Origin of the sequence: Bartonella sp. TT121SHDZB, from assembly GCF_042193415.1 — a bacterium.
Lineage (GTDB): Bacteria > Pseudomonadota > Alphaproteobacteria > Rhizobiales > Rhizobiaceae > Bartonella.
Window position 1 is genome coordinate 1 of the sequence record NZ_JBHILR010000002.1, and the last position, 115,343, is coordinate 115,343.

The following is a 115,343-nucleotide window of genomic DNA, read 5'->3' on the forward strand; positions in this document are numbered from 1 at the left end:
ATTATTGGCTGTTATAGAGCCCTGACCAAAATAGATAAGCAAGCCGCTGTTGATGATGATGATACAGAGCCCATGCAGTGTGCTTTAGCTTTTTTATCACATACTCTAACCAAAACACCTAATGTGTAATTTTCACGCCCTATATCACCGCTCTAAACAATAGTATTTTACGGAACAACAAGATAAGCTTCCCATTTTATTTTCCACAGTATGCTTGAATATTCTAGTTTTTTGAAGATCTATTATTTTTTATCAAAGATCACACTTTTAATATGCTGATAAGATGACTCAAACAAAAAAAGAAATTTATCTTCAATTCTATGAAAAAAAGCATGGAAAAGATATTTTAATGCTTACTTTCTTTGTCACTTAACTTATAAAATGACTGTAGCCTCAAAACTGAAATATTTTGCCTGCCACAATCGTGCACGGATATTTGTCATAGGAAAAAGTCATGCCCAAACGTACAGATATAAAATCTATTCTTATCATCGGAGCAGGACCTATTATCATTGGTCAGGCATGTGAATTTGACTATTCAGGCACGCAAGCCTGTAAAGCATTAAAAGAAGAAGGTTACCGAATTATTTTGGTAAATTCTAATCCTGCCACCATTATGACAGATCCAGATCTAGCTGATGCAACTTATATAGAGCCCATTACGCCTGAAATCGTTGCCAAAATTATTGCCCATGAACGTCCCGATGCCCTTTTACCCACTATGGGAGGGCAAACAGCCCTCAATACCGCTTTATCATTAAAACGTATGGGTGTTTTAGACCGCTATAACGTTGAAATGATAGGGGCCAATGCCGATGCTATTGATAAAGCAGAAGACCGTGCTTTATTTCGCCAAGCGATGGCGAAAATCGGTTTGGAAACACCACGTTCTATGTTAGCTAATGCAACAGAACTGAAAGAAGAAAATCGCCGACAACATGCAAAAACGCATACTGAACTTAAAGCAAAACTTTCTGGTGCTGCGCTTGACCAAGCACTCGAAGAACTTGAGCGCAACTGGCGACATACCGAAGCTGATCGCAAACAACATTATATTGCTCATGCAACAGCAAAAGCAGTTCAAGCTCTTGATATGATTGGGCTTCCAGCTATTATTCGTCCTTCATTCACCCTTGGTGGAACTGGTGGTGGAATCGCTTACAACCGATCTGAATTCTATGAAATTATTGAGCGTGGGCTTGAAGCTTCACCGACAACAGAAGTATTAATTGAAGAAAGTGTTTTAGGGTGGAAAGAATATGAGATGGAAGTTGTTCGTGATAAGAACGACAACTGTATCATTGTTTGTTCTATTGAAAACATTGATCCAATGGGGATTCATACCGGCGATTCGATCACCGTAGCACCTGCTCTTACCTTAACCGATAAAGAATATCAATGTATGCGCAATGCTTCGATTGCTGTTTTGCGTGAAATTGGTGTTGAAACAGGTGGGTCCAATGTACAGTTTGCTGTCAATCCTGAAAATGGGCGCCTCATTGTTATTGAAATGAATCCGCGTGTTTCTCGCTCTTCAGCGCTAGCCTCAAAAGCAACCGGTTTTCCCATCGCCAAGGTAGCAGCTAAACTAGCTGTTGGTTACACACTTGATGAATTAAAAAATGATATCACGGGTGGTGCAACACCAGCATCATTTGAGCCTTCTATTGACTATATTGTGACAAAAATTCCTCGTTTTGCTTTCGAAAAATTTCCTGGTTCATCACCTGTCCTCACGACTGCGATGAAATCTGTAGGAGAAGTCATGGCAATTGGACGCACTTTTCAAGAATCGTTGCAAAAAGCACTCCGCGGGCTTGAAACAGGACTTACTGGTCTTGATGAAATTGTAATCCCTGAACATGCTGAAGGTGATGAAAAAAATTCTATACGCTCAGCCATTGCAATACCAAGCCCTGATCGTCTGCGCTACATTGCCCAAGCCATGCGCACAGGATTACCTTTAAATGAAATTCACCAAATCAGCAAAATTGACCCGTGGTTTTTAGAACAAATAGCCTCCATCATTGAAATGGAGCAACGTATCCGCATCCATGGATTACCTCAAGACGCAGATAACTTGCGTATGTTAAAAGCCATGGGCTTTTCAGATGCGCGATTAGCCACCCTTACCGGACAAGAACCCGATGACATTGCAGCTTTGCGCAAATCATTGAATGTTAAACACGTCTTTAAACGGATTGACACTTGTGCCGCTGAATTTTCTTCTCCTACAGCCTATATGTATTCAACATATGAAGTTCCTTTTGCAGGTGTAGAACACTCAGAAGCATACGTTTCTGAACGCAAAAAAATCGCTATTTTAGGCGGTGGGCCAAACCGCATTGGGCAAGGTATTGAATTTGATTACTGTTGCTGTCACGCTGCTTTTGCACTGCGTGATGCAGGCTTTGAAGCGATTATGATTAACTGCAATCCTGAAACAGTTTCAACCGATTATGATACCTCTGATCGCCTTTATTTTGAATCTTTAACAACAGAAGATGTACTCGCTATTTTAGAAGTAGAACAAGAAAAAGGTGAATTGGTTGGAGTCATCGTCCAATTTGGCGGACAAACACCCTTGAAATTGGCAAGCGCTCTAGAAAAACACAACATCCCCATCCTAGGTACTTCACCTGACGCTATCGACTTAGCAGAAGATAGAGATCGCTTTCAAAAACTGTTATTTAAACTTAATTTAACACAACCTCAAAATGGTATTGCCCACTCCATTGAACAGGCGCGCCTCATTGCCCACGAACTAGGATTCCCCTTGGTTGTACGTCCCTCTTATGTTTTAGGAGGACGTGCTATGCAAATTATTCGTGATGAACGTAGCTTACAAAATTATTTACTTGAGAGTGTCCCTGAATTAATTTCAGAAGATATCAAAGTCCGTTATCCTAACGACACAACAGGACAAATCAATATATTGCTTGGTAAAAATCCGCTTCTCTTTGATACCTATTTAACAGAAGCAATTGAAGTAGACGTCGATTGTCTATGTGATGGCAAAGAAACACTAATCGTTGGTATTATGGAACACATTGAAGAAGCTGGTATCCACTCTGGTGATTCAGCATGTTCTCTACCAGTCCATACGCTCTCAAATAAAATAGTTACTGAATTAGAGCGCCAAACCAAAGCATTAGCACAAGCACTTCATGTTCGCGGCTTAATGAATGTACAATATGCCATTAAAGATGACACCATTTATGTCTTAGAAGTCAATCCCCGTGCTTCACGTACTGTTCCATTTGTTGCAAAAACGATTGGTCGCCCTATTGCTAAAATAGCTGCACGTATTATGGCAGGAGAAACGCTTCATGATGCTCTTCAAGCTTATGGTGGATTACCTTCTTTGCAGAAAAAACAACATGTTGCCGTCAAGGAAGCAGTATTTCCTTTTGCTCGTTTTTCAGGTGTTGATACACTTCTTGGTCCAGAAATGCGCTCAACCGGTGAAGTTATGGGGCTTGACTATGAATTTTCGCTTGCTTTTGCTAAAGCCCAACTTGGAGCTGGTGTAAAGCTCCCTAAGGAGGGAACTTTGTTTGTTTCTGTAAGAGATGAAGACAAAAAACGCGTCTTAAATCCTGTAAAACGTTTAATTGAGCTCGGCTTTTCTGTTGTCGCTACAAGTGGAACACAAAAATTTCTCACCGAACATCATGTTGATGCAAAAAAAATAAACAAAGTTCTAGAGGGACACCCTCATATTGAAGATGCTATTCGTAATCGACAAATTCAATTGATTTTTAATACAACTAGCACTGCCAGTGCCATCTCAGACTCAAAATCATTACGTTATGCAGCACTCATGCAAAATGTTCCCTATTATACAACAATAGCTGGAGCCGAAGCCGTCGTAGAAGCGATCAAAGCACTCAAAAAAAGGCACCTTGATGTACGTTCACTACAAAGTTATTTTAGTTGAATTTTTTTTCTACTTAGCAAAATGTACACTGTTTTCTTATTTTTTCTTTATATAAAAATCGATTAAGACTTGCTTTTTGTTCTAAAAACTTTTATAGAGGTTTCATCGAATTTTCGGTTACGTGACTTTCTTTCCTGTGCAATCTGCACTTTCGACGAAACTTCTCCCACCTAATTTCGATCTACAATCGTATTGAAGGAATAAAAGCTTCAATGCTCAATATAATTATATATTCTAAGGAGTTTCCTATGTCTACAGGAACAGTTAAGTGGTTTAATACAACAAAGGGTTTCGGATTCATTCAGCCTAGTGATGGTAGTGCAGATGTATTTGTACACATTTCTGCCGTCGAGCGTTCAGGTCTAAACAGTCTTAATGAAGGGCAAAAAATTTCTTATGATGTTCTTCAAGATCGTCGTTCAGGAAAATTTGCCGCTGGTAACCTTACAGCCCTTTAAAGTTTAAATTCTGCAATATTTTATTTAGAAATCTTCGTCTGTAACGACGAAGATTTTTTTATTTTGTATAAAGCATTATTTTCCCTTGTGAAAATAAAAGACTGCTTATCTCCTTTGCACAATTTATCAAACCTCCCTTATACTTCCTCAAAAACTTTCATAAAATCTACGAAGAGATTACCTTGTAAAAATCTCAAAAAAGAAGAATCTAAAGTCCGTGTAAGAGTATTTTGGAAGTTTTTTATTGCATACAATATAATCTCTTATAAAATATTCTTAAAGCAATAACCATTTGTTGATATAATATAAGGATTTTAAATTATGGCTTTTATTGCCGACAAACTGTCTCGTATCAAACCTTCTGCAACAATTGCTGCTTCTCAAAAAGCCCGTCATTTAAAAGCATTAGGGCGCAATGTTATTGCTTTAAGTGCTGGAGAGCCAGACTTTGATACCCCAGACAACATCAAAAATGCAGCTATTGAAGCTATTCGAAGGGGAGAAACAAAATACCCTCCCATATCTGGAATTCCAGAATTGCGCCAAGCAATTTCTGCAAAATTTAAAAGAGAAAATAACCTCCTTTACCAACCAGAACAAATTATTGTTGGTACCGGTGGAAAACAAATTCTCTTTAACGCATTCATGGCAACTTTGAATAAAGGTGATGAGGTCATCATTCCATCCCCTTATTGGGTTAGTTATCCAGAAATGGTCGCACTTAACGATGGTACACCTGTCTTTTTAGAAACAAAAGCCGAATTTTCTTATAAACTCCAACCCCAAGAGCTAGAAGCTGCCATTACCCCCAAAACCAAATGGTTCATCTTTAACTCTCCTTCAAATCCATCTGGTGCTGCTTATACACATAATGAATTGAAAAAACTCACAGATGTTTTAGTAAAATATCCTCATGTTTATATCCTTTCCGATGATATATATGAACATCTCACATATGAGGGTTTTACCTTTGTTACTCCAGCTCAAGTAGAACCAGTGCTTTATGAGCGTACACTCACAATGAATGGTGTTTCTAAAGCCTATGCGATGACGGGATGGAGAATCGGTTATGCAGGCGGACCACAAGAACTCATTAAAGCCATGGATACCATTCAAGGTCAGCAAACATCTGGCACAAGTGTTATTTCACAATGGGCTGCGGTTGAAGCACTCAACGGGCCACAAGACTTTATCACTAAAAATAAAAGTATTTTTCAAGCACGCCGTGATCTCGTTGTTTCCATGCTAAACCAAACTCCTGGCATTCACTGTCCAACGCCCGAAGGTGCTTTCTATGTTTATCCTTCTTGCACAAGACTTATTGGAAAAAAAACACCCAATGGTCAACGTATTACGAATGATGAAGACTTTGTCATAGCGCTTTTAGAAACAGAGGCTGTTGCTGTCGTCCAAGGATCTGCTTTTGGACTTGGATCTGCTTTTCGTATTTCCTATGCAACATCAGAAAAATTACTTGAAGAAGCTTGTTTACGTATCCAGCGCTTTTGCAACAGTTTAATTTAAGATTTGTAATATCATCTCTTATGATTGTTTTTTTGCCAAATGTCAGTATATCTGAGAAAATATCAGAAACTGTATCATGGTCTAAATCTATCGATTCAACAAAATAGAGGCTATAGATAAAGATCAAAAAAATCTAGCTATCAAATAAATGAATCGGTCTATTGTCATGAAAGATGAAAAACCTGTTCGTCTTTCTCTACCGAAAACAAAAATTTTAAGCTTACTAAGAAAATCTGAATTTAAAAATTGATTTGTTTCCCCACCACCTCATTAAAAAAGCACAAAACACGATGTATTATACTACGTTGTTATAAATGTACGATAAAAAACTGGATCTTAGATGAGATACAAATATTATGCCTCCATTGTGTTTTAATTTATAGCTAAGAGCATTATCCTAGAGAATTTTAGTTGAATCATAATCAATGTATTTTTCCAAATACAAAGAAATTTATAGAAAAGCGATATCTTTATACATAAAAAAATTTAATTGTTTTTTACAGTTTCTGAACACATGATCACATGACAGATTATCAACTAAAATATTCCGAGCAGAATTTATATCATATAACCTTTTCCCTAAAATCTGAAAATATTGAATTCTTTCATCATCTATGGCAACATATTGCTTTATAAAAATAATTCACTGTTTCACATATTGAATTAAAACCTTGAATACCGTAAGATTCTTACATTTCAAATCTCTCTATGTTGAATCAATCAAAATTCCTTGCTTGCACATCATAAGCGAGATGAGTGTGGGGATCAAATTTGTATAAGAAAGGAGTAAAAATGGTTCTTATGAACCGTCTTAATGCAAGGACTGTCGCAAACATTGGGGACTGGAAAAGTGTGTGATGATGCCAGCTTGTTCCTTCATAAGCGTAAAGATGGAGGTGCTCAATGGCTATATCATTATCCCATTTACGAACACCGTCGTGAAATGGGCTTGAGTGCCTTAAGAGATGTTTCTTTAAAATAAGCCCGTGAATGTGCAAATCAACGGCGTTCTGTTTTACATGAGGGGCGTTGCCTCATTAAAAGAACATGAAAAACAAAAGCGTGAAGCAATAAGTAATCTCCATTATAAAAAAATATTGCTTTAGATACTTTTGAAAATCGTAAAGCTGAATTAAAAGGAGATGGGAAAAATGGAAGTTGGTTTTTACCATTACGCTTTCATATTCTCCCCCCCAAATAGGCTGTCTGCCCGTTTCAGAGATTACCCAAACAGAGATACGCAACACACTTGTGCCCCCCATTTTGCATACAAAAGCTGGAGCTGCTTATAGAGCTCTCATCCGCCTTAATACTTTGTTTCAAACATGCTACGATGTTAAGATTGGCTGTTAATTTACAAGCAACAAAAAAAGCGCGCGCTCTTAGGAAAACAACGCCATAAGGTCACTAATAAACCTGCAATGGATTGGAGAGATATATCAGATTTTTATAAAACACTGTGCCAAACAACAACCATAACACAACTGGCTTTGTGTTTGCTTATTCTAACAGGCGTTCGTACTAATCCCTTGCGTCATATTCATAAAGATCAGATTGATGGGGATGAATAGACAATTTTTGGCTCGAAAATATGAAGGAAAAGCGTGATTCTACAACAAAATTTTGTGTCCCTTTACCACTTGAAGCTTAGAAATTCTAAAACAAGCGCGTCTGCTTTCTTGCAATGATTTTTTTGCAATCAGTCGTGGTTCCCTCGCTGAGAATTGCATGTCTATATTACATGAGAAAAAATAAAATTGAAGCCTATTCGCATGATTTACCTCTAGTTTACGCAATTGGCTCGCTGAAACAACCGATACTCCTTAAAAGGTCGCTAAAACCATTATAAGGCATACGATAGGAGGATAAGTAGAGCGTACCTATCGTCAGACTGACTACCTAGAACAGCGCCTTGTCTATATGGATAAACAGGCAGCTTATGTCACCAGTTAAACTTAAGAGATGAAGTGTTCACCTCCATTATCTGTGGATAATTTTCTCTTTCTTTTCTCTTATTTTGTTTCAATAAGACTCATAAATAATCACATAAGAAAATATGCAATAATATATTGTTTTTCATTATTAAAATACCTTCAAAAATGAACCAAAATATGGTTAATAAATGCTTATGATTTGTTTCAATTTTTTATTATGAAAGGATTTTATTATGACAGAAAACGATATTCTTTTGACAGACCGTGAAAGTGCAAAATTGCTTCATATGAGTGTTTCAACATTCCGCCGTCATGTGACCAATGGATCTTTACCAAAACCTTTAAAATTTGGCTTTTTATCGCGTTGGTTACAATCGGATCTTATCAATGTCATCGAGCAAGCGAAACAGCAACGTCAAAGTGACACAGCATAAAAAACTTGTCACGTAAGGACGAACAAAGCTTTCTCAAGTTCATTAATCTGGAGATAGCAAAATTCGTTCAGTGACGTAAGTAACAGGATTATACAGGCATTCCCTCCATCATACTGCTTCACATACAGCACTGTAATGGTTAGTTGGAGAAATAATTCCGCATATACATGTGAAAACATGAATGAGAAAATTGTTGATTATCAACAGCAAAATTTAGTGTTTTCATTTAAGAATGTTTTTACAATACGGGCTATTTAAGTGCTTCTTGACCATCCTCTGAGGGACGACAGCACATAGACGACAAATGGGAAAATTTTCAGCTCTATGATTTCCACTTCACCCTCTTCCCACATCATATTTATAGTGGAATCCTGATTGGAACATACAAGCATCAATAGTTGCTCATCCATTGGAACTTAAATTTTGATTTTCTGGATCGACATCATAAGAAGTTGATATGCTGCATTCTAACAATGCTTTTCTTATCTCCGTAAACTTTTCGCCTAACTTTTCCCATGCTCTTATAAAAGATATGGGAGGTTGATTAACTGACACTTGGCCATACTTAACAAAGTTATTCCGCTTAATAATTTTAAGATTTGTTTCATTTTTCCCTCCTTAAAGGGATTTGTATAGATGAGACAATCTGTACTATAGGTAACTTGGACTCTCATCTCTAAGACAAGTATGAGCACTTATGGGAACGATAGACATATTTCACATTTCTTTCCACCAGTCACTGCCAACAGGCTGTTCCCCGTAATATCGCCATTTCACACTAATCCATCTGCTTACAAAATCATCTTTATGCCCTTCAAAGCCGACAGTGGTTTGTTTGCCATCACTCTCATCACCTCAATGCCCAACCTACTTCTTCATGAATGTAAAATTGTTTTACATAATTCATGAATGCTATCGTGAAATAAACTTGAGCACACTGAAAAATATAGCTTAAAGAAGCGCGTAAATTGATAAAATGCCTTCTCTATTCAATTTATAACTCTTAAAAAAACTAGTCCTTTTAAATACAATCGCCCGTATCATTAAATGCCCCTTATACAATTAAAACTTTCTATTTCTCTGCTTCAGAAGAAACTACTTCCTGCAGCTATATAAACAATCCAATCCATCTTAGTGCTTTCACCTACTACCACTTGATTTACTTCATAGGCTTTACGAGCTTCTGCTCTAAATATGCACCTCATACTCTCATAAAAAGCACTCCATGTATAAAGTATTTACATATCTTATATCACGTCCCTAAAGATAGTGTTTGTGCACAACAAAATAGCTCTCTCTTAAATCCCTCATTGAACTTTAGGATACCTAAAAACTATTGGATATTCATAAGTTTTGAAATTTTTTCTCTTATCATCTTCCTATGCGTTGCAATTTCTAGGGACTCTTTCAGAAATAAAAAAAGCCGGACAAACGCCCGGCAAATTTGGAAAATCTTCAGAGATAAAATCAACCTGACAGATCTTCGTAAGGGAACACTCAAGAAAATGCAATGGGAGGCAACATAATCAAGAGATAGCACTCTATGTCATTTTATAAGAAGAAGCACAATAAAGACTTAAGCGTATCTGCTATGCAATAAACACATAGCTTTAAATTTCCCTCAATTGTGCATCACTCTCTTTAATTAAATACAAAGATGTAAGTTACACCATCATACAATTATCTCGTTTTCAATATTGTCACATCCTTCACATTTTACAGTGTTCATGAAAAACATTTTATCCCTGTCTTCAAAAGTGTTTAATCCATATGGACTCCCTCCACTTATAACGTGCAGCGAATGATTTTAATTGTTTCAATATAGGCAAGTTTGAAATAAAAGAATATTACGAGAGTCTCTCATTCGAGTTGCAAAACAGTTCATCATTCTTTATAAATTAAGGCACTAACATTAAAAAGACCAATGACGGGCTTTAAAAAAGATATAATCTCGAAAAGCATTTAGCTTTGCTAAATTCTTTAAATTATAGGGATAACAAAAAAAGGTATCAAAAGAAGGAATATCAACCATATCAGGAAAAAGACGCACTAATCGCTCATCATTATTGACGATATAATCGGGTAGTACAGCAATACCAAGATCACGCATAAGTGCGTTCTTGATTGAAATAATATTGTTGATTTGTAGGACTGAAACACGTAATGACCCATCATTTCTACCAGCCTTTTCTAGCCAATTTAAACCAGATAAATAAGGTGGAACAGGTTCACCAAACGAAATAATACGATGTTCATCGAGCTCAGACAACTTTTCTGGTTTTCCACAGTTTGCAATATACTTTTCCGAGGCATAAACGTGCATATGAATTGTAAAGAGTTTTCTTTGTATAAGATCAGGTTGTTGGGGTTGATGTAAGCGAACAGCACAATCTGCATGACACATTGTCAAATCAAGCTCTTCATCGGAAAGCAAAAGCTGAACCTGCATATCAGGATAAAGACTAAGAAATTCTGGCATACGCTCTGCAATCCACCCTGCCCCCATTCCGAAGGTTGAGGTTACACGCAAGTGCCCCGTTGGTTTTGCATAGCTTTCACTTAATTCCAAACGTACACTTTCAAGCTTCATCAAAACATCATGCGCTGTACGATAAAGAATTTTTCCCTGTTCTGTAAGGAGCAAACCACGCGCATGACGCTGAAATAAGGATACCCCAACCTCTTGTTCTAAAGCCGAGACCTGCCGTGAAACTGCCGATTGGGATAAATGAAGTTTTTGAGCAGCATGCGTAAAAGATCCCGCTTCTGCTGCAGCATGAAAAACTCTTAACTTATCCCAATCCAATGGTGGCGCCACGATTAATTCTACCTCTAGATTTTCTATGTTTTCAATGCGTTGCTAACGCTTAGGTATATCCAAAAAACGTTCTGCTTCCAACGCTGCCATACACCCCCTTCCCGCTGCTGTTACAGCTTGGCGGAATGTTTCATCTGTTACATCTCCTGCAGCAAAAACACCAGCAATGCTTGTCGCTGTTGAGTCCGGTGCTGTCCATAAATAACCGCCTCGTTTTTGTTTCAGTTGTCCTTCAAAAAGAGAAACAGCAGGATCATGCCCAATAGCAATAAATATGCCCTCTGCATTCACTTTCATCTCGTGACCTGTTTTAACATGTTTCAGACGCGCCCCTGTTACAATAGCTCCCTTTGCCCCTTGAGCTGGCAATCCCACAATTTCTTCAACGACATGATCCCAAAGAACACGCACATTATTACACGCCAACAACCTATCTTGCAAAATTTTTTCTGCCCGAAACTGCCCCCGCCGGTGAACCACGCTTACACTCTTTGCCACATGCGATAAATAAAGCGCTTCTTCAACAGCCGTATTTCCCCCTCCTACAACAATAACGTCCTTATCACGGTAAAAAAAGCCATCACATGTAGCACAAGCAGAAACACCACCACCCATAAAGGTTTGTTCACTTTCCAAACCAAGCCAGCGCGCTTGAGCCCCTGTTGCAATAATCAATGCATCACAAGAATATTGTGTTCCTGAATCCCCATATAAGGCAAAAGGATACTTTAATAAATTAGCTTTTGTAATCGTATCATAGACAATTTTTGTCCCCATATTCTCAGCTTGTTTTGCCATTTGTTCCATCAGCCACGGTCCTTGAATGGGATCCACAAAACCTGGATAATTTTCGACATCAGTTGTCATTGTCAATTGTCCACCCTGCTGCAAGCCCGTCACCAAAACCGGATTAAGCATTGCTCTTGCTGCATAGACCGCCGCTGTATAACCAGCCGGACCTGAACCAATAATAAGCAAGCGAATATGCGATTGTACCATTAAATCCCCTTCACTTTTTATGACTTCATTATTTTATAAAGTTATAACAAAATGCAACCTTTTAAAAAAATATTTTTCAACAGCCTAAATTATGGTGTATACATATCTCTTTTTGAATTTTCTGAAAGAGTTTGATTACCAATTTATCAAGGCATGCTTAATGTAGGGATTAATCCTTATCCTATAAAGAGGAAAACGTAAATTCTTATGAGCACAAAACTATAATAAAAAGAGATCAAAGATAGGGAACGGTCATTTTTAAATTTATTATCAATGTCTGTGCACGTTTTGCATTAATCATGGGAGGAGCAATGCTTTTACCAATTTTTGTGGATTTGCACGATAACAACCATAATTGGATAAACTTTCTCTATTCTTGTGCCATAACCACTATGTTAGCAACGCTGATTCTTTTAGCAACTAAGGGGGCTACTTGTCGTTTTTCAGCACGGCTTGGCTTTATGCTCACTGTCTGTCTTTGGCTCACAGGAAGCATCGTGGGCGCCTTACCTCTTTATCTTTCCCCTCTACCCATTTCTCTAGCAGGTGCCATCTTTGAATCTGTCTCTGGAATTACAACAACAGGCTCCACAGTCCTTTCTGGTCTTGATAAGTTGTCGCGAAGTATTTTGTTATGGCGTTCTATTATATGCTGGATTGGAGGCATTGGGTTTATCGGTTTAGCTCTCTTGATTTTGCCTTCACTGCGTGTAGGTGGAGTACGACTTTTTCATATGGAATCATCTGATAAATCTGAAAAAATATTGCCTCGCATCAACCAAATTGCTAACGGAATTATCATAGCTTATGTTGGACTTACATTGGCTTGTATGCTTTCTTATTTTGCTGCAGGCATGAATTTATTTGACGCTATTAACCATGCAATGAGTACAATAGCAACTGCTGGTTTTTCAACTCACGATACTTCTTTTGGCTATTTTTCTAATACACCAGCCATCTTAATTATCTCAACAATCTTCATGTTGCTTTCTGCTTTACCATTCGTACTTTATGTCAAATTAGTACTTCCTGGACACTCCAAACGCTTCCTTGATCCACAAGTGATTGTTTTTCTCCATATCGTTCTCCTTTTCAGCTTTGCTTTAGCAGCGTGGCTACGGTTTCATGACCATCGCGCTTTCCACTTGGTTTTTCTTGATGTCATTTTTCACCTTTCATCCATTATTAGTACCACAGGTTACAGCGCTGAAGATTATCAACTTTGGGGACCGTTTGCACTTGGAATTTTCTTCATTGTTTCTTTTACGGGCGGATGTGCTGGTTCTACTTCTGGTGGCATGAAAATCAATCGCCTCATTATTCTTTGGCGTATTACACAAACAAATATAGAAAAACTTTTTTCTCCTAATGTCGTTGTAAAAGCGCGCTATGATCACTCAAATATATCAAACGATGTTGCTCAAGCCGTTTTATTTTTTGTATGTCTTTATATGTTCTGCCTTGTTATCGGCACCGCACTTTTGCTTACAACCGGTCTTGACTTTACCTCTGCCTTTACAGGAGTCTTAACCGCACTTTCAAATATTGGTCCAGGCTTTGGAGATATTATTGGCCCCACGGGTAATTTCTCTACAATAAACGATAATGCTTTATGGATTTTAAGTTTTTTGATGTTAGCTGGACGCCTTGAAATCATAACGATATTTGTACTTTTTATTCCCGCTTTCTGGCGTGAATAATTTTAATACATAGCACTTTATTTTAATTTTATTGATCTTCTTGATCAAATAAAAATAGGCACATAGAATATCCTTTTTTACGAATAATCTTTAATACAAAAAATATGAATATTTGCTGATAAAAATGTTTTTTTCTTTAATAGAGTTATGTCCTTATGAAAAATAGAATGCCGTTATATTACGAATTCCCAAGCCTGTAAAAAAACGTCTCACAATACTCACACGTTCATTTCACGACACCCCTCATAAAATATATAAGATCTGATGGGGGTCCATCATTTTTACTTAAATAATAAGGTGCAGGTCGGTACCACAAAATAAGATATAAGTTAACACTATCATATTATTTTCTTGCTTTTAATATTGCAACAGCCCGCATTTCAGACAATTTATAAAAAGCCTTTTTACAGCTTATCTTCCATAGTTTTTATCCACCACATGCCTTCTTCCGATTATGATGTGCAAGAGGATAGCTCTTATTGATAATATCAACAGATTTGACATGAGAAAATCTTACGGTACTCTAAGCTCTTATTCAAATTGAAAAGGTAATTCATCTATAAAAATCATATATATACATTGATCTTAAATCAATCTTATTATGAATTTATTGAAAATATGTACGACTATTTTATTCATGGAGATACCATCTTTATCTTTTTAAGACAAGAAAACATTTTTTTCGCTATCTATTTAAGTCTTACAAAACAAACAATATCAGCATGACACCGTATAAGATAGTGCATAAATCCCCAGACTTAAGTCAAAGCATTATTTTCTTATTCTAAAATATCACTGAACAAAAGTAGCTTTCCTCTCTCCTCGTATGCTTTATCATAAATCACATATCGCTCTCAAGCGTATACATTTTTAATCTTTTATCCAAAATTTTGAGAACTTTTTATAGCGTGCTACTAAAAATAATATAAATTTTGTAAAATAACATTTATATCATTGAGCTATTTTCTTGATGACCATGAAAAACCTCTAAGGAAAATACTTTTTATCATTCCTCAAAAAGATTTTTGATATAATAATCAAAGTGTTTTTTCTGCAAACAGTTCTTTGTAAACACTTTCAATCTTGCTTGCCTCTTTTTCCAAAGGAAAGTGAGTACGAACATGGGTTAAAGCTTTCTTTCCGGCTGCCAATGTTTTTTCTACATCAGCGAAATAAGGTTCAATTGCTGCTGTTAAAGCCGCTCCATCTCCTGCTTGAACAACCGTTCCTGTTCCCTCGACCACCAATTCTTTAAAAATTCCTACATCACTCGCCACTACAGCCGTCTGTGATGCCATTGCCTCCAATGGTGTCAGACCAAAACCTTCCAAACGAGAAGGAGTCACATAAAGTGATAGACGGCGATACCACACAGGTATATCAAGCCTTTCACCAAGAAAAATAATGCGGTTGTTTAAACCAGCTTCAGCAATCTTCTGTCGTAATTTCTTTTCAAAACCATAATGCTGTTCTGTAGTCCGACCAGCAATAAGTGCTGTCCATTCGGGATAGTCAGGCAATAATGCTATCATCGCGTCCACAAACAAATCAGTACCTTTTAAATAGCGCACGCGCCCAAAACATCCTACCGCATATTTTCCTGGCACCCCAGTTGCTAGAAAGTAATCATCAGGAATTTTTGGGGGTGAAAAACGCCTAATATCCACTCCATGCATAATAACCTTATGAGGCACTTCTAGATAGGTTCCCGTACATACACTAGTAGCGATAACTTTATCCATACGACGAAGCAACCATTTGGTAAAAGGCTTGTGTTCACGTCGAGAAGCCGAAGTAAAGATGAGTTTAAGCTTCATTCGCAAAACATCGCGCAAAAAAATCCCACAAAGCATCTCAATATTGCGTCGTGCATGCCAAATACGAAATGATTTCCCTTTCGGACTTTTCCAAAGTCCGAAAAGGTCCCTAAAGGCAAGAGCCGGTAAACTTTGTGGTAATCCAAACCCAAAAGTGGATATACGTACACCCTGTTCGCGCTGCAGTGGAATAAGCTGAATAATCGTAGATGTTACTCCCGACAAACGCCTTTTAAAGTGAGGCGCAATAATTTCAGTTTCGTCCAAAGATACACGCATAATAATCCATATGTTATTTAGATGTACTGAACCTTAATGATCTCGTAATTATGCGCACCACCTGGTGCATTCACCTCAATCACATCACCTTCTTGCTTGCCAATAAGTGCACGTGCGATAGGCGAAGAAATAGAGATTTTACCAACCTTTACATCAGCTTCTTGATCCCCTACGATCTGATACACTTTCTTTTCCTCAGTATCCTCATCCAAGAGTTTAATGGTTGCACCAAATTTTATTTTATCACCTGAAAGACGCGAGACATCTATAACTTCTGCCCGAGCGATATAATCTTCAAGCTCATTTATACGCCCCTCATTATGACTTTGCGCTTCTTTAGCAGCATGATACTCGGCATTTTCTGATAAATCACCATGTGCACGCGCCTCAGAAATTGCTTCAATAATTCGCGGACGCTCTTGTTGTTGACGCCAACGCAACTCTTCCTTAAGACTCTCAAAACCAGCTGTAGTCATCGGAACTTTTTCCATAATCCGTCCCTTTCTATTACATGGAAGGTTTAATAAAAATACAAAAAACGGCTTCCAAAATTACTTTTGGAATCCGAAAACTACGATATTTTTATTATATAGTACAGTATCGCTGTTTTCCATACAAAAATAAATAAAGGAAACAAAACATGCACAAATAGTGATTAAAACATCTCATTTTGGTGTTTAAAACGTTAAACTTCACTCTTCTCTTTAAAGTGTCTTAAAGAAGAAAGAATTGTGTTTTTTTCTGTTTTATTATAATCTAGTAAAAGAAATCATATGGGATATGAAGAGAAAAGGATAGAAAATCTCTAAAGAAATTCTTTACAGAAAAATGAAAAAAATCGTCATTTTTTTTATGTTTGGCTCTTTCTTTTTAGCCACAACAATATCAGAGGCAGCAAATGCTTTTGTTACGAAAAATCTTAATTTTAGAACAGGTCCCAGCACTCAGTATGCACTTTGCGGCTTAATCTCTGCTGGAGAATTAGTTTTTGTTAAAAACTGTGAAGGAAATTGGTGCCATATCCGATATAACACTCAAATAGGTTGGGTGTCATCTCGTTATCTTTCATTTAAAGATGGAAATGATCTATATCACGCATACACAATGCCCTTAGTTCCACAACATACTAGATATGATTATTCTCCATAACAGCTATAATAACCTATACCCTTTTGAACATCATCATAGCAAAAATGCAATAGTGTCCACGAACAACCACAAATGTGCCGCCTCAAAAGAAACACTTCGAAAAATTAGACTCATAGAAAAAACTTAATCAATACTCAGTAAACCGAAACAAACTTGCTAAATAACGTTTTACTGTTGTCGTAATGAAATTGTAAAAATTAGTATTTTCTTTAAAATCACCAGCACTTTTCTATCAAAGGATACAACAATGAAAAATGGTGTTACTGCAACAGTAGAAGCTCTTTCTGCTCTTATTACTTCAGGTAATCCTCTTTTTAAGAATGGTGCATTATGGACACCTCACCGCCCTATTCATCCTGAAAAATCTGAAGGTGGCATTCCATTTCAACTCGAAACATCTTTTAAACCAGCGGGAGATCAGCCTCAAGCCATTAAAACTCTGGTTGAGGGAATTCAAAAAGATGAACGTACACAAGTACTTTTGGGTGTTACCGGCTCAGGAAAAACCTATACAATGGCCAATATCATTGAAAAAACACAGCGCCCAGCTCTGATTTTAGCTCCCAATAAAACTCTAGCAGCGCAGCTTTATGGGGAATTTAAAAGTTTTTTTCCCCATAATGCTGTCGAATATTTTGTTTCTTATTATGACTATTATCAACCAGAAGCCTATGTTGCACGCTCTGATACCTATATTGAAAAAGAATCCTCAATTAATGAACAAATCGATCGGATGCGTCATGCTGCAACACGCGCCGTTTTAGAGCGTGATGACGTTATTATCGTCGCCTCTGTCTCCTGCATCTACGGAATTGGTTCCGTAGAAACCTATACGGCCATGACCTTCCAAATAGCAAAAGGGGACAAACTCAATCAACGAACACTCTTGGCTGATTTAGTCTCTCAACAGTATTATCGACAAGATATCAATTTCATTCGTGGTTCCTTTCGTGTACGAGGGGATACAATCGAAATTTTCCCTGCCCACCTTGAAGACCGTGCTTGGCGTATTTCGCTCTTTGGCGATGAAGTGGAAACAATTACGGAATTCGATCCTCTCACCGGACAAAAAACAGGCGATCTTCAATCGATTAAAATTTATGCCAATTCACACTATGTAATACCGCGACCAACACTCAAGCAAGCAATGAAAGCCATCAAAATGGAACTGCTTCAACGCCTCGATGAGTTGAACGCGGCCGGCCGTCTTTTAGAGGCACAACGTTTGGAACAACGAACAATTTTTGATTTAGAAATGTTAGAAACCACCGGTTCATGCGCCGGAATAGAAAATTATTCACGTTATTTAACAGGACGAAAACCTGGTGAACCACCACCAACCTTGTTCGAATACATTCCAAATAATGCTCTTGTTTTTATCGATGAAAGCCACGTAACCATTCCCCAAATTGGGGGCATGTACCGTGGTGACTTTCGTAGAAAAGCAACCTTAGCAGAATATGGTTTTCGCCTCCCTTCTTGTATGGATAACCGTCCTTTGCGCTTTGAAGAATGGGATGCTATGCGCCCACAAACGATTGCTGTCTCCGCAACACCTGGACGCTGGGAAATAGAACAATCTCACGGCACTTTTGTGGAACAAGTTATTCGCCCAACAGGGCTTGTTGACCCACCAACAGAGGTTCGTCCAGCCAAAAATCAAGTCGATGATGTTGTGAATGAAATTCATAAAACAATTCAAAAAGGCTACCGTACATTGGTGACAGTTCTCACAAAACGTATGGCCGAAGACTTAACTGAATATCTCCACGAACAAGACATTCGTGTACGCTATATGCATTCTGACATTGATACATTAGAGCGCATTGAAATTCTACGCGATCTTCGGCTTGGCACCTTTGATGTCCTCATCGGTATTAACTTGCTCCGAGAAGGCTTAGATATTCCAGAATGTGGTTTTGTTGCCATTCTAGATGCCGATAAAGAGGGCTTTTTGCGCTCTGAAACTTCACTCATACAAACAATCGGACGTGCTGCACGTAACGTAGATGGCCGTGTTGTCCTCTATGCAGATACGATCACTGGTTCCATAGAACGAGCCTTACAGGAAACACAAAGACGTCGTCAAAAACAAATAGCCTATAATGAAGAACACCATATCACACCGAAAAGTATTAAAAAAAATATCGGAGATATTCTCAATTCAGGCTATGAAAACAACCATATTCATACAAATATCCCTGATGTCATCGAGAAAAAAAATATGGTTGGCAACAATTTAGCATCTCATATTAAACACCTCGAAAAATTAATGCATGAAGCAGCTGCTGATCTTAATTTTGAAGAAGCAGCACGCCTTCGCGATGAAATCAAACAATTACAAAAGATAGAACTAGAACTCGCAGAAAATCCCTTAACACAACATAGCGAACAATCCACCCATGAGCGCGTATTACAACCAAGTCTTTTCTCCAAACCAGACCTTGCACACATGGGACCAACCATGGACACTGGTATTTTGGAAAATCAAAAAGGAAAATCTCGTAAAAACACCCCTAATCAAGCAACAATAAAACGAAAAAAACGCAATCAATGAAGGAGCAAAAAATTTCAAACCGCATAAAATAATCTTCAGCTCTTCTAAAAAAAGACGAAAGCTCAAAAGCAAACAGCGTTATCCGAAAAATAGACAACCTCCAACATCAAGGGTGCTTCAATTTGTCTAAAACAACATGAGAGAGAATATTTTACAAAAATTTCTAAAATATATTATCTTTATACAGTTATACTCTGATATCTAACTCAATATTATTTATCCTTACAAGAAAATATTCAAATAGGACACTGTCCTATAACACAAATAAAGTAAAATAAGACTTTCTCATAGAACCATAAGCCTCTGATAAAAAATGATAACTTTTATTCATATACCTATTGTTCAATTCATATTGTACCAAACAATAAAAAACTATCCCTAAATAAAGGGTTTATATTCCATAGTAAAAAATTGTGGACTCTCAATACAAACTTATTAATTAACCTCAAGCAGAGTACATCAATTGAAATCAAAATTCTGTTATGATTTCATTTTACTGTCTCCGCGATAGATTTAACTAAATAAATTTTTATTTTTTTGTCACAATAAAGTCCAAAATTGTTCAGACTCTATTCAGTTTGAAACGTGTAGGATGTGAAAATACGAATTTACACAAGGAGCATCATTATGAAAAAAGTGGTCAGGTTAGCGGCATTATCAGCAATGTCAACTGTGACTGTTTTTATGCCGCTAAATGCAACGCTTGCGGATATGGTATGGTATCGTAGTGACTCTATCTCGAGAGAAATAGATGATATGATGAGGAAGATGCGTAAAGAAACAGATACAGATGATGCGATAAGGGAAATGAAGAAGAAAGCTGATATCCTGCCTTGCGGTTTTTCTCGCTCCCATTGTTCTGATAGAAAACGTGGCTTTTTTTCTGATGATTTCCAAAAGTTTGTTGATGATTTCCGCAAGCGTTCTGATGATGACAAGAGAAGATTTAAAGCCAAACATAGTAAGGCGGAACAACAACACCATCATCACCATTATCATCATTTTGAAAACAAAACATATCATTACGTCGAGCGCAAAAAGACAAAACACAGTAATATTCATATAGACAACTCAGAAGATGCTTTAGCGGTGGGTATTCTTGATCTTAAAACTGGTACGATTCTTGGTACAATTTTAAAAAAAACAGAACAGCCACAAGTGGTTTATCAAATAGTACCACAAAATCAGATAATTTATCAAAAAGTTCCGCAAAATCAAAGAGTTTATCAAGTGCAGCAAACGGTGGCATATGAGCCACGCCAGCAATCATTAGAATCTGATTGGCTTAACTATTGCAAGAAAAAATACCGTTCTTTCAACCCTAAAACAGGGACCTTTCGAGACCGTAATGGTTTGGAACACATTTGTTATGCCCCAATAAATTAACTTCTGTTCCGTCCTACTAAAAAAATCTTAAATGGCAAAAAAAAACGCTTCAAAGCGTTTTTGTGTTTGCTCATATATTAAAATCTTGAAGAAAAGAATTATTTTGGCGCTCATAGCCTATACTACTTTTGGGATCATGCCCACAGATAAAACAAACATCATCGCCTAAGGGTAAAACTTTTTCTCGAAGGGATTTGCATCAATTTTTCATAAGAACAGAAGGGGAAGTCCGTACGTCCAATAGAACCACGAAAGAGAACATCACCCAAGAGGGCTAAGCACTCTTTTTCATTGAAATAAATAACATGACCAAGGGAATGCCCCAGTGTATGCAAAACTCTAAACTCATGTCCAGCAAAATACACACACTCACCATCTTCTAATTATATAGAACACGCACCATGATGCTTTCGGGTGTAAGCCATGATTTAAGAACCATTCTCACCCGTTTTAAATTCAGCTAGCGTTAGTAAATACTAACTTTGATATCAAGCCGCTTGAGCAAGATGTGAGCGACATGCAAAATATGTTAGAAGATTACCTTGCTTTTGCCCGTAGTGAAGAAAGTGAGTGTGTTAAAATTTTTGATTTAAATGCTCTTATGCAAAAATTCTCTACCGATGCGCATCTTCACAAACATCAATTTTCCTACACCATTGAAAGCCCTACACAAACACAAGCACTCCCACGTGCCTTCACGCGTCTCATCAGCAATCTTGTGCCAAACGCATTTTGTCATAGCAATACTGTCAAACTAACTGCCATATCCCAACAAGAATGTTTCCCATATATCAAAAAAAGTTCCCGCAATATATTATATTTATACAGTTATAATATGATATCGAACTCAATATTTAGCCTCACAAGAGAGTAGTCAAACAGGACTGTATTTTATCACACAAATAAGGTTCTATCTTAGCACCATAAGCTTATAATAAAAAATGATAACTTTTATTCATACACCTATTGTTCAATTCATATTGTATCAAGCAATAAAAAAGTACTCATCAATAAATAATTTATAACCAATAATAAAAAATCTGGTTCTCTAAATACAAGCTGCTTAATTAACCTTAAGAAGAGTACATTAATTGAAATCAAAATTCTGTCATGATTTTATTTTACTGTATTGGTAATAGTTTTAACTAAATGAATTTTTATTTTTTTGTCACAATAAAGTCCAAAATTGTTCAAGCTCTATTCAGTTTGACACATGTAGGATGTGAAAAATACGAATTTACACAAGGAGCATCATTATGAAAAAAGTGATCAGATTAGCGGTATTATCAGTAATGTCAACTGTGACCGTTTTGATGCCATTAGATCCAACGCTTGCGGATATGGCATGGTATCATAACTATGATATGAGAAGAGAGGCTGGTTTACCTTCTCACAATTTTAGCTCCCATTTTTCTCATAGTGAACATCACTCTTTTGATAATCCCCACAAGCGTCATTATGTTAGCCATAAGTGGGGAGCACAACAACACCATCATGTTGAACATAAGACATATCATTATGTCGAGCGCAAAAAGACAAAACACAGTAGTATTAATATAAATAACTCAGGAGAAGCTTTAGCAATAGGCATTCTTGCTCTTGCAGCTGGTGCACTTCTCAGCAAAATTTTAAAAAAACCAGAACAGCCACAAGTTGTTTATCAAACTGCACCACAGCATCAAATTGTACATCAACAGGTTCCACAAGAACAGATAGTTTATGAAGCTCCGCAAACGGTGAAATATGAGCCAGTACAACAATCATTAGAATCTGATTGGCTTCAATATTGCAAGAAAAAATACCGTTCCTTCAACCCTAAAACAGGGACCTTTCGAGACCGTAATGGTGTGGAACACTTTTGTTATGCCCCAATAAATTAACTTCTGTTCTGCCCTACTAAAAAGTCTTAAATGGCACAAAAAAACGCTTCAAAGCGTTTTTTTATTTGCTCATATATTAAAATCTTGAAGAAAAGGATTATTTTGTCGCTCATAGCCTATGCTACTTTGGGGACCATGCCCACAGATAAAACAAACATCATCGCCTAAGGGTAAAACTTTTTCTCGAAGAGATTGCATCAATTTTTCATGGGAACAGAAGGGGAAGTCCGTACGTCCAATAGAACCACGAAAGAGAACATCACCCAAGAGGGCTAAGCGCTCTTTTTCATTGAAATAAATAACATGACCAGGGGAATGTCCTGGGGTGTGAAAAACCTTAAACACATGTCCAGCAAAATGAACGCACTCACCATCTTCTAACCATTGATCAGGGATACAGATGCAAGCATCAGTGATGCCATAATTTTTTGCGCTTTCGCTCACGGCATCCATCACAGGCTTATCATCGCGATGTGAACCGATGATTTTTACATTAAGCGCTTCTTTCACTTGCATTGCTGCTCCCACATGATCAAAATGACCATGTGTTATCCAAATAGCCTCAACGATAACACCATTCTTTTCGATTCCATCTTGAATCCGCGGCCAATCACCACCAGGATCAACGAGAACCCCCGTTTTACATTCACTATCAAAAAGCAAAGTGCAATTTTGTTGGAATGTTGTAACTGGAATAATATGTATATTAAGACTACCCATCATATCCTTTTCAAAAGTAATTTTTTTAAATTTATAAATAAAACTTTCTCTCTTTTAAAGTAAAGGTGCTGCTCGACAGCTTTATACAACTTATGTAAACTTGCATTTTGTGTAAACTAAATTTTTATCAAGGTTTTTTTAAAAATGACCAATCACGTTCAAGTTTTGTGTGACGATGCCCCTCACCTTCTTGTGATTGATGACGATACACGTATTCGCAATCTTTTATTTCAGTTTCTCATTAAAAATGGATTTCGTGTTTCAGTTTCAGCCAATGCGAATGAAGCAAAACGACTGTTGGCAAGTTTAGATTTTGATCTTCTTATTGTTGATGTCATGATGCCTGGTGAAAGCGGTATCAGCCTTACCCATTCACTCCGCCAAACAAAAGATGTTCCTATCCTCATGCTCACAGCTTTATCAGAAACAGACAATCGTATCCGTGGATTAGAAGCAGGCGCAGATGATTATCTGGCTAAGCCATTTGACCCACGTGAACTTCTCCTTCGCATCAACGCCATTTTACGAAGAGGTTTTCCCCTTAGCCAACCCAAAATTGAACAAATCGTTTTTGGTCCTTATATATTTTCAATTCCGCGACGCGAACTCAAAAAAGGAGGAGAAATTATTAAATTAACCGATAAAGAACGAGAAATGATGATCATTTTTGCCGAAAATGCAGGCGATACAATTCCGCGCCATAAATTCGCGACCGATGACAGCAATATAAGTGAACGTGCCATTGATGTGCAGATCAATCGCCTTCGTCGTAAAATAGAAAAAAATCCAGCACTCCCTATATGGCTCCAAACTGTGCGAGGAATAGGGTATAAACTCTCAATTGAATAGGCGCACAATGTTCAAACCTTTAAGATTTTTTTTTCGATGGCTAACGAAAAAGATGCCTAAACGGCTTTATGCTCGTTCTTTGATCATTATTATTGCTCCCATGGTGCTTCTGCAAACGGTCATTGCTTACGTCTTTATGGAACGTCATTGGCAAATGGTAACGGAGCGTCTTTCAACTGCTGTCGTGCATGATATTTCAGCCATTATTGATATTATTGAAACATATCCACAACAAGATAACTATGAAGATATCAAGCGTATTGCACAACAACGTATGGGATTAAACATTTCTATTTTATCTCCTGCCCCCTTACCCCCACCAGGACCTAAGCCATTTTTTGCAATTCTTGATTATTTTCTAAGTGAAGAAATCACCCGCCAAATTAACCGTCCCTTCTGGATCGATACTGTAGGAGATTCTGATCTTGTTGAAATCCGCATCCACCTTGGTCACAACATCTTACGCGTCTTTGCTCCACGCAGCCAAGCCTATGCTTCCAATACTGCTATTTTTTTAAGCTGGATGGTAGGAACAGCTCTTGTTTTATTGCTGATAGCAATTTACTTTTTGCGCAATCAAATCAAACCGATTCAACAATTGGCTGAAGCAGCAGAAAGCTTTGGACGCGGTCGTCCTTTACCAAAAGGATTTCAACCACAGGGAGCTGATGAAGTTCGTCGTGCAGGCATCGCTTTTGTACGCATGCGTGAACGTATTGAACGCCAAATAGAACAACGCACAATGATGCTCTCAGGCGTAAGCCATGATTTAAGAACTATTCTTACACGTTTTAAACTTCAGCTAGCATTAGCAAATACTGACTTTGATATTAAACCGCTTGAGCAAGATGTAAGTGATATGCAAAATATATTAGAAGATTATCTTGCTTTCGCCCGTGGTGAAGGAAGTGAAAGTGTCAAAACTTTTGATTTAAATGCTCTTATGCAAAAATTCTCCGCCGATGCTCATCTTCACAAACGTCAATTTTCTTACACCATTGAAGGACCTACAGAGATACAAGTACGTCCCCGTGCTTTCACACGCTTGGTTAGCAATCTTGTATCAAATGCATTTTGTCACAGCACGACCGTTAAAGTAACAGCCAACTCTCAACAAGAATCTTTTATATTAATCATCGACGATGATGGACCTGGAATTCATAAAAATATGCGTACAGAAGTTTTTAAACCATTTTTTAGAATTGATAAAGCACGAAACCAAGATGCAAGTGGAACAGGACTTGGTCTTTCTATTGCCCAAGACATAGCACGCAGCCACGGTGGCAACATACAATTAGATGAGAGCTCGCTCGGGGGATTGCGCGCTATTCTTGAAATTCCCCGATAAGCCATATTTCAGCAAACAGTCTGTAAAAATCATAAACTTGATACTTTAAGCATTCCCTACAGTTTCAAACAAAGTGTATTGCAGTGCCTTGTAAGCGCTTTCTCCTGATAAAGCCACCATCTGAAATGCAACATAATGGCTTTCACAGGCCTTAAGTGCATGTATCAATAATGTTTCAACCTGTATATGGGATGGATGCACCCCACCAGCCAAAAGAAGACCTTGCCGGTAAATAACCGAATTATTCCTTTGCCAATAATCAAAATGTCCCAACAACAACTTTTCATTAATTGCTAACAATAAGCGCTGTATTTCGGCTGTTCGGGCATTTTCAATAGAAAGATCAAATGAACAAGCCAAATGCAGTGCTTCATGCTCTTCTATCCATGAAAAAGCAAGTCGATAATTGGCCCGTTTCCCTTCCACACAAACGCTAATTTCATCTTGCGCATCCCGCTCAAACGACCAATCATATTCACAAGCAATCTGTTCGATAAAATCAACAGGATGCTCTTTTCTTTCTGTGGCGCAAAATGCAAGCCTCATCACAATCCTCAATTATCTTAAAACATTGTCAACAGAATATAAACCGCTTAAATTGTAACAATATTTGCTACAATCAAACCCCTTACACCAAACAAATACACATTAAAAACATCAACAAAACACAAACACCTAGAACACAATCGCGCTCTTTAGGGAAACATGATAATCATGAAACGAATCATCAAGTTTTTTCAGTGTATTGATACAATTTCATAGCGCTAGCCCCCCTGATTCAAAAAAATGTATTTTACCCCAAAAAAAATCAAAAATAAACAAATGCTCCGCTCTAACAGACTCAAGATTAAGCATTTTTTAGTTTCACGCATCATATTGAAAAATTGGGGATATTTTTTGAAGATTCTTTTTTTAAGAAACTATTTTACTTTTTTGTGTCTGCGTTTTTTTAATCATCTTTTTTTAAATCATCAAGGCGCCTTTTCAAATCAGCATTATCAGCATGGATTTTCAGCACCATCTCCTTAAAAGTCTCAAACTCTTCGCGTGAAACAAGATCAAGTTTGTTTGCTATCTTTTCAGCCTGCACACGAAAAGCTGTTCCAGCTTCACGTCGTATACCTTGCGCAACGTCAGCAGCATCTGTTGCTAATTTTGCTAATTCATCAAGAATACGGTTTGATCCATTACGCATAATATTTTTCCTTAAATTTAAATTATTGACGCACGCATTATAGCGTATTCTCATAACATTTAGATACTGTAATTTGTTCCTTTTACCCTATTTTTACCCTGCTGTGCAGATATTTCATGACGATTTTGTTTAAAATTTTTTATATTCCTTTTATCATCATAATTCTTTTACCACATAAACTAGTGGAAATCTATTGCCTTTTCTAACTTGCCTCCCTCCTGACTTGACCATTGTGCATTCATCTGTCATTTCTGATCATCAGAGTCACTTCATATTCATCTCATAATGTAAGATGCTTAACTCATGAACAATTTGTCTTGTCCAGCCATTGCTTTTCCGTCTTTTCTTAATCCTGTCATTATCCAGCTAGGTCCCATAACACTTCATTGGTATGGACTTGGTTACGTGCTGGGTATTCTTTTTGCTTGGTGGTATGCGCAAAATTTATTAAAAAAAACATCTCTATGGTATAGAAACCACCCTCCTATGGATAAAGAGAAGATCGGAGATTTTGTTGTCTGGTCTGCCATAAGTGTTGTTGTTGGAGGACGTTTAGGACAAGTTCTTGTATGGGATCCCATTTACTATTTTAACCATCCAAGTGCTATCATTGCCGTATGGGATGGGGGAATGTCCTTTCATGGCGGACTTATTGGTATTATCATTGCTATGATCTGGTTTGCCCGTAAAAATCATATTAACATACGAGCCATGTTTGATATCATTGCTGCAGGTGCTCCTATTGGTATCGGCATTGTACGAATTTGCAACTTCATCAACCAAGAATTATGGGGCAATATTACTACACATCCTTGGGCTGTTTGTTTTCCTCTCGATCCTTACTATTTACCGCGCCATCCAAGCCAACTTTATGAAGCATTTATGGAAGGATTTCTTCTCTTCATCATCCTGTGTCTTCTTATTTTTTGGTTCAAAGCATTAAAACGTCCCGGTACTGTATCAGGGATATTTATTATAGGCTATGCAATAGCACGCAGCATTTCTGAAATTTACCGTGCTCCTCAAGAAGATCCAGAATGGTTTTCCACACTTTTCCATTCTACTGGTTTTACCTATGGCATGGCTTTATCTCTTCCCATGTTTCTTTTAGGGGGATATCTTCTTCTCCATGCCTTTAAATATAAATCGACAGAAAATGGCCAGTCTCAAAGAAAAAATTAAAGAAATTATTGCCCTTAATGGACCAATCACTGTTAGCCAATATATGACGTTGGCACTCACCGATTCTCAATTTGGTTATTATCAAACACAAACACCTTTTGGACGTGCTGGTGATTTCATTACAGCACCTGAAATAAGCCAACTATTTGGAGAGATGATTGGCATTTGGACTCTTGCAAGCTGGAAAGCTCAAGGTTATCCTTATCCTTTTATTCTCGCTGAAATAGGTCCAGGACGTGGAACTTTGATGGATGACATTTTGCGAACTATCCAAAAGCTCTCTCAAACGGCATTTAATGCTGCTGAAATTTTTCTGATAGAAATAAGCAAAAAACTTGCAAAAGAACAAAAAAAGCGCCTTTGCTCTTATCAAAAACAAATCCATAGCATTGAAAATTTTAATCAAATTCCTTCAAAACCTCTCTTCCTCATTGCTAATGAATTTCTCGATACACTCCCTATCAACCAATATATTAAAGTCAATGGAGAATGGAAAGAGCGCTGCATTACAGTCAATCAAAATGGAGATTTCATCTTTATTGCTGCCCCACATAGACTTCCCTCTTCTTGTCTACAAACCTATTGTTCTAAAGTGCCTGACGGAACAATTTTTGAACATGCCCCCTTACGACATCAGTTCATGAAACAAATCAGCCACCATTTAGTGCAAGTAACAGGTTCTGCTTTACTTATCGACTATGGTGCTTGTGATCTTGCTTTTGGTGATACGCTGCAAGCTCTCTCAAAACATAGATTTCGTGATGTTTTCGATGCCCCTGGTGAACATGATTTAACATCCCATGTTGATTTTTCTTTTTTAAAAACCATCGCTCTTGAACAGGGCTGTTTTGCTGAAATCTTCGAGCAAGGAGAATTTCTTTTAAAAATGGGGCTACTGGAGCGCGCAAAACAGCTTGGAGTGGGAAAAAGCACTCCTTTGCAAGATAAAATCCGCCAAGACATCGAACGGCTCGCTGGTCCAGATCAGATGGGAAAATTATTTAAAGTTTTACATTTCAGTGATAAAAACATCTCCATCCCTCCCCAATTTTGATGATCAGCGCTTTTGTCAATAAGCACATCATTATCTAAACTGTTCATTGACAAATATGAACATCTCCACCCTCACTTCAAATAATCTCCATAAGGAACTTTTATGAAATCTATCCCTCATCCCATTCTTGCAAAAAATCTTTCTACTTTACACATCCATGGGATAAAACATGGATTTTTTACACGTCAAGGTGGTGTTTCAAAAAATCTTTATCATAGTCTTAATGTTGGGAAAGGTTCAAATGATCAACCTGAACATATCGTACAGAATCGTCTTTTGATCGCCAATTATTTTTCTATTGAGGCGAAAAATTTAGTCACAGTCAATCAAATACACTCCTGTAACATTGTCGTAGCTCATCAAGCAACTATCGGTACCCCTCCTCAAGCTGATGCTCTGGTTACGACCACCCCAGAACTCGTTATTGGGATTCTTACAGCAGATTGCGGCCCCATTCTGTTTGCTGATCCACAAGCTGGAGTCATCGCTGCAACTCATGCTGGCTGGCGTGGAAGCTTAAATGGAATTATCGAGAAAACAATTGCTGTTATGGAAAAACAAGGAGCCAAAAGACAATCAATAACAGCAGTCCTTGGACCTTGTATTGGCCCTTATCACTACGAAGTAACAAGTGAATTTTACAACCAATTTATTGATTGCCACAGCAAATACCAAAAATATTTTTTAAAAACAGAAAAAGTCAATCATTTTCGCTTTAATCTATGGGCATTTATTATAAACAAACTCAAAGAAGCAGGCGTTAATGCTTCTTGTGTAGAGCTTTGTACCTATCAAGATGAACAGCGTTTTTTCTCCTATCGCCGTGCAATTCACCGCAACGAACCCGATTACGGACGGCAAATTTCCGCTATTATGCTGAAAAACAAAAGATGAGCCCCTTTTATACTTGGAACAATACCAAAACTGCAAAACTAAACTTTTTATCCAAATGTAAAAATAAATCCCATTGTACTTTTCTTTTTTCACGAAATTATCTACCAGCCCATAAAATATGATTGCCTTCGCTATGATCATTTCCAATGTTTGGTTATAATGATTGAAGGCAAGATTATACTTCATTTTATTACTCCCCTTCATTCATCTTCAATATGAAACATTCTCCATATTGAAAGCATTTTTTATAAAGTAATAACCAAAAAGCTTAATCTATATGTATTTCTTTGCCACATGGAGAAAAAACTTTGCTCTAACAGTAATAAACTTTTGGAAAAAGAGACAACATACCGCATAGCTCTTTAACAATAATCGATAAAATTGTAAGGCTTTTGTAATTGTTCTCTTGCAATTTAATAAAAAGAAATTAAAAACCGTATCGCATTCCCACCATGATGATTCAGAGGTTCTACTATGAAACTTTTCTGCGGAAATTCTAATCCACGCCTTGCTGAAGATGTTGCAAATTATTTGAATATCCCCTTAGGCAAAGCAACTGTAAAACGCTTTGCTGATCAAGAAATTTTCGTAGAACTGCATGAAAATGTACGTGGACAAGATGTTTTTGTTTTGCAATCTACATCCTATCCCGCAAATGATCATTTGATGGAATTGCTCATCATGATTGATGCCCTTCGTCGTTCTTCTGCGCGTCGTATTACAGCTGTTATCCCCTATTTTGGCTATGCCCGCCAAGATAGAAAACCAGGACCACGAACTCCTATTTCTGCAAAACTTGTTGCCAATCTCATTACTGAAGCAGGAGCCCATCGTGTTTTAACATTGGACCTTCATGCAGGACAAATTCAAGGTTTTTTTGATATCCCTACAGATAATCTCTATGCTGTTCCTGTCATTTCTCGCGATGTCAAAGTGCATTATTCTCTTGAAAATGTTATTGTTGTTTCACCTGATGTGGGTGGTGTGGTTCGCGCGCGCGCGCTCGCCAAGCGCTTGAACAGTTTGCTCGCTATTGTGGATAAACGTCGTGAAAGCCCCGGTGAATCAGAAGTTATGAATATCATTGGAGATGTATCGGGAAAAGATTGCCTTTTGCTTGATGATATTGTTGATTCAGGTGGAACTTTATGCAATGCAGCAAGTGCTCTGCTTAAACATGGTGCCAATAGTGTCACGGCTTATATCACGCACGGTGTTCTTTCTGGTAATGCAATCGAACGAATTGCCAATTCAGAGATGAAAGAATTGGTTATTACAGATTCAATTATGCCAACACAAGCTATTGAGAAAACCCATAATATTCGTGTTTTGCCCATTGCCGACCTTATTGGAGAAGCAATAGCAAGGACAGCAGCAGAACAATCGGTTTCCAGCTTATTTGGTTAAAGTGGTTCCTTGGGGTCTCCCGGTGCTGTTTCAACACCAAGATCAGGAAATGCAACAATACGTTGACCACTAAAATGCGTGTGAATAACAATAAGTCCACGCTCTTCAAAGTAGGTTAAAAGTCGGCGTGCACGGCTTAAAGAATGAGTCCCATAAAGACGTGCTAAAAATGCATCAGATGGACAGGGCTTTCCCCCTAATGCGGACTGTGCCACGTTCAAGAAGACTCCTTGAACATCTTCTTCCAAACTTTCTGATATTTGCAAAATATGTTTCCAATGTTCACTGACAGCCGTTTGTTCATCAACAAAAGCCTGAGCAATAGCCAACTTACGCCGAAATTGTGAAAGATTAAAAGGAACCTTTGACATACCATGGATACGACAACGAACTGAAAAATCTTGATAAAGCACCGCTGTTGAACGATAAAAAGCTTCAGAATCCTCAAGAATTTCCCGAATAATATGTTCTGCTTGCCCGTCACGCTCAACATCAGAAAGTTCAGGAAATAAACTCGGGTTTTCTTCCAACAACTCTTGTTTTTTATGCACGACCTCCTCTAACATCTCGTGCATTGATTTTTCCCTCATCGGCTCTCGTGTTTGTTTAAATGGCGTTAAAATTTCCTCTGGTGAAGCAGTAAAAACGAGCTCTTGTACATCATCTCGCTCTGTTGGAAGTGGCATTAATTTAGGGCTAGAAGAGCGTGCCAAAGTTTCAACAGAACCGATAATAATTGGTAAGGGACGTCGTGATAAAGCAGGGCCTAAAGCTATAAAATTTCCTCGTTCAAGATCTCTAAACATTTCCGCTTGGCGACGCTCCATCCCCAAAAGATCAGCGGCGCGCACCATATCAATATCTAAAAAAGTCCGCCCTATTAAAAAGTTTGAAGCTTCAGCCGCAACATTTTTGGCAAGCTTAGCCAAACGTTGTGTCGCAATAACACCAGCAAGACCACGTTTACGCCCTCGACACATCAGATTGGTCATAGCGCTAAGAGAAATCTTACGTGCTTCATCAGAAACTTCTCCTGCCGCGGTTGGAGCAAACAATTGTGCTTCATCGACAACGACAAGCATAGGATACCAATAATCACGTTCCACATCAAACAGTGCCCCAAGGAAAGCCCCCACAGCACGCATCTGTTGTTCAGTGTCCAAACCTTCAAGATTAAATACCACCGAAACCCGATGTTGTCGAATGCGATGTGCAATACGTGTCAATTCTAGTTCGCTCCGTTGAGCCTCTACAATAACATGACCAAATTTTTCTGCCAAAGTTACAAAATCGCCTTCTGGATCAATCACACAATGCTGCACCCACTGAGCACTTTGCTCCAGAAGACGGCGTAAAAGATGTGATTTCCCTGAACCAGAATTACCTTGTACAAGAAGACGTGTTGCCAATAATTCTTCCAAATCAAGAAGTGCTGGCATCGATTTATGCAAAGCACGACTTTCTGACATCTCACCCAAGGCAATCTCAACCTTCATAACATCTCCAGTGTTTGATTTTGAACATATTAGCGCATATTGGTTGATTCTCCATCCGCACTATAATTTGTAACATTTCCTCCTTTTTAACGGTAGAAATCATCGATTTTTCCCACAACTCTTGCATCTATGAATAGTTTGAACTATAGAACAAACTTCTGCGTAGACACCCTTGGAGGCAACGCAGAATGGAGTGATCGCTGTTGGTTAGCGCATATCTTCATATCCGTGCAAAAACTATTACTGTTTTTGAAGGATCTCCAATCATGTAAAAAGGACTTAAATTATGAGCAAAAGCTACACTCTTAAGGCCGAAAAACGCGAGCGGGTTGGTAAGGGGTCCTCCCGTGAACTTCGCCGCAACGGTCTTATTCCTGCTGTCATTTATGGTGAAAAACAACCTCCTTTGGCAATAACAGTTCCCTATAAAGAAATTTTCTACAAAATTCACGCCGGTGGTTTTCGTACCACTATTGCAACAATTGTTCTTGACAAGCAAAAAATTATGGTCTTGCCAAAAGACTATCAACTCGATCCCGTGCGTGACTTTCCCCTTCATGTAGATTTCTTACGCATTTCAGCAAAATCCGTTGTAGAAGTGAATATTCCCGTCCACTTCCTCAATGAAGATACAGCACCCGGACTTAAAAAGGGAGGTGTTCTCAATATTGTTCGGCACGAAATTGAATGTACTGCTCCAGCAAGTGCTATTCCTGAAGCTATTGAAATTGATCTCTCCAGCTACTCTATTGGTGATTCTATTCATATTTCAGCAGTACAACTGCCAAAAGATGTGACTCCCATCATCCAAGATCGAGACTTTACCATTGCAACCATTGCAGCTCCTGCTGGCATGGATGTCAGTGATGAAACTTCTGAACAAGAAAATAATGAAGAAGACACACAAACTTCATAAAACTCAAAAGGCGGAAATTTGTTCCGCCTTAATTTATGAGACATTACCCTTACTCATACTTTGACTGAAGATGCACATGTGGCTTATTGCTGGTCTTGGCAATCCTGGTTTACAATATCAAAACAACCGCCATAATATCGGCTTTATGGCTGTTGATGCCATTTATCAGTCCTTCTCTTTTTCTCCATGGTCAAAGAAGTTTCAAGCAGAAATCTCCAATGGTTTCATAAATAATGAGAAAATTTTTCTTATAAAACCACAAACTTTTATGAATCTCTCTGGTCAAGCTATCGGTGAAGCTTTGCGATTTTATAAATTAGATTTGAAGAATTTGATCATCATTTATGATGAGTTAGACCTGTCACCGGGAAAAGTTCGTATAAAAATTGGTGGAGGAAATAATGGGCATAATGGCATTAAGTCTATTGATGCCCATTGTGGTACTGACTATTGTCGTATACGCATAGGAATTGGTCATCCTGGAAGCAAAGAACTTGTTCATCAACATGTCTTGGGGAATTTTACCAAATCTGATCAAGAATGGTTATCCCCTCTCTTAGAGACAATTGCAAAAAATATCGCTCTCCTTATAAAAGATGATAAATCCCTTTTTATGAATGAAGTTTCACAAACGATAAAAAACAATCAGAACCATTGGCTTGCGTGTCCCAGTCGCGTGAAGAATATGGATAAGAACTCTTAAAAAAGAAAAAATCCTCTTATAAACTTTCTCAAAGACAAAATCTGTTGGCAACGTGAGAAGCTAGAAAATAGAATCAAAATACAAGCTTGTATACACTTTTGAGAAAGAAAGGCTTATCTTCTCTTTTAAGAGAAAGAGAAGATTGAACAGAAAACCAAAATACTTAAATGGCTCTCTCCAATCCTCTCCCCCAAATTAAAAAAATTCATTTGGCTGAATGGTCGACTGTAGCGGACCGTAGCCATTTGATTGTTGACTATAAACTGTAGGAATACTCCTATTGTTTTGCAACACCACAACACGCGAACCAACGGGAACACGATCATAAAGATCGATAATATCTTGATTAAGCAAACGAATGCACCCACTTGAAATAGCACGCCCAATTGACCACGATTCGTGTGAGCCATGAATACGGAAAAGTGTATCTTTTCCATTTTTGAACAAATAAAGTGCCCGCGCACCTAATGGATTATCGGGCCCTGGTGGCATTCCTTTCCCAAGATGACCATAACGTTCTGGTTCTCGAGCCATCATAGCTGCAGTAGGAGCCCAATTTGGCCACCGACGCTTGCGCTGTATAACCCCCTCACCTTCAAATGCTAGGCCTTCTTTACCGACTCCAATCCCATAACGTAAAGCTTTCCCATTTTCACCAATAAGGTAAAGAAAACATTCTTGCGTATCAATAACCAATGTTCCAGGGGGATAAGATGTATAATAAAGCACTTCTTGTCGCCAAAACTTTGGTTCAATTGTCGCAAGATCAACAGCAGGTAACAAATAAGCCTCATTCGTTACAGGACCGTATAAAGCTTGTATCTCCGGTGGAATGTATCGAATTTGTTGAACAGGAACCGATGACATATCTGACTGATGTGTAGCACATCCAGCCAAAGCTAAAAGTGCTGCAATTAAAAAGGCACAACGAGATAACACTCTTCTATTTTCTCCGATTAATTATTTATTGCAGATTTGCATACCATGAAAAACTTAGCACAATATTAACATTAATTCGAAGTTTTCTTATCCTTGAAACTAAGGAGAACATTAAGATAAGAAGAACTAAGGTAAAACAAGTAGATTGTTTGTCACTGTAGACTTTTTTCTCACTTATCGCAAGACAAGGACTATAACTCTTCTGAAAATATGCTATAAAAAAGAAGCTTTATCTTGACCATAAAATCAATAGAAAAGAAAGACTCTCATGGGCTTTAAATGTGGTATTGTCGGATTACCTAATGTCGGGAAATCAACTCTTTTTAATGCATTAACAAAAACAGCCACTGCACAGGCTGCCAATTATCCTTTTTGTACCATTGAACCCAATACCGGTGAAGTTGCTGTTCCAGATTTACGAATGGAAAAAATTGCATCAATCGCTGGTTCAAAAGAAATAATTCCTACACGCATTAACTTCGTTGATATTGCGGGACTTGTACGAGGTGCTTCAAAAGGCGAAGGTTTAGGGAACAAATTTCTAGCCAATATTCGCGAAGTCGATGCCATTGTCCACGTTTTACGCTGTTTTCAAAACGAAGATATTACCCACGTAGAAGGACGTATTGATCCTGTTAGTGATGCAACAACGGTTGAAACCGAGCTCATGCTTGCGGATCTTGAAAGTCTTGATAGACGAATCGTACAAATTCGTAAACGAGCAACTGGAAAAGACAAAGAAGCTCTCGCAATTCTACCCGTTATGGAAAAAGCATTAAACATACTACAACAGGGAAACCCTGTCCGCTTATTGCTCAAAGATATCTCTTCCGATGAACACCATATTCTTAAAAGTTTGAATCTTTTAACTTCCAAGCCTGTACTTTATGTTTGCAACGTAAGCGAAAATGACGCCGCTCATGGAAATAGCTTTACCCAAACAGTTGAAAAAATGGCAACAGAGCAAAATGCGCAAAGCATTATCATTTCTGCTTCTATCGAAGCGGAAATCACACAACTGAGTGATGCTGAAGCATCAGAATATCTCAATGCTTTAGGACTCTTTGAACCGAGTCTCAATCGCCTCATTCGCGCTGGTTACCATTTACTTGATCTCATTACTTACTTCACCTGTGGGCCTAAGGAAACACGAGCTTGGACAATTACGCGTGGTACAAAAGCTCCCCAAGCAGCTGGCGTTATTCATTCAGATTTTGAGCGCGGTTTCATTCGTGCCCAAACCATCAGCTACAATGACTATATTGCTCTGGGTGGAGAAAGCGGTGCAAAAGAAGCAGGAAAAGCCCGTGATGAAGGAAAAGAATACATTGTGCAAGATGGCGATGTCATGTTATTTAAACATAATACTTAAATCTTCACTCTGTCTTAATAATTTATCTTGAAAACTTTGATAATAGCTCCTTGGAATCTTGTCGCAAAAGCTCTCAAGAGTTTTTGGAACAAAAAAGCTGTTGCTAGCATATTATTATGATAGCAACAGCTTGATCCCTTAAAGAATAGAAAGATAGAATTAGTGTGCCCAACGCCCTTCGTATTTAAATGTTGGAGCATCCTTTAAAGAATCTTTTGTCGCATTTGTAATGAGTTTCCATTTACCATAATCATTTGTCATCTGGATTGTTTCTGGAGAAACGACCACATAACTCTCGCCTATACCAAGAAAACCACCAACAGCAATAACAAATCCTGCAATATTATTTTCACGTAAAATAATATCTTTTACTTCACCAATATTTTCATCTTCTATATTATATACATTGGCGCCTATAAGACTGGAAGCAACAAAATCCGTTGCTAAAGGTGTCACATAACGCACAGACTTATCTATCCCCACCTGCACAATACCCGTCGAAGAGATCATTTCAGGTTTTGAAGGCACTTCAAAAGACTGAGCATAAGTACTAGAAACCATCAAAATTGACATAAGAGTAGTACATGCAATTTTTTTCATTTTAACATCTCCATTTTTACTTTGCTTTTACTTTATAAAACCTCAATGCATCATAAAAAGATTTGTTCCTTATGCTCTTTATACTCTATACTCTTTCGAGCCTTGTCGCTTTACCCTTTTCTCTTTATTTCGTCTTTTGTTTCTTTCTCTAACTCTTCTTCTAAACCACACCAAATACGATTTTTTAAAATATAAACAAGCCCTGCAAAAATGATTAAAAATAAAATAACACGAAAACCGGTTTTTTTACGAATTTCCATATGAGGATCGGCAGCCCACATCAAAAAAGCAGAAACATCGCGCGCATAGTGTTCAATAATTTCTGGGGTTCCATCTTCATAAGCAACCATACCATCACTCAAAGGAGGAGCCATAGTTAAAGAATTATCGGAAATAAAATAAGGATTATACCAATAACCATTCGCAATTTTTATCTCCTTCGGTGCCTTCTGATATCCTGTTAAAAGAGCTGTAATATAATCTGGACCAGCTGTATCATAATGAGTCAAAATATCCGTAATTAAAGCAGGAAACGGCAAAGATACACCACGTGCACGTGCCATCAATGACAAATCTGGAGGATAAGCACTATTCAAAATAAATCTTGCTTCTTCTTCATACGCAAAGGGAGAAGGAAAATAATCCGTTGCAACCCCAGCACGTTTAAAAAATTTTCCTTCTCGATTAGGACCATCGCGCACTTCATATTGCCCCGCCAAAGCTTTGATCTGTTCTTGATCATACCCAAGAGCTTTTAAATTGCGAAAAGCCACATATTTTAGCCCATGGCAGCTGGAACAAACTTGTCTATAAACCTTTAATCCGCGCCTCAATTGCGCCTTATCATAAAGCCCAAATGGACCTGAAAAACTCCATTCTTGTTTTTTAGGAATCTGTAAAGGAAAAGAAATAAATCCCTCTTCCTGATCAGAGGCATCACTCGCTAAACTCTGAGCAGAAAAGCCCATGGCAACAATAACAACCAGCCCGACAAAAACATTTACCATAGTCTCTTTTTTTTCTGTTTTAAATCTTGCATAATTGAAGAAGGAAGAGAACAATTTTTTTCAAACGCTGGTAAAGTCGGCAAAATAACCAAAAAAAATATAAAATAATAAACCGTAGCCAATTGTGTCCATAAAAGAATTTTGTCACTTATTTCTCTTGACCCCAACCACCCAAGAAAAACGACATCAATAACCAACGCCCAAAAGAAAATTTTATAAACAGGTCGATATCTTGCTGCACATACTTTAGAGCGATCTAACCATGGCACAAAAATTAAAATGCAAATCGAACTGACGAATAAAACAAAACCAACAAAGTTTGAAGAAAAAATACCAATATCAAAGGTTATAGCACGAAGCATCGCATAAAAAGGCAAGAAATACCATTCTGGAACCACACGAAGAGGTGCCTTTAAAGGATCTGCCACACTATAATTTTCAGCCTGCCCCATATAATCGGGCATATAAAACAAAAACCAGGCAAAGAAGATGAGAAAAACAGTCATAGCAAGAATATCTTTGATAAGCGCATAAGGCGAAAATGGAACCGTTTCCTTATCTGATTGTATAGCAAGACCTGTTGGATTGCCTTGCCCAACACAATGAATTGCCCAAATATGCAGCCCCACAAAAAGAAGCAAAACAAATGATAAAACATAATGGAAAACATAAAAACGATTCAACGTTGGTTGTCCTACGATATAACCACCCAGAAGTGTCTCATGCAACCATATCCCCACCAAAGGTATCGTTTTAAAAAGCCCTGCAATCACTGAAGCCGCTGAAATAGACATCATCCCCCAAACAAGCACATAACCAAAAAATGCTATTGCCATCATGATGATATAAATAAAAATACCTGTAACCCATACCATTTCTCGCATGTTTTTATAAGAACCATAATAAAGTCCACGTGCCAAATGGATATAAACAGCAATAAAAAAAAACGAAGAGCCTACACAATGCCATGGACGAAAAAGCCAACCAAACTGCCCTTCACGCCGAAATCGTTCACTAGTTTCAAAAGCCAAATGAATATCTGGAACATAATGCATAGCCAAGACAATACCAGTCAAGAGCTGTGATAAAAGCATAATGGTTAAAATACCGCCAAATGTGTAAAAGTAATTAAGATTACGCGGAACAGGAAAAATCACAAATGCATTATAAAAAAAACGAGGAAGAGGAAAACGCTTATCAAACCAACGGGCAAAAGCATTTTTAGGACAATAAGGAGAAAACTTTGTCATAACCTTATCCTATTTTGAGCAAAGTATCAGAAAGAAATTGGTAAGGTGGAATAGCCAAATTATAGTTAGCTGGACCCGACCGTATTCTTCCAGCTGTATCATAAACAGACCCATGACACGGACACAACCACCCTCCCAATTTTCCCGATTGTTCAAGTGTTACACAGCCTAAATGCGTACAAAGATTAATGACAATAAGCCAATTTTCACGCCCTTTACCTGCTGAACGTGCAAAATCCGTTGCTTCTTTTTCACCTTCAATATTAGGATTGCGCGCTTGACGATCTTTTAGAAAACTCAATTCAGTAGCGCGCGCATCAGCAATTTCTTTCGCTGTACGGTTTCGAATAACAACAGGCTGCCCTCGCCACTTTACCGTCACCGACATCCCCTCTTCAATACCAGAAAGATCAACCTCAACGGAAGAAGATGCCAAAACAGCCTCATCTGGACGCAACTGACGGATAAAAGGCCACGTAACCACCCCCATTCCAACTGCTCCTGCAACAGCTGTTACCAAAAACAGAAAATCCCGCCTCGTCTGCTTACCCATTGCCTTAACTTAAAGAGACACCTTGTTAAAACGTTTTTTTATCATACCCTTTCCCATTGTACAATGCCTGATCATTTAGGTGCCTTAACTATGAAATATCCCTATTTAAAAAAACTCCTATCATTTGTATGCTTTATACGTACCATGGGGTTTTGCTTGGCTGTATAACCTCTTGAACGATCAGTTCCACACATGTAACTTTAATATATTAACCACTTCCCACTTTTAAAGATGGAGGAAGGGAGGTACTTAAGCAACCTTTTTAATGAGGGGATTAAATCTGGATTATAACCGATCATGTCTTCTCTTCATCCATATGGATGATGCTTTCGCCGTCATCACATGCGTCTGATGGAGCATTTTGGTCAAGAATATCGTCTTTGTCTGGTGGGGTGTTAGCTACGTTTCCAGCTGCATCTTCTTGCGTTTCATCAAAAAGTTCGCACTCTATTTTTGTTGTATATCGACCTGTTTTATCGAGCTTGTGTTTAACGTTTTTTATGCACCATTCTGTTGGAATATAAGGGCGGAAAAGGGAATCCTAAACCAGCTTTGCTTCGGTTTGCACAAAGGGATTTCTACTTATAATACATTGATTTATAATGATAATTTAGAGTTATTTATATTGAATTAGAACCCCGAATAACGTAGGATTCTCTCATTTCAAATCTGTGTATCTTGAATCAATCAAACTAAAAAAATATAAACAAACCATAAGCATTTATTAACCATATTTTGGTTCATTTTTGAATGTGTTTTATTTATAGAAAACAATATGTTATCATGCAATTTTTGATGTGAATCTTTATGACTCTTATTGAGAAAGAATGAGAGACAAGAGAGCTAAAGTTATCCACAGATAATGGGGTTATGCACCCCATATCTTAGGTTTGACCAGTGACATAAGCCGCCCATTTATCCATATAAACACGGCGCTGTTCTAGATAATCAGTACGACGATAGGCACACTCTACTTGCCCTCCTACCGTATGACTTAGAATGGTTTCAGCGACCTCATAGGGAGCATCGGTTGTTTCAGCGAGCCAATTACGTAAACTAGAGCGAAATCCATGGGGGCAGGCTTCAAGTTTATTACGTCTCATGTAAATATACATACACTTCTCAGCGAGGGGACCGCGACCTCTAGCAGAAAAAAAGAAATCATTGCGAGAAAGCAAGCGCGCTTTTTTTAAAACTTCTAATGCCTCTATTGATAAGGGCACACGAAATTTTGTTGTAGCATCACGCTTGCCTTTCATATTCTCAGCAGGGATAGTCCATATATTACCCTCAACTTGATCCTTATGGATATGACGTAAAGGATTTGTTCGAACGCCTGTCAGAATAAGCAAACGCAAAGCCAGTTGTGTCATAGTTATTTTTTGACAAAGCGTTTGATAAAAAGCCGGCACATCTCTCCAATCCATAGTTGGTCTATTAATAACCTTATGACGTTGTTTCCCTAAGAGAGTGCGTGCTTTTTCGGTTGCCTGTAAATCAACATCCAAACCTAATGCAGCCGCATGTTTGAGACAAAGATTAAGACGATTAAGAGCTCTATAAGCAGTTCCAGCTTTTGTATGCCAAATAGGGGCAAGGGTATCGCATATCTCTGTTTGTGTAATCTCTGAAACGGGGAGGCAACCTAATTTAGGGAGAATATGAAGGCGTAGAGGTAAAAACCAATGTCCATCTTTCCCATCCCTTTTTAATTCAGCTTTCCGACTTTCAAAAGTCTCTAAAGCAATATCTTTTAAATAATGAAGATTGCTTATTGCTTCACGCTTTTGTTTATTGCGTTCTTTAATAGGGTCACGCCCCTCACGTAAAACCGAACGCCACCCAGTTGCCAATTCACGTGCTTGTTTTAAAGAGACATCTCTTAATGCACCCAAGCCCATTTCGCGACGGCGCCCGTGAATGGTATAACGGTAAATCCATTGCGCACCTCCATCTTTACGCTTATGAAGTAACAAGCCGGCACCATCATTATATTTGCCAGCCCCCAATGTTGCGACAGCCCTTGCATTAAGACGGTTCATAAGAGCCATTTTTACTCCTTTCTTATATAAATTTTATCCCCACACTCATCCCGCTTGTGATGTGCAAGTGAGTGGTTTTGATTGATTCAAGATACACAGATTTGAAATGAGAGAATCCTACGTTATTCGAGTGTCTAATTTAATATGAATAACGCTATATTATCTATATAAATCAATGACTTGTATGAGATTTAATCGTTCATTTCAGTTAAATGAGACAAAATATGCTTTTTATGTAAAAGTATAAGCAGAAAAAATATCTATACAACCAGTTGGAGTTGGAGAATGGAGCGATACTGTAAATTTATTTAAAGAGCTTATCGACAAGCTGAACAGTTTATTTACTGAGATCTGACTATAACAAGACTATGTTTTTTTCTTTAAAAGTATTTATTTACACGCTATCTCTATTTGTAAAAGACAGAGAAGTGATTTTGAGTGATTTAAATTTAATATGAATAGGTTTGAAATGGAAAAAACTTACGATATTTAGGAATTTCATTCACTCTGTAAAACCATACATTATCATTAAACCAGTTTCTTGTATAAAGCATTCAGGCTGCGGAACTCTGGATTGCCTTTTTCTGAAAGTGCACGATAAAGTTGTGTAGGATTCAGTTTGGCTGCTTTGGCAACAGCTTGAACACCACCATAAGCTTTTGCCTTTTGGCGTAGAATTACAAGCAGTTCAGCCTAATCATCATCTGCTAGGATTGCATCAAGGGTAGCTGCTGCCAACTCAGAGTCATCATGGAATATTTCTGCCATTGCATCATCATGGTTACGGTCTTTCATTTTTGCACTCCTTTAATCTTCACGATTTTGCCAATCACGCCAGCAAGCACATGCGCAAGTGATATCGGTCTCTTGTGTTTTTTGCTGCCACCACATAATAGCCACAATACGGTCTTTTCAGATTGGACATAATAAACTCGGTAGCCAGGAACAACATTAATACGCAATTCATGAACACCATCAGAAGCAGCTTGAAATCGCCAAAGTTTTCCTGCTCTAAACGATTAAGGCGGCGAATAATTGCAGTTTTAGCCTGCATATCACGGAGCTTTCGCAGCCAATCAGCTATCACGCCTTTGCCACCAGAGGTAAGGTAGTGACGTATTTCAAACATGATGTTATATTCGTTTATAAACGAATATTTTGTCAGGAGAGAAATTAAAAGTTGAGAAAAAATCTTCTTCTATTCCAATGAAAAAGCGACATGAAGCTTAACCAAGCGATCTTTCTGAATGAGAAAGATATCATTTTTTAATCCAGCTCTGCTTTTTGCGGGGCTTTTTTTATGGAGAATCATATGCGAAAAATATCATCAGAAGGACTTGCACTTATCAAAAAATGGGAAGGGTTGCGTTTGAATGCCTACTAAAGACGCCATTGGGATATGGACAATCGGTTATGGACATACAAACAGTGCTGAAAAAACTTTTATTTACGAAGACATGACAATCACTGAAAAACAAGCAGAGGATGTTCTTTGCCAAGACTTAAGACAATTTGAAAATGCTGTTGAACAAGCCGTTCAGTCGCCTTAACGGATAAACAATTCGCAGCTTTAATCTCCTTTTGCTATAATGTAGGAACAGTAGCCTTTTGTAACTCAACACTGTTAAATAAAGCTTAATAGTGGTGAATATGAAGCTGTCCCTGCAGAACTACAGAAATGGACCAAAGCAGGTGGTAAGCGCTTGCAAGGTCTCATACACCGGCATGCGCGGCAGAAACAGGCTTATGGGCGAAAAGGGCTTATGTTTCCTCTAATTATCAAACCATAGAAACGCAAGCACCAACGAGGGTTTTCAAAGCAGAAGCATTGGCACCAGTTATTGGGTCTTTTTCAGGGCTTGGTGGTTTATTGGCAGGCAATGATCTCATTCAATGAGCTCTTACTACCATTATGATTTTAGCCACATGTGCTGGCATTTTCTTTGTTGCTAAACGCTTCTAGGAGCACCGTTTATGATCTTATGGATGAAAAGAAATCTGATGGTAACAGGTACAGCTTTAGCCGCTTTTTTATTACGTTAACAAGAGCTTTTACTCTTGAGAAAAAAGTAGAACAGCAAAAGCAAATAGAAAAAACCTTAAAGGAGCAACAACACGGCTGGAGGTGGAAAATGAAATTAATCAAAAAAGTGATGCTGATGTGCGTTCTGAGCTTTCTCGTTGGGTGCATAGCAAATAGGTCTACTTCTTGTGGTGGTTGGTTGCCAATCTATTTAGATCAGCAAGATGTCAGCGTCATCAGTTCCAATTTAGCAAGAGAAATCTTAAAGCATAACAAGCAAGGCGAACGCTTATGTGGGGGGGAATATGGCTAAAAAAAAACACAAGACGATACAGAGCTTACAGAAGCGGAAAAAGAAATCCTTCAGGAAACCATCATGACCTACAAAAGCGTAAAAGTGATGTTGCGTTATACCAAATGAATTATATTCATCATCTTCTTACTGGCACTTGATTTTTCACGTATTATGGATGCGATAGACAATGTCTTTGCATATTTAAAACAGTGGTTCTCAAAGAGCTAAACATACCAAACCTCTCTTTAAAATATGAAAAACTGATAACGATACAGCTTTTCTCTTGAGAAAAAAACCGATGTTTATCGTGAGAGTTTTATAATCAAGCCTTCAAATTCATTGAGTCGTGAAATTGTTGGAATGTTTGCTAGAAAATTGCATATCTTTTCAAAATTAGCAAAAAGCATACACTTTATAAAGATATGTTGAAAAATCCTATTCCTACCTCTTATTATATAGCCCCAAACCTTATAAAAACATCAATGAAATCAATAAGTTATAGCATTATAAAAACGCAGTGGCGGAGAGGAAGAGATTCGAACTCTCGAGAGCCTTTTGAGCCCTACTCCCTTAGCAGGGGAGCGCCTTCGACCACTCGGCCACCTCTCCAACAGAGAGGCATAAATGGTATCAACAGAAAGTTCAAGACTTTTTCGATTTTTTTCCCAAATATCTGAAAATTTTTCTCCTATTGATCCCATAGGACCAAAAGTTAATAAAACAAAAATTGTGTCTTTTTTACCACATTGTCTCGAATAGTATATGTATACATTACAAAAAGGTAATTTCATATTTGAAACTCTAAAAAGATTAGTATAGCTAAGATAACAAGTGCTGCGTATTTTGCTTATGTCTTTGTCCTTAATGCGTTAGGCAAATGGTACTCTTTAGAAGAAATTTAACCGGACCGCGGAGATCCTATATGAATATTAAATCCCTCTTTTTAAGCTCTACAGCAGCTTTTTTAGCAGTTTCTGGAGCACATGCTGCTTCAACAGTTATCGCCGAACCCGAACCTGTAGAATATATTCGCGTTTGTGATGCCTACGGAAAAGGATATTTTTATATCCCTGGAACAGAAACCTGCATGCGTTTATCAGGAAATGTTCGTACTGATTTTATAGGCGGTGATAATATCGATGCAACAACCGAAACTGAACTAAGAGACAAAAGAAAAACCTATGGCGCAGCATCACGGCTCACCCTTGTTTTTCAAGCAGCTTCTGAAACAGAAATGGGAACACTTCGTTCATATGCAAGAATTTATTCAAACTGGGGTAATGGTAGAGACAACGCTGCTGCAAAGCTTGCCGCGGCTTACATTGAACTGGGTGGTTTTCGCGTAGGTCTTGATGACACAATTTTCAACAGCTGGACTGGTGATTATGGAAATGTTCTCAATGATGACAGCATAGCGCCTGCCGGCACAACACGCACCAATTTTATTTCCTACACCTTTAGTGGTGATTCCGGCTTTTCTGCTATTATCGGCGCTGAAGTAGGCAATAATGCAGATTCTCTTCCAGGAATAACAGGATACTACATTGATAAAGATGATAAGCTTGTTTCTATCACTGAGGGTACTCTTCCAAGTAAAGCAATTAAAAATTACACCCCGAATGTGGTTTTGGGTATAAAGTTCATGCAAAAATGGGGTGGTTTTTCAGCAGTTGCAGCATATGATGCTTACTACAAAAAGTGGGCTGGAAAAGTACGTGCAGATTTCAATGTCAACGATCGTTTCAATCTATGGGTAATGGCTGGCTATAAAAATGGCCTTGATTACTACACAGTAAATGGAAATGATGAATTATCACGAAAAAGCACAACGATTTATGCAAACTGGGGTGGTAAATGGGCAGCTTGGGCGGGTGCCACTTACAAGCTTACGCCAAAAGCAAATTTGAATGCACAAGTTTCTTATAGTGCTGTAAAAACCTTTGCAACTTCTGTAAATATTGCATACACATTGGTTCCGGGATTTGTGATTACACCTGAATTAACCTATGTTAATTGGAATGATGATCGCATTGTGAAGGATCAAAATAATAATGAAAAACATTTATTCAATAAAAAAAGTGCTCTTCAAGGTATGATCCGTTTACAGCGTTCATTCTAATCCTATTTAAGCTACAGCTTTTAAAAACTGGCAACATGGTTTGCCAGTTTTTATTTTTGGAATCAAATATCATGAATATCTTTTCCTGATACGTATTGTCTTGTCTCTCGGAAAAAAACGACTTAGTTTCATAAAACTACTCTCAGAAGATTAACCCTGATATGCTTGATAAGAGCACTGCATACGGGCGTTTACACATCACTTCAAACATAATCTCTTCCTTGCCCTTTAAAGCATGAGCAAACCCTTTTGCTTTATGACCAAATTGGTCTTTCTTAGCAATTTACTTCTAACCTTTGTTAATTTAGGTCATGAACTTCTCTGGTCAATTCTGTACTGAACAGATAAAATATTGAAAAAAACAAGACATCATTGTGTTTTTGATATGCCTGAATGTGTCTTCTATCAACACTCTAAAACACAATGTTTTATAACACGGCTTCATTAAAAAACTTAATCATCAAGAAACATGCTGTCAAAACGATGCAAATATTCCCTAAAGCAATAAAAGAGAAAAGCGATATATCTTCAAAAAATGAGATTCCCTCTTCTCCTTCTAAAGAATAGAGCCCCTATCAGTAGCAATCTGTAAACGACCCAATTTTTTATGAATTTGCATCACATTGATTTATAATGATAATTTATTATTTTTTATGTTTCAATCAACCAAAACCTTTCACTTGTACAACAAGCAGAGAGAGCCGTGTGAATAAAAACGAGTAAAGAAAACCCTTTTATGAATCGTTTTAAACTCCAAGGGTTGTCGTAACATTGAGATCTGACAAAATGTACGATAGTGCTAGGCACTTTTATTAAGCATAAAAATGAGGACACACTTCATATGAGGATTTTAGATTATATTCTCTATAAACGTCGCTGTAAAATATGTGTTGTAATACACACTAAAAGACATTTCTTTAAAACAAGCATGGAAATATACAATACAAGTCCATTTTATTTGAAGCGTTTTATCCTGCGTAAGGAGCATGCCATGATATACGCAACATCTTGACTTTACGCGTTTTTAAAGGAAGAAAAATATAAGACAAAAAACAGTAAAACTTAATCTCTGCAAATCATAAAGCATTCTATAGCTTTATGTTTTCATAAAACGCCTTATACCGTACATGGGATTTTTTACACGATTAATGCCTTTTTACATAAAACGCATTGGCAAAAAGCAGCCTCTCTTGATAATAAAAAGGCTTACACGTAATCATACCCATATTTTCAATTAAAACGCATTGAATTCACGGAAAATATTTATCAACCAATGCATAAAGAATTGCTGCTGTTTCAACATCTAGAATCCCATCATAATTTTCTTGACGAAAATGAAGTTGAAATGCTCGGATCAAATCTTTGTATCCTGTTTGGGTACACGCAGCAGAAATGTCATATCCATAACATTTTAGCTTCGCCAAAACATCTTCTTTGGGTGGAAAATTCTTAGAGAATTGCTCTTGATAATGACTTTTTAGTTCATCATCATACCATGCTCCTATACCTGCCTTATAAAGTTCTTTCCATGGAAAAGCTGCTCCTGGATCACTTTTTCTTCCAATGGCAATATCACTATGTCCCACCACATCCGTTGGCATAATATCGGGATACCGTTGAAGAATATTCAATGCAAGTTCCTTAACGGCATCAATTTGTATTGGATTATAAGGAGGAAATATCCCCCCCTCATCATGATAAGCCATAAAATCAACTGTCTCTTCTGGAGACTCAGAATGACCCGTGGCTAAATTAACGATTTCAATCCCGATAGATGCATCATTGAGATGACTATGCCCAGCCCATGAACTCACACCCGCATGCCATGCACGCTCATTTTCATCGACCAGATTAAAAATACGCATGTCCTTAAAGCCTGCCTCACGATATGTCTGCTCTGAAGGATCAGGAACAAGATAGTGTGCACTAACCTTTTCTCCTGTAAGCGCCATAATCGAGGCTTTAAAATCAAGAGACGTATAATGCATGACGAGAAAACGAACGCGACGATTAAAACTCTTGACAGAACGATAACTGTTGTAATCAATCTGATACATAAAAGCCCTTTCTTTGTTGCTTAAAAAGACCACTGCGCATCACAACAGATAGGACACGAACTGTTAAAAAAATTCGCAATGAACTTCCCGTCTAGATACTAAGAATTACGCCTAAAATTTGTTCATCAAAAACATTGACACTCTTATCAACAATTAAGACACATTTTTATTTCTCTCCCACACACGCGTAAAATGTTTTTAACCGCATTCACAAACACACCGCATTAAATCTTTTCCCCAAACAAATTCCTACAAATTACCAATCGAAAAGAAAACAAAAGCGTAAAATGATCACTCCTTAAATCTTCACGTCTTACAGAAAAAATAGTTCTTCCTGTTATCACATTGAAAAATATCGTCCCTCAGAAGCGAATACCCAACGATCATGCAATCACACAAAAACTTAAAGGAAAAATTTTATGAGCTCTTTACAGCAATTTATTATCAGATAACTGAACGGAACATGTTCACAATAAAACTCTTCACGGACATATATTTCAATAAAATTTGCAAAACTTGCCTGTAAATGACACGACTTCTTGTCTTTTCACACCATTGCTTTTTGATTTACAAAGAATCTGAATTATTTACAACGCTTGAGGCACATGACGTCTCTGGATTCCTTGTCATAGGCTCCCTGGAAGATAATATATTGATTTATAATCATAATTAATCATTATAAATATTGAATGTAGCGAACCTAATATCGTAAAGTTTTTCTTAATTTTGAATCAATCAAAGTCATTTAATGACACATCAAAAGAAAAAATACCCTATAGATAAAAACCACTGAAGAAAAGGATCAAAATACTTCTTATAATAGAACGTTCAATAATTTAAGAAATATTGTTACGTCCCCATAGAGGTTCATTTTCTTTTCTCCGTTTTCAAAACTCTTTTTAAAACCAACCAAGCTGCATATTCTTGTAAGACGGCACCTAAAAGTGGTCGCGTATAGGGAAAAGTTACACGATCATCACCATAACCTTTCATCCGTATAGTCATGGTGGCATGTCCAAGGCTTTCTTCTTGATTTTCTAATGTCTCGATAGAAGGTTCTAGGCTCACTTCAACCTCAAGCAGTGGAATATCTTGTTTACCTTTTTCTATGGGCTGAAAATATTCTAAAATCCGCAGATCATTGGCAGACCAACGAACCTCTGCATGCATTGCTAATTGTTTACAAGCAGTAGTAACTTCAGCACCAATCAAATAGGGGTGAAAATGACTTTCAAATTCTTCCACGAACTGTTGTTCCAAGGGCGCTTCTGATTGAGCAACCAGTTGCACCAAAACATAAGGGCTTTTCCATAAAAAATGCCGTTCAAAGGGTTCATTTTCAAGATGATCATCAACCCACTGTGCAATGCTACTTTCATCAATTCCAATCAAAGTCCATGCATACCCCGCACGCGATACAGAAGAATATTTCTTCTCATTGTGTTCTAAATAATTCTCTAAAAGCGCAAGAGCCTGTGATGGTGGACCAGGCAAAACAACAAGCGTACTTCCATCGCAAGAGAGATAAAAGCCTGGTGCTGTGCCTGTAGGATTATCAAGCACGGTTGCTGTCTCAGGAAACAATGCTTGACGTGCATTACTCTTATCCGCCGTAATCCCTAATCGTTGTAATTGACCTTTTATTGTTTGCCAAACATCTTCATGATGTACCAAAGGCTGCTTTACAGCTTGAGCAACTCCATCGCGTGTTTTATCATCTGATGTTGGTCCCAATCCCCCACTGATAATGATAAGATCTTCTTGTCCAAGACAAGCAACAACAGTCTCACTGATTTGCTGTAATTGATCAGCACAAACAAAATGACGTGTGACTTGAATATTTCTCTTGTTCAAGCTTTGGCTTAAATCTTGTAAATTCGTATTCAAATATTGTCCTGAAAGGAGTTCATCACCAACAGTGATAATCGCCGCATGACAAACAAAGACAGACTTCACAAGAGAATTGCGAACAGCTTCAGCCATTTGACGGGTAGAGGCGACACCTCCAAGATCATAGGTAACGGTTTTTCCAGCACGAATAACCTGATCAACACTCTCAGATAATTGTTTTGCTGCATCTTTAAAGCCTAAATGCTCTAAGAGTAAAGCCGTGGTATAAAGCATCGCAGAAGGATTTGCTTTATTTTGTCCAGCAATACGTGGTGCGCTTCCATGAACAGGTTCAAAACAAGCAATCTCGCTCCCCACATTCGCATGAGATGCAAGCCCCAATCCCCCCATTATCCCAGAGCCAAGATCAGAGAGAATATTGCCAAACATGTTTTCAGCAACAATCACACCAAACCGCTCTGGCTTAGTTGCAATCCACAAAGCAACCGCATCAACATTATGAATATCTGCTTCAATTTCCGGATAGTTTTGCGCAATTTTCTCAAAAATTTCCTGAGCAAATTGGCCACTCTCTCGCATAACATTGGGCTTATCAGCAAAAGTAACGCGCCTAAAGCTATATTTCCTTGCATACGAAAAAGCATATTCAAATAACCGCTCTAAACCAAAGCGTGTCTGCAAACGAACCGTCCACGCAGCTTCCTCAAGCCCATATTTTGTCAAATTTGGATGTTTTAGCCAAACGGCTGTTTCAGGAGAAATACCCCGAAAATCCAATCCAGCATAAAGGCCTTCACTATTTTCTCTGATAACACAAAAATGAAAAGGACGTTGGGGACCAAAGATGTATCTTACAGGACGTATATTCGCAAACAAACCTAATTTTTGGCGAAGTTGAAGTGCGGGAGAAACATAGGCAAGGTTTTGCTCTTTTAAATGCGGAGCAAGTTCTTTTAAAGCCGCTTCTTTTCCTTTACTGGTCACAGCACCAAGTAAAATAGCATCACTCTGAGTAATTTTTTGCCAAGTCGCTTGAGGGATAGGATCTCCTTCCTGTTTCCAACATTCAAAACCAATATCACCATAAGTCAATTCAATCGGCAATTGGAATTGCTCCAAGACCATCAGCGCAGCATCACAAACCTCTGGTCCTATTCCATCACCAGGTAATACAAGAACTTTCTTTTTCATAGTCCCTCCAGCCACTCATCAATGACTGCATCCGTCATAGTAGGATTATCCTCCCACAAACGCGTACCAGCACTAGAGATAAGCTTATATTCATGGTTCAGATTATGACTTTTTGTCTGATTATCTACCGTTGCAAGTTGCGACTTTTCTCCCACTAAAGCTAAAAACTTCCCCTTATACTTAACTATCTCATCTCTAGCATCCATCATCAATAAGAGTTTAAACCCTCTTGTCATGCGTTCAATTGCCACGCTTTTTTGTTTATCGGGAATCTCCAATAAAACTCTTTTTTTCATAATGCCAGAAGGATGCATAAAACCATTGAGTATTTCCAAAGCCCCCGATAAATCATTATTTTCTAAGGAGGCAAGAATATCTCCAAGGCGCCGTTGCAAAACCTTATCTGGATAGCCAGGTGCATTCACAGCAAGCACAGCTTGAACATTGGGAAGCTGGGCTGCCAATATTTGTACCAATGTTCCAGCCATAGAAAATCCCACAAGCACTGCGGGCTCTTTAAAAGAGCTTTTAAGTTTTTCTGCCATAAAAGATAAAATGTCTACAGCAGAATAATTGAGAACATGAGAACCCTTAGGAAAAAGAGAAAGCGTATCCAGCAGAGTGACAGGGAATCCTTTTGATAAGCATAGCTTTATCAATGGAGAACAAAAAGCACCACCATCCCAAATTGGCATTACAGGAGAAAGAATAATAATAGGAAGACCCATTGATCAATTCCTCCCCTTATTTTAAACATGCATTAGAGCCAGAAATTTTCCCACCCAATATAATGAAAATATGTTGAAACTCTAGGCTCATATTCTCCCCCTATAATAATCGATTTGTTAAACTCAAACTAAGCTTGTAACAAATTTTAAACCCACTCAATCCAGAAACTTAATAAAAAAAATTCATTTAATGTACATGTGCCCCATTTGTGTAAAACATCAAAAGCATTTCCGCATAATGCTTTCTTTTTATCATTTCACTCAGCTTATTTCTGAAGTCATAAAATGACGCGCTTTTTGAATATAAATGATAAAACCAATCATACAACACACAGCTAACAAAGTTGCCATAGCCCGTGGGCTATGACCAGAGATTTTTCCGATAACCGCTGCACTGAGTGCCGCACTTCCTAATTGCAAAGAGCCCATAACACCAGAAGCCGCTCCCGCAGCTTTCGGGTGCGATGAAATAGCCAACGCTGTTCCTAACGGCAATAAAAAACCATTTCCAAAAGTAAGAACAGCAATAGCCATAAAACTTGTCACAAGGGGCCATGGGCTTAGATACATTTGCAAAGCAAACAGCACACCACCTATCACAAAAATAATGTACCCTCTGCCCACAGTTTTTTCCATAGACTCGCGTTCAAAAAACCATCGAGCCAAAAGATTTCCCAGAATATAGGGAAACGAAACACCAATATAGCTATAACTAATGTGTATCGGCGATAACCCCAAAGTCGTGAGTAAAAAAGGCGACTCCACAATATAAGCAAAATAGGCAGCGTAAGAAAAACACGGAATAAGTGCATAAAAAATAAATTGTTTATTTCTGAGAACGCCTAAATATGCCTTCATAAACCCTACCGGAGAAAAATGCTGCCGTTTTTGAGGGGGTAGAGTTTCGCTTAGCACAAAACAACATAGCAAAATGGTCAAAAATATAAAAAAGCTTAAAAAGATAAAAGTTGCCTGCCAATGAAAAGCCTGTATCAAAAGTCCACCAATGAAAGGTGCAAGTGCTGGTGACATTCCAATAAAAGGGAAAACAATCAAATAAAGCTTTCCAGCCGCTTTTTTATCCAACAAATCATTGATAATTGCACGACTTAAGACAAGTCCCGCACAAGCACCAAGACCTTGCAAAAAACGTAACACAAGAAAAGCGTGAATATGAACCGTATAAATCACACCAAGTGTCGTAAATAACCACAAGAATAAGCCCAATAGAAGTGTTTTTTTACGCCCAAAATTATCACTCAGCGGCCCATAAATGAGCTGTCCAAGTGCCAATGCTAACAAAAAAACCGCCACTGCACTTTGAATTTGAGATTGTGTCACTTGATAATATTGACGCATATCGCCCAGTGCCGGTAAAAAAATATCGGTAGAAATCAATCCTCCCGTCGATAAACATACGATAAGTATAATAAATAGCAAGTTATATTTATGAGTCATAAAGAAAATCACACTTTTTAGGTAGGTATTAAATAGTATTTAATTAAATATAATTATATTTTATGCTTATATATTCAAATAATAATTATTAAAAGTGTTATTATTTTACTTTATAAAAATATTATTTTTCTTATAGACAGAATTTTATTTTACAAACTTCACGAGCCAAAAATTTATCCCCTAAATAAGCTCTCCTGTACAAATACTTTGCCGTAATCTTCCACTGCTTTTTTCATTAATATTATAAGCAAAAGCATAATCTCTCTCCACGGCAACAGTCCCACTTTCTATACAATATCCATCAAAGTTGATCGATAAAACGCAAAGCAGAAAAACAATCTCTAACGTCTCTACCCCAAAATCACTACGGTATAAACACGGCGCATAACACAACAATAGCTTGAAGCCCCTATCAACACAAATAATTGTGGAAAAAATCTTGATCTATCCCCTATACCATAAAATATAATGCTTTCTCTGCAAACCAACTCACAACCAAATATATCTTACTCATTTCATAAAACTCTTCATCTAAGATAAATATCAAAAAATTATCGTGTAACATATTAACAAATATGATGTCATAACAATTCAATAAGCTTTTTATTTAACTTAATCCATGATCTTTTATAACACTATGAATTGAACATTACTGATATTGATTTTTATCTTCAAATGCGCCTTATAATCTCATTTTATAAATATTCTTCCCATAAGAACAGTAACACTTTTATAAAAACAAGCAGATATACCCCTTACTTTATAAGCTAGAAACCAATAAATGATAGTATCCAATTTTTTAAATTATCCTCTCTCATGAGAAATTCGATGATAATATGATAATAGTATACGGATAGCCCGCCTTTTTTCAGACATAAGTGAGGTCTTTTTGGATTGTATAGCCACATTTTACTTCTCATAACAAACATTTGTTCAAAGTATTTTCGTATTCCTTTTTAGCTGCTCTTTATCCCTTTTGGAACATAATTAGCAAAAAAGCATTGTATCTCCAGCATATTCAAGGAGATAAAACATGGAAACCCGCATTCCTGAAGACACACCATTCGATACGAATTTTCTAGGAGAAACATCTCTAGAAACAAAATACCCATTCTTTCACACACCTATTTCATGGTCCGCAATCTTTGCTGGACTGGTGACAGCTTTTGCCACCTCAATCTGCCTCTCTTTTCTCATTGCGGCTTTAGGCTTAAGCCAAATGGATTTCACCTCGTCCTCCCCATTTGAAGGCTCTTTCCTCTCCTTTGGAGTAGGTTCTGTTATCGTTACACTGATTGGCCTAGCCTTGGGAGGCTTTGTAGCCGGACGTTTTGCTGAAACTGCTGGTGCTCTTCATGGTTTCTTAACCTGGGCTCTCATAACACTTCTTATGACACTCCAAGCCATCCACGTAGTGTCAAGTACAGCAAAGATAGGGGCTAAAGCTGCTCTAGAAAACAGTTCCACGATCCAACAAACTGTGGACAATCTTAACCTCCCCCCCCTACTTTCAAAATTAAACAGCGAAAACTTTGAAAAGTTTTTTGCAAAGAACAACGACAGTGTCATCAATTTTGACCAACTTGGCAGTGAATTGCATACCCTTCTCAATAAAAGCGACATTCCTGCTCTCAATATTGATCGCTTGAAACAAACCTATCAGGCTGCACTCAATGATATTGGTGCTGCGATAACATCTTTTAAAAATGACCCTTCTCACTATCGCACCACTTTAAAAAATCTTGGCGAACGCCTTTCTGATCGTGTAGAAGATCTCACGACAAAATTTGATCGAAGTGATATCATCAATGCCCTCATAAAAGATGGCATGACCCGTGCGGATGCACAAACAGCAGCCAACCGTGCCGTTCAACTCTATCAAAGGGCAGAGGAAAAAACCGAAAAAGTCATAAAAGCGCTTGAAGAACGGGCTGAAGCACTCTCAGATAATCTAGAAGATGCCATCAAGGGTGCAAAAAACACCGCAACTAAAGTCACAAAAACAGCCTCTAATATGGGATGGTGGGGTTTTTTAGGCAGCCTAATAGGCGCTATAAGTTCCAGTGTTTGTGGCTATTATGGCTACAGAAGCCGCAAAGACTTTTTCAAGTTTTAATTTTTTACCTCTAAAGCAAACCGAGAAAAAGCTGTACAATCCGTACAGCTTTTTTTACACTTGCCTGAAAAGCTTTTTGTATAAATGGCAACTTATACACGACCTTATATATTCAGACAAAGTCTTTCGAAGTTCAAACTTGAAAGCAGAATACACAAATGATGAGAGGATATTGTGCTCATCTCCCTTTAAAAATCAACAATCCTGGAAGAAAACAACCTATCTTTCTAATAAAAACATAGAGAGCTCTTCATTATATGCAGTATATCTCTTCAAAGGAAACAGCAAAAAAATCACGCATTTCTCTGTTGTTAAGAAAAAAAGCGAATCCCCTCTTCAATAATATTGCTAAAAAACTCCTGATAAAAAATAAATCCACGCTAGATGCGAGAATGTGATCATTTTTTATGTGAATTATCATGTATTTTGTCAACTAATAAAGGGGAAATATATGAATATTTCACTTAATAAAGTAAAAGATGTTATTGGATTAACTGCTGAAAAATTGAGTCAAATCAAGGGGAGGTGAAAATATACCCAGCACAATTTGAAATTTAACTGCTTATCTTTCTAAAGAGCTTCCCCCCAATTTTGGGAAGTAAAATCACTTAATCCAAATTTGGATCAACCTCTTTTGATTTTGTATTTTTAAGTCGTAACTTTTAAAACGTTTTTTGCTCGCTTACTTGGGTTATGTCATTAAAAGGCTTTCAATTTCATAAGACATAACATTGTGATTTTCATTACCTGTTATTTCCTACTCCGGTAAAAAATACCCCAGTTATAAAATCATTATTTTTTTTAATCATTTTATGTGCCCTAATTAATTAAACTTATAAGCTTATGACAGTTTCAAATGATTACCCTCTAATAGGTAATAAGATATTTCTATATTATTTTTAGATTTTACGCTTCTCAATTTTGGGAACCATTAATTTATCATGCGATTAACAAACCAATCATTAAAACAAGATATGTTCTTTAAACGTATGTTATCGATAATTCAAAATGACTGAATTTTAAAACTGTGTGATTTGCGCTGTGATAAAAACATATCATAAAGTTTATAAACTGTTATGAATGATAACTGCTTTTCATTTCATTTGAATGTTCACATGCATTATAATATTTGTATCATGACTTGCTTTTTATGGTCTATTCATACATGGCAATCTTATATAAAAAATGATCAAATGAATCACGTATAAAAGTGTAGATTCTTATAAAATAATTGAACATAACCTATTGACTTTATTGTATTGTGTTTTTTGATATTATACCGAATTCGACCATTCTCATAATAAGCCTACCCATTTCATGTATCGTTCAATAAAAAAATCTCTAATAAGAGTTTCCCTCTTATCTCAAACCAATCCATATAAGTGACTTTTTCCCTGAAATTTAAAATGAATAAAAACTAAATGCAAAAAACAGGTACTTCTCAAGCATATCTTTTTCCAATAAATTATGGCGCTTCTTTACAAAGTCGAAAAAAAAATCATATTACAGAGAACATGACACTTCATATAGCTCTTTTCCAACCTGATATTGCTGGTAATACTGGAACGATTTTACGTCTTAGCGCTTGCTTTGGTTTACATGTGCACATTATTGAACCTGCAGGCTTTAATCTGTCGGATCGTAATCTCAAACGCGCAGGATTGGATTATCTCGAATATGCTTCCTTAGAACGACACATTGATTGGCAACATTTTATAAGCTCCATGAAACACTTTAACCGCCGCCTGTTGCTTTTAAGTACAAAAGCAAAAACATGCTATACGCAGATATGCTATCAGGAAAATGATGTTTTACTTTTTGGTCGGGAATCAGCTGGAGTTCCCGATTATGTTCATGAAACGGCCGATTATACATTGAAAATTCCCATGCAACCACAGGCACGCTCTCTAAATCTCGCCATGAGCGTAGCCATAACAACAGGAGAAGCATTACGCCAAATTGGTTATCATGAAAGAAACTGTAATCTATAAAAACACAACAATTCCATTAAAATATTTAATATAATGCTAAAAACGCATGAACTATAGTTTTTTAATAAATAAAAAGGTATTTTGTATAGAATATTACAAATAATTAAAAGCGCATACTTTTTAATTATACTTTTAAAATGGATTACAGAACACCTCTAAAAGCCCATAAGTTATCTCGAAGAAAAATATATGACACATAAATAATATTTAGAGCTTATAACACCTGTCATTTCCCAATCATCAAATTCTGATAAAATAAACTAAAATGATACTGCTCAAAAAATAATAAAAACGCTTTAATACCGTCACTTCTCTCACAAAGCACAAAATGCCATTGTGTTGCTCCTTTATACACTCGATTTAAATAAACAGTTCTTAAAATAAACAGTTCTTAATGCCCGTCACATCCACCTACCCTACCAACTGTGAATGATATAGTCTCCCCCTCGTGCATAATATAAAATCCCTTGAGCATCTCCCCTCTTTATACTCATATAAAGTGCAAACCGCTATCACTATTCTCTTTATTCGTTTTCACTTTTAAGAATCCTTATCTTTGAGATGGTTTATAAAAGGCATTTTTCTTTCCTGTAATCGTTTTTACTCATACAAATTCCCCCGTTCGTGACACATAAGACAATAATTTTGATTGATGTAATATGCACAAGCTTGAAATAAGATAACCTCACAATATTCAGAGCTCTTATTTCACATGAATAATGATGAATTATTCTTAAATTAATATGTTGACTTAAAAAGTAAAAACAATAGTGGGGCTATAAACAGCAATATTATAAATCAATTTTTTCTAATAATGCATGACGATCCATTAAAAATCCGCTTTCAACCCATATCATTTCTAGCTCTTTAAGCTTTTTTCCTAAAAGTACACCTTTCGTAAAACCTTTCCTTATTAAATCGTTACCATTAATAGGAAAAGTTGGAATCTGCCATTTTTGAGCAAGTTGATAAAGCTTGACATAACCATCTGCTTTTTGCAAAGCATCACTTTTTTCCAAATGATCAAGATGTGATGCAGCGACAGACAACGATAATTGATCTAAAACTGGCTGTCGTCCATGAAAATAAATCAGTTTTTGCACAAAATGATCAGAACAGTTTTGGTTTATTATTTCTAACTCTGCCCATTCCTTTAATCGCGTTGTTTCCTTATGGGAAAAACGCAAGCGCTGGGCCATTTCATGAAGACGTATGGGGTCAGGAGGAAGAAGGCTTTCTAGCCGTAACAATGAATCAACTTTCCAACCAAGAGCCTGTTCTGTCTTCACCAATGCGTGAATTGCATCAATGCCCCATCGTTCTGTTTCAGGAAAAATGAATGCCAAAATTCTGCTTTGTCGCATCCATAAAAGAGCACGCGTTGGATCAGAAGCGGCAAGAAGCTTTTTCATTTCTGCCCAAATACGCTCAGAAGAAAGTTTTTTTAAACCGTGTTTTAAACGAACACATGCCTTCAATCCTTGCACATCAGGTCGCCCCGCTCCATACCACGCAAAAAAGCGAAAAAACCGTAAAATACGCAAATAATCTTCGCCAATACGATCTTCTGCAACCCCAATAAAACGAACTGTTCGGCTAGCAATATCACTCAAACCTCCCACATCATCATAAAGGTTGCCAGCAGCATCACAATAAAGCGCATTTATCGTAAAATCTCGCCGTTCAGCATCTTTTTTCCAATCACGACCAAATGCCACTTTTGCATGACGACCATCTGTTTCAATATCGCAGCGAAGCGTTGTAACCTCATAAGAACATGAATGAGCAATTACTGTTATTGTACCAAAAGCAATCCCTGTAGGAATAGCTTTAAATCCTGCTTCTTCTACACGTGCAATAACCTGTTGCGGCAAACAGGTTGTTGCAATATCAATATCACTAATAGGCTGCCCTAGCAGTTGATTGCGCACTGCTCCCCCTACAATACGCGCCTCTTCCCCCTCCTCAGACAAAACGCGAAGAAGTGTCTGAATATCACTTTGTTGTAACCACGCAACCTGTTTGAAGTTCTGTCTTATATGCACCCTTTAACCTTTCAAAAAGTTGTCTTCATTGCTTTAAAGAACTCTCTTCATAAAACAAAATTTTTAAGACATCCCTTATAAAACACGCCTATTTCTTCCAAAGAAACTGTTCTCTTCTATACACGAATATAAAAAAACGGCATATGATACTTCATTTCTTCTCATTTTCTGTTACAAACAATAAGATATCCATTATCATGCAGAGAAAATTACTATTTTGCGACAAACACCTTAAGGAAGAAATATGAGTCAACATGATCCGTCACCCAATTCTGTGAAAAAGGTTAACACCAATCATGAGGCCCAAGTAATTATTGATGATATTGATACAACCCATAAAGAATTGGATATTCTGCAACAAGAAATTGACAAAGTTATTTTTGGACAAAGTCATGTAATTGAATATACTTTAGTCGCTATTTTTGCTGGTGGTCATGCTCTTCTTGTCGGTGCTCCAGGACTTGCTAAAACACGTCTTGTTGAAACACTGGGAACAGTCTTAGGGCTTGATGAAAAACGCATCCAATTTACCCCTGACTTAATGCCATCGGACATTATTGGTTCTGAAATTATGGATTCCGATAAAGATGGTAAACGTTCTTTTCGCTACGTTCAAGGTCCTATTTTCACGCAACTTCTCATGGCCGATGAAATCAATCGTGCCTCTCCACGGACACAATCAGCTCTTTTACAAGCTATGCAAGAATATCATGTTACCGTTGCAGGTACCCGTTATGATTTACCACAACCTTTTCATGTTCTTGCAACGCAAAATCCTCTCGAACAAGAAGGAACCTATCCACTTCCTGAAGCACAATTGGATAGATTTTTGATGCAAATCGATATTGACTATCCTGATCTTACAACAGAGCGGCGGATCATTTTAGAAACAACAAAAGAAAAAAAATCAAATGCAAAACCAATTTTATCCGCCCTAAAATTGCAAAAAATTCAAAATATTGTTCGCAAAATGCCCCTTTCAGAAAATGTTGTCGAGGCTATTTTAAAAATTGTCCGATCAGCGCGCCCTCATAAAGACAATGGCCTTGCCAATACTTATGTTTCTTGGGGACCTGGTCCACGAGCATCACAAGCCCTTTCACTTTGTGTTCGCGCTCGTGCTCTTTATTATGGACGCTTAGCCCCTTCACTTGATGATGTTGAAGCATTGGCCTATCCCGTATTACAACACCGCATGGCTCTTAATTTTTCTGCCCGTGCTGAAGATATAACCGTAAAAGATATTATCAATAACCTTGTGAAAGATGCTCTTTGAATGGCACTTGGTAAAAAAGTTTTACAAAAACCTCCATTGTCGCTGGCAGCTAAGCTGCATAAGGATATTGGCAAAATGCCCTGTCTCCTTCTACAAGCACGTCATATCGCCAATACACTGATAACCGGATGGCATGGACAACGTAAACGTGGTAATGGAGAAAATTTTTGGCAATTTCGACCCTATGTTAAAGGAGAATCTATTACCCGCATTGACTGGCGTCGCTCAGCACGGGATGAAAATACGTATCTACGCGAACACGAATGGCAAATGGCACAAACCGTTTGGCTTTGGCCTGATCAGAGCGCATCGATGCATTATTGTTCACGCTTTTCTAAAATCTCTAAAGGCAATCATGCCATCATTCTTACCCTTGCCTTGGCATCACTTCTTGCACGCAGTGGCGAACACATTGCTATTCCCAACTTAATGCCCCCCACAATGGCATCCAATGTCGTAGAACGAATAGCCTTCGCTTTAGAAAATCATTCAGATAAAAATTCATTTCCCGATTTTTCAACAATTACACGCTTTTCATATGCTATTATAATAAGCGATTTTCTCGACCATCCTGAAAAAATCATCCAACATTTAACCGTCTTATCTACAAAAAAAGTGACAGCTCATTTAATTGAGATTGCTGATCCTGCAGAAGAAAATTTTCCCTATGCAGGTCGTACAGAATTTTTTGATCCTGAAACAAAAGAGAAACATGTTTCCACTAAAGCAGAAAACCTTCGTAACAGCTATTGTAAGCTGTATCAAGCACGGCGGCAAGAATTGGCAAATTTTTGCGCACGCCAAGGATGGTCTTATCACGTTAGTACAACAGATCAACCTTTAACAGAGACCATTTTTCATCTTGCAAATACAATGAGCAACTCTCCATTGCAAAAAAGGAGGGCGCTTTGAGTTTTGCTGCTCCCTTTGTGTTACTAGGGCTTTTGTTCCTACCGGTTATTTGGTGGCTATTGCGGATAACCCCTCCATCTCCACGTAAAGAGCTTTTTCCTCCTTTACGCTTCTTACCCAAACCAACTCATCAGCAGGAAACCGCACAACATACACCTTGGTGGTTGCTCTTGTTGCGTTTAACCATAGCGGCACTTGTTATCATAGCTCTAGCACGCCCCACTTGGAATCAAAAACCAATCAGCTTTTCCGGATCTCAACCCCTTGCACTCATCATTGATAATGGTTGGGCATCTGTAAAAGAATGGAAAAAACGCGTCTCTACCGCTGAAATGCTCCTTGCACAAGCAGAAAAACAGAAAAAAAATATTTATCTTGTTGCAACAGCTGAACATGATATCTCCAATATGGAGCCTCAAGCAGCAAAGATTATAAAACAGCATTTAATGCATTTGCAACCGCGTCCTTGGCCTGTCAACCGTGTGCATGCCTTCAAAAAACTCAGCGAAATAACCAAAGGAAAACCTCTTGATATTGCTTATTTAAGTGATGGATTACAAACAAATGAAGATGAGCAAGCTTTTGCTCTTCTTGAAGAATTAAAACCTAGAAACTTCTTGTGGTATTTGACTGATATTTCCAATTTAACCGGCATAACATCCATAGAAAATAACAATGGAAACATGGGCGCGCGTATTATCCGCTCAACAACACACAGTAACACTCCCGCTACACTCAGTCTCTACGATTCAAATAATCAACTTCTCGGACAATTTACGAAAAATTTCTCCGAAGGAGAAACAACAGCTCTTGTTCCTTTTGATGTACCACTTGAACTACGCAATGATATCGCTTGGATAAAAATAAACAATCAAAACCATGCTGCTGCAACCTTCTTGGTAGACAGCCATCACAGGATAAGCCGTGTTGCTCTTCTTTCACCCGATACCAATGAAATGGCACAGCCTTTACTTGCTCCATTTTATTACATTATCAAAGCCTTACAAGGTCATACACAGCTTATAACAGCCGGTGGAAGAGAACTTTCAACGGATATTGATCATTTGCTTAAACAAAATCCATCTGTTTTGATTATGGGTGACATTGTTAACATGCCCCCACAAGCAGAAAAAAAACTTTCTGATTTTGTGAATAAAGGAGGAACACTCATCCGTTTTGCAGGAGAAAAACTCAGCAGCGCAGAACATTACGATAACCTTCTTCCGATACCACTGCGCCCAGGTCAACGCTCCCTTGGAAGTATTATGTCTTGGACAAAGCCACAAAAGCTTGCCCCTTTTGCAAAAAATAGCTTTTTCTTTGGTCTTCCTTTTCCAGAAGATGTCACTGTCTCGCGCCAAATCCTCGCAGAACCAACCCCAGATCTTTTTGAAAAAACGTGGCTTAGCCTTTCGGATGGAACCCCTCTTATTACCGCAGCAAAACGTGGTAAAGGAACCCTCATTCTCATTCATGTTGCTCCTGATCCTACATGGTCTAATCTTCCTCTTTCCGGCTTTTTTGCACAAATGTTGCAAAAATTAATCACATTAAGTACCTATGAAAATACAAACCCAACACACAGAGAAAAAAGAACAGTGCTACAAAACCCTTGGCGAACTATAGCCGTTGACGGACAATTACAAGTCCCACCCTCTGATGTTGTTCCACTGGTCTTTGATGCTCAAAATCCACCCCGTCCTTCCTATCATACTCCACCAGGACTTTATGGTGTCAAAAACGATTTTTATGCGCTTAATCTCTTAATTCATTCATCGCGCTTGGTGAAACAATCATCATTGCCACCTTCTCTCAACAAGAGTCCTTTATCTTACGATACAAAAGAAAAAAATCTTACCGGTCCACTTTTAGGATTAGCCATCTTATTATTCGCCTTTGATAATTTTCTCATTTTATGGATGGGAGGTATTTTTTCTTTCAATAAACGGCATAATATGTTTTTCCTCCTTCTCATAATTCTTATTGCCTTGTTTGCATATGCTCCAATTCTTCATGCACAAACGATAGAAAATCATCATGATAGTGTAAAAGCCGCTGGTGCAACACATCTTGCCTACGTTATAACCAACAATCGTGAAATTGATACAACGAGTAAAAATGGTCTAGAAGCCTTAAGCCAATTTATCGCAGAGCGCACAATGCTTTCCCCTGGCTCTGTTACAGCACTTGATCTCGATAAAGATGAACTCTCCTTTTATCCTCTTATTTACTGGCCAATTGATGTTAAAAGTCCTATACCAACTCCCAAAAGCCTTGAAAAAATAAATAATTTTATGAAACATGGAGGAACAATTTTATTTGACACACGCGATCAGATAAAGAGCAATCTTAATCTTGAAGGAGATGCCACTCCAGAAACGCAAAGATTACGAACCATCTTAAAAGGATTAAACATTCCATCCATTGAGCCAGCATCAACAGATCATGTTGTTGCACGTTCCTTTTATATTATGCCAGATTTTCCTGGTCTCTACCGTGGTTCACCTTTATGGGTTGAATCCTCATCAACGAACAAAAAAAATAAAAACTCTCTTGCCAGTGGTGATAACGTAAGTTCTCTTCTCATCACCGCAAATAACTTTGCCGGTGCTTGGGCACTCGATGAAAAAGGAACATGGAAATATCCCCTTGTTCCCAATGATCCAATGCAACGTCTATGGGCATTTCGCGCAGGTTTAAATATTGTTCTTTATGTTCTTACAGGAAACTATAAAGCGGACCAAGTTCATGTTCCAGCGCTCTTGGAACGCTTTAAAAGAGAAAGAAGGCAATGATCCCATTTTTCACTTTTCAGCCTTTCTTACCACTCTTTTGGATTCTGCTCTTAAGCGGAATATCCTTTCTTTTTGTCGTTGTTGGTCTTGTTACGCAACGTCAAGGTTCTTTATTTCGTCTGATAGCATTAAGCGCCCTCATCCTTGCTTTGCTCAATCCAATGATCATAAAAGAACAGCGCGAACCACTGAAAAGCACAGTGGGAATTGTTATTGACCGCAGCAAAAGCCAAACATTTGGAACACGTACAAACGACAGTGATGAAGCGCGTGCGCAATTAACTCAAGTATTGGCGCATTATCCACAATTTGAACCACGTTTTATTGAAGCTGGAAAACTTGCTGATAATCAGTATGCGCCCTCAACGAATTTGTTTGAGGCTTTAACACAAGCAGTATCTGATGTACCGCTCTCTCGTTATGCAGGAACCATTTTTATCACCGATGGACAAGTCCATGACATCCCTGACCTATCAGATCTTCATCATGAAGCACCTCTCAATGCTCTGATTACAGGATACTCAGACGAATTTGATCGTCAAATCAAGTTTATTTCTCCTCCACGCTTTGCCCTTGTCAACAAACCACAAACGCTCTCCATTTTAGTAGAAGATAAAGGCCCCGCCAAAAAAACAATACCACAGAAAGCAAATATTACACTAAGCGTCAATGGACAAGACATTGGCCATTATTCTGTGACTCCTGGCGTGATTTTTCAAACTGAAATTACCCTTCCTCATGCTGAAAAAAATATTATCCAAGTTATAACTGATCCACACAAAGGTGAACTAAGCTTGGAAAACAACCGCGCCATAACAATTATTGAAGGAATCAGAGAAAATTTACGCGTTCTTCTTATTTCAGGTGCTCCTTATAATGGAGAACGGACATGGCGAGACCTTTTGAAAGGTGACTCCAATATTGATCTTGTTCACTTTACTATTTTGCGTCCCCCCACCAAAGCAGATAATACGCCCTCAAGCCAATTATCCTTAGTGGTCTTTCCCACAAGAAAACTCTTTGTTGAAGAAATTAATAACTTTGATCTCATCATCCTTGATGGCTACCAGCACTCTACTGTTCTCCCCTTAATCTATTATGATTATATCGCCCAATATGTACAAAAGGGGGGTGCATTGTTGATGGTAACAGGACCTGAATTTACCCAAAAAAACTCACTTGCGAAAACACCTTTAATAAGCATTCTACCGGCATTGCCCAATGGGACTATTATCGAAAAACCGTTTCGCCCTACATTAACCAAAGAAGGTGAGCGCCATCCTGTTACAAGAGGTCTCGCAACACTTAACCTTCCCGCATCTCAATGGGGACAATGGTTGCGGCAAATTGCTATTCAAAACATAAATAACGGAATCGCCCTCATGAAAGGAGCTAATGAACAACCACTTTTAATTCTCTCCCATGTTGATAAAGGGCGTGTAGGCATGTTGCTTTCTGATGAAAGTTGGCTTTGGGCTCGAGGTTTTGAAGGTGGGGGTCCTTATGCTGCTCTTTATCGACGAATTGCCCATTGGCTCATGAAAGAACCAGAACTTGAAGAAGAAAAATTAAGTGCAACCAGCAGCCATCATCATTTAACAATTCGCCGTCAAACTCTAAAAGACCATCCAGAACCCGCTGAAATAATCTTTCCCTCTGGGAAAAAAGAAAATATTACTCTGACCAAAGAGCAAGAAGGCCTTTTTACTGCAACTGTGACCACTGATGAGACAGGAATTTTTACCATTAAAAATGGCGATTTAACAATACTTTCTTCTGTAGGGATGCTCGATAATCTTGAGTTGTTTGACTTGACTTCAACACAAGAAAAACTAGCCCCCATTATTAATCACACTGGTGGCTACATCAGACGTTTACACTCTGAGGGAAAAGAAAACATTCATCTTCCTCCATTCAAGCTGATTCAATCAAAAACAAGTCCGTCCTCTTCCCCAGCACACTCAATTGTTCTGAAAGAAGCAACAGAAACCCGTTTAATCAATACCTTTTATTTTTCGATATTTTCTGGTTTTTTGGCACTGCTCACCTGTCTTTTACTGTTGAGCAATATGTGGTATCGTGAAGGACGTTAAAAAATCTGAAATTTCGTATAATAGTTTTAAAATTCAGCTTATTCTTTTATGTATTTACTTGTCTTTTATAATTATACAACAAATTGATTTATAATTAAAAATACAGTATAATTCTTCTTATTTTAAATATCCTCATATTAAAACAATAAAAAACATTCTCTTGTGTGTTATTAGAAGAGATGCTGTATGGATAGAAACCATTGAAGAAAGGGTGAAATACCTCTTATGAATCCTCTTAAAGCAAAGCAAGAATTTTTACAAAATTGGGGGGAATAGTATGATGGTTTTTATTTGCGCTAGCGTAGAGGTGGTAGTGTACAGTAAGCCCTCTATATACTTCACAGAAGCTTTCCATTATAATATCGAGTACCGTCGTGAAATTAGCTCAGAAGCATTGAGAAATGTCTTTTTTATAAATATGTAAATGTATAGCACAATGATATTTTATTGAGGATATTCTATTTGAAATATTCAGCTTGAGACGTTCTATTTTGCAAGCTAATTTTCATTTTACAATCTTTCTTGCCTTTAAGCACTAACTTATCTTATGTTTATTCTTTAAATCGTTTTTAATACTCTACGAGCTTTTATGTTTTATCTTGCCCATATATCGGATGTACATCTTTCCCCTCTCCCGCAACCTTCCCTTTTTGAACTTTCTGGAAAGCGTCTTACCGGTTATCTGAACTGGCAAAAAAAACGTAAGAGTCAGATGGCAACAGATGTCCTAGAAACTTTAATAGATGCCTTGAACAAAACAAAACCTGATCACCTTGTGATCTCTGGTGATCTTGTCAATCTTGCTCTCGATAAGGAATTTGAACAAGCGCATCGTTGGCTACTTACATTAGGACACCCCCAAGATATTTCTTTGACATTTGGAAATCATGATGCATATGTCCGCGGAGCTTTACAAAAAGCATGTATCCTCTTTAAACCTTGGATCACAGGTGACAGCCCTCAAAAAAGTGCCTTTCCTTATATGCGCGTTCGCAAAGATGTTGCCATCATAGCAGCTTCTTCAGCCATTGCGACACTGCCTTTTCAAGCTTCTGGTTATTTTGGTAAAATGCAAGCGCAAACTTTACCGCTCTTTTTAAAAGAAGCAGCACAGCGCAACCTTTTTCGTGTCGTCATGATTCACCACCCTCCCTTTCCCAAGGCAACGTCTTGGCATAAAAAACTACGGGATATAAAACGTTTTCTAGACGTTATCAAATATCACGGTTGTGAGCTTATTCTTCACGGACATACTCATTTACCCACATTGAATTACATTGAAGGACCAATTAAAAAAATTCCTATTGTTGGGGTTCCTTCCGCATCACAAGCTTTTGGTGATAAAAAACCACCCGCAGGCTTTAACTTATTTTCCATTGAACGCTTACAAAATCAATGGCATTGCCAATTACAACGTTATAGCATTATCAACCCTAAAAACGAGATTGCATGTACTGAAACAATTAATCTTTAAACTCCTTCATAGTTGCCAAAACAACCAAAAACGAAAATATTTTTATTTCATATTCCTTTGGAAATTATAATTCTTATTTCCCTTTTTTTCCTTAAAAGACAAAGTTTCACCTTCTCTGTCAATAAATCAATTTTTCTCAGAGAATTCCATCTGCCGCCCCACTTATGTGACTAGCTTTTTACAAACTTATCGGTTTTCTTCCTTCCCGCCCTAAAAGACGAAAATTCTACCACATCTGATTTATAAATAATTCGGATTCTTGTCTCACGGGTTCCAGCTGCTAATTGCGCATGTGATGTACTTCACAAAGCTCTACACATAAACCCTGCTTTGAATTTCATCATCCACTCCTCCAAAAGCATCTAATGCGTAAAATCCTTATATTATTACAATGATGATATTTTATAGAATAATAGAGAAGCTCATTCAGCTTCTATACCTGAAAATCAATGGCTAAAAAAGCCAAATAATAACTAAAGTATATAATTTCAATAACCAAACCTACTTGTGATTCATAAACAAATGATGTTGATTGATTTATCGTAAATAGATTTGAAATGATCCCTTACTATTTCACTCAACATTTATTATCATATATTAAAAAAGTTATAGATTATATTTAGATAAAAGATATAGGTAATAATGTTTTTTACGTCTCGAAAAATTCCTAATTTTCTATCTTTTTTCCTATAAACAACTTTATAATACTCTTTATAATTATTTTATTACTATAAACTATTATTTATAATATCATATGAAATATCGAATAAAAATTATAATATGAATTTTTATTCGGTATTTCGGTTGTAATTTTACGTGCTTTAGAATTTTTTTTGCGATCTTTTTGTTATTAAAAAAGATATTTTATGATAACGCAAAACAGAAAAGTTGATTGTATAAGAGGTCTTTCAATTTGATCTTCACGAATATAACGTAAAGGGCGTTTACGAACCCCTGTAAGGATAAGTAAACGCAAAGCTAAATGTGTCATAGTTGTTTTTTGACAAAGTGTTTTATAAAAAGCCGGCACATCTTTCCAATCCATTGCTGGTCTGTTAATGGTTTTATGGCGTTGTTTTCCTAAGAGAGCTTTTGTTTTTTCTATTGCCTGTAAGTCAACATTCAGCCCCAGAGCAGCCGCATGTTTAAGACAAATATTAAGACGGTTTAGTGCAGCACGAGCTGCTCCAGCTTTTGTATGCCAAATGGGGGCAAGGGTATTGCGTATCTCTGTTTGCGTAATCTCTGAAACGGGGAGGCAACCTAATTTGGGCAGAATATGAAGTTTTAAAGGTGCAAACCAGTTCCCATCTTTACCGTCACCTTTTAATTCAGCTTTACGAGTTTCAAAAGTATCTAGTGCAATATCTTTTAAGTAATGGAGATTGCTTATTGCCTCACGCTTTTGTTTATTGCGTTCTTTAATAGGATCACGACCTTCACGTAAAACAGAACGCCATTGGTTTGCCAATTCACGGGCTTGTTTTAAAGAGACATGTCTTAAGGCACCCAATCCCATTTCACGACGGCGCCCGTGAAGGGTATACCGTAAAATCCATTGAGCACCACCATCTTTACGCTTGTGAAGAAGCAAGCCGGCGCGCCATCATTATATTTGCCAGCCCCCAATGTTGCGACAGCCTTTAGCACTTAAGATGGTTCATAAGAGGCATTTTTATTCCTTCTTTTGTTTTCTATCTCACGGCTCTCCCTCCTTTTGACGTGCAAAAGACGCGGTTTTGATTGGTCAACATGGTATAGGTTTAAAATGAGAAAATCTTATGATACTTGGATCTCTCACTCAACATGACAAAAAATAATTTATATTTACAAATCAAAGTATTGTTCGAATAAAATAGTAGCTCTTTTGAGTAAACGATATTTTCTAGCACATATCTGAAAAATAAAAGCCTCATTCGAAAATGAGACTTTTGAAGTGTTTAATTCTGCAAAAAATTAAAATTTATAAGCTACACCCACGCGGAAATCGTTTGTCTTGTAGTTCAGTTCAATTTTATCCTGTATGAACTTCTTCTTACCCAAATCTGAATAACGATATTCTGCACGCACAATAATGTTATTAGTCATTGCAAAATCAATACCACCTCCAAAGGTATAACCAACCATTGTCTTTTTTTCATCATGCAACCACTCAGAAAAATCAACTTCTTCATTTTTGCTATCAGCTACTGCCGTAAAAGTATTCCGAAGCTGCGTATAAGCAATCCCTCCGGAAATATAAGGCATCATCCGCTCAATCGGAACACCAACTTTCACCCGTGTAGCACCAGCCCACTTTTGTTTTAAAGTATTACGTATAGCTTCAATAGGCAATGCAGGAGATTCCTCCTCATAAGAATCTCTTGTGTAACTTGTTCTTTCTAAAGATTTTGATGTTTCTTCAGTTTGATTTTTGGGTAGAGGGATATCCTTCGATTTTTTTTTATTAGACCACATAACATCCGTATCAATACCTATAATAAAACCATTATTGATATTAATATTGTAGCCTGCATAAATGCCCCCGATAAAACCAGAAAGTTTAGGCAAATTCTCTTTTTCAACTGGATTCCATATCCCTGTCTCTTTTTTTAAATAATTTGCAGTCGTTTTGCCTGAAAAGTTTCCAATCTGCCCTCCAAGATAAAATCCTGTCCAAGAAAAAGAAGGCGCTGCAATAACAGGAACAGGCTGTTCAGGAATAACGCTATCCGCCGCCTGTACGATAGAAATTGAAATTAAAGAAAATATAGATGTTGAGGTTAAATACTTTGTAATCATAATTGCTCCCCTAAAAGCTAATGTGATACATAAATAATGGTCAATCGTTTCACAATTTTTTGAAAAAATCTATAGCAAAAATGACACAATTAAAAAATTAAAATTAGTTTTAATTAAATAGTATTTAAAAAATTTAAATATTATTTATAATTTCCAGAAACTATTAATCTATAGTGGCTTTTATAGCTTCATATTAATTATTATTATCTAGAATTAGATAATAATAATATCAATTTTTTGAAAAAAATGAGATAAATCTCATAAAGAATATGATTCACTAAAATAATCACTCAGCGCTTTTTGTATAAAGAATGACACCTAGAATGGAGAATTTTTTCATCACACTTGAAAAACAAGTAGAGAACTTCACTCTAACCCTCTCAAGCGTCTAATGAAATAAAAGACAAAAAATTAATATATAAAAATGGAATTAATAATTTTTATTTATTCTTATAGAATTATTTTAATGCTTCATGATTTTTGTAAAAACTGAACAGACCAATTGTCCAGTTTCTGCAATTAATTTTTCAACACGAAGCAAATCAGGTTCCCCAACACTATTCAACAAAAGGTCACTTAATCCAGGTGGCATGTCATTGGGATCAAGAGAATCATTTAAGCAAAGCCGTATAATTTGACTCAAATTTGTATAAAGACGATAGGCATAATGTAAATCAGCAATACATGACTGATTAAGAAAACTGTTTGGTAAGTGATCTAAAATATCCGCTGTCGTCGCTCCAATTTGAAACTCAATGACATGCGTAATAAGAGAAAATTGAGCAATAAACTCCAAATCCATAATGCCACCAGACATCGTTTTTAAATCCCATTGATTTTTTGGCGGCTTTTCTTTTGCAATCAAGGCACGCATTTCACATACTTCTTTTGCAACTTCCTTCTTATCACGAGAAATAGCAATAATTGCACACACTTCATTTTCTAGCTTTTGTAAAAAATCAGGGTCTCCTGCAATGCCTCGAGCCCTTGTTAAAGCAAGATATTCCCATATCCATGCTTCTTGGCGATAATACTTTTTAAAAAATGGAAAAGAAACAGCAATAGGTCCTTTATTGCCTAATGGCCGTAACCTTAAATCAACGACATAAAGAATACCTTGGCTTGTAAGAGTGGATAAAGCAGAAACGAGGCGCTGTGCTAAACGCGTATAATATTGAGAGATATAAAGAGGCTTTTCTCCATCAGATATTTCTGCATCATCATCGTGTTCATAAAGCAAAACGAGGTCAACATCGGAATCTGCTGTTAATTCGCGACTTCCAAGCTTCCCCATACCCAATATGCCAACACGCCCCCCTTTAATACGACCATGAAGACGAGAAAATTCCTCTTGAACGGTAGCAAATGTTTTTGTAATCATAAGATCAGCAAGCGCAGTAAAAGCAAAACCCGCTCTTTCTCCTGTAATTGTACCGTTTAAAATTCGAATACCAATCAAAAAACGTTGTTCATCTGCAAAAATCCTTAAATGATCAAGAATTTCCTCATAAGAAAGAACATTTTCAAGAAAATATTCAAGCCGTTTTTCTAAGTACGTTTTGGTCGGTAATTCTGAAAGAATATTCGGATCTAACATTCCATCAAAAACATGGGACCTGCGTGCAATAATTTCTGCAAGACGTGGAGCAGCCCCCATAATAAGGACAAGCATATCCAAAAGAGAAGGATTAGACTGCAAAAGACTAAAAAGCTGAATTCCTGAAGGTAAGCCCTGTAAAAAACCATCAAAACGCAACATCGCCTCATCAGCTCGTTTTGTCCCACCAAAAGCTTTCAAAAGAGCTGGTGTTAATTCCGTTAATCTCTCGCGTGCTTCGGCTGATTGCGTTGCTTTATAACGACCAAAATGGAGCGTGCGCATAATACGACAAATATCACTTGCTCTTTCGAAGCCTAAACGGCTTAACGTTATTAATGTCTCCGGATCATCTTCTTCACCGGTAAAAACTAAATTACCAATTTCTAAACCAAGTTCTTGCTCATTCTCAAACAGTGCAGCATAATGTTTTTCAACAATCTGAAGTGTTTTTAATAAATCACGGATAAAACTGCTCCTGTCTTGATAACCCATTAAATAGGCAACACTCGTGAATTGAGCAGTATCATTTGGAAGAAGATGTGTTTGTTCATCGAAAAGCATTTGAATACGATGTTCCACATTTCGAAGAAAAGCATAACTTTTTATAAGGCTATTTCTCGTTTTCTCACTGATCCAACCAAGCGTGTGAAGTTCTGCTAACATTGCAACTGTCTGACGTCCACGTAATTGAGGAAAACGTCCACCAGCAATGAGCTGCTGTGTCTGAACAAAAAACTCAATCTCACGAATACCACCACGACCTAACTTTATATTATGCCCATAAGCTGCAATTTGACCGTAATTTTTATGCGCATGAATTTGACGTTTGATCGAATGAATATCAGCAATAGCAGCATAATCTAAATATTTCCGCCACACATAGGGAAAAAGCTCTTTGAGAAAGTTAAAACCTGCCCTCTTATCACCAGCAACTGGACGTGCTTTAATCATGGCTGCTCGTTCCCAATTTTGCCCACGCCCTTCGTAATAACGCAATGCAGTCCTTACTGGTAAGGCCAAAGGGGTTGAACCTGGATCTGGACGAAGACGAAAATCAAGACGAAAAACATATCCTTCCGCAGTGCGTTCTTGAATGATACGGATTAATCGGCGTACCATTTTAGAAAATACGTTAACACTTTCAGAAAGATTACCAATATGAGATGATGTTTCATCAATGAAAACAATAAGATCAATATCAGAAGAATAATTAAGTTCCCCTGCTCCTAACTTTCCCATCCCTAAAATAATTAAACCACAGTCTTTTTCTGGATTCTCACGGCTTAATAAATTGATCTTACCATGATCATGCGCTTCTCTTAATAGAAAACGTAGTGCTACACTTAATGCTGCTTCGCCCAAACGTGTCAACCAAGCACATGAAACTTCGTAAGTAAAAACACCACCCAAATCAGCTAAAGCAATAAGAACATGCGCTTCTCGTTTTTTGCGCCTTAAAGCAGCCATCAATGAAGTTTCATTTATAGCTTCATCTTTATCAATAGCTGTAATATCATCTATAATTTCGCTCAGCCTTGTTTCTATATCAACATTTAATAAAGCACTAAGATATGATGGGTTGGCAATTAAAACCTCACGCAAAAAAGGAGATAAGGTCATAACCGAACTGATAAAATCAATCTGCGTTCCACTCTCTGAAATGATGGAAACAAGCGATTCTAAACCTTCTTTCCTTGCTTGTTCTTCCATGTCTTTTAACCATTGGGAACCACTTTTATCGAGAGGACATAAAGGGAGAAGCTGTGTTTTTAAAAAAGCTTGTTTCATCTCTGCTCCCTTGAAAAGCATTTTGCTTTCCTTTCTATTGCTTTATACTTTTAAAATAGTTGTTACGTATGAAAGTGAAGAAAAATATCTTTAAGGAAATAACAAAACAGCCCTAAGCCCTGGATTTGCATTTTCAAGTAACAATTCACCCCCGTGAAGCTTCATAACCGCTTTTGCTATACTTAAACCAATCCCAAACCCAGGTTGTGTGCGGCTTTCTTCAAGACGAACAAATCGTTCTGTCACTTTTTCACGTTTATCCTCTGCTATTCCTGGTCCATTATCGCTCACAACAACTAATAAATGTTCATCACGATATTCCATTGATAAGCAAACCTTCGCTTGCCTTCCACCTTTAGGCGCATATTTAATTGCATTATCTATAAGATTAAAAATTGATTGTGCAACAAGCTCACGATTCAATTTTAGCTCTTTATCAAATATATCTCCCAACTGAAGTAAAACACCTGACTCTTCAGCAAAAGGTTCGTAAAGCTCAACAGCATCCTCAATAATCAGTTTCATATTCATCATTTCAAGATGTTCAATTGCACTGCTGGCCTCAATACGTGAAATCATTAAAATCGCATTGAACGTACAAATAAGTTGATCTGATTCTGCAATAACCCTATCAAGGACCTGACGATATTCAAGCTTTGTCTTATTTCCTGAAAGCGCTTCTTCAGCGCGATTTCTAAGACGCGTTAACGGCGTTTTCAGGTCATGAGCAATATTATCTGATACTTGACGTAAACCAATATTTAACTCTTCAATGCGGTCTAACATAACATTAAGATTGGTTGACAATCGATCAAACTCATCCCCTACTCCAGAAACAGGTAAACGCCCACTGAAATCACCATCCATCAAGCGCTGTGATGCAGCCGTTACATGATCAATCCTTTGTAAAGCTCTCCTGCCAACAAAAAACCATATGAGTAAAGCGCCTCCAACCATTGCAGCAAGTGCAATGATCACAGCTTTGCGAATAACAACAGCAAAACGTTCTGGCTCATCCAAATCACGTCCTATAAGAATCTTCATAGCATTAGGTAAATCAACAATAACCGCCAAAGCGCGATGTTCACTTGTTTTGCCATGTTCTCCAAAACGGGAATACAAAAAAGAGGTAGAAATAAAACCACTCTGATTCAAAAGACCTAATTCAATACGTGCTACATTTCCTGCTAAAATACGCCCCATAGAATCTGTAACAAGATAAAGAAATGCTCCTGGTTGTCTTGAACGATAATCAATAGTGCGCATTAATAAGGATAATCCCCCATAATTATAAGCATTTTCAATATACTTTAATTCTTCATGTAAAGCCTGTTCAGTTTGCTCTGTTAACAATGAAGCAGAAAATGCCGTCATATAAATAGAAAGTCCTGTTGCCACCAATCCAAACAATAAAATGTAAAGTGCTGAAAGCCTTAGCGCCGTCGTGCGCATTATATTAATCAAACGATTCATGCTTTGTTATCTGGTACTTTCAGCATATATCCAGCTCCACGCACTGTATGGAGAAGGGGAACATCAAAATCTTTTTCAATTTTGGCTCTCAAACGAGAGATATGGACATCAATGACATTCGTTTGTGGATCAAAATGGTAATTCCAAACGTTTTCCAAAAGCATAGTGCGTGTAACAACCTGCCCCGCATAACGCATCAAATATTCAAGTAAACGAAACTCTCGTGGTTGCAATAGAATGTTTCTATCACCTCGTTTTACCGTATGTGCTAACCGATCAAGCTCAAGATTACCTACACAGTAAACAGTTTCTGCTTCTTTAGGATTTTTCCGCCGTTGTAAAACTTCAACACGCGCAAGAAGTTCAGAAAAAGCATAAGGCTTTGTCAAATAATCATCTCCCCCTGCACGCAGCCCCGTTACACGATCATTAACTTGCCCTAAAGCAGACAGAATAAGAACCGGTGTTTCATTGCCTTTAGCGCGCAATTCAGCAATAATAGAAAGACCATCACGATGCAAAAGCATTCGGTCAACAACCATAACGTCATAATTTTCCGTGGTTGCTAAAGCGTATCCCGTATCTCCATCATAAGCAACATCAACAGAATGCCCTACTTCCAAAAATGCTTTTTCGAGATAATGCCCCGTCTCATGATCATCTTCAATAACGAGTATCTTCATAAAACGTATCTCCATTATTTTATTATGTTGTAGGACAAATGTTTAATAAATATTTGTCCTACAACTAAAGCTTTATTTTTTGAAAATTGGAAGAGCAACAAAACGATTTTGATCATTTGTTCGCACTTGTAAGAGTATAGCCTTTCGTCCTAACTGCTGAGCATTTTTGATTGTGTTAATAATATCAGAGACTCGTTTAACTGGTTTATTATTTACTGTCACAATGATATCACCAGGGCGTATCCCTTTATCTGCAGCATCTGAATCGGTATCGACATCCGTTACGACAACCCCTACACCATCATCAGAAGGCATAACAATCAAACCATAATCTTCCAATGTTTCATCTAAATCACTCTGTCCATTTGAATATTTTGAAGTCTCTTTCTTACTTTCATCTTCAGACATTGAAGCGAGTTTAACCTTTATACTCTCCTCCTTACCTGATCTCCAAATCCCTATGGTTACCATTTCTCCTGGTTTAATATTTGCAATACGTTTCGCCAGCTCACGCGCATCAGCAACTTTTTCATTATTCACTGAAATAATTACATCACCCGCTTTAATACCAGCCTTTTCTGCCGGTCCTTTTAACGGATCAGTAACCAAAGCACCTTTGGCTTCTTTCAATCCTATTGAATCGGAAATCTCCTTTGTTACCGGCTGAATCTGAACACCTAACCAACCACGTTGAACTGAACCTTTTTCAATAAGTTGTTGTACAACCTGTTTTACAGTCGCTGCTGGAATAGCAAAAGCAATCCCAACATTTCCTCCAGAAGGAGAAAAAATTGCTGTATTAACCCCAACAACCTTTCCATTAAGATCAAACGTTGGACCACCAGAGTTTCCTCTATTAACAGCAGCATCAATCTGAATAAAATCATCGTACACACCAGTGCCAATATCACGTCCACGTGCAGAAACAATACCTGCTGTCACAGTTCCACCAAGACCAAATGGATTCCCAATGGCAACAACCCAATCCCCAACACGAAGCTTTGAATCATCACCAAAATCAACATAAGAAAATTTTCTTTTATCATTCACTTTTAATACGGCAAGGTCGGTTTTGGGGTCTTTCCCAATGAGCTTTGCGTTCAATTCTGTACCATCATCAAGAACAACAGTATAACTTGTTCCATCAGAAATCACATGATCATTGGTCACAATGTAACCATCAGACGAAATAAAAAAACCCGATCCAAAAGCAACAGGACGGAGTCTCTGCGATTGGTGCGGAAATTTATTTTTAGGTTTATCAAAATCATAAAACTCTTTAAAAAATCTTTTTAAAGGATGCTGATCTGGTAATTGATCAAGTCCTGGACCACTAAAAAAGTTGCTAAAGAACCTATCTTCTTTCTTTTTATTGCTCTTTACTTGTACTGCTACAACGGCTGGTTTCACTTGAGCAACAATATCGGCAAATCCCTGTTGTTGTATTAACGAAGTCAATACAGAACTTGCATGAGCCTTTGTCATCCACAAGCTTGATGTACATCCACTAAAAAACAGTGCACTTTCCAATATCGCAGAAAAACTCACCGCGACAAATGTTTTAAAGAAAGCTTTTTTAACCATTTACTCTATGCTCCTATTCAATCATACCTTTATTTCAATTCCGATCACTTATAAAATATCAGACCTTACCGTTTTCTGTCTAAATTATTAAAGTTTTGTAAGGTTTCAGTATTCCCTAATATAATTACAATAAGATTGTATGCTCATTCAGATAATCTGATTTTTTTATGTAACATCTTTTTTAATGCAATGACATTTTTGACTGTTCTTTTTCATTCACATAACGCATGATTATTCCGTTTGAAGTGGAAAAATATGATACTTATGCCAATGATAATAATGATCAAAGGCGAGAACCATAAAAACCAAGTTATTTTATTCAATGGTGGTTTCAAGAGAATAAATTCACCATATCGCTCAACAAGAAAGTCAGTGACTTGCTGATTACTATAGCCCATTTTTAGCCTTTCCCGAATTAAAAGCCGTAAATCACGTGCTAAAGCAGCATCTGAATCATCAATTGATTGATTTTGACAAACCGGACAACGTAAATGCGATGAAATATGGCGTGCTCGCGCTTCAAGAATCTTATCCTTTAAAATCTCATCCGGCTCTACTGCTATTGCTAATCGAAAAGGAAACGTTGCAATTAAAAAAAATACAATCCAAAGAATTTTTTTCATCTCAATGTCTTTTCCAAAAATTTAAAGCAAGCACTACCTTATTGTACATGCCAATGCGAAACCAATACCCCAAAAGAGAAAGACATCCTCCCATAGCCATCATGAATGCCCCTAACCAAATACATATTACATAAGGCTTCCACCATATGTGCACAACAAGACCCCGATTATCGATCCGTCCCGGTACAATATAGAGCTGCGATAAGCCATGATTTTTAAGACCAACTTCTGTCGTTGATGTATTTTGACTTGAATAAAATCGCTTTGAGGCTGTTACATGACCCACAATATTTTTATTTTCATATACTTTAAAATAAAACTCCATTGTCGAATAATTCGAACCAACACCATCATACACTGCATCAAAATGAAGCGTTTTATCCGCTATCGTCACCCTATCCCCTACGTTCATGATTAAAATACGTTCTTGCCCAAAACTTGCCACACAAACGATACCAAATAATGTAACGCCTAATCCCATATGTGCTATTGCTGCACCAAAAGTAGACCATGGCAATCCAAGAAATCTCTTAACGCGTACTGAAAAATCTCTCTTGCCATATCCACTCTTTCCCCATAGATCCACTAAACTGCCTAAAAAAACAAACGCTGAAAGCCCAATCCCTAAAACTGCAAAAATATCACGCACAGATGCCGCATAGAATATTATAAAACAGACGATACCAACCAATACAAAAACAAACCACAACCGTTCAAAAACTGCAAGAAAATCACCGCGTTTCCATGCCATCATTGTCCCAAACGGAACAAACAACAACAGCAAAAGCATTAGTGGTCCACAGGTCAGGTTAAAAAAAGCAGCCCCTACAGAAATTTTTTGCCCTGTTAATATCTCAATAAAATAAGGATAAAGCGTACCAATCAATACTGTTGCTGTTATTGTTGTAAGTAACAAATTATTTAAAACAATAAACCCTTCACGTGAAATTGGTTGAAAAAATCTTTCTGTTTTTAAAATAGGGGTACGCAAAGCAAAAAGAAAAAAAGCCGCTCCTGTAAAAAAAAAGAAAAGCGCAAGCATTGCTTGCCCCCGTGCTGGATCAACAGCAAAACTATGAACAGAAACTAAAAGCCCAGAACGCACAAGAAAAGTTCCCATCAGAGAAAGAGAAAAAGTAAGCAGCGCTAAAAACAGAGTCCAACTTTTCAATATTTCTCGTTTTTCGAGAACAAGAGCAGAATGTAAAAGAGCCGTTCCTGAAAGCCAAGGCATAAACGAAACATTTTCAACAGGATCCCAAAACCAATAACCGCCCCATCCTAGCTCATAATAAGCCCAATAGGAGCCAACCATAATACCCAATGTCAAAAAACACCAAGCAAGTAAAAGCCACGGACGAATCCCACGTGCCCAAATTCTATCAACATGTCCTATAATCAATGCCGCAACAGCAAAAGAAAAACAAAGTGAAAAACCGACATAACCTAAATAAAGTAGCGGTGGATGAATTGCTAATGCGATATCTTGTAAAAGAGGATTGAGACCATTTCCCTGCAATGCTGGTGGATTTACGCGTAAAAATGGATTGGATACAAAAAGAATAAATAAAAGAAAAGCAGTTGTAATCCAACTTTGGCAAATTAAAACAAGCGTCTTAAAATCTTCTGGCAAATGTTGGCTAAAAAAAGCCATCAATGCGCTAAAAAAAGCAAGACTTAAAACCCATAACAACATAGAGCCTTCGTGGTTTCCCCAAACACCTGTAATTTTATAGAGCATCGGTTTTTCTGAATGAGAATTCTCAACAACGTTCAAAACAGAAAAATCAGATACGATATAAGCATAAATTATCACTAAAAAAGATAAAAGCAGTAATGTAAAAGTAATATATGTTAGAGGAACAGCTGTTTGCATTAACAAACGCTCTCTCCACCAAAAACCTAAAGCAGGTAAAAACGCCCCTAATAAGCTTACTGAAAATGCTGCAGCTAAAAAAATATGACCCAGTTCGACAAGCACAATCGAATTATTTCTCCATAATGTAATGTTTTTTCAAACGATCAGCTGTTTCTTTAGGCATATAAGTTTCATCATGTTTTGCTAAAATACGCATCCCTATAAAAAAGCCCTGTTTATCGAAATGCCCTTCGACAATCACCCCCTGACCTTCACGAAAAAGATCCGGTAAGGCACCATTGAAAACTACTTTTTCATGTTTTTTGTTATCCGTTACAAAAAAAATAACGCCTCTCTCTCCAACATATTGAACGGTTCCCTTTTCAACAAAGCCACCCAAACGCAAAGGGCGCTCCGTTAAAATATCTTCTCTTGTAATTTCAGAGGGCATTCTAAAAAAACTGACCGCATGACGCATTGCATACACTATGAGACTTGCTGCAATTGTCATAACCAAACAACATAATAATATGATCAGTAAGCGCCTTTTTTTTCGCTGCTCTAAAATAACCTTCCATGAGGCAGAACTCTTTAAAGATTGACTGTTCATAGACACTCTGCGAAAAAAGTTTAAATATGTTATAATTAAGTATCAATATTTTATTTTTTAAGAGCTTTGCACATCTTCTACATAGGTGCAAGATTTCTTTTCTCTGTATGCTCATTCGATAAATCACGTAACTGAATCATCATTTTTTTAACACGTGATTGTCCTGAAAAATTTTCAGGCATTGTATCAAGAAAGCTTTGTAAAAATTGCACTGCCTGCGCAGTTTTTCCTGCTTGATGCAATGCATCGGCCAACAACAAACGTGGATAAAAATCTGTTGGGGCTAAATCTGCTGCTTTTTGAAAGGCATTTTGCGCTTCTTGCGTTATCACCCCCCCTTCATAACCAACCAATGCTAAACCGTATCCTACAAGCCTTGGAGCTGTTTCTCCATTCAAACGAAGTGCATCTAAATAAGTATTCACAGCTTCTTGAAAAAGGCTTTCTTCGAGATACCCTACCGCTAACGCATCTGCTAGCTTGCCATCGTGAGGTGCACGGAAAAAAAGCACTTGTAAACGAATAAGCTTTTCTTGCTTACTGAGAGTTTTAAGATCCTTATCCATTAATTCGCTAAAAAAATAACTTTTCACTTCTGGATTGCCTGTCAGCCCATAAATACTCCATGTCATAAGGATAACAAACAAGATACTTAAAGCCTTAAGAATATTTCTTTTTTTATAATTCATATAAAGCTTGTTAAACTCAATCGTACGCTTATGGCTTCTATAACCATCTACGGTTTCAACTTTCCATTCTTTCTTTATCTCATCGTCAAAACGTAGTGAAAGAAAAAGAATACTTGCCAGAAAAGTCAGAAAAAATGCTGCAAAAATGAGTAAGAGCATATCGTTTTTTTCCAATACGAACAGAGAATAACTCGCTTACATTTTATCCTCTTCATAAGAAGAGTGATGTGAATTAATAAAAATTCATTTTTTCATGGAGAATATTATAAATATCTATCATATATATCAATTAAGCAAAGAAACTAAAAATAATGTTTCCCTACTCTTTATGTATTGTCTAAAATACTGCTTTATAAAATTTATAGACATTTCTTGCTTAAGAAGAAAATATGTTATTCTCCCATCTTAGGTAACAAAACTTTTGCATACAATCCACCCAAATCAGAACGGGATAAAAAGAGATTGCCACCATATTCACTGACCATATCTGAAACAATTGCTAACCCTAAGCCTGATCCTAGTTTACTCTCATTAAACCGCCGCCCTCTTTTTAATGCTTCATCAATTTTGTCTTCTGTTAAACCAGGACCATCATCTTCTACAAAGATACTAAAATATTCTGTTTCTTCAGCATTTTCTTCTAAACAACAAGAGATCAAAACCTTTGCGCGAGACCACTGAGTAGCATTTTCAATTAAATTCCCTATAATTTCTTCTAAATCTTCCTTCTCTCCAGAAAAAACAATATCATCAACATCCATAATAAATTGAATTTGTTTTTCAGGATTAAGCTTTTTCATAACCCGCACCAAGCGTTCAAGCACACTGCGAACAGACGTATGATAGACAACACTATCGCATTGTGCTGCAATCCGCGCACGCTGAAGATAATGATTGATTTGAGCTTGCATTATTTGCGTTTGCTCTCTCAACAAACTAGCCTTTTCTCCGCGCATCTTATCTGTCTCATTCATAATCACGGATAGAGGCGTCTTCAATGAATGCGCGAGATTACCAACCTGTGTGCGAAATCGCTCAATAATACGCTGATTATTATTAATGAGAGCATTCATCTCTTGTACAAGCGGCATCACTTCGCTTACTAAATCCGTATTCACATAATGAACTCTTCCTTCGCGAATATCATTCAATGCACGTCGAATAAGCTTCAACGGTTGAAAACTAAAGAAAATAATAGCAATATTAATAAGAACGCTCCCGATACCGAAACTCCAAAGAAAAATTTGTAAAGTTCGCTTAAATTCCTTTACCTGGGCATGAGCTTCATCGATATTCCCAACAAGCCGAAAACGTGCAATATGATTTTTATTATCAAGAACAACATCACTCTCAATCACTTGTAGCTTTTGACCATTGTTCCCCGTTATCCGATAAGAGCGAAAGAATTTATTGTCAAAAGGTATATCAACATCACTTGGTGTAAATATCTCGCCTGTTCCCAATGAGGGAGATGTCAATCTTCCTTTTAAATTATGGGATATTGCAACAACTTCCCAATACCATCCTGTTGTTGGATCAGAATAACGAATATCATCAATCCCAACCCCTCCTCTTAAAGTACCTTCCGATGACACCGTTACTGTTGCAATAAGACTGTAGAGTTGAGCAGAAAGGATACGCTCTAGGCTTTGTTCAGTCGAACGCTTATAAAATAAAATACTTACTGCAGAAATCGATAAAAGAGAAATAACAACCCATAATGTTGATAAGATTATAACACGTAAACTGAGAGATCGAGTAATGACAAAAAAGAACCTCCTATACCAATTATTCTCTTCAAAAACATTCATTAATCACCTCGCGTTCTCACGCGATATCCCATTCCTCGAATAGTTTCAATCAAATCCACTCCAAGCTTTTTCCGTAACCGACCTACAAAGACTTCCACTGTATTCGAGTCCTTATCAAAATCCTGATCATAAAGATGTTCAGTAAGCTCTGTTCTTGAAATGACCCTGTCACAATGATGCATGAGATACGAAAGCAGTCTGAATTCATAAGATGTTAGTTTAATCAATTGACCATCCACAAAAACACGAGACGTCTTTGTATCCAACAAAACATTTCCGCAACATAATGCACTCGTCGCATGTCCCGTAGTGCGACGAATTAATGCTCGCAAGCGCGCCATCACTTCCTCCAAATGAAATGGCTTCACAACATAATCGTCAGCCCCAGCATCAATACCGTGCACCTTATCAGACCAACGGTCTCGCGCTGTTAGCATTAAAACAGGCATGGAGAGCCCTTCTTGACGCCACTTTTCAACAACACGAATACCATCAATCTGTGGCAAACCTATATCAAGTATCACCGCGTCGTAAGACTCTGTGCTCCCTAAAAAATAAGCCTCTTCACCATCGAAAGCACTATCGGAAACATATCCTGCACGTCTTACAGCTTCTGCTAATTGATGGTGAAGATTCCGATCATCTTCAACGATTAAGATACGCATCACAACACCATCTGCCAAAAACTAATCAGCAGGAACAAAAAACTCAACACGACGTAATTTTTCACCATTACGGGCTGGTACAACAACCACAATTGCACACATGTCCTTTCCATCCTGAACAACCGGTTTTGAACGGACGAGAACCCCGCTCTCTTGCGCGGCAGCCTTCTTACCTACTTCAGCACACCCAGAAGCTAGAACAGAATCTGCTTCTAAAAAAGCGGCTATTATTACGAACAAGAATTTTTTTTTCATCATAAATATTTCAATAACCCATCTCTTCTCTTCCATGATAAAGGATAAAAGAAATAATGGTTTTTTTGGGTCGATTAAAAAATCACAAATGGAAACAATTTATCCTCTATCTTACAGAAGAACATATTAACATTACTCCAAATTTTTAAAAAATCAAAAAAATATTTTTAATAATGATAATAAAATTTATTCAATAAAATAATAAAATCTTAATATACTATCTTACAAAAAATGAATAATTCTAAAACAAATTCTTTCTCTGTTAGCACTATAGAAAAAAAATACTTCTACTCCATATAATTATTATAGATTTGTTTGGTTGTATTGCTTTGCCATAGGCTCTCTTTAAATGTTTGATTTTTTTAAAAAAAAGAAAGGGCAACACCGTAAGCCATTTCATAGTCCTGCTCTCATTGAATTAGACGCACGATTAGACACAGCGCTTTATCACATCCGTTCTGCTAACAGTTTTTTCTGGAAAAAGGCAAAAATCGTCTCACAAAATTTTCATCTTCAAGGATGGAAACGTTTTATCGTTGAAGTTCTCGATGAAATACTGACATTAGGGTTGATGGGATTTACTCTTTTCACTATTTTGGGTATTTCTGTTTTTGAACTGACCAAAACAGATTGGGCTTTTCCTAAAAACTTTTCCATTCTTTTTCTCGATCGCTATGGAAATCCAATTGGGCACCGCGGTGCAATGCCGGCAATCTCTGTCCCCGTTGAAGAAATGCCAGACACTGTTATTAAAGCGGTTCTCGCCACAGAAGACCGTCATTTTTTCAATCATTGGGGCATTGATTTTCAGGGGCTTACACGGGCAATTTCACAAAACATGCAAGCTAAAAGTGTGGTTCAAGGTGGTTCAACTCTCACACAACAATTGGCTAAAAATTTATTCTTAACAAATGAGAGAACGATAACACGTAAAATTAAAGAAGCTTATCTTGCTCTTTGGCTAGAAGCAAATTTTAGCAAAAAACAGATTTTACAACTTTACCTTGACCGAGCCTATATGGGAGGAAACAATTTTGGTATTGCCGCAGCGGCAAAATTTTATTTTGGAAAAGATATCCGTCATGTCTCTTTAAGTGAATCTGCTATGTTAGCAGGACTCTTTAAAGCTCCAACAAAATATGCTCCTCATAGTCATCTCTTTGCAGCTCAAACACGTGCCAATGTTGTCCTGTCTAATCTTGTTAATAGTGGCTTTATGACGAAGAGCCAGATTATCAATGCGCATCGCCACCCTGCTAGGGCGCTTCCCCACATAGAAAATAATCAGGCTAATTATTTTCTTGATTGGGCATTCGAGGAAGTCAAAAAAATGCGTAATCAACTTCTAAGTCATAATTTAATTATTCAAACAACCCTTGATCCGAATATTCAAAAAGCAGCAGAAGAATCTATTGCTTATCATTTACATCAATATGGTCAACAATATCGTGTAACACAAGCTGCCACCGTTATACTCGATAATAATGGTGCCGTATGTGCAATTGTTGGAGGACTAGATTATAAAAAGAGTCAATTTAACAGAGCAACACAAGGCGGTCGACAACCTGGTTCTTCATTCAAACCTTATGTTTACGCAGCCGCAATGGAACATGGACTGTCACCCTCAACAATCGTTCTAGATGCTCCAATCAATTGGGGAGGTTGGACACCCAAAAATAATTCTGGTCGTTATTTGGGAAAAATTGATTTAGCAACAGCTTTAGCTTTTTCTATCAATACAGTCCCTGTGTATCTCACCTACCAATATCTTAATCGCAATACCCAACCCATCATAGATCTCATCAAAAATATGGGGATTAACGCGCATATTTTATCACACAAAACGATGGTTCTTGGCACTTCCAACATGACTCCCATGGATCAAGCTACAGGTTTTAATGTCTTTGCCAATGGAGGAATAGCGGGTAATCGTCATGGGTTTACGCAAATCAGAACAATTGATGGTCGTGTCGTGTGGGATTTCGAACATAACGGAAAAAAACTACACCGAGTTCTGAGTGAACAATCAGCTGCTTATATGAACCAAATGATGGTGGGTGTCACGACACGAGGATCTGGTAAGCGTGCTGCTCTGCCCATGACTCTCGTCGCTGGGAAAACTGGAACATCACAATCTTATCGTGATGCTTGGTTTGTTGGCTTTACAGGCAATTATACGGGAGCGGTATGGATGGGAAATGATAACTTTTCACCGATGAATCGTGCTTTTGGGGGGGGCGTTCCTGCCATGATATGGCATAGCATCATGCTTGCTGCACATCAAAATATCATGCTCAAACAGCTCTATGGTGTTAAAGATTCTCTCCTTCCTTATCAGCCCCCAGTACTTTCTTCCCATGCAGATTCTGAAGTTCCTCCTCCCATACCCTCTACGCTTTCTCCTGAAACATTAAATATCGTGCGATTGATTAACAAAGATCTAAAAAAACCATCTGCAATTTTTTTGAAAATGAAAACAACTGGAGATTCAACATTTTGAATTCAAGACATTCACTGATGTTTTTTAATATCACCATTTTCTTTTTTATCTTCGCTTTTTCCATTTTATGTGGAACACTGAGTGTCAATTATGTGCTCAATTCCTTTCATCATTTTGGACTCTTTAGAATTGGAAAATGGAGTGCTTATCCACAGGTGGGAACCGCTAATATGGATCCTTATACCCGCGCCCACACCGCTAAACGAGGCATTGTTTCACTCGGACGAACTGAAGGTATTCAATTCCAGATTTGGCAAGATAACCAAGGGCGTCCACTTCATCCTCACTGTCATTATTTGCTCAAAGGCACCATCCCTGAAACCCGTCTTTTTACCCTTTATACAGCTGACAAATCTCTTAAACCCTATACTTCATCCAAAGAAATACCTTTTGAACTCCATACAAACGCTATTACTTATGAGCATGATGGCTCATTGCACATCAATATTTCACCCACACCGCAAACCGGCAATTGGCTTGCAACAGTTAGTCAAAAAGAATTCGGGCTTATTCTTACTTTATACGATACCCCAATCATCTCAGCAACGGCATTACAAACGCTTACAATGCCATCAATAGAACAAATTCCATCAGGACAAATAAATTGTGACTAGATTTATTTATATCGCACTTCTTGCAATCATTGGCGCTATTATTGTTCATATTTGCGTTCTCTTTCTGATCCCCTATTGGGCACAAGATAATATATGGACAGCACTTAAAAAATCCGGAGCCCCTTATCAATTTGTTGCTTTTACTCCCGATAATCCTATTCAACAATCTGCTGATCCCCTCTTTCTTCTTAAAGTCTGCAGATTTAACCTTGAAAATGGACCTGTTCATTTAAAAGCTTTGAAAACACGACAATTTTGGTCACTAGCAGCCTACACACACAACGGAATTATTTTCTATAGCCTTAATGACCGAACAGCCCCTGATAATACACTCGATCTTATCATTGGAAAACCAATACAAATCATAGAACTCAAAAAATCAAAACCTAAAAAAAATGCCAATTCAGTTTTAGTTGCTAAAAATTTGAATGAAGGTTTTATCATTTTACGTATTTTTGCCCCTTCTTTACTAACAAAAAAAGAAAGTGAAGCTTTTCTTTCATCTGCGACCTGCCGCATATTTTATGAATAAAAACGGACTAACCTCTCATTTGTACAATACCTTCCTTTCTATACAAAATACATGAAACCTATCAAAATGGTTATCTTTTTTCTCTATTAATTGAATATTCGAATTCAGATTTGTCTGATTGTAGATCCCTCAATTTTTTATTGAGGTAGAATGAAATCTCTATTGCACATCATCATATCCTACTTGAGACGCATTATCTGACAGAAAAGACTCCCCGCAATCAGAAGAGAAAAATCAAGAGTAAAGTTCTAAAAAAAAATATGCTGCTAACAACCGTAAAACTTGTTATTTGAGTTTACTTCTTTTTATTTACAAACATTCCCATAAAGTTCGCATCAACAACATGATAAACTATAGAAGAAATACTGATTACCTTCAATGAAGTGCTAAAATAACCACTGGAAACTTATAAGACATTACGCATCCTTGACCTCAAAAATAAGTGCTTTATTTTTCTCTTATGAGCAGAAGCTTTTTGTAAGATAGCACTCTGAAAAAACTTGGCTTATAGTTTACAATTGAGGGGAAAAACTTCATGAAGAAGAGATATGTTCGGTTCGTTTCAAGAGCAGCAGTATGGTCCCCTCGATTTGGTGGATTGTCGTTCTTTATTTTATTATTTTCAGTCATTTTACAACGTTTTTCCGTTATTAACGTAACCGATTTCATAATTTTGATAGGTATCTCTACTGGCTGTGTAATTATTTCTCTTTTTCTGGCTATTAAAGCACTTCATAGTTTGTGGGTCTATGGTGCTCTAGGGGGAATGAAAGCTTTAAAAGGGATCATTTATTCACTCATAACAGCCACACCATTGATGCTCTTTTTTGAACTTTGGTTTACCTTACCGGCTCTTTACGATATCTCTACCGACACACAAAGCCCGCCAGCTTTTTTTCGCACAATACGTCCTAGCGATGCTTTACCGCTCAAAAGTGTTTTGACTGAACAAGCAACATTACAGATGTCACAATGGCCAGAAATATCGGGGCGCCGTTATGATGGTTCACCTAAACGTATTCGCGAATCTGTTCTCAATGTTTTAGCAGCCTATGATTGGCCTGTTGTAGCGCAACGAGAATTCAAAGGCGAAGAAAATGAAATTTATATTGAAACGAGAGCTAAAACTTTTTACCTTGGTTTTATTTCAGACATTGTGATACGCTTAACCAATGAAGGGAATACAACTTTTGTTGATATGCGCTCTGCTTCTCGTTATTTGCCAAGAGATTTGGGAACCAATGCTGTTTTTATTATCGATTTTATGGATGCGCTTGATACAGAAATCTCGTCACTTCCTCTTTCTCAAGATGATGAGTAGAAACTTGTACTTACTTCCAACAGAAAAATCCCTACCAACCTGTCATTTGTTCCCACTATTATTACTTATTACTGAAAGTACTTTTACTCTTTCAAGACAAAGCTTTTAAACGAAAATATCTCAATCCTAAATTATTTCATAACAAAAATATTGTTTTGTCTTTCATTTGATGTTTTTCTTTAAAAGATTTTAATTATTAATATAATATGCATTAAACAATAAAAATGATTTATTTTATTAAATAAGTAAATTTATAATATTTGACAAACAATAACAAATTAACTAATAGGTAAGTATTGTAATTAAAATTTTAATTATTTATTTTTCTTACTTCTAAGCGGGGAGAACATGCGGAGCTTTTAAGGAAGGAACAGCTATGTCTAAAAAATCTTTACTCTCCTGTACAACTGTTGCAGCAATTATGCTTTTTGGCAAAAGTCTCAACGTACATGCTGAATATCTTGAAGTTGATAAAGGAGAAGTAAAAAACGTATCAAACAAGACTTATGAATATATTCAAACAACAAATGGTGGAAAAGTCATCGGTAAAAATTTAACACTGACCGGAGGTCATCCAATAAACAACAATTTGGATGCTGTAGTCCTTAGAACCAAATCTTCAATTGAGTTATGGGATACAACCATTAAAAGTGCAAACAATACTCAGTTGCATAGTGGTGTTGAAATATGGCATGGTAGTACATTTAAGATGATAGGAGGTGTTATTGCAGCCGATTATGGCGTTATATCAGACACTGATAACAGTGGCACAACGATATTGGAAAACGTGAAATTATCAAGCGGTAAAGATGGCTTTCTTATGGAGAAAGGAATAAATGCTGATAATGGAAGCACTGTTACTTTAAAAAATGTAACCGTCACAAAAGCAAAACGCGGCATCTATGCAGATAACAAATCTCAAGTAATGGTTTCTAGTGGATCTTTTGAGGCAAAACAAGATGCAATCGATGCCCAAAGCGGTAGTACCATTACTTTGGACAATGAGGCTAAAATCACATCATCTGAGGGTGATGGCCTCCATGCAAGTGGTGAGCAATCAAAAATTTTTATGACAGGGGGAACTGTTACCGGTAGCAATAGTGTATTATATACAAAAGCTGGTGGATATATTAATGTTAAAGACGTTGCTCTCACAGCAAATGGAAAAGGAACAAAATTCGGCGCTTTTGCAAGAGGTTCCAGCACCATTGAATTGAATGGAAACACAACAATTAAAAATGCTACGATCGGTGTTAAAGCCCAAAGTAATAATGCGACAATCAAGATGACAGGAGGATCTATTGAGGTCACAGGAGACGAAGCAGTAGGGGCATTATTCCTTGAAACCACAAGCAAAGAAAACACGCTGAAAGATGTGAAAATATCAAGCGGTAAAGATGGCTTTCTTATGGAGAAAGGAGTAAGTGCTGACAAAGGAAGCACGGTTTCTTTAAATAATGTAACCGTTAAGAATGCAGAAAAGGCTCTCTTGGCTAATGATAATTCCCAAATAACAGTAACGGGCGGAGGTTCCTTTGGTGGAGAAGTACAAACTCTGCAAGGTAGCACAATTACTTTAAATGATAATGTCACAGTAATATCTAAAAATGACGGCCTCCATGTAGATGGTGAAGAAGCCAAAATCACAATGACGGGAGGGAGTGTAAGTGCAAAAGGAGCAGCATTTGTCGTAAAAGATGGCGGACATATTGATGTCACAGATATTTCTGCAAAAGCACAGCGCAATGGGATACGCTTTGACAACTCAAAAAACGATCAAACTTCAGAAATAAACCTGACCAATACAAACCTTCTCATCGAAGATGGAACGGGTATTGTTGCCAACAATTCATCAAATGGTAAACTCAACCTCAAAGATTCAGAAATCAGAGCCGATAGGTTATTCGTAGGGATAATCCATGATACACCAAAACCTAATCAAATCTTTTCACTCTCCGCAGACCGTTCTGTCTTACAAGGTGGTGTAAGAAATGACGAAAATGGACAAACAAGCTTTGATCTCAAAAACAATACAACATGGTTTGTGAACACCAGCACAAAAGAAAAAGATGATGCGGGCAAGTTACTTGATATCACTCAAAGATCACGTTCTGATGTTTCTGCACTCAACCTCAATGACAGCAAAATTGTTTTTGAAAAGCCAGTAGAAAACCATTATCACACATTACATATCGGTTCTGGTAAAAAAGATACTCCAGAGATCTATAACGCTTCTGGAAACGCAGAAATCCACTTTAACATGGCATGGAGCGATGGGGTTGCTGTAGATGATCAGAAAACCGATCGCGTTCTCATTCATGGCGATGCATCAGGTACAACAACAGTTTATATCAAGAGTGATGTAGGGGATAAAAACAGTGTAGAAAATGCTGCGGCCCCCTCGAATACAGGCGGTATTTCCCTTATCCAAGTCTCTGGAAAAGCGATGGAAAACTCCTTCAAATTAGCCAATGGTTATATCACAAGAGATGGTTTGCCTTATAAATACACACTAACTGCTTATGGACCAGAATCGAGCCATGGCACAGCCAATATTGAGCAAAACCTCTTTGATGAAAAAAATGAAAACTTCTGGGATTTTCGCTTGCATAAAGCATTTCTTGACTCCGGTAGCGGTAGCGGTTCCGGTGGCTCTGTCCCTGGTCCACATGTGGAAGCTGTCGTACCGCAAGTGGCAAGCTATATCGTGATGCCTAACGCTCTCTTCTACGCTGGTTTTACCGACATTACTAAGCAAAGCAAATTGTTAGCTGATATCCGTACAACACAAAATTATTCTTTCTTCTTTTCATCCTATGGTAGCACTGCTACCTTAACCTCTGAGCGTGGTCCCTTCAAATATGGCTATGGCGCTGATATTCGCTATGCTGCCGTACAAGCAGGTGGTGCATTAGCTGCAATGGAAAGCCAAAATGTCACCATGCATTTTGGACTTATGGGAACCTATGGGAAACTCTCTTTCACACCTAAGGATATGGAGGGTGCAGACAAAAGCACACTCAATAAATGGGCGGTTACAGCTTATGGCAGTATACAACACAACAATGGCTTATATGTCGATGTCCTAGCTTCCTATGGCATGATCGATGGAAATATCACTACGGCTGACATCAAGAATGCCGCAAACTTGAAGGGTGCCAAAACCTTGAGCGCTTCGGTTACCATTGGAAAAGAATTTGCTACAGGAATGGCAGGGATAAAGTTTGAGCCACAAGCACAAATTGTTTATCAACAATTGTCGTTTGATACCATAAAAGATGCTGATAATCTAGAAATTGATATGAAAAATCCTTCCCAATGGTTGGTTCGGATTGGCGGACGTTTAACTAAAACTGTTTCTGCCGAAAGCGATCATCTCTTTTCTTTTTATGGAAAAGTGAACTTTCTTAAAACCTTTAGTAATGATGGAAAAATACAGATTGGTAAGGAATTTGACCTTGATCCTGTCGGAACTGCCATTGAAGTCGGTTTGGGCATCAATGCACAACTCTCCCACAATATCGCACTTCATGCTGATGTTAGTTACCAACAAAAGCTGCAAAAAACGGGTATAACAGGAGTGAGCTTTTCTGGTGGAATACGTTATCAGTTCTAAGAAAATGCTGTAAAGTGAGCGTTATTTTCCCATTTGCTTGCATAAAAAAGGCTGGACAACTCTATACTGTGTGGCCTTTTTGATTTGCACAAACCTACTGTGGAATACCGGTTATTCTTTTCTTTATAACATACCTACAACACTTCTTGCTGAAAGCAATCCTTTGGATAAAGATTTTGTGACCAAAGGACTTGCCTATCTGCCAGTTCCTCCTTCTGGCAATCAGACTGCAAGAATAGAAGGAGAAATACTCATTAGCGCTGCCCTTCAATCTCTCCAAGATAAATTAAGAGCGCTAAAAGCACAAGCGGACCGTGTCGAGCGCAGCGGTGCAACACAACATGCGCAATTAGATAGGTTGGAAGATGATCGTCAATTAAGCCAAGGAAAATTAAAAGCTGCAAAAAGCCTGATGGAAACAAAAGTCATTAGCCAAGCGGTTTATTTAGAGCATTTACATGACTTTAAAAATGTCGAGCATGAAATTTTAACCAATCAAAGACGTTTGGAAGAAAATGCCGCCGAAATAAACACCCTCCGCCAACAACGGCAAAGTCTCATTTCCGATGAAATCGCCCGCTATCGCCAACTTTCGCCTGAAACAGAACTGAATCTTCAAGGATTAAAAGCAAAGCTTGATAGAGCACTCAATACCATCTTGACCACTTATCACTTTATGCACCTGTTGATGGACGTATCGATGATTTAAGTATCCATACTTTGGGCGGCTTTGTAGAGGCTGGTAAAACGCTCATGCGCATTGTCCCTGGTACGGGCGGTCTCATTATTGAAGCATTTTTTGACAATCGAGATATTGTTTTTTTAGAAAAGGGCCAACGTGCTTACATCAAGTTTTCTGCCTTTCCGCCTAAACGTTTCGGTTTTATCCACGGTACAGTCTGTTAATGTAGGCGCTACAGCGCGCTATAATAAAGAAATTAATGGTGTCTACGCTGTTTTAATCAAAATTGACCAAGATCACATCACTTTGTAACAAACAACTTAAATTTATCCCTGGCATGACTGTGACAACAGATGTCATTACCTCAAAACGGCGTCTCATTTCTTATTTCGCTGAACCTATCACCAAAATTTTAGAACAATCTCTAAAGGAAAGATAAAGATTAATGTGTGTGCATGAAAATCCTTCATCATCATTCATAGATCCTTTTACGGCTTTTGGTGCCATGGTTGTTTTAATGCTTACATCTCCCTTATACCGCCGCTGGCGAATTTGGGATATTGAACGCAACATAGGACCCGCCTTACAGACTAGGCAATATAAACTCTATAAAAATGAACGTGGAGAATTTTGTGCCTTTATCACTTGGCTTTTTAGATGAAAAAAATCATCAATCTATGTTTTAAAAGGGAGAATTTTTACCCGATGTCAATTGGCAGAATGAAAATACGTATGGTTTATTGATTGTGTAGCACCTTATGGCCATACTGCTCATATTGTACGCGATATGCAACGAAATATATTTCCTAATCAACATTATTGCTATGCTGTACGACGTAATGAAGATGGTGGAATACGAAAAATTGCACGCTGGTGTTGCTATAGAGCACAAAATCCAGCCAAATAGTTTTCTAAAGCAAGTGTGCATAAATCATTTAAACCCCACTCTTATAAAGAAAAATCCCTAAAATAACTATTTTGGCTATGTTATAGTAAGAGCCACTCCGCTACAGACGCGTATTTCCCCTCTGACCAATCCGATACGAATTGCTAAAGATAATTAAGAGGTTTAATCCACTCTCAAGTTTATAATTGATTCATTTCACTAAAGGCTGGCTGGGGTACCTGGATTCGAACCAGGGAATGCCGGTACCAAAAACCGGTGCCTTACCGCTTGGCTATACCCCAAAAAACATGCTTTACAATTACTTTTGTACCTTATAGCGATTCCTGTGATTGGACGCAATATCTGAAAATCAAAGATCTCACTTTTTATCATAAAGATTCTAAGTCTTGTATGGTATCACATCAATACAAATTTGCAGCAAAAACTAATATACAGCTGCACCTTTAACACAACAACCATTTATCCACCAATTATTATACCCTTTTATTAACTTTCTAAGAGCATAAAATGAGAATCTTGTCGTTTACTCATGTATTGAATAAATCAGCATATGCCTTTTTCTTGATATACCCAAATCTCATCTTGCTCAATCAAAACAATTGCTCTGATAATGCACAATAAACATAATAAGCTTTCTATAGAAAATTCTATTTTTAATCAATATGTATAAACCTTCAGGTGTAATAAAATTTACAAAATGTTTTTTTAATCTGTGCAAAAATCAGCAATATCCACATAAGATAAATATTGACTTATAATAAAAATTAATCAGTTTGCATTTCTGAGTGACAACCTCAAATATCGTAAGATTTTTTCATTTCAAATTCTTTTATATTGAACCAATCAAAGTCATTCTCTCGTTTGTCACAAGCAGAAGTATGGATAAAAAACGATAAAAGATTAAAGAGTAAAATACTCTTATAAACCATCTCAAAACAAAAGCTGTGATAACATTGAGGACCGGTAAAATATATGATGATGCCGGTGCGCCCTTTCATAAATGTAAAGATGATAATCTCCAATGTTTTTACGTTATATTATTCATGGGGAGCGCTATAAAATGAAATCAAGCACATTGAGAAATGTCTCTTAAAAAATAACATTTAATATTCTGTTGCAAACACCATGGATACACCATATCAATAAATTGGAAAAATTTTACAAAAATTAAAAACAATTTGTCTCGTATTTGAAAAAATATTTTAAGGTACAAGAACAAGAAATGATAGCTATCTCCGTTTACTTTTCATTCAAAAGCTAATGATATTTTTTACCCATTCAGAGATGTAAAATTTTTTTGAAGCAATATTTATATAGATTAGTGCCCTTTTTTTATTGATGAGCATACATTGCCTAAAAGCTCCTTTACAAAGAGAGACATTAAATTAATTAATACAAATACGCATTCAACATTTGCTTTTAGGTGATGCAAATGGCAAATTAGGCGCTTAAAATTAGAATCGAGGAGATTTTTAAATGGCTTTTGAATTGGCTGAATTGCCTTATGATTACGATGCTCTTTCGCCCTATATGTCACGCGAAACGCTTGAATATCATCATGATAAGCATCACCTCGCTTATCTTAATAATACCAACAACTTGGTGAAAGATTTAGGCTTGGAAAATGAAAGCCTTGAAGAGATTGTTAAAAAAAGTTTTGGAACAAATATTGGTTTGTTTAATAATGCAGCGCAATACTACAATCATAATCATTTTTGGCATTGGATGAAAAATGGTGGTGGTGGTAAAAAGATGCCTGAAAAACTAGCAAAAGCTATTGAATCTGATCTAGGTGGCTATGACAAATTCCGTGCTGATTTTATTGCTACTGCTGGTGCCCAATTTGGCTCTGGGTGGGCGTGGGTTGTGGTTAAAGATGGCAAGCTTGAAATTATGAAAACACCTAATGGTGAAAATCCTTTGATTCATGATGCAAAAGCTATTCTAGGCGTTGATGTGTGGGAACATTCCTATTATATTGACTACCGCAACGCTCGCCCGAAATATCTCGAAGCTTTCGTGGATAATTTGATTAATTGGGATTATGTTTTGAAACTTTATGAAGATTGTGGATTGTAAGCTGTCTCTATAATTTTTTAGTCTATAAAAGTCCCTATAATCCAGTGCATTATAGGGCTTTTAATGCAGAGATATTATAGATTAACAACAGTTTTTCTTGCTATCTTTAGAATATATGCATAGATATAGGCAACTTCTTCTAGCTTTGAAAAACGTCCAGCTGCACCTGCATGCCCTGAATCCATATTAATGCGTAATAAAATTGCGTTATCATCTGTTTTAAATTCACGCAATTTAGCTACCCATTTTGCAGGCTCCCAGTAAGTTACACGAGGATCAGTTAATCCTGCTATCACAAGCATAGGGGGATATTTTTGCGCTTTGACATTATCATAGGGAGAATAAGAAGCTATAAGTTTATAATCTTCTTGTGATTCAAGAGGATTGCCCCATTCTGGCCATTCAGGAGGTGTTAGTGGTAAGGAGGCATCTAACATCGTTGTTAAAACATCAACAAAAGGCACATTGGCTACGATTCCAGCAAAATCCTGTGGAGCTATATTGGCAATAACACCCATCAACATTCCTCCTGCCGAACCACCATGCGCAATAAGCCGATCATGAGCCGTAAATTTATTGTTTACAAGATAGCGCCCACAAGCAATAAAATCGGTAAATGTGTTATATTTAAAAAGATGTTTTCCTTTTTCATACCATTCAACGCCCTTTTCTTTTCCCCCACGAATATGAGCAATGGCATAAATAAAACCTCTGTTTACCAGAGAGAGTACATTGCTATTGAAACTGGCAGGTATAGAGATACCATAAGCACCGTAACCGTAAAGTAGACAAGGTGCACGACCATTCAAAGGAGTAGTTCTATGATAAAAAAGTGAGATGGGAATTTTCTCACCATCGTCTGCAATGGCCATAACACGTCGCGTTATATACTCATCTTTATTATGGCCAGAGGGAATTATTTGCATCTTTAACAATATTCGTTTGCGTCTTTTCATCTCATAATCGAATACTTGATCAGGCGTTGTCATAGATGAATACGAAAAGCGAATGGACTGACTGTTATATTCTGCTGCACCTTGCAGACCTAAAGAATAAGCCTCCTCATCAAAAGCAATAGAATGGATTTGTTTCGTCGTACGCTCCATAATTTTTATACGAGGAAGCCCCTCAAAACGTTCGAGCCAGATCAGAAAATCTTGATACGCATCATGAGATAGTATCAAACATCCAAGCTGATGTGGAACAAACTCTGACCAATTTTCTGATTGCGGCGCCGCATATGGCGCAACCATAATTTTAAAATCCTTTGCATTATCTAAATTGGTAAGAATATAAAAGACATCACCACCTTCTGTAAGTGAATATTCAATACCTTTTTGCCGTTTGCGTACACATTGAGGAACGCTAAGAGGCGCTTTAGCAGGAATTAACCAAATCTCTGAGGTTTCATGATCATGAATATTAATATAAATAACATCATGAAGCTTAGAGCCGCTTACATCTAAGAAAAAACCTGGATTATCTTCACGAAAAATAAGCTTATCTTGCGATTGATCAGTGTTTAAGCGATGATAATAGAGCTCTGAAGGTCGATGATTGTCATCCACTTTTGTATAGAAAAAACCTTCAGATTGAGCATCCCACATAATCTGTCCGGATGTGTCAGTAATAATGTCCATACAATCAGATAATGTTTCTAAATTACGAATTTTAGCTGTATAGAATTCTGATCCTTTATCATCATAGGTCCATACTACATATCTATGATCAGGAGATTCTTGAACTGAACCAAAGTTGAAATATTCTTTACCTTCAGCCAAAAGATCACCATTAAGATAAACATGTTTTTCTCCACCATTTCTTGGCATACGAAAATAATGTGGTTGTTGCCCCCCGGTAACATAAGAAAAACCGTAAGCAAAAGATCCATTTTTTATAGGAACGGAACTATCATTCTCTTGGATCCTGTTTTTCATTTCAGTAAAAAGCAAATCTCGTAATGGCTTTGTATCAGCCATTTGAGCCGCTTGATAAGCATTTTCTTTTTCGAGATGATGTCGAATATTTGAGTCAAGACAGTTAGGATTTTTAAAAACATCTTGCCAGTTAGACGCACGTAGCCAATGATACGAATCATCTCGAAAAATACCATGATATATTTCCTTATGAGAGATTCTAGATGCTTTGGGAGGAATTGTAAAAGTGCAAGTCATACACAATCCTATATTAAAATATGTTAATAGTTTCGTTTATATGTTAAAATCATAATTATTGATGCAAGTGTAAAAATCTATAAGTTTTACTCACTTGAAAAAATAGCGCTATCATAATTTTTACAATTAATATCCTTCTATTCATTACATGTTACAGCTATTGTTTTTTAGGGATATCATACCACTTGTATAATAGAAGTGATTGATAAAACAATTAAGTTACGAGAAAAGGATTGTTGTTTTTTGAAACAGTATAAATGAATACTTTTAGAGAAAAAATAACTATATATAAAAATTTTATCATTATATCATGAAAAATTAAAATATTATATATCATTTTAATAAAGCGTTATTATTATAAATATGATATCTTATAATATAGATTTTTTTTGTTACTGATATTTAATAACTATAAAATTATAAAAAATAAATTTAAAGTTTATTAAAAAATATTATTAAATTATAAGTATTCAAAATAAAAATAATAAATCTATATTTTTTGTTTTTATACTTAATATTTTTATTTTTAGGTTATCAAAAAAATAATAAATTTTATCCTATATTTTTTTATATTTGTGATATATTGTATATTATGCAGGATATGTTATAGAATAAAACTATCTTTTAATATGTAAAAGTTTTGTTTTTCTTATTGTATATTATGACAAAAAAGAGGTATTTATTTGATTTTTTTGTGTTTTGGCAATTTTATAGAATAATTTAATTGACAAAAAAGATTTTTGTACAATATGAAACCCATGTGCATGAGATCTTTATATCATGAGTATATGCACTATATCTTGATTTTGAATTACTCGATTTTAATTAAAGGAAACAAGAATGGAACATCGTCCAGTCTTAGAGACTGAAAGCAATTTAGTTATTACATTGGTTGCTGATATTGTTGCTGCCTACGTGAGTAATAATTCTATTCGACCGACTGAAGTGCCAAGTTTGATTGCTGATGTCCATGCTGCTTTTCGTAGAGCAGGAAATCTAGAGTTAACAGACGTCGAAGTCGAAAAACAAAAGCCTGCCGTTAATCCAAAGCGTTCAGTATTTCCTGATTATCTCATTTGCCTTGAGGATGGAAAGAAATTTAAATCTTTAAAGCGGCATCTCATGACGCATTATGGAATGTTGCCAGAAGAATATCGTGAAAAATGGCAGTTAGACAGTTCGTATCCTATGGTAGCGCCTAATTATGCAAAAACACGATCAGCTTTAGCCAAAGAAATGGGTCTTGGACACAAAAGCAAACGGAAAAAAAACAAATAATCTTACTTTGCAAAAAAATGGTCTTGTGAGTAAAGTTGTTTTTTGTATACGTATCTTCAAGCTTTTGTATGTATAGCCCTTTCTAAAAGGAATTATATATAACTTTCGTTACGAATCCGTTTGATCATTGATTTCAGACCATTTGATCGTTGTGGTGTAAGATTTTCATTTAAACCAAGTTTTTCAAAGAGCTTTTGAGCATCAGAATTGCGAATTTCAGAAGCCTTTTTTCCTGAATAAAAAGCAAGAAGAATATAAATGAGTCCACGCACAATATGGGCATCGGAATCACCTTGAAACGTTAATATTGGATCTTCTGAATTATTACGTGAAGATAAAAGCCACACTTGGCTAACACAACCACGAACTTTGTGGGCATCATTTCGAGCACTTTCCGGAAAAGGCGGTAGTTCATGGCCAAGCTCAATTACATACCGATAACGATCTTCCCAATTATCTAAAAGCGAAAAGTTTTCTATAATATTATCGATTGTTTCCGCCATCATCTTAATCCTGTTTCGTTTTAATCATCATGTTAAATACACTTATTTGATAGATAAATATTTATTTTCCTAACATAAATAACATGAAGAACGTTAAAAATTCTTATTTCAAGATAACATTGTATGGTTTTGTAAAAACTCTTGTATTTCCATTTTACGAGAAACATTAAGGGAAGATCTTTGTATTATTTTTGTTGCCTAATATGTGCCCCAAATATTCATAAGCAGCTCTTGCACCGTAATATGCGCGCTCGCCAAGTGAACTTAAAAAGGATTTTCCTACTTTGCAGATTTCTATATTACGGCCACAAAATGTCCCTAAATCATGTAAAGCTTCCTTAAAAGCAATAATCACATCACTCGTTGTTGTTTCATTATTTTTGGGGCTAGAAGAATGGTTGTTTCTTGGATCTGCTACAAAAAATGAAATAATGACAAAAATAAAAAATAAAAGAAATGATAATTTGATTAAAAAACGTATCATGGACAATCAATGTACGGCAGTGGTAAATACAATAAAAGAAGCATTTTATACACTGTTGCTTTATAAACAATTTATAAAATGTGTTTTTTATAAAATTGAGTATTCATGTATTGGATCTGTATAATTGGCTTTTTTATAAATATGACACAATTCCTCTGTATAAAATAGTATACATTGTCTATTCAGTAAAAAATTAATATCAAAATTATACACTTACAGGCTGATCATGTTAATGAACATACTATGGTAAAAAATGAGAGATATGATCATGTTGTATACATACTTATTTTAAATAACAATTCACCACCTTAGCTTAGTTGAAAAAGCTAAAAAGAGTAAAATTCTGTTATTCTGACTCTAGTAGTGATAAAATATTTATATTATATAAAATTTTTACTAGCACATCATCAACATGATCAATATGTCGATCAAAACATCAAACAATTGTTTCATCTCTTATAACTCCATCTCAAGGCAAGTTTTTCTATAACACTGTAAATCAATTTAATTGATATAAAAGTAGCTACACTAAAATATAATAACCTTAAGAGACCAGTATTCTCACCAAACCGTTTACAGAAAAGTAACCCTATATATGTAAATTGTAAAGAATATAATGACTCTTATCTTTTTAACGTTATAGAAAAATAATCTCTAACTTGTTTTTAAATGATAGGCAAACATTTGCGCCAAAAATGAAGAATAACGTGATATTATTATTGAGATGATTATATGTGATAATGCAGTTTGCAAACACTAAAATGATCTTGAACGTTAATCATTTGATGTTCTCTTTATACATATTAAAGATTTGTAAAATCTGAAATTAATAAAAATTGATAAGAGCTCTTGTTGATTGATCAACTTATACATTGATAGAATGAAGATGCTTATTCTAGGAGTTTGAAAGGAAAAAACAATAATGTAAATGCATTTCTCTCTAGCGAAAAGTAAGAACTAATTTGCATTCGTTTCTTTGTGAAACATAAACGCAACTGAAAATAAAAATGATGACAACAAAACGAAAGACGACCCGAAAAAAAACTGTAAAACACCGTAAATACTCTAGTAGTATCGTTATCACACTTTTTCTTATAATTTTTCGTTTCATTTTTTGGAGTATCAAAAATATTTATTTCTATACACAAAAAAATACTTTATTTTTTGTTGGATCTATTCTTTTTACTATTAGTTTTTTATTTGTTTCATTTAATGCTTTATTTTCGCAAATGACAACACATCAAGGTATTTTCACTCAAATGAAGTTTTCTTCCGCTCAAAGTATAGGGAAGAGCTCTACTTTATCCAAAAAAGAAGCAAGATCACAAGAACTCTCTCGTGTAACTTCTGTACATTCTCAAAGTTATAACCACACAAATTCACCTTTACCCTCTCAATCAGCAAGCATGCTGGAAAAGCAAAAAGAATTAGCAAAATTAGGACTTTATGATGGACCATTAGATGGACTAGAAGGACCTAAAATACGCCGTGCGATCACTCTATGGAAACAACAAGCTGCTCAGAAAATGCAAAATAATGTTTTACCCAATTCTACAACAGATGAAATTGCGCTATTAATTAAGCAGAGCGAAATAGAAATGGAAAATAAAACAAAAAGAAATATAACACACTCAAAAGAAGCTGTTTTAGAGCCTTCTGTTGAAGATATTATACGGGTACAAAAAGCTTTACATATCTTTGGTCATGAGGAGGTTATTGTCACAGGAATAGAAGATCAAAAGACGATAGAAGCTTTAAAACAGTTTCAACAAATGTTTGACCTTCCTGTAACTGGTAAAATTAATCACACAATTTTAATAAAAATGCGTGAAATTGGTCTATTAAATTGAAGATAATCATTAATATTATCAAAAAATTTCTTAATTTATAATGATAATTTGCTTGTTGAATGCCCTCTCCCGAATACGAAAATATTCCTTCATCTCAAGCTCTCTTATATTAAATTAATCAGAGCTGTCTTCTTGCACATTACATATTGAGCCATACAATTTATAGCAAAGGGATCGTGACCTCTAGCAGAAAAAAGAAACCATTGCGAGAAAGCAAACGCACTTATTTTAAAATTTCCAATGCTTTAGATAATAAGGACACGCGAAATTCTGTTGTAGAATCACGCCTTCTTTTCATATTCTCGAGCAAGGATAGCCCAAATATCCTCATCAATCTGATCTTCACATATATAATACAAAGAATTTGTGCGAACACCTGTAAGGATAAGCAAAAGCAAAACCAAATGTATCATTTTTATCGTTTTACTGAGTGTCTAGACAAAAAGCGGGAAAATCTTTCCAATCCATTGCTAATCTATTTTGCATTTTATGAAGTTTTTTGCCTGAGAAAGCGCGTGCTTTTGTTGTCGCCTGTAAATCAACATAAAAACCTAACGCTGCAGTATGTTTGAAACAAATATTAAGGTGGTTCAGTACTTTTTCTGCTGTTGCAGCTTTTGGTATACCAGATGGAGCAAAGGTATTGCGTATCTCTGTTTGCCTAATCTCTGAAACGAAGAGGCTGTCTAATTTGGGGAAAATATGAAGTTTTAAAAGTAGAAACCACTTCTCACCTTTACCATTTCCTCTTAATTCTGCTTTACGGCTTTCAAAAGCATCTAAAGCAATGTCTTTTAGATAATGGAGATGACGCGTATTGCTTCCGCTTTTGTTTCTCACGTTCTTTAATGAAGTCACATCCTCTCATGTAAAACAGAACGCCCCAAACAAAATATACTTGAGTTGCACATTCACGTGCTTTCTTTAAAGAAACATCTCTCAAGGCATCCAAACCTATTTCACAATGATGTGCGTGAATGGTATAATGATAAGCTTACTGTGCACTACCATCTTGATGCTTATGAAGGAGCAAGCTGGGACCATCACACACTTTGCCTCTAATGTTGTGCTAGCTCTTGGCACTTGAGACGGTTCATTATAGGCATTATTTAAGCCTTTTCTTTAATGTTTTTCCCCCATACGCTAATATTACTTATGTGAAAACAAATGAATTTGACTGATTCAACATGGAATAAATTTGAAATGAGAGAATCTTATGATATTCAGACTCTCATTCAAGATAAGAATTTAAACTTATCATTATAAATCAATATGTTGCATAATTATGATATTCCTTCATAAGTGTAAAGATGGTAGCGCACAGTGAATTTTATAAATTTACGGAGCATTTTACATAATTCCATTACACAAATACCGACGTGAAATGGGTTTTGCACTGAAAAATGTTTCTTCAAAACAGCGCATAAATGTGCAAAACAAATGTATTTGTTTGGGGTGTTCTGTTTTTCGTGAGAAATCCATACCCCTATTAAAAAAACGCGTGAATTAACTGCACAACAGCATGCTGCTTTCTAATTTAAGAGTCCCTTCAATACTGAAAATATATTAATAATACACTTTGTTCTATCTTGCTTTATATTTTCTCTCATAAACCTTTCAAAAATATACTTTCTCGCGTGATATAACTTATAGAGCATCCCTAGAAGGGCTTTTATTTTCTTTCATGAAGGAAATAAAAGAATATATAAAAATTTATTTCAGTAATAACTATACAACAAAAAAATATTAACCCATTACATCCTTTTTGCTATTGCGGACTGAGCTGCTGCTAAACGAGCAATTGGTACCCGAAAAGGAGAACATGAAACATAATCTAGGTTATTTTCTTCACAAAAAGCAATAGAGGCAGGATCGCCTCCATGTTCACCACAAATGCCCAATTTTATTTTTGCGCGCTTTGAGCGTCCACGCTGTGCTGCAATGGTAATAAGTTCTCCTACCCCATCACGATCAATAGATACGAAAGGATCTAGCTCTAAAAGTCCTTTTTGAAAATAGGTTGCCAAAAAAGGAGCAGCATCATCACGGGAAATTCCAAAAGTTGTTTGTGTCAAATCGTTTGTTCCAAATGAAAAAAATTCCGCAGTTTCAGCAATTTCATCTGCTCGAAGCGCTGCCCTTGGAAGCTCAATCATTGTTCCAACCATATATTGAATGATGGTTCCCTTTTCTTTCATCACTTCCTCAGCTACCTGATCAATACGCGTTTTTATAAAATCGAGTTCAGATTTAAGTGCAATAAGTGGTACCATAATTTCAAGCATAACAGGAGAGCCAGATTTTTGAGCCGCTTCTGCTGCTGCTTCAAAAATTGCCCGCGCTTGCATTTCAGCAATTTCAGGATAAGTAATAGCTAAACGGCATCCTCGTAATCCAAGCATAGGATTAAATTCGTGCAACTGTTGCGCACGTTCAACAAGCATTTCAGCAGAAACTCCCATAGCTGTTGCAACATCAAGAATTTCTGCATCAGTTTTTGGTAGAAATTCATGGAGTGGAGGATCTAACAAGCGAATGGTAACAGGCAAACCACACATAATTTCAAATAATTCAGCAAAGTCTGAACGCTGCATTGGCAAAAGCTTATCTAATGCTTTACGACGACCACTTTCATCATGACTTAAAATCATTTCACGCATGGCTATAATACGTTCACCAGAAAAAAACATATGCTCTGTACGGCAAAGACCAATACCTTCAGCCCCCAAAGAACGCCCCATACGAGCATCAGATGGTGTCTCAGCATTGGCGCGAACTCTTATACGCCGCATCTCATCAGCCCATTCCATTAATTTTGCAAAGTCTCCGCAAAGCTTAGGCTGCAACATTGCAACTTTTCCCTTTAAAATTTCTCCACTTCCACCATCAATCGTGATAACCTCGCCTTTTTTAAAGCTTTCTCCTGAAGCAAACAGCGTATTTGTGTTATAATCAATCCGCATACTGCCAGCACCAGAAATACATGGCTTTCCCATCCCCCGCGCAACAACAGCAGCGTGGCTTGTCATACCTCCACGCGTTGTTAAAATTCCTTCTGCTGCATGCATACCATGAATGTCTTCTGGGCTTGTTTCTACACGGACCAAAATAACTTTGCGACCTTCTGCTGACGCAGTTTCTGCCTCTTCTGAAGTAAAAACAATTTCACCCGTTGCTGCTCCAGGAGAAGCCGGTAAACCACGTCCTATAACAAAACGTTCTGCTTTGGGATCAAGTGTTGGATGTAAAAGTTGGTCAAGTGATTTTGCATCAACACGCATCATAGCCTCTTCACGGCTTATTAACCCCTCCTCAACCATTTCAATTGCCATCTTGAGAGCTGCACGAGCCGTGCGCTTCCCTGAACGAGTCTGCAGCATCCATAATTTACCTTTTTCAATAGTAAATTCGAGATCTTGCATATCCCGATAATGCTGCTCAAGCTTCTGCGCAATCTGACATAATTTCAAAAAAGCCTCAGGCATGATTTTTTCCAAAGACGGCTTATTTGAACCAGCAACAATACGCGCATTTTCTGTAATATTTTGAGGCGTTCGAATGCCCGCAACAACATCTTCCCCTTGCGCATTAACTAAAAATTCACCATAAAGTTCTTTTTTCCCTGTCGATGGATTGCGTGTAAAAGCAACACCTGTTGCCGAATCTTCTCCCATGTTACCAAAAACCATAGCTTGCACATTAACTGCCGTTCCCCAACTTTCAGGAATGCTATGTAAACGGCGATAAGTAACTGCGCGTGCCGTCATCCAACTTGAAAAAACGGCTCCAATCGCCCCCCATAACTGTTGTTCAGGATCTTGTGGAAAAGGGGTTCCTAATTTTTCTTCAACATAGGCTTTATAAGAAGTAATAACATTTTTCCAATCATCTGCTGTCATTTCTGTATCAATAGTGTAACCATTGCATGCTTTTGCTTCATCAAGAAGCTCTTCAAAATACGAATGGTCTAGCCCCAAAACAACGTTAGAATACATTTGGATAAAACGCCGATAACTATCATAAGCAAAACGTTCATTATTGGCTTGTAAAGCAATTGCTTTTACAGTTTCATCATTCATGCCAAGGTTCAGCACTGTATCCATCATCCCTGGCATAGAAGCCCTAGCCCCTGAACGAACAGACAGTAAAAGTGGTCTTTGTTTATTCCCAAATTCACGTCCTGTTTGTTCAGCAACGCGTCTTAGTGCTTGCTTAACAGATTCCTGGAGCTCTTCTGGATATGATTTGTCATGGGCATAATAAAAATTACAAACTTCTGTTGTCAGCGTAAATCCGGGTGGTACGGGCAAACCAAGATTACTCATTTCTGCCAAATTAGCCCCTTTACCTCCGAGAAGGTTACGCTCACTTGCACTTCCTTCCGCCTTTCCATCTCCAAAACTATAAACCCATTTTTTCACTGTACAAATCCTCCCATATCAGCATCAAAACATTATTCAACCTAGGCTCACTTAAAAGCAATGATTTGATTCAAAATCGGCTCCAAAAAATATCGCTTCATAAATGCATAATATTAATCCTTCCAAAAGAGATAATGACCAAAAGTATCATTCTCCATCTTCTGGAAGATTAAGATTCAGTTTTTAAGAAAACTATCAATCACCGAAAAAAAATCTTCTACTTTCATGGCACCTTCATATTTACTACCATTAATAAAGAAAGTAGGTGTTGCTGTGACACCAAGCTCTTTACCGCGTTCAAAAGATGCATTTACTTCATCTAAAATGGACTGATTTTTCAAACACGCAGTAAAACTTTCATCTGTAAAACCAGCCACTAAGCCAATCTTTTTCAATGGTGTTAGAGCATTTTTTCCGAAAGCCCATTCATTTTGTTTTTGAAATAAAACTTCTATCAAAGGAAAATAGCGATCTTCTGGTGCACACCGTGCCAACATAAAACCTGCTGTTGCCCGAGGATCAAAAGCATATTCTCGGAAAATAAGTTTTACTTTTCCTGTTTTGATATACTTTTGACGAATTTGGGGAAGTATATCATTATAAAAATGCGCACAATGGGTACATGTCAACGAAGCATACTCAACAATGACGACTGGTGCATCCGCCTCTCCCTCAAAACGATCCTTTACTTTACCCGATTGGAGAAGCTCTGCCATATCAACAGTTGCCACTGATTTGGGATCACGCGCTAAAGCAACTGTTACACTGTTTTGTACAATCGTTATGAAGAGAAAAATTATCCCGAAAGATAAAAAAGAACGATATTTTACCATAAATAATACTTTTCTGTTGTTATTAACGAATAGGAATCCAATGCTTTCTCATATATTAAAGAAAAATATATAAAATATATTGCTATTTATTATTTTTTTCCAAGAAAATGCAACAGCCAAGTTTATAAAGTGCTTGGTGCAAGCTTGTATCTTCAATTCCTTCAAGCATTTTTTCCACGCATTTTTTGTCTTGTTCACTCAAAGGCGGTTTTAGAGGCAAGTGATTCATAAAAACCGATATACTCCTTTGCTCAATCTTGATGCGATCAATAGCAATATAGCCAAAAAATCCGTTAATTCTATGAAGTAATTCCTCTGTTTCATGCATTAATTTTAACGCAGCAAATCCTTCACATGCGATAACAAGTGTTGCTGGCTGAAAAACTTCATCTTGATCTGCACGACGTTTCCAAATAATTTTAAGCGGCATTGTATATTCACTGATATCAGAGCCCGCAATTTGTGGCCAATGTTCTAGAAGCGCTACATTAAGCCCTGTCCGTTTGCGTAAAACTGGATCAAGTATTTTGTATACCGTCTCAGAAAGAGAATAAAAGATACGTTTTTTAAGTTGTTTTCTCATTTTTAGATCATTGTTCAACCGCTTGCTAAATTAAAATCATTTGTTTCATCTAAAAATTGTTGCCTCCTCAATTTATGAAATATCAACAAAATAAAAAGCCTTTTCTCACCAAAGATTTGACAATAAAAGAGCAAAAAACATGAATTACAAAATAAATAATTTTTTCTTTTGCATTTTATATCTCCCTATGCTTGAAAGCAATCATGTATGAAATTTCTTCGCACCTCCTTGCTTGGTACGATAAAAATCACAGACATCTTCCATGGCGGATTACCCCCGAAGAGCAAAAACAAGGTATCCGCCCTGATCCTTATCAAGTTTGGCTTTCTGAAATCATGCTTCAACAAACAACCGTTGAAGCAGTTAAGCCTTATTTTAAAAAGTTTCTAAAACTATGGCCAGATCTTTTCTCTTTAGCAAAAGCCTCACAAGATGATATCATGAAAGCATGGGCTGGACTTGGTTATTATTCACGCGCACGTAATCTTAAAAAATGTGCGCGACAGCTTGTTGAAAACTACGCGGGACAATTTCCACAATCTGTAAAAGAATTGCGAACTCTAGCCGGTATTGGAGATTATACTGCCGCAGCCATTGCTGCGATTGCTTTTAACCACCCTGTAGCAGTGGTTGATGGTAATGTCGAACGTGTGGTAGCGCGACTTTTTGCTATCACTTCAATATTACAAAAAGCAAAAGTTGAAATTAAAGAAAAAACACAAAAAATTACTGCTTTAAATCGTCCTGGTGACTTTGCTCAAGCAATGATGGATCTGGGAGCAATAATTTGCACTCCACGTAAACCATCTTGTTATATCTGCCCTCTTCAATGTTTATGCAAAGCGGCAAAGATGCAACAAACGGAATCTTTTCCAGTCAAAGCCCCTAAAAAAGAACGCCCTTCAAAAACAGGGATTGCTTTTGTGGTCCTTAATCAAAATAAACAAATTTATTTAGAAAAACGACAGACGCAAAAACTCCTTGGTGGAATGACCCAAATTCCTAACAATATTGGCATCGATAACGAAAATGGGCTCAAAAACGCTCCCTTTACTGCCAATTGGCAATTCAAAGGACAAATTACACATGTTTTTACTCACTTTTCTCTAAAACTCGATGTTTACTATACCGAAGATGTTCATGAAATGAATTGTGAAAATGGTTGGTGGTGTAACATTCAACATCTTGCCGAAGAAGCATTACCTACTGTTATGAAAAAAGCCATTTCCGTAGCTCTTCCCAATTCTTTCAGATTTAAATAGCCTTCCCTATTCATAAAAATGTTTTCTAACGGAGACTTTTGTATCTCTAGCGATTATTTATTAATCTGTAAAAGAAAAATTTAAGGAAGTGAAATAGTCAATTTGTTCTACAGATAAAAATTAAGGAGGGATAGAAACGCTTAGAAGCCTTAGATTTAAATTTCAGGGTCTATCCTTTTTTCGCTTATGACGGAGCAACTAGCTCCACGTTATATTTACCAGCCCCTCAACATCCCTTGGTGCGTGAAACGGTTCATAAGAGGTACTTTTAGTTCTTTCGTTAACAATTTTTATTCACACGCTAACCCCACTTATGACATGCAAGCAGGTAATTTTCATTGATTCAATATGGATCGGGTTTGAAATGAAAAAACTTGACGATATTCCGAGGACAATACAATATGAGTTGCGCTAAATTATCTTTATAATCAATATATTATACGAACTTTACAGATGTACGTATTACCTCAAAAAAGCACTTAATTTTGAACTTACGAATGAACCTTTTAATTCTGATATTTCGTTTTATAAGCTTATATTGATACTGTTTTGGAACTAAAATTAGGACATAGAGTGAAAATTTCTCATTTTAATTTCTTCTACAAGAAGCATAAAAATACTCGCTTGCCACTCACAAGCGAGACTAGTGTGTCAATAAAAAACATCTAAGAAAGGCATAAAACGCTCTCACGTCCATCTCAATCAAGATCAGGTACATTGGTGGTCAATAGAATAAAGTGATCAGCTTAGTTCATAAAACACCCGTTTTTAACATTTGTGAACGTATGATCATTCTTAAATGATCTATGGACTTCAACCGTCCATTTTCCTCATAATACCAAAAGGTCCAACCATTACAACTCTGCGAATCTTGAGCCTTTCTTCCCATTGCGTGAATTGAACCCGCTTCACCACCATGCATAATCGTACCATCAGCTCTTACAATAGCAGATACTTGCTTCTTACGATCGTAAAGAACTTCTCCAGGATAGAGTAAACCTGCTTCAAGCAAACTGTTGAATGCTACGCGCGGTTCTGCTTTTTTTCTATCCAAAATCGCTAGTTCTGGTTGCGCTAAAGGTTTAACCGCCGCAATTCTCTCACATGCAGCATCGATGTAATCTTGCTCGCGTTCAATCCCAACAAAATCACGCCCTAAAAGCTTGGCAACAGCACCTGTTGTTCCCGAACCAAAAAACGGATCGAGAATAACATCACCAGGTTTACTAGAAGCCATAATAATACGCGCTAATAACGCTTGCGGTTTTTGTGTTGGATGTAATTTACGCCCTGAATCATCCTTTAAACGTTCAGCTCCAGTACAGAGAGGGAAAAGCCAATCTGAACGCATTTGTAAATCCTCATTTGCTGCTTTTAAGGCATCATAATTAAATGTGTACTTTTTATCTTTTTGATCTCGCACGGCCCAAATAAGCGTCTCATGAGCATTTTGAAAACGGCGCCCTCGAAAATTAGGCATCGGATTATTTTTGCGCCAAATAATATCATTAAGCATCCAAAAACCTAAATCTTGTAATGCCGTCCCAACCCGAAAAATATTATGGTAAGATCCGATAACCCAAAGTGTTCCGTTTGGTTTTAATACACGACGACAAGCAAGCAACCATGCACGGGTAAAAGCATCATAAGCAGCAAAACTCTCAAACTGATCCCATGCATCATCAACCGCATCAACAAGCGAATGATCTGGACGGTATAAAGCTCCATCCAATTGCAAATTATAGGGTGGATCCGCAAAAATCATATCAACGGAATGTTTTGGAAGTTTTTCTAGAACGGAAACACAATCTCCCTTAAAAATTTTATTGCGCCATGGCATTTGTGAGGGAGTACGAAGGAAATCTTTTTGAAGCTGAATAACTGTCATGAAAAACCCAACAAAATTAACTAAATTTGTCCTATAATCAACCAAAATAGTTTATAGTCCCGCATTACCAATCCATATTTACAAAATAGCGTAAACGTATCGTTAAAATTCCGCAAAATTGATATTCGTTTTTGTTTTTTTAAGTAAAAAAAATTTTTATATGAATGAAATCTTAATTTTCTTTTTTTCAATGTACTGTTCCCATATCTTTTATTTCGTAAAAGAATTAAGAATCATTTTCAAAGCGTATTTTTATGAAATAAGGTCCTCTCAATATCGTTTTCACAAAAGTTGTCCATCTCGTAACATATAAAGGAATGTCTTATGCCTCAGATAAATCTTATTATTTTTGATTGTGACGGAGTTCTCGTCGACTCCGAATATCTTGCAGCAAAAATTGGATCTCAATTGCTCAAACAAACAGGATATGAAATATCACCCGAAGAATTGAGTGAGCGTTTTGCAGGGCTAATCTTTCGCGATATTCTTAAACACGTTGAACAGGAAACAGAAAAACCAATTTCTGCTCATCTCATAGATCAAATGACTAATATTTTTCGTACACAAATAAAAACTGAATTACGTGCTATTGATGATGTAAGAGAAGCCATAGAAATTATTCAAACACGCTATCCCTACTGTATCTGCTCTAATGCAAAGAGCATCGATATAAAAGAGATGCTCACCACTGTTGAACTTTATGACCTTTTTGAAGGTAAAATATTTTCTGCACCTGAAGTTGGAACAAAAAAAACCAAACCTGCCCCTGATGTTTTCCTTTTTGCTGCAAAACAATTACAAGTAGAACCCCAAAACACTATCGTTATAGAAGATTCACTTCATGGTGTACACGCAGCCAAAGCAGCAGGCATGCGTGTCATCGGCTTTACGGGAGGATCGCATAGCTATCTTGGCCACTCTAATATACTTGCAGAAGCTGGTGCTGAGACGGTTATTGCAAAACATGCTCATTTAGGAGAAGTCCTAGAAGCAATGGCAGTATGGCAAGATTTCGTATAAAAAACTTCATTCAATGTATTTATCAGCACATGATAATCTCTTAGTAACATTCTTAGTATGGTGTCTTCTCTTGCTTAAAGCATACGTACAAAAGCTTAAACATAACTAAAATGGCTCCACAATGATAAATAACTCGTATATACTTACGCACTATATATTATATTCAGTGGAACTCTCTAATAATTTAAGCTCTGCTTATTATAAATTATTGTAAATAAGCTATAGATTTTATTTTACAATATGAAGTTAATATAACAAAATTCCCACTATTATGCTTCTTCTTATAATGATGGTACACATAAATATTATAACTAACGATCATTAATCTGATAACTTTACAATATATACCTTACAATAAACGTTGTTATAAAAAATTAATAGCGTATTTAAACAACGTTAAAAGAACATCTATTAATCCAAAACAACTTTTATATTCATTCTGCTGCATACTAAATAAAAATATATAATAAAATCATTTACATATTAATATATAAAAATGCATTAAATATAATAATATCATATAACACGTAATAAAATATATAAATCAAAAAACTATGCTTATTATTTCTATAATTAAGTTTTTATAATTACATTTTATTTATTAATGTTTAAATTAAAAATTATCCTTATGTTATTTATTGCCTATTTAGGTACAAATATATAAACCAAAAAATTAAAAAAATAACTCAATTATTAGAAAAATATTTATTATTTCTTATAATAACCAATCACATTATTCCAATAATAATATTATTATTCAACATTTTATAAAATAAAAATCATATAAAATAAAAAATAATACAACTATGTTATCTATTTTATATAAACAAAAAGTATTTTTGTTGTTGACAATAGTTACATAATGTATTATCGTATAATATAATGTGTAAACATATTTAGTGTTTTAAGTGTGTTTATTATCATTATTTATATATATCAATTCGTATTAATATAAAAATATTTGAGGTAAAGGATGGTGAAAGTAGTTGAAAATTGTACATTATATATTTTTACAGTAGCTGTTTTTTTTCTTTTGCAAGTTGCAAATGTTAATGCAAATTATTTAAAAAATAGCTATTCAAAAGAAGATTATTCTCCATCTATAGTAAAAAACGTGGAAAATAAAACAATCCATACAGCTTCTATTTATGTTCCAACTTTAAGTTATGGAGCAGTAAATGAATCTACTTCTGCTCTTGAGGGAAAAGTAGAAAAAGTTGTTGGTGTTTTTGCAATAGGGGCAGGAATGTTTATAGGTGGGGTTGTAATAACTACATTGCTAAACTGGACAACGCAAATAGTTACAATCTTTAAATAAATTCTGCAAAATTAGTATAAAATACGGTTTTGTTATGAATAATAGAATTAATAAATAATAATTAAGATAATATTTATTACTAAAAATAATTATTATAAGTATATCTAAAATATATACTCACTAATTATACATATTTATTAATCTCTTTATGATATAAATAATTAAAGTATTTGAGGTGAAATTATGACAAAAGTATTTAAAAATTATATATTAAATATTTTTATAGCTATTG

The 115,343-nt window shown here is 36.9% G+C and carries 77 protein-coding genes, 2 tRNA genes and 13 pseudogenes (1 of these 92 running past the window's edge); 46 read left to right on the forward strand and 46 right to left on the reverse strand.

The genetic code is table 11. The annotated features are described in order from the left end of the window. Positions 1-454 precede the first annotated feature (454 nt). The 5 genes and pseudogenes from carB to ACFIKI_RS01405 all read left to right on the forward strand — a co-directional run bounded on the left by carB (position 455) and on the right by ACFIKI_RS01405 (position 8,290). Positions 455-3,940 (forward strand): carbamoyl-phosphate synthase large subunit, encoded by a 3,486-nt coding sequence (carB, locus tag ACFIKI_RS01385; RefSeq protein ID WP_375665339.1) that lies wholly within the window; start codon positions 455-457, stop codon positions 3,938-3,940. A gap of 248 nt (positions 3,941-4,188) precedes the next feature. Continuing rightward, the gene (locus ACFIKI_RS01390) at positions 4,189-4,398 is read left to right on the forward strand and encodes a cold-shock protein (RefSeq protein ID WP_375665340.1); all 210 of its coding nucleotides are present in this window, start codon (positions 4,189-4,191) and stop codon (positions 4,396-4,398) included. Positions 4,399-4,719: 321 nt separating this feature from the next. Beyond that, positions 4,720-5,922, forward strand: a complete 1,203-nt coding sequence (locus tag ACFIKI_RS01395) for a pyridoxal phosphate-dependent aminotransferase (RefSeq protein WP_375665341.1) — start codon at positions 4,720-4,722, stop codon at positions 5,920-5,922. 792 nt (positions 5,923-6,714) lie between these two features. Beyond that, positions 6,715-7,875: pseudogene (locus tag ACFIKI_RS01400) on the forward strand (tyrosine-type recombinase/integrase). Positions 7,876-8,089: 214 nt separating this feature from the next. Further along, entirely contained in the window at positions 8,090-8,290 is a 201-nt protein-coding gene (locus ACFIKI_RS01405; RefSeq protein WP_375665342.1) for a helix-turn-helix transcriptional regulator, read from the forward strand. A gap of 222 nt (positions 8,291-8,512) precedes the next feature. On the opposite strand, the pseudogene ACFIKI_RS01410 reads toward ACFIKI_RS01405, so the two are convergent. The 3 genes and pseudogenes from ACFIKI_RS01410 to trxB all read right to left on the reverse strand — a co-directional run bounded on the left by ACFIKI_RS01410 (position 8,513) and on the right by trxB (position 12,107). Beyond that, positions 8,513-8,898, reverse strand: a pseudogene (locus ACFIKI_RS01410) (hypothetical protein). Between the two features lie 1,304 nt (positions 8,899-10,202). Beyond that, the gene (locus ACFIKI_RS01415) at positions 10,203-11,108 is read right to left on the reverse strand and encodes a LysR family transcriptional regulator (RefSeq protein WP_375665343.1); all 906 of its coding nucleotides are present in this window, start codon (positions 11,106-11,108) and stop codon (positions 10,203-10,205) included. 42 nt (positions 11,109-11,150) lie between these two features. Next, on the reverse strand, positions 11,151-12,107 hold the full coding sequence (gene trxB / locus ACFIKI_RS01420) for a thioredoxin-disulfide reductase (protein ID WP_375665344.1): 957 nt from the start codon (positions 12,105-12,107) through the stop codon (positions 11,151-11,153). A 311-nt stretch (positions 12,108-12,418) separates the two neighbouring features. Here trxB and ACFIKI_RS01425 point away from each other — a divergent pair, with 311 nt between their 5' ends. Next, positions 12,419-13,807: a TrkH family potassium uptake protein gene (locus tag ACFIKI_RS01425; protein ID WP_375665345.1), complete on the forward strand. Its 1,389-nt coding sequence runs from the start codon at positions 12,419-12,421 to the stop codon at positions 13,805-13,807. A 1,037-nt stretch (positions 13,808-14,844) separates the two neighbouring features. Here the strand turns inward: ACFIKI_RS01425 and ACFIKI_RS01430 are convergent. After that, the gene (locus tag ACFIKI_RS01430) at positions 14,845-15,903 is read right to left on the reverse strand and encodes a glycosyltransferase family 4 protein (RefSeq protein ID WP_375665346.1); all 1,059 of its coding nucleotides are present in this window, start codon (positions 15,901-15,903) and stop codon (positions 14,845-14,847) included. 17 nt (positions 15,904-15,920) lie between these two features. Further along, positions 15,921-16,394 (reverse strand): transcription elongation factor GreA, encoded by a 474-nt coding sequence (gene greA, locus ACFIKI_RS01435; RefSeq protein ID WP_007347010.1) that lies wholly within the window; start codon positions 16,392-16,394, stop codon positions 15,921-15,923. A 337-nt stretch (positions 16,395-16,731) separates the two neighbouring features. On the opposite strand from greA, the gene ACFIKI_RS01440 reads away from it, so the two are divergent. From ACFIKI_RS01440 to ACFIKI_RS01450, 3 genes are all read left to right on the forward strand, one after another. Next, a complete protein-coding gene (locus tag ACFIKI_RS01440; protein WP_375665347.1) occupies positions 16,732-17,052 on the forward strand; it encodes an SH3 domain-containing protein in 321 nt (106 codons plus the stop codon). A 247-nt stretch (positions 17,053-17,299) separates the two neighbouring features. Continuing rightward, positions 17,300-19,609: an excinuclease ABC subunit UvrB gene (uvrB, locus tag ACFIKI_RS01445; protein ID WP_375665349.1), complete on the forward strand. Its 2,310-nt coding sequence runs from the start codon at positions 17,300-17,302 to the stop codon at positions 19,607-19,609. Between the two features lie 627 nt (positions 19,610-20,236). Continuing rightward, the gene (locus tag ACFIKI_RS01450) at positions 20,237-20,995 is read left to right on the forward strand and encodes a BA14K family protein (RefSeq protein ID WP_375665350.1); all 759 of its coding nucleotides are present in this window, start codon (positions 20,237-20,239) and stop codon (positions 20,993-20,995) included. Positions 20,996-21,065: 70 nt separating this feature from the next. Here the strand turns inward: ACFIKI_RS01450 and ACFIKI_RS01455 are convergent. Beyond that, a pseudogene (locus tag ACFIKI_RS01455) lies at positions 21,066-21,378 on the reverse strand (MBL fold metallo-hydrolase); the annotation flags it as partial. 12 nt (positions 21,379-21,390) lie between these two features. On the opposite strand from ACFIKI_RS01455, the pseudogene ACFIKI_RS01460 reads away from it, so the two are divergent. Together ACFIKI_RS01460 and ACFIKI_RS01465 are read left to right on the forward strand one after the other, a co-directional pair. Continuing rightward, positions 21,391-21,779: pseudogene (locus ACFIKI_RS01460) on the forward strand (sensor histidine kinase); the annotation flags it as partial. Between the two features lie 472 nt (positions 21,780-22,251). Beyond that, positions 22,252-22,875 carry a BA14K family protein gene (locus tag ACFIKI_RS01465; protein WP_375665351.1) on the forward strand — a complete coding sequence of 208 codons (624 nt, stop codon included), beginning with the start codon at positions 22,252-22,254 and terminating at the stop codon, positions 22,873-22,875. A gap of 69 nt (positions 22,876-22,944) precedes the next feature. Here the strand turns inward: ACFIKI_RS01465 and ACFIKI_RS01470 are convergent, their stop codons facing one another. Beyond that, entirely contained in the window at positions 22,945-23,595 is a 651-nt protein-coding gene (locus ACFIKI_RS01470) for an MBL fold metallo-hydrolase (protein WP_375665529.1), read from the reverse strand. Positions 23,596-23,739: 144 nt separating this feature from the next. On the opposite strand from ACFIKI_RS01470, the gene ACFIKI_RS01475 reads away from it, so the two are divergent. Both ACFIKI_RS01475 and ACFIKI_RS01480 read left to right on the forward strand, forming a co-directional pair. After that, on the forward strand, positions 23,740-24,444 hold the full coding sequence (locus ACFIKI_RS01475) for a response regulator (protein WP_375665352.1): 705 nt from the start codon (positions 23,740-23,742) through the stop codon (positions 24,442-24,444). Between the two features lie 7 nt (positions 24,445-24,451). Next, entirely contained in the window at positions 24,452-25,792 is a 1,341-nt protein-coding gene (locus ACFIKI_RS01480; RefSeq protein WP_375665353.1) for an ATP-binding protein, read from the forward strand. Positions 25,793-25,837: 45 nt separating this feature from the next. On the opposite strand, the gene ACFIKI_RS01485 is transcribed toward ACFIKI_RS01480, so the two are convergent. Together ACFIKI_RS01485 and ACFIKI_RS01490 are read right to left on the reverse strand one after the other, a co-directional pair. After that, complete coding sequence (locus ACFIKI_RS01485) at positions 25,838-26,338, reverse strand: YbjN domain-containing protein (RefSeq protein ID WP_375665354.1); 501 nt, start codon at positions 26,336-26,338, stop codon at positions 25,838-25,840. A gap of 403 nt (positions 26,339-26,741) precedes the next feature. Beyond that, positions 26,742-26,987: an accessory factor UbiK family protein gene (locus ACFIKI_RS01490; protein WP_273791228.1), complete on the reverse strand. Its 246-nt coding sequence runs from the start codon at positions 26,985-26,987 to the stop codon at positions 26,742-26,744. Positions 26,988-27,290: 303 nt separating this feature from the next. On the opposite strand from ACFIKI_RS01490, the gene lgt reads away from it, so the two are divergent. From lgt to ACFIKI_RS01510, 4 genes are all read left to right on the forward strand, one after another. Then, complete coding sequence (gene lgt, locus ACFIKI_RS01495) at positions 27,291-28,169, forward strand: prolipoprotein diacylglyceryl transferase (protein ID WP_375665355.1); 879 nt, start codon at positions 27,291-27,293, stop codon at positions 28,167-28,169. Next, positions 28,144-29,223, forward strand: a complete 1,080-nt coding sequence (locus ACFIKI_RS01500; protein WP_375665530.1) for a class I SAM-dependent methyltransferase — start codon at positions 28,144-28,146, stop codon at positions 29,221-29,223. The genes lgt and ACFIKI_RS01500 overlap by 26 nt, the downstream gene beginning before the upstream one ends. A 102-nt stretch (positions 29,224-29,325) precedes the next feature. Continuing rightward, a complete protein-coding gene (gene pgeF, locus ACFIKI_RS01505; protein WP_375665357.1) occupies positions 29,326-30,117 on the forward strand; it encodes a peptidoglycan editing factor PgeF in 792 nt (263 codons plus the stop codon). A gap of 474 nt (positions 30,118-30,591) precedes the next feature. Beyond that, positions 30,592-31,524: a ribose-phosphate pyrophosphokinase gene (locus tag ACFIKI_RS01510; RefSeq protein ID WP_273791232.1), complete on the forward strand. Its 933-nt coding sequence runs from the start codon at positions 30,592-30,594 to the stop codon at positions 31,522-31,524. Here ACFIKI_RS01510 and ACFIKI_RS01515 read toward each other — a convergent pair. Further along, a complete protein-coding gene (locus tag ACFIKI_RS01515) occupies positions 31,521-33,020 on the reverse strand; it encodes a helicase HerA domain-containing protein (RefSeq protein ID WP_375665358.1) in 1,500 nt (499 codons plus the stop codon). The genes ACFIKI_RS01510 and ACFIKI_RS01515 overlap by 4 nt on opposite strands. Before the next feature lie 286 nt (positions 33,021-33,306). Here ACFIKI_RS01515 and ACFIKI_RS01520 point away from each other — a divergent pair, with 286 nt between their 5' ends. Both ACFIKI_RS01520 and pth read left to right on the forward strand, forming a co-directional pair. After that, positions 33,307-33,936: a 50S ribosomal protein L25/general stress protein Ctc gene (locus tag ACFIKI_RS01520; RefSeq protein WP_375665359.1), complete on the forward strand. Its 630-nt coding sequence runs from the start codon at positions 33,307-33,309 to the stop codon at positions 33,934-33,936. A gap of 76 nt (positions 33,937-34,012) precedes the next feature. Beyond that, positions 34,013-34,639, forward strand: coding sequence for an aminoacyl-tRNA hydrolase (pth, locus tag ACFIKI_RS01525; RefSeq protein ID WP_375665360.1), 627 nt, complete (start codon positions 34,013-34,015; stop codon positions 34,637-34,639). Between the two features lie 195 nt (positions 34,640-34,834). Here the strand turns inward: pth and ACFIKI_RS01530 are convergent, their stop codons facing one another. Then, complete coding sequence (locus tag ACFIKI_RS01530) at positions 34,835-35,578, reverse strand: L,D-transpeptidase (protein ID WP_375665362.1); 744 nt, start codon at positions 35,576-35,578, stop codon at positions 34,835-34,837. Positions 35,579-35,846: 268 nt separating this feature from the next. Between ACFIKI_RS01530 and ychF the strand changes: the two genes are divergently transcribed. Then, entirely contained in the window at positions 35,847-36,950 is a 1,104-nt protein-coding gene (ychF, locus tag ACFIKI_RS01535; protein ID WP_375665363.1) for a redox-regulated ATPase YchF, read from the forward strand. Positions 36,951-37,109: 159 nt separating this feature from the next. Here the strand turns inward: ychF and ACFIKI_RS01540 are convergent, their stop codons facing one another. The 7 genes and pseudogenes from ACFIKI_RS01540 to ACFIKI_RS01570 form a co-directional block, all read right to left on the reverse strand. Continuing rightward, positions 37,110-37,550, reverse strand: coding sequence for a PRC-barrel domain-containing protein (locus tag ACFIKI_RS01540; protein WP_375665364.1), 441 nt, complete (start codon positions 37,548-37,550; stop codon positions 37,110-37,112). A 110-nt stretch (positions 37,551-37,660) separates the two neighbouring features. Further along, positions 37,661-38,557, reverse strand: a complete 897-nt coding sequence (locus ACFIKI_RS01545) for a cytochrome c1 (protein ID WP_375665365.1) — start codon at positions 38,555-38,557, stop codon at positions 37,661-37,663. Beyond that, positions 38,551-39,807 (reverse strand): cytochrome bc complex cytochrome b subunit, encoded by a 1,257-nt coding sequence (locus ACFIKI_RS01550; protein ID WP_375665366.1) that lies wholly within the window; start codon positions 39,805-39,807, stop codon positions 38,551-38,553. Before ACFIKI_RS01550 ends, ACFIKI_RS01545 begins: the two co-directional genes overlap by 7 nt. 4 nt (positions 39,808-39,811) lie before the next feature. Continuing rightward, positions 39,812-40,360, reverse strand: a complete 549-nt coding sequence (petA, locus tag ACFIKI_RS01555) for a ubiquinol-cytochrome c reductase iron-sulfur subunit (protein ID WP_375665367.1) — start codon at positions 40,358-40,360, stop codon at positions 39,812-39,814. A 295-nt stretch (positions 40,361-40,655) separates the two neighbouring features. Then, a pseudogene (locus tag ACFIKI_RS01560) lies at positions 40,656-40,952 on the reverse strand (late control protein); the annotation flags it as partial. A gap of 292 nt (positions 40,953-41,244) precedes the next feature. Continuing rightward, complete coding sequence (locus ACFIKI_RS01565; protein WP_375665368.1) at positions 41,245-42,411, reverse strand: tyrosine-type recombinase/integrase; 1,167 nt, start codon at positions 42,409-42,411, stop codon at positions 41,245-41,247. Between the two features lie 798 nt (positions 42,412-43,209). Further along, positions 43,210-43,531: pseudogene (locus ACFIKI_RS01570) on the reverse strand (type II toxin-antitoxin system RelE/ParE family toxin). 183 nt (positions 43,532-43,714) lie between these two features. Here ACFIKI_RS01570 and ACFIKI_RS01575 point away from each other — a divergent pair. The 3 pseudogenes from ACFIKI_RS01575 to ACFIKI_RS01585 all read left to right on the forward strand — a co-directional run bounded on the left by ACFIKI_RS01575 (position 43,715) and on the right by ACFIKI_RS01585 (position 44,948). Next, positions 43,715-44,365: pseudogene (locus ACFIKI_RS01575) on the forward strand (lysozyme). 11 nt (positions 44,366-44,376) lie between these two features. Beyond that, positions 44,377-44,602: pseudogene (locus ACFIKI_RS01580) on the forward strand (hypothetical protein). A gap of 128 nt (positions 44,603-44,730) precedes the next feature. Continuing rightward, positions 44,731-44,948: pseudogene (locus ACFIKI_RS01585) on the forward strand (hypothetical protein). A gap of 290 nt (positions 44,949-45,238) precedes the next feature. Here the strand turns inward: ACFIKI_RS01585 and ACFIKI_RS01590 are convergent. After that, positions 45,239-45,329, reverse strand: a tRNA-Ser gene (locus ACFIKI_RS01590). Between the two features lie 313 nt (positions 45,330-45,642). On the opposite strand from ACFIKI_RS01590, the gene ACFIKI_RS01595 reads away from it, so the two are divergent. After that, positions 45,643-46,839, forward strand: coding sequence for a porin (locus ACFIKI_RS01595; RefSeq protein WP_375665369.1), 1,197 nt, complete (start codon positions 45,643-45,645; stop codon positions 46,837-46,839). Positions 46,840-48,089: 1,250 nt separating this feature from the next. On the opposite strand, the gene ACFIKI_RS01600 is transcribed toward ACFIKI_RS01595, so the two are convergent. The 4 genes from ACFIKI_RS01600 to ACFIKI_RS01615 form a co-directional block, all read right to left on the reverse strand. Continuing rightward, complete coding sequence (locus ACFIKI_RS01600; protein ID WP_375665370.1) at positions 48,090-48,896, reverse strand: N-acetylmuramoyl-L-alanine amidase; 807 nt, start codon at positions 48,894-48,896, stop codon at positions 48,090-48,092. An 867-nt stretch (positions 48,897-49,763) separates the two neighbouring features. After that, a complete protein-coding gene (locus tag ACFIKI_RS01605; protein ID WP_375665371.1) occupies positions 49,764-51,938 on the reverse strand; it encodes an isocitrate/isopropylmalate family dehydrogenase in 2,175 nt (724 codons plus the stop codon). Then, positions 51,935-52,666 carry an alpha/beta fold hydrolase gene (locus ACFIKI_RS01610; RefSeq protein ID WP_375665372.1) on the reverse strand — a complete coding sequence of 244 codons (732 nt, stop codon included), beginning with the start codon at positions 52,664-52,666 and terminating at the stop codon, positions 51,935-51,937. The genes ACFIKI_RS01605 and ACFIKI_RS01610 overlap by 4 nt, the downstream gene beginning before the upstream one ends. Positions 52,667-52,927: 261 nt before the next feature. Then, positions 52,928-54,124 carry a multidrug effflux MFS transporter gene (locus ACFIKI_RS01615; RefSeq protein WP_375665373.1) on the reverse strand — a complete coding sequence of 399 codons (1,197 nt, stop codon included), beginning with the start codon at positions 54,122-54,124 and terminating at the stop codon, positions 52,928-52,930. Positions 54,125-55,157: 1,033 nt separating this feature from the next. Here ACFIKI_RS01615 and ACFIKI_RS01620 point away from each other — a divergent pair. Continuing rightward, complete coding sequence (locus ACFIKI_RS01620) at positions 55,158-56,240, forward strand: DUF3792 domain-containing protein (protein WP_375665374.1); 1,083 nt, start codon at positions 55,158-55,160, stop codon at positions 56,238-56,240. Positions 56,241-57,754: 1,514 nt separating this feature from the next. Then, entirely contained in the window at positions 57,755-58,231 is a 477-nt protein-coding gene (locus ACFIKI_RS01625; protein ID WP_375665531.1) for a tRNA (cytidine(34)-2'-O)-methyltransferase, read from the forward strand. Positions 58,232-59,022: 791 nt separating this feature from the next. On the opposite strand, the gene ACFIKI_RS01630 is transcribed toward ACFIKI_RS01625, so the two are convergent. Further along, positions 59,023-60,276, reverse strand: a complete 1,254-nt coding sequence (locus ACFIKI_RS01630; RefSeq protein WP_375665375.1) for a CCA tRNA nucleotidyltransferase — start codon at positions 60,274-60,276, stop codon at positions 59,023-59,025. A 244-nt stretch (positions 60,277-60,520) separates the two neighbouring features. Here ACFIKI_RS01630 and ACFIKI_RS01635 point away from each other — a divergent pair, with 244 nt between their 5' ends. The 5 genes from ACFIKI_RS01635 to ACFIKI_RS01655 all read left to right on the forward strand — a co-directional run bounded on the left by ACFIKI_RS01635 (position 60,521) and on the right by ACFIKI_RS01655 (position 68,826). Further along, entirely contained in the window at positions 60,521-61,552 is a 1,032-nt protein-coding gene (locus ACFIKI_RS01635) for an AAA family ATPase (protein ID WP_375665376.1), read from the forward strand. Then, on the forward strand, positions 61,553-62,464 hold the full coding sequence (locus tag ACFIKI_RS01640) for a DUF58 domain-containing protein (RefSeq protein ID WP_375665377.1): 912 nt from the start codon (positions 61,553-61,555) through the stop codon (positions 62,462-62,464). Further along, on the forward strand, positions 62,461-65,259 hold the full coding sequence (locus ACFIKI_RS01645; protein ID WP_375665378.1) for a DUF4159 domain-containing protein: 2,799 nt from the start codon (positions 62,461-62,463) through the stop codon (positions 65,257-65,259). The genes ACFIKI_RS01640 and ACFIKI_RS01645 overlap by 4 nt, the downstream gene beginning before the upstream one ends. Beyond that, the gene (locus ACFIKI_RS01650; RefSeq protein WP_375665379.1) at positions 65,256-67,352 is read left to right on the forward strand and encodes a glutamine amidotransferase; all 2,097 of its coding nucleotides are present in this window, start codon (positions 65,256-65,258) and stop codon (positions 67,350-67,352) included. Before ACFIKI_RS01645 ends, ACFIKI_RS01650 begins: the two co-directional genes overlap by 4 nt. Before the next feature lie 589 nt (positions 67,353-67,941). Then, positions 67,942-68,826 (forward strand): metallophosphoesterase family protein, encoded by an 885-nt coding sequence (locus ACFIKI_RS01655; protein ID WP_375665381.1) that lies wholly within the window; start codon positions 67,942-67,944, stop codon positions 68,824-68,826. Positions 68,827-69,733: 907 nt separating this feature from the next. Here ACFIKI_RS01655 and ACFIKI_RS01660 read toward each other — a convergent pair. The 13 genes and pseudogenes from ACFIKI_RS01660 to ACFIKI_RS01720 all read right to left on the reverse strand — a co-directional run. Further along, positions 69,734-70,499 (reverse strand): annotated as a pseudogene (locus ACFIKI_RS01660) (tyrosine-type recombinase/integrase); the annotation flags it as partial. 283 nt (positions 70,500-70,782) lie between these two features. Next, positions 70,783-71,607, reverse strand: a complete 825-nt coding sequence (locus ACFIKI_RS01665) for an outer membrane protein (RefSeq protein ID WP_375665382.1) — start codon at positions 71,605-71,607, stop codon at positions 70,783-70,785. A gap of 463 nt (positions 71,608-72,070) precedes the next feature. Beyond that, entirely contained in the window at positions 72,071-74,995 is a 2,925-nt protein-coding gene (locus tag ACFIKI_RS01670) for a bifunctional [glutamine synthetase] adenylyltransferase/[glutamine synthetase]-adenylyl-L-tyrosine phosphorylase (protein WP_375665383.1), read from the reverse strand. Positions 74,996-75,085: 90 nt separating this feature from the next. Next, positions 75,086-76,468, reverse strand: coding sequence for an ATP-binding protein (locus ACFIKI_RS01675; protein WP_375610111.1), 1,383 nt, complete (start codon positions 76,466-76,468; stop codon positions 75,086-75,088). Further along, a complete protein-coding gene (locus ACFIKI_RS01680) occupies positions 76,465-77,151 on the reverse strand; it encodes a response regulator transcription factor (protein ID WP_273791552.1) in 687 nt (228 codons plus the stop codon). Before ACFIKI_RS01680 ends, ACFIKI_RS01675 begins: the two co-directional genes overlap by 4 nt. A 72-nt stretch (positions 77,152-77,223) precedes the next feature. Further along, positions 77,224-78,735: a Do family serine endopeptidase gene (locus tag ACFIKI_RS01685; protein ID WP_375665384.1), complete on the reverse strand. Its 1,512-nt coding sequence runs from the start codon at positions 78,733-78,735 to the stop codon at positions 77,224-77,226. Positions 78,736-78,947: 212 nt separating this feature from the next. Beyond that, on the reverse strand, positions 78,948-79,358 hold the full coding sequence (locus ACFIKI_RS01690; RefSeq protein WP_375622274.1) for a cytochrome c-type biogenesis protein CcmH: 411 nt from the start codon (positions 79,356-79,358) through the stop codon (positions 78,948-78,950). Position 79,359: 1 nt separating this feature from the next. Then, positions 79,360-81,339: a heme lyase CcmF/NrfE family subunit gene (locus ACFIKI_RS01695; protein ID WP_375665385.1), complete on the reverse strand. Its 1,980-nt coding sequence runs from the start codon at positions 81,337-81,339 to the stop codon at positions 79,360-79,362. 7 nt (positions 81,340-81,346) lie between these two features. Continuing rightward, positions 81,347-81,826: a cytochrome c maturation protein CcmE gene (ccmE, locus tag ACFIKI_RS01700; RefSeq protein ID WP_273791548.1), complete on the reverse strand. Its 480-nt coding sequence runs from the start codon at positions 81,824-81,826 to the stop codon at positions 81,347-81,349. A 77-nt stretch (positions 81,827-81,903) separates the two neighbouring features. Continuing rightward, positions 81,904-82,674: a tetratricopeptide repeat protein gene (locus ACFIKI_RS01705; RefSeq protein ID WP_375665386.1), complete on the reverse strand. Its 771-nt coding sequence runs from the start codon at positions 82,672-82,674 to the stop codon at positions 81,904-81,906. A 233-nt stretch (positions 82,675-82,907) separates the two neighbouring features. Next, entirely contained in the window at positions 82,908-84,326 is a 1,419-nt protein-coding gene (locus ACFIKI_RS01710; protein WP_375665387.1) for an ATP-binding protein, read from the reverse strand. Beyond that, positions 84,326-84,991 (reverse strand): response regulator transcription factor, encoded by a 666-nt coding sequence (locus tag ACFIKI_RS01715; protein ID WP_375665532.1) that lies wholly within the window; start codon positions 84,989-84,991, stop codon positions 84,326-84,328. Before ACFIKI_RS01715 ends, ACFIKI_RS01710 begins: the two co-directional genes overlap by 1 nt. Before the next feature lie 21 nt (positions 84,992-85,012). Continuing rightward, positions 85,013-85,249: a hypothetical protein gene (locus ACFIKI_RS01720; protein WP_375622279.1), complete on the reverse strand. Its 237-nt coding sequence runs from the start codon at positions 85,247-85,249 to the stop codon at positions 85,013-85,015. Between the two features lie 346 nt (positions 85,250-85,595). Between ACFIKI_RS01720 and ACFIKI_RS01725 the strand changes: the two genes are divergently transcribed. From ACFIKI_RS01725 to ACFIKI_RS01760, 8 genes and pseudogenes are all read left to right on the forward strand, one after another. Continuing rightward, the gene (locus ACFIKI_RS01725) at positions 85,596-87,746 is read left to right on the forward strand and encodes a transglycosylase domain-containing protein (protein WP_375665388.1); all 2,151 of its coding nucleotides are present in this window, start codon (positions 85,596-85,598) and stop codon (positions 87,744-87,746) included. 17 nt (positions 87,747-87,763) lie between these two features. Further along, on the forward strand, positions 87,764-88,360 hold the full coding sequence (locus ACFIKI_RS01730) for a DUF1214 domain-containing protein (RefSeq protein ID WP_375665389.1): 597 nt from the start codon (positions 87,764-87,766) through the stop codon (positions 88,358-88,360). Further along, a complete protein-coding gene (locus ACFIKI_RS01735) occupies positions 88,353-88,892 on the forward strand; it encodes a hypothetical protein (protein ID WP_375665390.1) in 540 nt (179 codons plus the stop codon). Before ACFIKI_RS01730 ends, ACFIKI_RS01735 begins: the two co-directional genes overlap by 8 nt. A gap of 535 nt (positions 88,893-89,427) precedes the next feature. Then, positions 89,428-90,213, forward strand: coding sequence for a DUF1499 domain-containing protein (locus ACFIKI_RS01740; RefSeq protein ID WP_375665391.1), 786 nt, complete (start codon positions 89,428-89,430; stop codon positions 90,211-90,213). A gap of 376 nt (positions 90,214-90,589) precedes the next feature. Next, positions 90,590-93,829 carry an autotransporter outer membrane beta-barrel domain-containing protein gene (locus ACFIKI_RS01745; protein ID WP_375665392.1) on the forward strand — a complete coding sequence of 1,080 codons (3,240 nt, stop codon included), beginning with the start codon at positions 90,590-90,592 and terminating at the stop codon, positions 93,827-93,829. A 79-nt stretch (positions 93,830-93,908) separates the two neighbouring features. Continuing rightward, complete coding sequence (locus tag ACFIKI_RS01750; protein ID WP_375665394.1) at positions 93,909-94,538, forward strand: hypothetical protein; 630 nt, start codon at positions 93,909-93,911, stop codon at positions 94,536-94,538. A gap of 11 nt (positions 94,539-94,549) precedes the next feature. Further along, the gene (locus ACFIKI_RS01755) at positions 94,550-94,735 is read left to right on the forward strand and encodes an HlyD family efflux transporter periplasmic adaptor subunit (RefSeq protein WP_375665395.1); all 186 of its coding nucleotides are present in this window, start codon (positions 94,550-94,552) and stop codon (positions 94,733-94,735) included. A gap of 281 nt (positions 94,736-95,016) precedes the next feature. Beyond that, positions 95,017-95,418 (forward strand): annotated as a pseudogene (locus tag ACFIKI_RS01760) (toxin-activating lysine-acyltransferase). Between the two features lie 206 nt (positions 95,419-95,624). Here ACFIKI_RS01760 and ACFIKI_RS01765 read toward each other — a convergent pair. Next, positions 95,625-95,699 (reverse strand) — tRNA-Gln (locus tag ACFIKI_RS01765). Positions 95,700-96,894: 1,195 nt separating this feature from the next. On the opposite strand from ACFIKI_RS01765, the gene ACFIKI_RS01770 reads away from it, so the two are divergent. Continuing rightward, a complete protein-coding gene (locus tag ACFIKI_RS01770) occupies positions 96,895-97,497 on the forward strand; it encodes a superoxide dismutase (RefSeq protein WP_375665396.1) in 603 nt (200 codons plus the stop codon). 81 nt (positions 97,498-97,578) lie between these two features. On the opposite strand, the pseudogene ACFIKI_RS01775 reads toward ACFIKI_RS01770, so the two are convergent. Then, positions 97,579-99,671, reverse strand: a pseudogene (locus tag ACFIKI_RS01775) (S9 family peptidase). An 840-nt stretch (positions 99,672-100,511) separates the two neighbouring features. Between ACFIKI_RS01775 and ACFIKI_RS01780 the strand changes: the two are divergent. Beyond that, on the forward strand, positions 100,512-100,949 hold the full coding sequence (locus tag ACFIKI_RS01780; RefSeq protein WP_375665397.1) for a MucR family transcriptional regulator: 438 nt from the start codon (positions 100,512-100,514) through the stop codon (positions 100,947-100,949). Positions 100,950-101,041: 92 nt separating this feature from the next. Here the strand turns inward: ACFIKI_RS01780 and ACFIKI_RS01785 are convergent, their stop codons facing one another. Together ACFIKI_RS01785 and ACFIKI_RS01790 are read right to left on the reverse strand one after the other, a co-directional pair. Beyond that, complete coding sequence (locus ACFIKI_RS01785) at positions 101,042-101,452, reverse strand: SufE family protein (RefSeq protein WP_375665533.1); 411 nt, start codon at positions 101,450-101,452, stop codon at positions 101,042-101,044. Positions 101,453-101,618: 166 nt separating this feature from the next. Beyond that, positions 101,619-101,936 (reverse strand): DUF5330 domain-containing protein, encoded by a 318-nt coding sequence (locus ACFIKI_RS01790; RefSeq protein WP_375665398.1) that lies wholly within the window; start codon positions 101,934-101,936, stop codon positions 101,619-101,621. A gap of 1,010 nt (positions 101,937-102,946) precedes the next feature. On the opposite strand from ACFIKI_RS01790, the gene ACFIKI_RS01795 reads away from it, so the two are divergent. Continuing rightward, the gene (locus tag ACFIKI_RS01795) at positions 102,947-103,786 is read left to right on the forward strand and encodes a peptidoglycan-binding domain-containing protein (RefSeq protein WP_375665534.1); all 840 of its coding nucleotides are present in this window, start codon (positions 102,947-102,949) and stop codon (positions 103,784-103,786) included. Between the two features lie 140 nt (positions 103,787-103,926). Here ACFIKI_RS01795 and ACFIKI_RS01800 read toward each other — a convergent pair. The 4 genes and pseudogenes from ACFIKI_RS01800 to ACFIKI_RS01815 form a co-directional block, all read right to left on the reverse strand. Further along, positions 103,927-104,892, reverse strand: a pseudogene (locus ACFIKI_RS01800) (integrase); the annotation flags it as partial. Between the two features lie 648 nt (positions 104,893-105,540). Continuing rightward, entirely contained in the window at positions 105,541-108,207 is a 2,667-nt protein-coding gene (gene ppdK / locus ACFIKI_RS01805; protein WP_375665399.1) for a pyruvate, phosphate dikinase, read from the reverse strand. 176 nt (positions 108,208-108,383) lie between these two features. Next, positions 108,384-109,040 carry a DsbA family protein gene (locus ACFIKI_RS01810; protein ID WP_375665400.1) on the reverse strand — a complete coding sequence of 219 codons (657 nt, stop codon included), beginning with the start codon at positions 109,038-109,040 and terminating at the stop codon, positions 108,384-108,386. Positions 109,041-109,122: 82 nt separating this feature from the next. Beyond that, the gene (locus ACFIKI_RS01815) at positions 109,123-109,623 is read right to left on the reverse strand and encodes a DUF721 domain-containing protein (protein ID WP_375665401.1); all 501 of its coding nucleotides are present in this window, start codon (positions 109,621-109,623) and stop codon (positions 109,123-109,125) included. Positions 109,624-109,826: 203 nt separating this feature from the next. Between ACFIKI_RS01815 and mutY the strand changes: the two genes are divergently transcribed. Next, positions 109,827-110,885 (forward strand): A/G-specific adenine glycosylase, encoded by a 1,059-nt coding sequence (gene mutY / locus ACFIKI_RS01820; RefSeq protein ID WP_375665402.1) that lies wholly within the window; start codon positions 109,827-109,829, stop codon positions 110,883-110,885. A 751-nt stretch (positions 110,886-111,636) separates the two neighbouring features. On the opposite strand, the gene ACFIKI_RS01825 is transcribed toward mutY, so the two are convergent. Further along, positions 111,637-112,725 carry a site-specific DNA-methyltransferase gene (locus ACFIKI_RS01825; RefSeq protein ID WP_372440009.1) on the reverse strand — a complete coding sequence of 363 codons (1,089 nt, stop codon included), beginning with the start codon at positions 112,723-112,725 and terminating at the stop codon, positions 111,637-111,639. A 372-nt stretch (positions 112,726-113,097) separates the two neighbouring features. On the opposite strand from ACFIKI_RS01825, the gene ACFIKI_RS01830 reads away from it, so the two are divergent. The 3 genes from ACFIKI_RS01830 to ACFIKI_RS01840 all read left to right on the forward strand — a co-directional run. Further along, positions 113,098-113,793 (forward strand): HAD family hydrolase, encoded by a 696-nt coding sequence (locus tag ACFIKI_RS01830; protein WP_375665403.1) that lies wholly within the window; start codon positions 113,098-113,100, stop codon positions 113,791-113,793. A 973-nt stretch (positions 113,794-114,766) separates the two neighbouring features. Next, on the forward strand, positions 114,767-115,111 hold the full coding sequence (locus ACFIKI_RS01835) for a hypothetical protein (RefSeq protein WP_375665404.1): 345 nt from the start codon (positions 114,767-114,769) through the stop codon (positions 115,109-115,111). Positions 115,112-115,294: 183 nt separating this feature from the next. Continuing rightward, positions 115,295-115,343, forward strand: the start of a protein-coding gene (locus ACFIKI_RS01840) for a hypothetical protein (RefSeq protein WP_375665405.1). The gene runs 302 nt beyond the window's last position; the window shows 49 of its 351 coding nt (coding positions 1-49); its start codon is at positions 115,295-115,297; the stop codon falls past the right edge of the window.

Excerpts from the sequence above, each read along its gene's own strand:
- carB (WP_375665339.1), top strand. The coding sequence starts at position 455 with ATGCCCAAACGTACAGATATAAAATCTATTCTTATCATCGGAGCAGGA.
- ACFIKI_RS01390 (WP_375665340.1), top strand. The coding sequence starts at position 4,189 with ATGTCTACAGGAACAGTTAAGTGGTTTAATACAACAAAGGGTTTCGGA.
- ACFIKI_RS01395 (WP_375665341.1), top strand. The coding sequence starts at position 4,720 with ATGGCTTTTATTGCCGACAAACTGTCTCGTATCAAACCTTCTGCAACA.
- ACFIKI_RS01405 (WP_375665342.1), top strand. The coding sequence starts at position 8,090 with ATGACAGAAAACGATATTCTTTTGACAGACCGTGAAAGTGCAAAATTG.
- trxB (WP_375665344.1), bottom strand. The coding sequence starts at position 12,107 with ATGGTACAATCGCATATTCGCTTGCTTATTATTGGTTCAGGTCCGGCT.
- ACFIKI_RS01425 (WP_375665345.1), top strand. The coding sequence starts at position 12,419 with ATGCTTTTACCAATTTTTGTGGATTTGCACGATAACAACCATAATTGG.
- ACFIKI_RS01430 (WP_375665346.1), bottom strand. The coding sequence starts at position 15,903 with ATGCGTGTATCTTTGGACGAAACTGAAATTATTGCGCCTCACTTTAAA.
- greA (WP_007347010.1), bottom strand. The coding sequence starts at position 16,394 with ATGGAAAAAGTTCCGATGACTACAGCTGGTTTTGAGAGTCTTAAGGAA.
- ACFIKI_RS01440 (WP_375665347.1), top strand. The coding sequence starts at position 16,732 with ATGAAAAAAATCGTCATTTTTTTTATGTTTGGCTCTTTCTTTTTAGCC.
- uvrB (WP_375665349.1), top strand. The coding sequence starts at position 17,300 with ATGAAAAATGGTGTTACTGCAACAGTAGAAGCTCTTTCTGCTCTTATT.
- ACFIKI_RS01450 (WP_375665350.1), top strand. The coding sequence starts at position 20,237 with ATGAAAAAAGTGGTCAGGTTAGCGGCATTATCAGCAATGTCAACTGTG.
- ACFIKI_RS01465 (WP_375665351.1), top strand. The coding sequence starts at position 22,252 with ATGAAAAAAGTGATCAGATTAGCGGTATTATCAGTAATGTCAACTGTG.
- ACFIKI_RS01470 (WP_375665529.1), bottom strand. The coding sequence starts at position 23,595 with ATGGGTAGTCTTAATATACATATTATTCCAGTTACAACATTCCAACAA.
- ACFIKI_RS01475 (WP_375665352.1), top strand. The coding sequence starts at position 23,740 with ATGACCAATCACGTTCAAGTTTTGTGTGACGATGCCCCTCACCTTCTT.
- ACFIKI_RS01480 (WP_375665353.1), top strand. The coding sequence starts at position 24,452 with ATGTTCAAACCTTTAAGATTTTTTTTTCGATGGCTAACGAAAAAGATG.
- ACFIKI_RS01485 (WP_375665354.1), bottom strand. The coding sequence starts at position 26,338 with ATGAGGCTTGCATTTTGCGCCACAGAAAGAAAAGAGCATCCTGTTGAT.
- ACFIKI_RS01490 (WP_273791228.1), bottom strand. The coding sequence starts at position 26,987 with ATGCGTAATGGATCAAACCGTATTCTTGATGAATTAGCAAAATTAGCA.
- lgt (WP_375665355.1), top strand. The coding sequence starts at position 27,291 with ATGAACAATTTGTCTTGTCCAGCCATTGCTTTTCCGTCTTTTCTTAAT.
- ACFIKI_RS01500 (WP_375665530.1), top strand. The coding sequence starts at position 28,144 with ATGGCCAGTCTCAAAGAAAAAATTAAAGAAATTATTGCCCTTAATGGA.
- pgeF (WP_375665357.1), top strand. The coding sequence starts at position 29,326 with ATGAAATCTATCCCTCATCCCATTCTTGCAAAAAATCTTTCTACTTTA.
- ACFIKI_RS01510 (WP_273791232.1), top strand. The coding sequence starts at position 30,592 with ATGAAACTTTTCTGCGGAAATTCTAATCCACGCCTTGCTGAAGATGTT.
- ACFIKI_RS01515 (WP_375665358.1), bottom strand. The coding sequence starts at position 33,020 with ATGAAGGTTGAGATTGCCTTGGGTGAGATGTCAGAAAGTCGTGCTTTG.
- ACFIKI_RS01520 (WP_375665359.1), top strand. The coding sequence starts at position 33,307 with ATGAGCAAAAGCTACACTCTTAAGGCCGAAAAACGCGAGCGGGTTGGT.
- pth (WP_375665360.1), top strand. The coding sequence starts at position 34,013 with ATGTGGCTTATTGCTGGTCTTGGCAATCCTGGTTTACAATATCAAAAC.
- ychF (WP_375665363.1), top strand. The coding sequence starts at position 35,847 with ATGGGCTTTAAATGTGGTATTGTCGGATTACCTAATGTCGGGAAATCA.
- ACFIKI_RS01540 (WP_375665364.1), bottom strand. The coding sequence starts at position 37,550 with ATGAAAAAAATTGCATGTACTACTCTTATGTCAATTTTGATGGTTTCT.
- ACFIKI_RS01545 (WP_375665365.1), bottom strand. The coding sequence starts at position 38,557 with ATGGTAAATGTTTTTGTCGGGCTGGTTGTTATTGTTGCCATGGGCTTT.
- ACFIKI_RS01550 (WP_375665366.1), bottom strand. The coding sequence starts at position 39,807 with ATGACAAAGTTTTCTCCTTATTGTCCTAAAAATGCTTTTGCCCGTTGG.
- petA (WP_375665367.1), bottom strand. The coding sequence starts at position 40,360 with ATGGGTAAGCAGACGAGGCGGGATTTTCTGTTTTTGGTAACAGCTGTT.
- ACFIKI_RS01565 (WP_375665368.1), bottom strand. The coding sequence starts at position 42,411 with ATGGCTCTTATGAACCGTCTTAATGCAAGGGCTGTCGCAACATTGGGG.
- ACFIKI_RS01595 (WP_375665369.1), top strand. The coding sequence starts at position 45,643 with ATGAATATTAAATCCCTCTTTTTAAGCTCTACAGCAGCTTTTTTAGCA.
- ACFIKI_RS01600 (WP_375665370.1), bottom strand. The coding sequence starts at position 48,896 with ATGTATCAGATTGATTACAACAGTTATCGTTCTGTCAAGAGTTTTAAT.
- ACFIKI_RS01605 (WP_375665371.1), bottom strand. The coding sequence starts at position 51,938 with ATGAAAAAGAAAGTTCTTGTATTACCTGGTGATGGAATAGGACCAGAG.
- ACFIKI_RS01610 (WP_375665372.1), bottom strand. The coding sequence starts at position 52,666 with ATGGGTCTTCCTATTATTATTCTTTCTCCTGTAATGCCAATTTGGGAT.
- ACFIKI_RS01615 (WP_375665373.1), bottom strand. The coding sequence starts at position 54,124 with ATGACTCATAAATATAACTTGCTATTTATTATACTTATCGTATGTTTA.
- ACFIKI_RS01620 (WP_375665374.1), top strand. The coding sequence starts at position 55,158 with ATGGAAACCCGCATTCCTGAAGACACACCATTCGATACGAATTTTCTA.
- ACFIKI_RS01625 (WP_375665531.1), top strand. The coding sequence starts at position 57,755 with ATGACACTTCATATAGCTCTTTTCCAACCTGATATTGCTGGTAATACT.
- ACFIKI_RS01635 (WP_375665376.1), top strand. The coding sequence starts at position 60,521 with ATGAGTCAACATGATCCGTCACCCAATTCTGTGAAAAAGGTTAACACC.
- ACFIKI_RS01640 (WP_375665377.1), top strand. The coding sequence starts at position 61,553 with ATGGCACTTGGTAAAAAAGTTTTACAAAAACCTCCATTGTCGCTGGCA.
- ACFIKI_RS01650 (WP_375665379.1), top strand. The coding sequence starts at position 65,256 with ATGATCCCATTTTTCACTTTTCAGCCTTTCTTACCACTCTTTTGGATT.
- ACFIKI_RS01655 (WP_375665381.1), top strand. The coding sequence starts at position 67,942 with ATGTTTTATCTTGCCCATATATCGGATGTACATCTTTCCCCTCTCCCG.
- ACFIKI_RS01665 (WP_375665382.1), bottom strand. The coding sequence starts at position 71,607 with ATGATTACAAAGTATTTAACCTCAACATCTATATTTTCTTTAATTTCA.
- ACFIKI_RS01670 (WP_375665383.1), bottom strand. The coding sequence starts at position 74,995 with ATGAAACAAGCTTTTTTAAAAACACAGCTTCTCCCTTTATGTCCTCTC.
- ACFIKI_RS01675 (WP_375610111.1), bottom strand. The coding sequence starts at position 76,468 with ATGAATCGTTTGATTAATATAATGCGCACGACGGCGCTAAGGCTTTCA.
- ACFIKI_RS01680 (WP_273791552.1), bottom strand. The coding sequence starts at position 77,151 with ATGAAGATACTCGTTATTGAAGATGATCATGAGACGGGGCATTATCTC.
- ACFIKI_RS01685 (WP_375665384.1), bottom strand. The coding sequence starts at position 78,735 with ATGGTTAAAAAAGCTTTCTTTAAAACATTTGTCGCGGTGAGTTTTTCT.
- ACFIKI_RS01690 (WP_375622274.1), bottom strand. The coding sequence starts at position 79,358 with ATGAAAAAAATTCTTTGGATTGTATTTTTTTTAATTGCAACGTTTCCT.
- ccmE (WP_273791548.1), bottom strand. The coding sequence starts at position 81,826 with ATGAACAGTCAATCTTTAAAGAGTTCTGCCTCATGGAAGGTTATTTTA.
- ACFIKI_RS01705 (WP_375665386.1), bottom strand. The coding sequence starts at position 82,674 with ATGCTCTTACTCATTTTTGCAGCATTTTTTCTGACTTTTCTGGCAAGT.
- ACFIKI_RS01710 (WP_375665387.1), bottom strand. The coding sequence starts at position 84,326 with ATGAATGTTTTTGAAGAGAATAATTGGTATAGGAGGTTCTTTTTTGTC.
- ACFIKI_RS01715 (WP_375665532.1), bottom strand. The coding sequence starts at position 84,991 with ATGCGTATCTTAATCGTTGAAGATGATCGGAATCTTCACCATCAATTA.
- ACFIKI_RS01720 (WP_375622279.1), bottom strand. The coding sequence starts at position 85,249 with ATGATGAAAAAAAAATTCTTGTTCGTAATAATAGCCGCTTTTTTAGAA.
- ACFIKI_RS01725 (WP_375665388.1), top strand. The coding sequence starts at position 85,596 with ATGTTTGATTTTTTTAAAAAAAAGAAAGGGCAACACCGTAAGCCATTT.
- ACFIKI_RS01730 (WP_375665389.1), top strand. The coding sequence starts at position 87,764 with ATGTTTTTTAATATCACCATTTTCTTTTTTATCTTCGCTTTTTCCATT.
- ACFIKI_RS01740 (WP_375665391.1), top strand. The coding sequence starts at position 89,428 with ATGAAGAAGAGATATGTTCGGTTCGTTTCAAGAGCAGCAGTATGGTCC.
- ACFIKI_RS01745 (WP_375665392.1), top strand. The coding sequence starts at position 90,590 with ATGTCTAAAAAATCTTTACTCTCCTGTACAACTGTTGCAGCAATTATG.
- ACFIKI_RS01770 (WP_375665396.1), top strand. The coding sequence starts at position 96,895 with ATGGCTTTTGAATTGGCTGAATTGCCTTATGATTACGATGCTCTTTCG.
- ACFIKI_RS01780 (WP_375665397.1), top strand. The coding sequence starts at position 100,512 with ATGGAACATCGTCCAGTCTTAGAGACTGAAAGCAATTTAGTTATTACA.
- ACFIKI_RS01785 (WP_375665533.1), bottom strand. The coding sequence starts at position 101,452 with ATGGCGGAAACAATCGATAATATTATAGAAAACTTTTCGCTTTTAGAT.
- ACFIKI_RS01790 (WP_375665398.1), bottom strand. The coding sequence starts at position 101,936 with ATGATACGTTTTTTAATCAAATTATCATTTCTTTTATTTTTTATTTTT.
- ACFIKI_RS01795 (WP_375665534.1), top strand. The coding sequence starts at position 102,947 with ATGACAACAAAACGAAAGACGACCCGAAAAAAAACTGTAAAACACCGT.
- ACFIKI_RS01810 (WP_375665400.1), bottom strand. The coding sequence starts at position 109,040 with ATGGTAAAATATCGTTCTTTTTTATCTTTCGGGATAATTTTTCTCTTC.
- ACFIKI_RS01815 (WP_375665401.1), bottom strand. The coding sequence starts at position 109,623 with ATGAGAAAACAACTTAAAAAACGTATCTTTTATTCTCTTTCTGAGACG.
- mutY (WP_375665402.1), top strand. The coding sequence starts at position 109,827 with ATGTATGAAATTTCTTCGCACCTCCTTGCTTGGTACGATAAAAATCAC.
- ACFIKI_RS01825 (WP_372440009.1), bottom strand. The coding sequence starts at position 112,725 with ATGCCATGGCGCAATAAAATTTTTAAGGGAGATTGTGTTTCCGTTCTA.
- ACFIKI_RS01830 (WP_375665403.1), top strand. The coding sequence starts at position 113,098 with ATGCCTCAGATAAATCTTATTATTTTTGATTGTGACGGAGTTCTCGTC.
- ACFIKI_RS01835 (WP_375665404.1), top strand. The coding sequence starts at position 114,767 with ATGGTGAAAGTAGTTGAAAATTGTACATTATATATTTTTACAGTAGCT.